Origin of the sequence: Pseudoalteromonas sp. NZS100_1 (assembly GCF_015864285.1) — a bacterium.
GTDB classification, from domain to species: Bacteria; Pseudomonadota; Gammaproteobacteria; order Enterobacterales; family Alteromonadaceae; genus Pseudoalteromonas; species Pseudoalteromonas arctica.
The window spans coordinates 1-108,848 of the sequence record NZ_JADYXN010000014.1; the positions used below are offsets into that span (position 1 = coordinate 1).

Consider the following 108,848-nt stretch of genomic DNA (forward strand, 5'->3'; position numbering starts at 1 on the left):
GCTTAAGTTACAAGCCATCCTGGAAGGCTACGATTTAGCAAAATCTCTTGAGCCAGACTTGTGATCAAGAGACAGCTTTAAGAGGCTTTTTAATCTGATAAAACGATAAGTATCATCTCCCAGTAAAAATAAAATAGGCTAATCATCAGCCTACCCTACATATTGTATTACTTTATATTTAAAGAAATAATAACAATGAAGATCGAGTGCTTTATCTACAACGTTTAATCAATTAATACCTCTACACTATTTAGTAGCTCGCATTTATTGTAAATCCACTTTACTTATAAAATACTGCTACAATAGCCGCGCTTAAAAACGTTCAAACACAAGGCACACTGTTATGGAAAAATTTGTTAATCACATTCAACTAGGCTACCTAGGGCTACTTCCTTTTTTAGGCTGCGTGGCATGGCCGCTTGTGTTTGGTAGTAACAGCGTTAACTTAGAGTTTTTTACTTTTTACAGTATCGCCATTTTAGCATTTATGGCAGGTAACTTGTGGCGGGCCGGAGAGCAAAGCTATAGCAATGCAATTAAAGCGGTATTACCTGTTATCCCAGTTCCATTTTTATCATTTTTACCTGTAGAGTGGGCACTCGCTTGGTTAGGTGCTAGTTTTTGGTTAGTACTTATATTTGAAAAAGCCACTCCACAATGGAAAACCTATCATAAAGATTATCAAAAAATGCGCTTTGTGCTGACCTCCGTTGTATTTGTTTGTCACATCCTAACTATTGGTATGAGTATTTACCCTAAGTAACCTGAGCTCTGGATAATAAATCTATCTCAAGCAGCTATTTTCAGTGTTAAGTGCGTTGAATTTACTTGCAATAGGCCCGCTATTGACGCGTAAATTCGCCTTGTTCTCACAGAAAATCTCTGGCTAGAGAAAATAAATTCAAATATCACTACAATTCAACGAGTTAGCAAATCTCTTAACTAAGGCCTATTGACCTTTCAGGATTAAAATTTGTTCAATCTAGGGGCGATTTAATCGCGGCGTGAGGTTTGTAACCTAGTGGGCTAAGTAAAAACCGAGCAACAAAGAGTAAATTGCCCCTAGGCAGAACCCTTCGGGCAGCGCATGTTTGGCATTTATGCTGCGTTATCGCCTATTTATGGGGAATAACCACACTACATAGGCTTTGCCTTGCCTAAATACCAAACAGTCTGCTGCAAATTTAACCTCGAAAGATAAACAGGCCCTAGAGTTCAGGTTAAATAACAGCTGTAAACTTAAATATTGCGTGGTAATAAGGTAATATCCGCGCACTGCTATTTGAGGACACACCATGATTGACCAATTACGAAAACAACTTGATGAACTTGGCGAAAACTACGTAGAAAAAAACGCGGCATTTAAAATCAAAGTGATCCCATTTTTTTGTGCTATCCGCATAAAAAAAGATCATAAAAGTGAAGGTCGTTTGAGTTTTTATTCAAGTCAATTACTCGAAATTTTCTTAGTCGTCTTATTTTTGCTATTCGGTTTAATGCTTTACGATACAAATGCAGGATTTACCCACGGGCCTATTCATATTGCCTTTGCCATTTTAATTACCTTTAATCTTATTATTAAACAAATCGCAATCGAAGGATTAAAAACCAGACTTGCGTTTCATCGTTTACTTGCAGCACAGTCTCAAAAAAGTACGCCTGATGCTGATAACACACCAACTAAACCGCTTTAATTTATGTATTTAGATCCTGGTTGGCGAATACTCACTGTTGGCGATGGCGACTTATCATTTTCGAGCGCCATACATAACAACGTAAAGCCGCACATATTAGTGGCCTCTACCTACGATGATGCAATTACTATTGAGCAAAAGTACCAAGACAATGCGCTTAACGATTTAAAAGCGCAAAACGTTGCCGTACTTAATAGCTTTGATGTAACAAACCCTGCGTGTTGGCAAACTCTAAGTGCAAATCAGCACAGCTTTGATGTGGTTATTTTTCAGTTTCCGCTTATACCTGCGTTTGTTGGCCGTGAAGCATTTGAAAACAACACTCGCCAAACCAGTATGAATGTACTAAACCGCGCTTTACTGCACCAGTTTATTAAATACGCTAACGAATATGCGCTGAGCCCTGATGGCCCAATGCTTTGTTACATAACCTCTAAAGATGTAAAGCCGTATCGTGAGTGGAATATTGAAGGCAGTTTAAATAATGGTTTAACCGCTGATTATTTAGGTCAAACCCCGTTTGATATTAATCATTTTGAAGGTTATAAAATTCGTAATGTTGACCGCGATAAACACGTAAAAGACACCAGCGGTATTACTTACGTTTTCAGCCCAAAAGGTATTGATACACACACTAGTGAATTAAACTCACGCCTTACAAAGCCAGCATATTTAACACCTAACCACTGCCCGCTTTGTCGCGTTGGACCTTACATGGCAAGCGAGGACGAAACCAAGCACCTAAACGCTAAAAAGCATCAGCAAATGCTGCACCTTGAAAGCGATTGGCAACAATGGTTAAACGAATTTTATAGCTAAGTATCTTTAATAATTAAACGTTGCCGCGTTTAATTAAATCAGCTGCTTTTTCAGCAATCGCAATTACCGGTGCATTTGTGTTGCCGGTAACAATGGAAGGCATAATCGACGCATCCACTACGCGTAAGTTACTTACCCCGTGTACTCGCAAATTAGTATCGACCACCGCCATTGAGTCTTGCCCCATTTTACATGTACCAACCGGGTGATATTCGGTATCTGCAGTTTGGCGTATAAACTCAATTAACTGATCATCATTATTTATATCAAGCGGATAGACCATTTTACCGCGTATAGTATCAAAGGCTTTGCTTTGCATAATAGCGAGTGTTTTTTTAAGGCCAGCAAGCATTGCAACTATGTCGTCTGGGTGGCTTAAGTAGTTAGGATCAATAAGTGGAGCACTACGTGGGTTGCTGTCAGCTAATGTAATAGTTCCTCGGCTTTTAGGGCGCATAATACTGCTGTGTATACTGTAACCATGCCCAGTATGTAATTTACGACTATGATCGTCCACCAGCCCTATAACAAATTCTAGCTGTACGTCAGATGCAGGCGAATCTTCAAATAGCTTAATAAACGCATGCGACTCTGCAAAATTACTTGTTAATCGCCCCTCTCGCTTACTAAACCAGTTAACGCAGCCTTTAAAAATGCTCGCAATACCAAGTGGGCTTATACCAAAGGTACCCTTGTTTGTTTTTGATTTATAAAGCGGCACTACCGTTAAGTGATCTTGTAAATTAGCACCCACACCTTCTAGTACGTGTTGAGCTTTAATATTATGAGCGCTTAACTGAGCTTTAGGGCCAATACCCGAAAGCATTAATACCTGCGGTGAATTAATAGCACCGGCGCTCAAAATCACTTCTTTATTAGCAAGTAAATCTATTACTTTGCCGTTTTTTTCTATTTGCACACCTTGGGCGCTTTTATCATTAATTATAATTTTATTAACGTGACTTTTAGTCAGTACCGTTAAGTTAGCTCTATTTAAGTTAGGTGTTAAATACGCTTTAGCGGCGCTACAACGCTCGCCATTATGCTGAGTCACTTGTGAAAGCCGTGCACCTTGCTGCTCTGCACCATTAATATCGTCGCTTAAATTAACGCCCTGCTCTTTACAGCCGTTTAAAAAACACTGGTTAATTGCACTTGGGTTATTAAGTTCTTGCACATGTAAGGGGCCATCAGTGCCATGCAGCTCATTATTTATAAAGGTTTTATTGTTTTCAGCTTTAATAAAATACGGGAGTAAACTATTAAAATCCCAGCCGGTATTACCAAGCTGTGCCCACTGGTCGTAATCGTATTGAGTACCGCGAATATAAACCATCGCATTAGTAGAGCTCGACCCACCCAGCACTTTGCCTCGCGGCACAAAACCACACCGATTATTTAACTCTTTTTGAGGTACTGTATTGTAATGCCAACTATTTATGCCATAAGGCACACTCGCTGCTATGCCAGCTGGCATTTGTACAAATGCGCTTTTATCGCTGCCGCCTGCTTCAATTAAGCACACACTTACATTTTTATCTTCAGACAAGCGCGATGCCATCACGCAGCCACCACTGCCTGCGCCAATCACAATGTAATCAAATGTTGTATTGTTCATGGTGTACCTTAATAAAAGTTTTAAACGGCTTTTGCAGTAATAGTGCATAGAAAAATTCAACAAAACTTGATATTTTTAGACATCGTTTATTTGAGGTTAACCATGAGCAGCCTAATCAGAGCCACGTCATTACAAGGTATAGATACCCTAATTAGCGAATTTGGCGGCGATCCGCATGAAATAATGCAAAACTGTAATATTAGTAACGTTGACTTTAAAAATCTCGACAACCACTATTTACCTTATCGAGATTACGCTGAGCTTTTAGAATACTGTGCTTGTAAGTTCAATTGCTCTAGTTTTGGCCTTAAGCTCGCTAGTAGACAAAATTTTGATATTTTAGGACATATTGCAATAGCTGCCAAAAGTAGTACTAATTTAGGTGATGCACTTAATTGGGTTATTAAATACCTTCACTTGCACAGCCCTGCACTTAGCTTAAACTCGCACCCTTTAGAGAATGATAAAAGCTTGTTTTTATCATTCGAAATTAATTTAAAACCATTACCGAACATCAACCAAGTGATTGAGCTAACCATTGGTTTAGCATTGGCTGTTATTAAAAAGCTGAGTAATAACCGCTGCAAACCAATTAATATATTTTTGCCAAAAAAATTAAGTACTAATACTCGTGCCTATAACACTTACTTTGGTTGTAACGTTATAGAGCATCGCAACAGCGCTGGTATTGTAATCTCAAAAAGTGATTTAACTCTTGAGCTTGATCACCCTGAACTAAATAAAGTACAAGCGGCGCTAAGCTTCTTGGCAAAAAACAAAGAACACACACAACCATTGCCCAACCAAGTTAGTGCACTAATTAGGCCTATGCTTCCTATTTATCAATGTAGTAACCAAACTATTTCAGCTGCGCTGGGTATGCACCCGCGTACTCTGCATCGAGAACTTATCAAACATAATACGAGTTTTGTAAAACTTAAAGATGCCACTCGTCGCGCTTTAGCTGCACACTATTTAGCGCAAAACCAATTTACAATCTCAACCATATCTGAGCTTTTAGGGTATCAGGAGCAAGCAACGCTAAGTGTTAATGTTAAACGCTGGTTTGGGTGCTCTCCTCGAGCATATAGGACTAAAAAAATGTTAAACTAAACGCTCTTATTATTTTTTATTTAAGCTAAGGAGTGAGCATGAACTTTGTTATTGTTGGCACCAATTTTATTAGCGACACACTGTTAGCCGCTGCAAATACGTTAAACGATTTTAATTTATATGGTGTGTGCTCGCGCGCAGTATCAAGCGGCGAAGCATTTTTAGCCAAACACCCACAAAATGCACAAGCAAAAATTTTCACCTCAATCGAGCAAGTATGCCAAGATCAAAATGTTGATGCTGTCTACATAGCCGCCCCTAACAGCTTACACAAACAATATGCCGTTATGTGCCTAGAAGCGGGTAAACATGTCCTTGGCGAAAAACCATCAGCAGCCAATTCTAAAGAGCTTGCAAGCATTATAGCTACAGCAAAAAAACATCAGCGCCTTTACATGGAAGCCATGATGACCACTCACTTACCTAACTTTGCACGGCTGCAACAGGCAATGGTAAAAATTGGCACACCACGTAAATATATTGGCCAGTACAGTCAATATTCATCGCGTTACGATAAATATAAAAATGGCGAGCGTCCAAATACGTTTTTACCCGAGTTTGCTAATGGTGCTTTAGTTGATTTAGGGATTTACCCACTGTATTTATTAATTGCACTTTGGGGAGCGCCGCAAAGCGTAAGTGCCAGTGGCGTATTACTTGATACAGGTGTAGATGGTGCGGGCGATGTATTACTAAACTACGCTGATAAACAAGCCGTTATTAGCTACTCTAAAATATCGCAAGGCGACAACATAACCGAAATACAAGGCGAGCTTGGACGCATACGAATAGAAGCCGTATCGCAACTCAAAAAGGTGGAGTTTATTGCTAATAATGGTGAGGTAGAGGTTATGTCCCAGCCGTTTGATGAGCACTTTATGAAATACGAAGTTGAACATTTTATGGCGTTAGTGAAGCAAAATATTCTTGAGTCACCCGTTAATACACATATTTTAGCCAGTAACGTAATGAGCGTACTTGATGAAGCTCGCAAACAGCTTGGGGTTGTGTACCCTAACGACTAACTAAATAAAATATGGGCGTTAACCAACGACAGTTAACGCCCAGAAGAAAGCTTAAATAGCTCTCGTACAACGACACATTTTACAAAACACACTTTACAAACACATTTAAAAATAGCGATCCCCATCCATGGGCAATCAAATACTTCTACAACAAACTTAACACTAACAACCCAAAATCGGTTTATTACCAATATTTATTATTCAATAACCTTAAAACTAACCTAACACATAAAAACATTACCAATCAAGCTAGCCAATTGCATTATTTTAAACTAAATTGGTAATACAACAATACAACCATTGGTGTATAGTGGTTTTTAACCATAACATCGCGTTAGAATTTTGACATAATAGTGAATTTTGAGGTAACCTCTAGTATTAACAGTTGGTTTTGACTTTTAGGCCCCAGAGGCCATTATTCCTTAAGGTAATGAAGGTAAAGTATGGGTAATCGTCGCTTATTTTGGCGCATAGTTGATAAAATTGAGTCTTTAATAAATCAAGGCGAATTTTCTGCTGGGAGTCGTTTACCACCTGAACGTGAACTTGCAGAAATGTTTGATGTAAGTCGCCCTACCATTAGAGAAGCTATTATCGCATTAGAAGTACGTGGCCGAGTTGAAGTTAAAACCGGCTCTGGTGTTTACGTAGTAGAACAAAAAAATGCATCTATAAAATCAAAAGAGATCAGTGCATTTGAACTTACTCAAGCTCGCGCATTAATTGAAGGCGAAATTGCCGCTTTAGCTGCTCAAAGCATTACAGAAGAAGAACTAGAGCAACTAAATAAAACATTAATTGCCATGGAAAAAGGCCTTTATGTTGAGCAAGCCGACCGTGAGTTCCACGAAATTATAGCTAGAGCAACGCGCAATAAAGCACTTGAATTTGCAGTGTCTAACTTGTGGGATTTACGTTTAACAAACCCACAAATTGTTGCTGACTATGGCAGTGTGTGTAAAAACAATAACGAGTGCGTTATGGACGAACACACCGCTATTTATACAGCCCTAAAGTCGCATGATGCAAATGCAGCGCGCACCGCAATGCACAAACATTTTAACCGCTTAATTAATGCTTTATTTGATGCCGTAGAATCGCGCGCACTTGAAGAAATTAAACGCAAAAATGATGAAAAACGAGGCCTCTACTCGCTTGATGGCTTAGTTAATAAAAGTGCCCACTAAGGCATTTTAACCAACTGATTAAAGTTAGCAAACGCCTGTTTGCTAACTTTACCTCTTACTTTATTTACCCGCCCTATTTAATATACTTTTAATTGCGCTATTTTTGGTCGCAAACACTTACCTATAAATTTAAAAAAAGATACTATGCCGCCATTAATATCGGGCGGGTTTAGCTTTTATACTCCCTGCATTACATAACTAATTGATAGAGTTACTCAACTCAAGGATTAAAATGCAAGCATCTTCAAAAAGTTATTTACTGGCTATAGTGTGTGTACTGCTTGCTATGATGACCATTCAAACGGGCGCGTCATTTGCAAAACAGCTTTTTCCTATTGTTGGTCCTGAAGGTACAACTGCCCTTAGGCTTGGTTTTTCTGCCTTTATACTTTGCTTAGTGTTTAAACCTTGGAAACACTTACCTACTTCTGGTAATCGTATTCCTATAATTGTGTATGGTTTAAGTTTAGGCGGCATGAACATTTTGTTTTATTACGCCATTGAACGCATTCCACTAGGCATTGGTGTAGCGCTTGAATTTACAGGCCCGCTTGCTGTTGCCTTATTTTCATCACGCCGCAAACGTGACTTATTTTGGGTTGCCTGTGCTATTGCCGGTATTTTGCTTCTGCTTCCTGATATGAGCGGCCAAGACAGCCTTGATCCATTGGGTGTAGCGCTTGCGCTTGGTGCCGGTGCATGTTGGGCAGGTTATATATTATTTGGTAAAAAAACGGGCACACAAAGCTCTGGTGGAGCAACTGTCGCATTGGGTATGACCGTTGCCGCTATAGTGCTAGTACCATACGGCGGCATTATGCAAAGCGCCGCGTTTACGTGGGAAATTATCCCACTGGGTATTGGTATTGCTATTTTATCAAGCGCACTGCCTTACACACTTGAAATGGTTGCACTGCGTAACATGCCTTCACAAGGGTTTAGCGTAATGATGAGTTTAGAGCCTGCAATAGCTTCGCTCGCAGGGTTTATTATTTTAAGTGAGTTACTTACTTTATGGCAGTGGCTAGCTATTTTACTTGTGATAGTTGCATCTGTTGGTAGCTCGTTTTCAAACGCAAAAAAACAGGTTGCTTAAATAAAAACTGTAATCGACTAATTCTAAAAAATAAAGCCACCGCGTAAGCAGTGGCTTTTTTGTAGCAACGTAATTAGCTTACCGCCTTACTTTGCTTGTTAGTTGTAACCAAATACCCAATCAACGAAATAAGCGGCATACCCGTAGCAACCAGGGCAATACCTGTCCAACCACCTGCTTCATATAACGGGCTGGCAATAAGCGACCCCACTGCACCACCTACAAATATACTGGTCATGTAAATAGCGTTTAAACGTGCTCGGCTTTGTGGCTCTAGTACGTAAACTGCGCGTTGCCCAAGTACCATATTGGCTTGCACAGCAAAATCAATAAACACACCCGTTAACGCTAAAATTACTATCCCGTAAGGTAAATCAAACAAACTGGGTAAAAAGCAACCAGCTGCTATAACTTTTGCAAGTAAAGAGACCTGATGTGTATAGCCTTTGTCGGCCAAACGCCCAACAATAGGGGCTGCTATAGCACCTGCCGCACCGACAAGTGCAAACAGTGCTATTTCTGATTGCGATAAACCATACTCACGGGCAAGCACAACCGGTACGCTCGTCCAAAATAAACTGAACGATGCAAACATTAATGCTTGAAAAAGTGAACGTTGGCGCAGCACTGGTTGGCTAATCATTAACTGTTTAAGCGATTTTAATAACTTAAAATACGTTGTTTTATGGGTAGGTTGCCTGCTTGGAATAGCAAAATAAATTACGCCTGCAATAAACACCATACACCCTGCTGCAAAGTAAAATACAGCACGCCAACCAAAGTGATCGGCTATTAAACTCGATATAGGTCTTGCCAGCAAAATACCTAGCAGGAGACCCGCCATAATATTGCCAAGAACCTGTCCGCGCTTCTCGTCAGACGATAAATGCGCAGCAAGCGGAATAAGCACCTGAACAGAAACCGAGCTCATACCTATCATTAAACATAAAATAAGCATTACATTAGGTGAATCAGCAAGTGCCGTACCCACCAAACTCAAAAACGACACAGCTAAAGTAATAAGCATTAAACGCTTATTTTCAATTAAGTCAGCTAATGGCACTAAAAAAAACAACCCCAAAGCGTAGCCTATTTGTGTAAGCGATACGATAAGGCTAGCACTGTGCGCACTTAATCCAACTTCAGGGGCAAGCAACTCAATAATAGGTTGAGCGTAGTAAATATTGGCAACAATAAGACCGCAACACAAAGCAATAATAGTAACGAGAGTATTGCTAAGTGGTTGTGGTGAAACGCCTGGTTGGGTCATGTGTGTCTCTACTTTATAAAAATAATAAAACCCAACCAGCAAACGCGGGTTGGGTTTTTACAAAAAACTTCGTTTTACTTAATTGGTGATGGCTGCCCATGTGGGCTTGAGCGTAAATACTGTTTAGGTGCAGTTACTGTAGCGCCAAGCTCTGCAGCTGCATGCCACGGCCAATGCGGGTTATATAAAATGCCACGCGCCAGCGCTACACCATCGGCTTGCTGCTCACTAATAATATCCTCGGCTTGTTGCGCCTCAGTAATTAAACCCACCGCTATAACAGGCATATTCACAGCTTCTTTAATAGCTGTTGCAAACGGTACCTGAAAATTAGGTTTTACTGGTATTTGTTGCTCAGGACTTAAACCCGCAGTACTTACATGAATAAAGTCACAGCCGAGTTCATCAAGCGCTTTACTAAGCACTATCGATTGATCTAAATCCCAGCCGCCTTCAACCCAATCAGTTGCCGAAATACGCACACCTACCGCTTTTTCACTAGGAAATACCGCTCTTACCGCTTTAAACACATCAAGCAATAAACGCATTCTGTTTTCTAGGCTACCACCGTAGTTGTCATCGCGCTTGTTTGAAAGTGGCGACAAAAACTGGTGTAACAGGTAACCGTGCGCACCATGTAGCTCGATTAAATCAAGGCCGAGTTCATCAGCGCGTTTAGCTGCACTTACAAAATCTTTAATTAGTGAATCTATGTCAGATTGGCTCATTGCTTTTGGCACTGGGCTGCTATCGTCGTACGCAACTGCCGAAGGTGCAAGCGTTTGCCAGCCATTAACGTCATCAGGTGCAATAGCATCGCCACCGTCCCATGGTTTTTCAGTTGATGCTTTGCGCCCAGCATGCGCCAACTGAATACCAATAGGCATAGGGCTATATTGTCTTACTGCTTTTAGGCTTTTGCCCAGGGCTTGCTGGGTTTCGTTATTCCAAAGCCCTAAATCGCCGTAGCTAATACGCCCTTCTGGGTTTACTGCTGTTGCTTCTAAAATTAGCAATCCTGCACCACTCAAACTCAATTGGCCCAAATGAATAGTGTGCCAATCGCTAGCAGCGCCATTGTTTGCTGAGTACTGGCACATGGGTGCAATAATAATACGGTTATCTAACGTTACTTGCCCAAGTGATAAAGGCGAAAATAGTTGGCTCATTGTTAATCCTTAAAAACACGCACAAAAAAGTGCGGACAAAACAAAAAAGAGTATACGAAGCGGCAATCAAACACGCTCACTCAATAACTTACACAGTTACTTATAAATACGACTACCACTCTTAATGGGGATAAAAACACACTTTAATAGTGCTGATAAAAGCATAACTAATGACATTATAAACTATCAATTTTAATGTAATAATTTGTTTAACGAGCGCGTCATAAAGCCATCTTTAAAAAATGAATGACTATTTACCTTTAAACAAGGGTGTGATTTTTAACCTAACTGTACCTAATAGCACTAAGCTATTGCTTATATTGCCTATTAACTAAATAAAAACCCCACATACAAACCATATTTATTCTACAAAAGTGAATTAAAATTCAATTTAGATATTCCAAGCTACTTCACTCCCTGATAAACTGCTTAACTTAATTTACTAATGTAAAACATTTGAACTGGGGATCACTTTTTATGTTTAAACCAAGCTTGTTAACCTTGGCTATTTCGAGCGCTGTTTCTAGCGTATTTTTATTGCCTAATGCCGCACTTGCTCAAGAAGAAGTTGCAGCTAAAAACAAATCACTCGAAGTAATCGAAGTTACAGCAACAAGGCGCAGCGGCTCTGTGCAAAATGCACCGCTAAATATTACAGCCCTTGATGCAGATATTATGAAAGATCAAAATATCAATGAGCTTGCGGATGTAGCACGCTGGGTACCTGGTTTAACAATTACTGATCAAGGTGGCCGCTCAGGCTCGCCTATTATTGTTCGTGGTTTAAATACTAATTCATCTGGTCCATCATCAGATGGCGGCACAGTATCTACTTACATTAACGAAATTCCTGTTTCGGTAGATATGCGCCTAGTAGATATTGAGCGTGTTGAAGTATTAATTGGGCCACAAGGCACCCTTTATGGTGCAGGCACATTAGGCGGTGCAATTCGCTACATGCTTAAACAGCCTGAGCTTGATTTTACATCGCTTGAAGTATACGGCGACCTATTTCAAACAAAAGAAAGTGACTCTTTAGGTGGCGAAGGCGGTTTTATATTTAACCTTCCTATTATCGAAGATAAATTAGCAGTACGCGCCAGCTTAAACGTATATGAAGATCCAGGTTTTATCGATTACGGTTACGTAGTACGCGAGCCAGGCGTATCGTTGCCAGATCCAGATTGGAGCGATAGCTCAGCAGTTAATAACAACCTTAAAAATGTAAAAGACGCCAACGGCGAAACCACCACTACTGGTCGTATTTCTGTTCGCTTTAAACCAAATGAATCGTTTGAAGGTACGCTTAACTACTTTTACCAAAACCAAGACAGCGAAGGTCGCTCGATTGTTCATTACAACAGCCTTAATGCAAACAACGGCTTAAGCGACGTAATAGGTAAATACGAATCGGCTTATCGCTTTGAAGAGCCTCGCGAGAAAAAAGATCAATTACTAAGCCTTGAACTAAAAGCCGACCTAGGTTTTGCAGAGCTCGTATCAGCAACCGGTATTTCGAGCTTTGATGCCGACGGCCAACGCGACCAAACAGACTTACTTATTCGTCTTGATTACGGTTATGAAGAGTTTCCTTCGTTTTCAACGTTTACCCGTGAAATTGACGAAGAAGATACCTTCACTCAAGAAATTCGCTTAGTGTCGCAAGGCGACAGCGACTTTAACTGGATTGTGGGTGGCTTTTACAACAAAACAGAAACCGAAGCGTCAAGCCGAGAGTTTACGCCTGGGTTTGACCAATTCGCTATCGATAACTTTGGTGGCGAGCAGCTAAGACCTGACTCATTAGAATACTTAGAGCTTACAAAAAGTACCGTCACTGAGTCTGCACTATTTGGTGAAGTTGGCTACCAAGTTACCGACAAATTAGATGTGACCATTGGTGCCCGTTTTTACAAATACGATATAGAGTCGCAAGCGGCTTTTGACTTCCCGCTAGCAAATACATTGTATGGTGGAGTAGATCCTGATGTAACCACCGTTGCATACGAAAAAGACGAAGCAGGCGATAACGGTAACTTATTTAAATTTAATGCTAAATACCAGTTCACTGACTCAGTAATGGGTTATGTAACAGTAAGTGAAGGCTTTAGAATTGGCGGCTCAAATGGGTTAGTGTCTTGCCCTGATCCAATTATTGAGGATCAACAAACAGGTTGTGGTAAACCTGACGAATTATTGTATGAAGCCGACACCACAACAAACTACGAGCTAGGCTTTAAAAGTACATGGTTTAGAAGCCAACTACACTTTAACGCCGCGTTATTTAACGTAGATTGGGATGATGCACAAATTACGGGCGCTACAGATATAGGTCAATTAACGTACCTTTCAAACGCAGGTAGCGCTAATGCAAAAGGGGTAGAAATTTCAACCCGCGCTATTTTATCTGACTCGTTTTCGGTTTACGCTACGTACGCTTACACAAAAGCAGAACTAACATCAGACGCACCATTTTTGTTTAATGCCGATGGTACCGGTGGCGCAGAAGACGGCGACCGTTTGCCAGGTTCGCCTGAAAACCAATTTTCGATGGGTGTAAACTATCAAACAGACGTGTTTAACGACAAAACGCTTGATATTAACTACGGTTTAACCGCGCAAAGCGACGTGCTTTCAAGAGTAGGACTTCGTGATAACGGCGAAACACTACCAGGTTACAGTTTGAGTAATATATCAGCTAAATTAACGGCTGATGCATGGTCAACTACGCTATATGTTGATAACCTATTCAACAAATACGCGGTTACATCCGTTCGTCGCTCAGATGCAGATATAACATCAGCTAATGGCGCCGACATACAACGTAACTACGGCCATTACATTAATCGCCCGCTTACGGTAGGTGTTAAATTTAACTACAAATTTGAAATATAATTTATAGTAATTTTTAAACAATGTTTTAAGGCTCAAATTTATTTGAGCCTTTTTATTTTCTTTTACAAAATAATAATTACCAAAAACCATGCAGCCAAATTTAAAGCAACTTCATCAAAGCGCTATCCACTTCCTAAACCAAGGTAAAATAGAACAAGCCCATAAAGCCTTAGTTGAGTTAGTTACACAAAAGCCCGACTTTGCCGATGGGTACTTTTTGCTGGCCATGGTTAATTTAACGGTTGGGCAAATACACAAAGCCATAAAGCTAATCGAAAAAGCCCTAACGCTTGGCCAAAGCATTGAATACACTGCGCAACTTGCTAAATGTTATGCACTTACTGGCGAATTACAAAAAGCAAAAAACACCGCACTATCGGTGCCATTAAAGCAAATAACTAAAGCACTTGATGCCGACACATTCGGCGTAGCCCTTACACAAGCCGGCATTCACGAACACGCACTTAACTACTTTGAGCGCGCTATTAAACTGGCTACAGCGGCTAACAAAGCTCAATCCCCGTTTTATTATAACTACGGTGTAAGCGCTAAGTTTTTAGGGCTATTTGATAAAGCCCAACACGCTTTTGAAAATGCCATAGCGCTTAACCCGCTGCATCATCAAAGTCATTTTGCATTAAGTGATTTAACTAAAGTAAGTAAGCAAAACAACCATATTGAACGCTTAAAAAACGTGTTTGAGCAAGTAACACACCCCGATGCAAAATTGCATATAGGCCATGCACTCGCAAAAGAGTATCAAGATACTGGTGAATATTCAGAGGCTTTTAACGCGTTAGAGCAAGGTAAAGTAGCAAAACGTGCTGTGCAGCCGTTTGATCATAAAAGCTCAACTGAGTTATTTGAACATATTAAACGCTTAAGTGAACAGCACACACAAGCGCTAACACAGGGTAACCCAACGGCCGAACCTATTTTTGTATTAGGTATGCCCCGCTCTGGCACCACATTAGTTGAGCGTATTTTATCGAGCCACAGCGACGTGCAATCAGCCGGTGAATTACAAGACTTTGGCCTAAGCGTTAAAAAGCTAAGCCAAACACAAACACCTCACGTGCTCGACACTCAAACGCTCAGTAAAGCCTACGAGCTTGATTTTAATCAACTTGGGTCAACCTATTTAAACGCAACACGCGTAATAACAGGCAGCCATAAGCACTTTATAGATAAACTCCCGTTTAACTTTTTTTATATCGACTTAATAACCAAAGCACTGCCAAACGCCAAAATAATTTGTATGCTGCGCGACCCAATGGACACCTGTATTGGCAACTATCGCCAGTTATTCACCATTAATAACCCCTACTACGCGTACTCGCTCGATTTACTCGACACCGCTAAATTTTACAGCCGTTTTTACAAACTAATGCAGCACTTTAGCGCCCTGCACAGCAATATAAAATTAGTAAAATACGAAGAGTTAGTCGCACAGCCCGAGCAGCAAATAAAAGACTTAGTGAGCTTTTGTAACCTCGAATGGCAAGAACAGTGTATAGACTTTCACTTAAACACCGCACCGGTTTCTACCGCAAGCAAGGTGCAAGTACGCCAACCACTTAACAATAAAGCAATTGGCCGCTGGAAAGCGTTTAAGCCGAATACTGATGAAATTGAAGATTACTTTTTAAAGCAAAATATCAGTTTTGAGTAAAGGTTTTATAGCTTAGGAGTTAGGTGTGTGAACCAAGAATAACCCGCTTGTGCAAGTGTAGGTCGGATAAGCGAAGCGCCATCCGACACAGTAAAACACCTGGCCAATTATTATCAATATTTTATGTTGTCGAGTGAATAGAGAGTGCCAATAGCGAACCTTCAAGGCGTAAATCTGAAACTCTGTTGGGTGGCGCCTTCGGCTTAACCAACCTACCTTTTGACGTAGGTCGGATAAGTGGCGAAGCCACGTCATCCGACAAAAATGATGAATTGACTAGCAACAACACGACTTACCGCGTTTATGTTGTCGAGTGGCCAGAAAGTGCCATAAACTGAAAGTGGCAAAAGGCAAGACGCGACCCTATTATCACTGCTTGATTAAAAGTGTAAATGAGTCAAACGAACAAAGTGTTACTGCACTTATAACCTTGATAGACGTTGATTTACAACAAGGACAAACAGCGCACTCATATTATGGGACCTATATTAACGTTAATAATAGATTTTAATGCACTTTGTAACTTTTCATTTAACGGTTTCGGGTAGACTTCAATTAAAGAAACGGAGTCACATTTCTGAAAACTACAAAATGGTATAATGGCGTCTACAAAGGCAGTAATGACTGACGCTTGATCAAAGTTATGCTGCTCAAAGTTATGTTGCTCAAAATGTAGTGATTTAATCTCTAAATGAGATGTTTTTCTATGCACTTTACAATCCATACGACCAACAAATTCACCGCGATAAAGTAGCGGTAAGCAAAAGTAACCATACTGTCGTTTCACTGCAGGAACATAACATTCTAGTTGATAGTTATATTGAAAAAGCAACTTGAGCCGATCACGTTGAATGACACTATTATCGAATGGCGAAAGGATCAACATTCGGTTATTCAGACGGGGAAGGGGCCGTTCAATCGCCTCGGTTTCCACTAACAATATTTCACCGCTACTCATTTGCACTTGTTGTAAAATGTTTTGCACTAATCGTTCATCTACCAAGTTTTTCACTGCGTTGCGCAATTCGTTATCTCGACGTAAATAAGTCAAGCCTTTAAGTGAGGTAACCCCCAAGCAGCGGAACTGTTGATCGACAATGTGCGTGGCCAACTCATCCATACTGGGCATTTTTAAGTTTACCTCAGAAGGTAATACCCGTTCAGTTAGATCATACGTTTTTTGGAAACCTTCTCGGTTACTAACCATCAGGTCACCTTCCATATACAACTGTTCAAGTGCCTTTTTCGCAGGTTTCCAATCCCACCAACCTGCACGCTTTGTAGCATTTGACTCTAAATCTCGAGATCGCAACGGACCGTCGATACGTATGCGAGTTAATAATTCTTGCATCAGCTTGCTATCACGCTCTTTATGCCAATGAATTTGACCATTTTTAATCGCGTGTTTGTAAGGTAATGAGAAGCGAAAATCTTTAATCGGTAAAAAAGCGGCAGCGTGAGACCAGTACTCAAAAATGTCTTTATTGAGTAATAACTGATTGGTCATAGCGGGTTTGAAATTAGGTACTCTAGAGTTAAGAATATGATGATGAGCACGCTCTACCACCGAAATAGCATCAATCTGTACGTAACCAATATGGTTAATTGCATTACACGCACCAGCCAAACCACTGCCAAAAGCTTGTGTTTGTAGCAAACCTTGTGCTGACAGGGCAAGGCGGCGTAAACGCGCTAGCTCTTGAGGGTGTTTAATTTTAATCATATTTTCCTAAGAGATAATTAACGAGTATCCGTGCAACGTGTAAACCTAAACCTATTTTAAGGGGTTTGGTTTAAACCGAGCTCTTTTTGTTTTTTCTTTGTCAGGCCTAATGAAACAAGCCGATAAGACTCTTTAAGGTAATATGATAAGTCGTTATCAGTATCATCGTTGCTTTCGTAGTGTTGTATCCATTTCATTCCACGAGAAGCAAAATACGGTGCAGGCTTATAGCCAGGTATTTCACTGAGAAAATGAAAATTCAGTTCAGATGTTTTAAAAATAAAGGCTGGTTTATCACCTTCTCCCAACCCTCCTCCCAATCCGCCGATAGCAAAAACCTTTCCGCCGACTTTCCATACATGAGAGTTATGCCATTGGACCACATATGAGGTTGCTTCTAATGCGCGACAGAAATCATTAAATTCTTTATAGTTCATATTGTCGATCTTCGTTTGTATAGTCTATTGGCTATAGAGCCCATTATATGGACTTATAAATATATGAGCTCGCTTTATATTTTAGCGATAACGCGCATATAACCTACTGGCTAAAAATACGCCAATAAGCATTTCAAACCATGCGATTGGGACCAAAGTAACTGCCATTTCCCACGTTCCTAATCCTGAGTTTACAGACCCTATCCAAAAAACACCCAGCGTTGCCATGCAAGTAACAGTGGCTGATATAACGATCGATTTTACATTCTGACCAAAGCTTTGAGCGCACAACCAGTAAATAAATACCAAGGTACTCGCCAGTATCGTGTCCCATATTCCCCATATCAATGCATTACTGACAGCCATTGGTCCAACGACTAACTTTCCGGCATAGAAGGCCTCCATCATAGGAAACGCGACTAAAATAGCTCTTGCTACCTCGGCAACGTGGATCCAAATACTCGTTAGTAACATAACGACGATAAATTGCTTAAATTTTAATGTGTTATTCATAAATATCGTGTCTATTCTGATTTTTTATGGCTAATTAAAAGATAGATTCTGTAATGCATGCAACAATCTAAATTATTGAACTAAGAGTAACCAAAAATAGAATTCAAAGCATGATCAAGGACTGACTTTAATTCATCTTCAACCAGACCTACTTTTGCTTGAACAGCCAGCCCATAACTTACTGATAAAAGATAGTTAGTCAGTTTTTGAGCTGTTTGGCCTTGGGGCATATCCGTCTTCGCAATGCCAGACGCGAATAAACCTGTCAATGTTTGCTGAGTTTCTGTTCCTAATTTCTTCATATAAACAACCGCATCTTCTGGAAACGCAACACTATCTGATTCATTAACACTCTTTACAAGCAAACATCCACGGGGCGTTTCATCGCTGGTGAATAGCTCAATAAGTCCATAGAAACAAGCTTGTAACCGCGCTTTTAATGTTGCATCTGAGGGCTCTACTAGGTGTCTGTAGTTAACTTCTACATATTGTTTTTGATAATGTGCCAAAGCATCTTTGAACAATTGCTCTTTATTGACAAACGTTCCGTACAAACTCGACGTATTAATGCCAAGTTCAGAAGAAAGATTAGCAACAGAAGTACCCGAGAACCCATTGGCCCAAAATAACCGCATCGCTTTATCTAAAACGACTTCTTTATCAAACGCTCTTTTTCGTCCTGCTTTCACTCTGTGGCCCTTAAAAATAATATTAATTAACTCTATTTTGAAGCAGTCACTTCAAAATGTCAATTCGCCCTATTGACATTATAAAGTGATCGCTTCACAATTAACTCAATTCTGAAGCGATCGCTTCATAAGTATAAAATAAGTGAACTAAAAATGTTTAAAAAATTCGTACAAATTACTGCTCTATTCAACTTTCCAATCGCACTAGGCATGATTATTTCAGCGCTGATGGCACCTCAAGCAGACACGTTAATTATCACGGTGGTATTGGGCGTATCTTTTATGCTTATGGGCGCTGCGTTACTTTGGGCTACTTCAGACATTAAAACCCGTGCCCCTCTTATTGTTTGGAACGGATTGGTAAGAATGGTCGGCTTTATCATTGTTACATATGCCGCTTCATTAGGCTTGGCACCAAAGATCTTTGTCTATATTTCTGTCATGGATCTTATTACCGCCTTTGTTTACATCATTGGCAGTATGCGAGCATCCGAGCAGCCCTTTAAATCCCTATTTTTAGGCAAAACTCAGTAACTTATAAATTAATAATTTTAGCATTGATAACATTAACTTAAATAAACTACTTTTCAGGAGAAATATTATGACGATTAAAGCATTAAGAACACCAGAAGAAAGATTCTCTGTATTACCGGCCTTTCCTTACCAACCTAACTACATTGATGATTTAGCTGGTTTTGAGTCTTTACGCATGGCCTACATCGACGAGGGTGATTCCTCATCTGAAAACACTTTTTTATGTTTACACGGTGAGCCTTCATGGAGCTACTTATATAGAAAAATGCTTCCTATATTTACGGGCGCTGGTCATCGTGTTGTTGCGCCTGATTTGTTTGGCTTTGGTCGTTCAGATAAACCCGTTGATGAATCGGTTTATACCTTTGATTTTCACCGTGATAGTTTAATGCGATTAATTGAACGCCTTGATCTGAAAAATATTACGTTGGTCTGTCAAGACTGGGGCGGAATTCTAGGGTTAACAATCCCAATGGATATGCAAGATCGATTCAAAAATTTGATTGTTATGAACACGGCAATATCGGTGGGTGAAACCGCCCCTGAAGGGTTTTATCAGTGGCGAGATTTCTGCGCAAATGCCCCTGAAATACCAGTCGGTGGTTTATTTGCCTGTGACGCAGGGCCAGCCGTATCTGTGATGGATGTTATAGCTTACGATGCGCCATTTCCAGACAACAGCTATAAAGCAGGCGTAAGACGCTTTCCCGCCATGGTGCCTGTCGAGCCAACGATGGATGGTGTTGAGCACGGAAAACGCGCAAGAGAGTTTTGGTCAAAAGACTGGAACGGTCAAAGTTTCATGGCGATAGGCATGAAAGATACAGCTTTAGGCGAAGGCCCAATGGAGTACTTAAGAAGCTTTATTAAAGGCTGCCCTGAGCCCTTAAAAATTGCAGAAGCAGGACACTTTGTTCAAGAATACGGTGTTGAAATTGCAGAAAAAGCGCTTGTTCACTTAGAAATGAATAATAAATAGGCTATATCCAATGAATACAAATATAGAAAATAAAGTGATTGTTATAACGGGTGCAAGCAGTGGTTTAGGTGAAGCAACTGCGCGTTTTCTGGCTCAAAAAGGTGCTAAAGTCGTATTGGGTGCGCGTCGTAGTGAAAAACTAGCAGCTATCGTAAATGATATTCGTGCTGAGGGTGGCGAAGCTGAATATGTCACGATGGATGTCACCAAATCCGATCAGGTTAAAATGCTTGTCGACAAGGCGATTGAGACTTTTGGACGCTTAGATGTCATGGTCAATAATGCCGGCTTGATGTCAATTGCTCCGATGGCTGAGGTTAAGGTTGATGAATGGGATCGCATGGTCGACATTAATATCAAAGGGGTACTTTACGGTATCGCCGCTGCACTTCCCGTGTTTACCAAACAAAATAGTGGTCACTTTATTAATCTCGCTTCCGTTGCTGCACATAAAGTTTCACCGGGTTCGGCTGTCTATAGCGGTACAAAATTTGCGGTTAAAGCGATAACAGAAGGATTGAGAGCGGAAGTGGGTGGCAATATACGTACAACGCTATTATCACCTGGCTTAATTGATTCTGAATTAAAATTCGGTAGTTCGGATGAAGCCACCTCTCAATTTGTTCAAGATATTTATAAAGTCGCTATTCCAGCGTTATCTATTGCTAAAGCTGTCGCCTATGCGATTGAACAACCAGATGATGTCGATATTAACGAAATTATTATCAGACCAACAATTCAAGACTTCTAATCTAATGTGAGTTGATCCTGCCTTTTTTGTATTTTGTTTGGCAGGTCAACGTGAAACAGTTGCTTTAAAAGGTATAAAAAATGAAAAAAACACTCATTATTGGCGCTAATGGCCAGATTGGTAAAATAGTGGTTGAGTTGCTTCACAATCAGGATCGCCCAGTTGTCGCAATGGTTCGTAGCAAACAAAAAGCTGAGAAGTTAGAAAATATGGGTGTAGAGGCTGTTGTTGGCGATCTTGAAACTGATTTTGAACACGCTTTTAAGGACTGCGATAAAGTAGTATTTAGTGCAGGTTCTGGCGGTAATACAGGCGACGATAAAACACTTCTAATAGATTTATGGGCAGCAAAAAAAGCAGTTGATTATTCTTTAAAGGAAGGTATACAACATTTTGTAATGGTAAGTGGTTTAGGCGCACAAGACCCTGACGAATTTGAATCAGAAATAAAACCCTATTTGGTGGCAAAGTATTTTGCCGATCAGTACCTATTATCCAGTGGCCTAAATTACACCATTCTTAGACCGGGACTCCTTACTAATGATAAAGGCAACGGGCTCATAACAACCACGCGTTCGACTTCTACGAATGATTTATTCATTAGCAGAGAAGATGTCGCTAAATCAATAGAGTATTACATTAATCGTGACGAAGTCAGTAACCAGATATTTGAACTTTATCATGGTAATGAAGTAATTAGCTCGGCATTAACCGCTAGCAATTAATTTATAACCAACGATTCGCTAACCACTATAAAATAATATATTAGCGAAAGAAGCTATTAATATTAGAGTTTTAAATAATATGCAAAACTACCTTCAAGAAATAGAAACAATCACTTCTAAAGCAGGTGAAACCGTTCCTTTACAAAGAAAAGCTTTTGAAAGAGGTTTTTCTTTTAAACACATGTCTTTTTATGAACAACTAGCGATATGGAGTTATATCTGGACGAACACCAAAGTGTATAGAGCTGAAATGTTTTGTTTGTATTTCTTGGAGGAGCATATTAAAAACAAAGATGAAATGCTGGCCGCTTGGCCAACGATTAAATTATGGCAAGACAAAATTAATCGATGGGAAACAAGCGATGGCATTTCAAAAATATATGCTCAATTAGTAGAATATGATGCAGCATTAATTTTGCCAACGTATAAAAAATGGAATACGTCTACAAACCCATGGCATAGAAGACAAAGCATAGTGGGTTTACTTTATTACAGCGCTCATAGAAAACACTATTTACCTTTTCAAGTACTTATAGATTTGGTAGCACCTTTAATTTCTGACCACGCTTATTATGTTGAAAAAGGAGTGGGTTGGACACTTAGAGAAATAGGAAATATATACCCTAAAGAGCAGGAAGAATTTCTATTTGAAAACGCAACTAAAATATGTGCTTATGGATATAGTGCAGGTACAGAAAAATGGGATAAAACAAAACGGGAAAAACTGAAGCAAATTAGAAAAGCAGCAAGAGTTTTAAATCGCAAAAATTCAATTTAAACATTTAAAAAGGAATAAATATGTCAAACAACAAACCAATATCAGCAGCGTTTCCTTTTGAATCTAAATTTCAAGCTGTATTAGATTCTAAAATGCATTATGTCGATGAAGGAGACAAAAGTTCTAAAGATACTTTTTTACTCATACACGGAAACCCTACATCAAGTTATTTATGGCGAAACATCATTCCGCATGTAAGTCCGTTAGGTCGTGTAGTTGTTCCCGATCTTATTGGAATGGGTAAGTCTGACAAGCCCGATATAGACTATACATTTGAAGACCATATTACCTATTTAGATGCGTTTATTGAAAAGTTAGCCTTAAAAAATATCATTATAGTCATTCAAGATTGGGGTTCTGCTTTAGGTTTTAACTATGCCAATCAGCATAGAGAAAATATAAAAGGGATTGTTTTTTTTGAAGCTATGTCTCAAGTTTCTTATTGGAAAAATACGACTAAAGAGACAGAAACATTATTTAAAAAATTTCGTGACCCTGCAGAAGGGCATGAAATGATTGTTAAAAACAACTTCTTTATTGAGGCTATGCTACCCATGATGGCGGGCAGAGAATTAACTCAAGAAGAAATGGACCATTACCGAGCGCCTTATTTGGAAGAAAAGAGCCGTAAACCACTGCTTATGTGGCCTGGTCAAATTTCGTTTGATGGCGTCCCAAAATTTACCACTGACATTGTTAATTCATATAATGAATACCACAAAAATTCAGATGTGCCTAAGTTGTTATTTTATGCAGAGCCAGGACTAATTATTAATCGAGAATTAGGTGAGCATATCGCTGAAACGTGGAAAAATATTACTGCAGTAGATTTAGGTGAAGGAAAGCATTATCTACAAGAGTCGCATCCACACGAAATTGGTGAAGGTATTGTCGATTGGTATAAAAAAGTTATTAAATAAACACTAATTATAGGGCTAGTGGTCAAATAGAAAAAATGCTTAAGCGTTATATTGGGTAGACTACGGAACCATGAGCAGATTTATTTGACCGCTATAATTTGACACTATAATTTGACCACGACAAAGAAAGTACCGATGGCAGCTAAATTATCCACGTTTGAAGCAGTTGATGGCTCTGCTACATTATATACCGCCACCAAAAATAGCCTTAGATGCACGGCTATTAAACTGAGAACAGGTGGCGTTTGTTTATATAGTCCAGTGTCAGGCCTCAGTGAAGAGGCTAAAGATAGCCTAATCGAATTAGGCGAAGTCCAATATCTACTCGCCCCTATACCTACCATAATGCTGGTTTGATAGAATACTCAAAAGCCTACCCCAAAAGCTCATTTAGTGGCATCTGAGAGTGCTCATGCACGCTTGACTGACAGGACAGGGCTAACGTTCAAAGAATTATCATCGCTAGCCAATGCACTACCAGAAGGACTTACCCTAGAAGAACCCAGTGGTTTGAAAAATGGTGAGGTTTGGCTTATAGAGTCAGCGCAGATTGGCTATATTTGGCATGTTGTGGATGCCTTTTCGGGCCAAAAACATACTGAAGGCCCAATATGTGACATTGTAAAAATGGTTAAAGTATTTCCTAATTTTGGTATTAAAGATCGAAAAGTCTTTGCCAGCGCGGTAATGCAACTTATTGAAATTTCACCGCCTAAAATTTTACTTCCTTGTCATGGTGCTTTAATTAAGTCACCTGATCTAGCTGATAAGCTCCGTAATTTAATACTAGAACTTGGCTAGAGAAAAACGATACTTGTGTAATTTTAAAATAGTATCATTTGAATTAAATCATAGGTCTGGCTACTCATTTAGAGATGAATTTTCAAGTCGCTTTATGCCCATTTCCGCCTTAGGAAGCTAATCCACAGTCGCTCCAAAGCGCCTAAAAAACCAAAAAATTATAGCTAATATTAATTAGCTATAATAAAGACTACTTTTCCCAAGCAAATTTTTGAAAAGGTTTATCTACTGGCGTTTTTGCAATGTGATTTACCAGAAGAAGTGCACCTAAACCCTGAACGTGAAACCGTTAAAGTGGAGAGTGCATAACGAAGTGATCGCGACAACTAGTTTGACAAACACCGCCAACAGCACACTATTTTGCTATTATTGGAGCTTGTTACTCTGTTTTTAAAACCAGCCCTTTAGATTGGGCAAATATCACTAGCGCAAATAGTATTTCGGTTATCCCGCCAATAAATGCGCCAATTACAAAATTGGCATTTAATACAATACACATCATGCCAAAAAACATAAGCAAAGCTCCTAAAATCCAATAGATTTTCATGCCATATAAAGTGTTAAAAATTAAATAGCGAACACCAATTATCATCAGCATTATTGGATAAAACCATTCAGCTTGAAGTTTTGCTACGTAAAACGCTAAAAACAAACCAACAAATAAAATAATAGTGCTTTCTAAGGCCAATTTACCTAATGGGTTTTTAGGGTCGTGATTGCCAGAGCGTTTAAGTGCTTTTGAAAGTAGCATAGCTAATGGATGTATAAACATGCCACCAAAAAACAGTGTAAGCATGCTTACTTGATTTGAATGCATTAGTGCGACAAAGCCAGCTATAGACCAAACCAAGCCAGATACTAATACACCCGTTCCACCACCAAAATATGCAAGGTTCATATTTTGTTGCGCATCTTCAAATTTCATAGTAATTCCTTAACTTTAAAACAAGAACCTAAGGCAGCATGATCGCACTAATAATAATTACAGCTCGTTACTCGAATACACACTTAAAATAGGAAACTTATGCTCGGCAAACGAGACGGTGACTGATTGTGTTTCACTACCTTTAAAACCGAGCTTAAATTCTATTGGCGTTAATCTGCTGCCATCTGCAAACAATGCTAATAAATGTTCTTGATTGAGCTCGCGGTTGCCTGACGATAAATTAGTTAGCGTAATAACTGCCCAGCGCTCGCCTTCGTTATTGCTCATAAGAACGTAATTTAAAATTGTGAAGTCAGATTTTTTAGGCGTTATTTTGTTATCGTTTGGAAACGATAAATGAATACTGCGGGGTATAGCACGATCAACATTTAATACATTATTAAGAGTGTTTGAGGTGTTGGCAGCGACTGCCGATGAAAACACGATAAAAATCAAAACTAAGGCTTTAAACACAGTGCAACTTCCCTTTATTAAATTGTGTTTTTAAAAACAATCGTTGAAAATTTATACTCTCAGTTTTTACCTATTATGTAAACGCACAATAATCATAATTTAACGTATATTTTGAATAAGCGCACATTCAGTGAGACTACTGTAAGGTTTATACCTTGAAAAGCTCGCGTAATCATAAGGTTATTAAACAGGAGTAAACTACATGCCAACCACACCTAAAAGTCCCCAAGCGGTTAATAATGCACAATCGGCTTTATTAAACCCTGAGCACAGCATTCAAGTAAGAGGCGCACGTGTTCATAACTTAAAAGATGTGGATGTAGATCTCCCCCGTAATTCACTTGTTGTTTTTACCGGTATATCGGGCTCGGGTAAGTCATCACTAGCCTTTGGAACATTATTTGCCGAATCGCAACATCGATATCTTGATTCGGTTTCGCCTTATGCACGCAGATTAATAGATCAAGTAGATGAGCCCGATGTCGATTCAATTGAAGGGCTGCCACCTGCTGTTGCACTGCAACAACAACGGGGTGTGCCGTCGGTACGCTCATCTGTGGGCAGTGTAACCACTATTTCTAACGCGCTACGTATGTTGTACTCGCGCGCAGGTGAATACCCAAAAGGCCAAGGTATACTTTATGCCGATGCGTTTTCGCCTAATACCCCGCAAGGCGCGTGCCCAGAATGCCACGGTATTGGCCGTGTATTTAACGTTACCGAAGAGCTGCTAGTGCCCGACCCCACTAAATCAATTAGAGAACGCGCAATAGCCGCGTGGCCACCAGCATGGCAAGGTAAAAACCTAAGCCGCATACTAACCTCGTTAGGTTACGATATTGATAAACCTTGGAATACTCTGCCTAAAAAAGCACGCGATTGGATTTTATTTACCGACGATACGCCTACGGTGCCGGTATTTCCTGAGTACACACTTGAGCAAACACAAGCGGCTATTAAAAATGAAGAAAGCCCAAGTTACATGGGTATATTCTCGAGCGCTAAACGTTTTGTTTTACAATCGTTTGCGAGCACTCAAAGCCCACGTACTAAAAAGCGCGTGTCGCAGTATATGCAAATATCACCATGCCCACGGTGTAATGGCAAAAAACTGAAAAAAGAGTCGCTATCGGTTAAATTTGCTGGGCTTGATATTGGCGAAATCTCGCAGCTAACATTAAGTGAACTGGCTCAAACCCTTAGTATTGCGGCTAACAAAAAGCCTAAAAACAACGCTGCTAACCCAGAAAAAGCCATAGTAGCAACGCGTATAGCCAGCGACATTCTTAAACGAGTTGAAGCACTTACCAAACTTGGCTTAGGGTATTTATCGCTTGAACGCACCACCCCATCATTATCGCCTGGTGAATTACAGCGCCTAAGGCTTGCTACGCAAATTCGCTCAAAACTGTTTGGGGTGGTTTATGTATTAGATGAACCTTCAGCAGGTTTACACCCGGCAGATACACAAGCATTATTAGCCGCGTTAGATGAGCTAATAGCAGCGGGTAACTCAGTATTTGTGGTTGAGCACGACGTAAGTGTTATTCGCCACGCCGATTGGGTGGTTGATGTAGGCCCAAATGCAGGTACTCACGGCGGTAATATTGTTTATAGCGGCCCTGTTGAAGGCTTGCAAAAAGTGACCAGCTCGCACACTAGCCAATACCTTTTTAAAAATGATGAAAAGCTTTTAAGCCAAAGTAACAAACCACAACGCAGCGCAAAAGCATGGTTAAAGCTTAGCGGTATTGAGCGTAATAATTTACAAAAACTCGATGTAGAATTTCCGCTGGGCGTTATTACAAGCGTTACGGGCGTGTCTGGCTCTGGTAAATCGAGTTTAGTAAGCCAAGCTTTAGTTGAGCTGGTATACGATGCACTTGGGCAAAAATCGCTGCCACAAATACCTACAGATGAAGCCGAATTGCTCGACCAAGAGCTCGATATAACAACCGAGGGTAAAATCACTCAAGGCATTGAGCATATAAAACGCCTTATTACGGTTGATCAAAAAGCGATTGGGCGTACACCTCGCTCTAACCTGGCAACTTACACGGGGTTATTCGATCATGTTCGTAAACTGTTTGCCAATACCAAAGAGGCAAAAGCGCGTAAGTACGATGCAGGTCGTTTTTCGTTTAACGTAAAAAAAGGTCGCTGCGAAAACTGCGAAGGTGTTGGTTTTGTAAGCGTAGAGCTTTTATTTTTACCTAGTGTGTATTCGCCTTGCCCTGTGTGTAACGGCAAACGCTATAACGAAAAAACACTTGAGGTTACTTACAAGGATAAAACCATTGCCGATGTGCTTAATTTAACAGTTGAGTCGGCGCATACATTTTTTGCCGATGAACCCGCTATTTTACGCGCGCTAAATGCGTTGCTACAAGTGGGACTTGGTTACTTACGTTTAGGCCAACCAGCTACAGAACTCTCGGGCGGTGAAGCGCAGCGCATTAAACTTGCCACAGAGTTACAGCGCACACAACGCGGCGATACCCTCTATATTTTAGATGAACCAACCACAGGCTTGCATCCTAAAGATGTGGCCATGTTAATGGCGCAATTAAATGGGCTCGTTGATGCCGGCAACACCGTCATTATGGTTGAGCACGATATGCAAGTAGCCAGTAATAGTGATTGGGTTATTGATATAGGCCCTGGTGCGGGCGATGAAGGCGGGTTAATAGTGGCGCAAGGTAAACCTACCGATGTGGCTCAATCTAAAATAAGCCGAACAGCACCCTTTTTGAATGGCGCAATTTAGCTAGCAACTAAACACTAAATAATAAAAAAGAGCCAATGGCTCTTTTTTGTTATTAGCTTTTTAAAAAACGTTCTATTTTAGGTTTTACTGTAACCGACATTATCAGCATTATAGTTAAACCTATTGGTAATGCGGCTAATAACCCTTCAGTCCATCCAGTTACAAATACACGCATATCTGCATAGCCGATATTGTTAGTAGCAGTAACAAACGCCATCACCGACTCCATTATCAACGCCATAAAAACACTAATCACTAAATTACGTTTTAACTCACTGCTAGGGCGTGTTTATCTTTGTGGATTGAAATTTGTTCAATCTAGGGGCGATTAAATCACGGCGCGAGGTTTGTAACCTAGTGGGCTAAGTAAAAACCGAGCAACAAAGAGTTAATAGTCCCTAGAAAGAACCCTTCGGGCAGCGCATGTTTGGTATTTATGCTGCGTTATCGCCTATTTATGGGGAATAACCACACTACATAGGCTCTGCCTTGCCTAAAAACCAAACACACTGCTGCAAATTCAACCACCAAAGGTCAATACGCCCTAAGTAATAACTTAGCAACTAGCTTATGCATTAAGGTCATCATTACAAAACCAATAGGTGCCATAACTAATACCGCACTTATAAACGAGGTAAACCAGTCTGCATAAAAATGTTCTGTAATCCCCACATTCACATAGGTCATCACGCCTGTTAAGCTCCCGCCAATTAAAGTAATAACACTCATTATTACCAGTATCTTATAAATAAGAGGCGTTTTTTTAGGCTCAACTAGTGCTGGATTTACGGTTACAGGAGTACTCATTTAGGCATACCTTAGACTTTAAATTAGATGATAAAGTCTACTATGTCAAATTAATTGACAATATCAACCATTATTTATTTTACCCAATCGCCAACCATATACCTACAAGTACCATTAAGCTGCCCGCTATTCGGTTCATCCATTTAATATTATCGCCACGGGCTAAAAATAAACGTAGGCTTTTGCCACCTGTTGCATAAGCCAACATGCTTAAAAACTCGGTGGTCATTATAACGCCAAGTAATACTAAAAGCTGAGGGGCTACAGCATGCTCAACACTAATAAACGGCGGTAATAACGAGATCATAAACGCCCACCCTTTAGGGTTAGCAATTGCGGTTACAAAACCTTGCGTAAATAACGACTTCCGACTTACGTCACTTGGTTTTGAGGTATCGACCGACATTTTGCCTTTGGCTCGCCACATGTTAACGCCAATATAAATTAAGTACGCACCGCCTACCCACTTTAAAATAGCGAACGCATCTGGGTAATTTAGCATGATGCTTGCAACGCCTAATACCGCAGCTATAGCAACGGTTGCTACGCCTAACAGCTCGCCTATCATCATCCATAATGTGCGGCGCACGCCAATGCTCATACCGAGTGTCATGGCAAGGGTCATACACATACCAGGCGTTATCGACACAAAAAAGAACGTAGGAATAAAAACCGCAAGTGCTGCTACATCAATCATTAATTTACTCTCATATTAAAAGCAAAAACGCGGCTATAAGTAGCCGCGCTGTTACTTACTCATGTTTATTACTATTGCCCAACACTTATCACGGGTTCAGTAATAACCTCTACTGGCTCTGCTGTATCATTTAGCAAATACTTATCTAACCACTGTTCTTGTTCCCACAATACATGTAACAAGCTTTTACGCGCACGGTAACCATGTGCTTCATAAGGGAGCATTACTAAACGCACGTCTTTACCTAGCCCTTTAAGTGCAGCGTACATGCGCTCGCTTTGCATTGGGAAAGTTCCCGAATTAGGATCCTCTTGACCGTGGATCATCAGCATTGGCTCGTTAATTTTTTCAGCATGGAAAAACGGCGACATATTAGCGTACACGCTTTGTGCTTGCCAAAAATCACGCTCTTCTCCTTGAAAACCAAACGGCGTTAATGTGCGGTTATACGCGCCGCTGCGGGCAATACCCGTTTTAAATAAATCAGTGTGAGCCAACAAGTTAGCAACCATAAATGCACCGTATGAGTGCCCTGCTATGGCTATTTTATTTTTATCAGCAATGCCTTTTTTAACTAATACATCAACAGCGGCTTGCGCGCTTGATACTAACTGCTTTCTAAAGTTATCGTTTGGCTCGCTGCCATCAATACCTACAATTGGCATTTTAGGGTCGTCAAACACGGCAATCCCTTTGGCAAGGTAAGGCATTGGGCCCCAATAGCCAATGTAGGTAAATGCATAAGGCGATTCGCGTACTTGCGATGCTACGGCTTTATCTTTGTATTCAAGTGGGTAAGCCCACATAAGTACAGGTAACGGGCCTTGTGTTTTATCGTACCCTGGTGGTAAATAAAGCGTGCCTGAAAGCTCAACACCGTCGTCGCGTTTATAACGTAATTGCTCTTTAGTTACGCCTTTAAATGCAGGGTACGGGTGAGCAAATGTAGTTAGCTGTGTTAGCGTGTCGTTGCCTAAATCGCGTATAAAAAAGTTAGGTTGCTCAGTTTTAGATTCACGAATAGTAATAAATCGCTCACCTTCGTCGTCAAGCAGTGCACGTACACGTTCGTAATATGGTGCTTCTGATTGCCATAATCGCTTGCTGCTATTTGTTTTAACATCGTACCTATCTAAAAACGGTACATTGCCTTGCTCTGATGCGCCATTACCACGCAGGTAAATATAACGCCCACCTACAATTTTAATAACGTTCGCGCCTAAATCGTTGCGCTCGTAAATTGCATTACCAGGGTCTTTATACGCATCGTTATAACTACGCTCTGAAAATAAAACGCGGTTTCTGTCGGCATCTCGTGGTTGCACTATGTAAGTACGAACTTGGCGATCGCTAAAGCGCCAGTCTGTCAGCATGGCTACGTTTTCGTTGCCCCACTCAATACCAGAGTAACGGCGTTCTACTTTGGCAAATAATTTAGGCTCGCGTTTAAAAGGTGCACGTAAGCTGTAAATATAATCATGGTGCTCAACGTCGGTTTTCATGTCGCCGCCATCTTGCGCCTCGGCCCAAATAACTTCAGCGCCTTGATCGGCTCGCCATTTAAAGTCTCGGCGGCCAGTGCGTACACTGTCATAACCTTGCGGAATATTATCGGCAAGTGGCTGTTTTGCCAGCTCTGCTAATGCATAGCCGCGCATGCCCCATATTTGCCATGTGCTTGCAAATCGGCTGTAAGGCACTTGATACGAAAACGGCTCATTAATACCGGCTACTAAAATATTGGTAGAATCAGGTGACACCGAAAACGATTTAAATAAAGAAGGGCTACCTATTGCTTGTGTATTGCCATCAAGTGTTACGTAAGCTAATTGCCCTTGGCCGTAAAACTTAAATTGCGCTTCATCAAACGGGCTTGTTAATAAATTTTGGTAAGTACGTGCTGGTGCTTTTTCGCCGGTACTTTGTTGAATAACTGGCACTACACTTTGGCTGTTATTTTCAAGCCTAGGCTTGCCAAAATTAACAGCGAGGTTTGCAACTATGGCGCTGCTATCTGGTAGCCATTTATAAGGTGATGATGTTAATACCGAATTTAATGCAGCGCTTGAAAGCTCTTTTGCTTGTTTGGTTTCAACGCTGTAAAGCCATAAGTTGGCTTGGGTTGGTTGCTCAACAACAAAGGCTAAATATTTACTATTAGATGACCATTTAGGTGAGCGAATAATGCCATTAGGTAAGTTATTAATACTAATAACCGACCCGCTTTGAACATGCTTTAGCTCCACAGCGCTAAATTTGGCACTCACACGAGAGCGCGAAAAATTAGCGGGATTTAGCTTAATACCAGCAAGCTTAAGCTCTTCTTTTGCAAGTTCATCAAGGGTTACTACACGTTTGCGTTCAAAAAGCGCTAGCCACTGGCCATCGCTCGATAAGTAACTAGTGGGTGCTAACTTAGCGTCAACCAATGCTGCAAGTTCAGGTGATGGGGTTTGATAGCCCTGCTCGGCGTAACTTGTTGGTACTAATGCCGCACAACAAATAAAGGCAACTAACAGCCTAAAAGCGCTCATGTTTTTATCCTTTTGTTATTTTTTACTCTTATAGGCGTATATAAACACGTTTTGCTTTGTTCATAAAGTATTAAGGTAAGTTAAACACCTCTAAAAGATGACTTAATAGTGCTGATTAAGCTAAACTACAGCGCTATTTATTCACCACTGCGGTACTTAAAATACAATGCATAACAAAGCCAAATCAGTCACTATTTTTGATGTTGCAGAGCGTGCTGGTGTATCAAAATCAACCGTATCCTTGGTGCTTACCCAAAGCGATAAAGTGGGCAATAAAAGTAAACAAAAAATACTCAAAGCGATTGATGAGCTAGGATACGTTTATAATCGTGATGCCGCTGCTATGCGCTCAAAACGCTCAAATTTAGTGGCCATAGTAATAAACGATTTAACTAACCCAGCTATGGCACACCTTGCTACCAGCCTACAACTTTTGTTAAACGACAATGGCTTACAAGCCATGATTGTAAGCAGTAATAATAGTCTTGAACTACAAGCAAACGCAGTTAAAAACTTAAAAGAATACAACGCTGCTGCATTTATTATTTGCCCCGTTGCTAGTACTTGCCCCAAATGGCTTGATACGCTCAGCGCGCAACACAAAGTAATTACCGTAATGAGCGAAGTGCCTTTTAGCGCAGCTCCTTGTGTATTACCCGACTATAAAAAAGCCAGCCACGTAGCCAGTATGCATTTGCTCTCACAAGGCGTGACAAACATTGCATTTATAGGCAGTGAACTTACTTTAAGTGATTCACAAGCACTACAAAGTGGCTTTAATACCGCTTGCGCGCAGCACAGCATTACACCATTAGCACCCATTCACTGCGCAGTAAACACAGCCCTTAGCGCTAAAAATGCATTTATAGAAGCATATAAACACAACCCCACATTAAACGCTGTGGTGTGTGCAAACGATATTATTGCTCAAGGTGTTATTGCTGCTATTAACTCATTAACACATCACTGTATTAAAGTGGTGAGCTGCCACCATATTCCTAATAGCGCGGTTATAAATGATCACTTAACCACTGTGGCTATAAGTACAACTGATATAGCCAAGCGGTGCCTTTTAATACTACAAGAGCTACTACAAAATACAGCCCCGCCAGTAAAAACACTGGTAAATGTAAACTTACAAATTAGAGGTTCTAGCCAATGAAAAAAGTGCTGGTAATTGGCTACGTATGGCCAGAGCCAAATTCGTCTGCTGCGGGAACGCACATGATGTCGTTATTAAATGCATTTAGAGCGCAAAACTGGGACGTTGAATTTGCAACGCCCGCGCAGCGCACCGATCACATGGTAAATCTTGACGACTTCGGTATAACCAGTCAAAGCATTGCACTAAACTGCGACAGCTTTGACGAATACGTTAAAGCCTATAATCCAGATATAGTCATGTTTGACCGTTTTATGATGGAAGAACAATTTGGCTGGCGCGTCGATAAACATTGCCCACACGCAATTAAAATTTTAGATACCGAAGATTTACAATGTCTGCGTAACGCTCGCCACGAAGCGTTTAAAGGTGAGCGTGAGTTTACAACCAGCGATTTACACTCAGACATAGCAAAACGCGAAATTGCCGCTATTTTACGCTGCGACCTGAGCTTAATTATTTCAAGTTATGAAATGAGCCTGCTAAACAGCGTATTTAAAATAGAGCCAAGCCTATTACACCATTTACCGTTTATGGTTGATTTAAGCTCACTGCCTACAAGTACAAAAACGTTTGAGCAGCGCCAGCACTTTATGACCATAGGTAACTTTAGACACGCGCCAAACTGGGATGCTGTACTTTACCTACAAAAAATATGGCCACTTATTCGCAAGCAGCTACCAAAAGCAGAACTACATATTTATGGCTCTTACCCACCACCAAAAGCCACGGCACTAAATAACCCTAAAACAGGGTTTTTAATAAAAGGTTGGGCCGATAATGCGTTTGATGTAATGCAAAGCGCACGCGTATGTTTAGCACCACTGCGTTTTGGTGCAGGCATTAAAGGTAAATTGCTTGAAGCCATGATTATGCAAACACCCAGCGTTACCACCAATATTGGCGCAGAAGGCATGCATAACGATTTATCATGGCCGGGTAAAATAGCCAACACCGCCGATGACTTTGCCAATGCTGCCATTGAAATGTACACCAATCAAAGTGACTTTGAACAAGCGCAGCAAGATGGCAACACGCTCCTTAATACGCTGTACGATAAAGCACAATTGAGCGCAGCTTTAATTCAAAAAGTCGATTCAATAAGTAGTGATTTAAACGCTCATCGCGAAAAAAACTTCACAGGCCAAATGCTCAAACATCATACAATGCGCAGCACTCAATACATGTCGCAATGGATAGCCGAAAAAAATAAAAAATTAGATTAAAAATGACTAGACACACACCAATTAGTGTTTAAAATCGCGCCCATCGAACGTGGGCATTTTTAGCTGTATTGTCTATATTTTTAGCTTAGTTATCGCAATATTTGGTCCAAAAAGATTTGAAAACTGCAACCTTTACAGAAAAACGCAAATTTATCGTTAAATTGGGTAAAATGCTTCACAAGTATGGTACGCCTGCTTACCGCCTAGAAGCCCACCTAATGGAAGTGGCTACATACTTAGGACTTAAATCGTCGTTTGTTATGTCGCCAACCTCTGTAACGTTTGTTATTTGGACCGATGGCCACGAAGACGAGTACACCCACGTTGCACGTGTAGACCCTGGCGATCACGATTTAGGCTCACTTGCCGACACCGACGACCTTGTAAACCAAATGCTTGACGACAAGCTAAGTTTACAAGAAGTTGATGCGCAACTAGACGCTATTTTTGTAATGCCAAACCCATACAATAAACTTGTTACGGGCGTTGCGTTTGCAACTTCTGGTGGTGCGTTTGCAATGTTAATGGGTACTAGCTGGACTGATGTTATTTGGTCATCGCTACTTACTTTAGTTGTTTATGTGTTTGTGCTTTGGTCTGGGCGCTCAAAACGCGTAGCACATATGCTTGAGCCATTAGTGGCCATAATATCAGCCATACTTGCCTGTGCAGTAAGTGTGTATATAACACCTGAGATAAATATACGCTTGGTGGTACTTTCGGCCATTATTGTGTTTATACCCGGTTTAGCACTTGCGCTTGGTTTAGCTGAGCTGGCAGCACGGCATTTAGTGTCAGGTACTGCGCGAGTCATGGACTCGTTTATGCTGCTCTTTAAATTGTATTTTGGCGGTTTTATTGGCATAGGTATTGGCTTTGCACTTTTTGGGCAAGCCGATTTTGTACAACCTGAGCCATTACCAAAGTGGACCGCATGGCTGGCTATATTTTTACTTTGTAGCAGCCTAATCGTTATTTTTAGAACCAAACTTAAACACGCAGTTTGGTCTATTGCATCAGGCTTTATAGCGTACGGCACCAGTATTGGCTCGGCTATGTACCTTGATTACACGTTAGGTACGTTTGTAGGTGCTTTATCGGTGGGTATATTTAGTAACTTGTTTAACCGCGTTGCTAATGCGCCGGCCTCTATTGTTGCCATGCAAGGCTTAATTGTATTAGTACCAGGAAGCAAAACGTATATTGGCTTAAACTCACTTATTGAAGGCCAAGACTTTGTATATGCAGAGCACATAGGCCAACAAACGTTTTTAATATTTATGTCGCTTGTTGCAGGACTAATATTTGCAAACGTAGCTCTTCCGCCTAAAAAGAGTTTGTAAATTATACTGAGCACTCGCTTTACTTTGATTGAGTAAAGCGAGTAAATCGTTAAGCTAAAAACAACTGCCAAGTAGCAATTTATACCAATGCTAAGTGTTTTAGCTCATTACATTGCACTTGAGTCAAACTCAAAAACCTCATAATGATTCCAGCGTAAAAACAGTTCGCCGCTTTCTAAATAAAAATTTATATCATCACTTGATGGATAGCAAAAATCATCCCAGTGATCACAAAAAATTAGCCAAGGTAATGTAAGTGCTGTTTCTTGATCCCAGCAAATTGTTATTGTTTGCGAATCATTTACTAAGCCCTTTAACCATTGCCGTGTTAATTCACTTCCTTCTGTGGAGTCGAATCTTTTTGCGCCAACCGGAAAGTTAATGGGTGTGGCGGCAATTAATGCTCTTGCTTGCTCTTCACTCAACGGAATAAGTTTGTTTAATGTATCTTTAGAAAAATCACCATGGGATGCGCTAATCCATCGCCATGCTAAAGAAAAGTCTTCAATTTTAATCAACGCTCTATACCTACTTTTACGAACACTTAATTGACTCTACAACACTATTACAACGCTCTAAATACCCTATTAATTTTGGACCTTCGGGGTAGTCAGAGCAATTGCCTATTATAAGGCCTGCAACTTTACCTGCGGGTTCTATTTCTACGTCCATGTATGACGCAAACATAGTGTTGTTTTTGGTTTCAGTCCACGTAAAGTGGTAGTGAGTATTATGTGTACTAAGAAATTTACGATCTGGTTTATTAAACTTACTGGTTGTTGCTGTCAACAACGTATTTTTGTTCTTAACGGTAATTTCTGCGCCGCTTATAGCCCAAGATAATGGCCACTCTCTTGCAATTTCGGTCGAAACCTCACATTCGCCAAGTGAATTAACCTTATCTAAATCAGAAATTATATTTGCGTATTCACTGGTGCGTAAACTGCTTTGCTGAGCTTGAATAAGCCATAAAACAGCAAGCGACAGTAAAACCGATTTCCATTTCATTATTGCTCCGCTCCTCTATGAAGCAGAGGCATTTTATGCGTATTTTTATTAATTTAATGATAAACCATATATGATTTTTTATTTTTGTTCAATTACTTACAAACAACCATCACTTATTAATGGTCGAGAATGACAGTGGGGATTATTACTTTGGCACTTCCCTATTGAGCAAAAATACTCAACAGGGAAGTAACTTAACTAGCGTGACCAGTTAGTTTTAGCAAGCTCTACAATTTCGTTTCCTTTGCCGTTTATCAACGCCTTCATCATGTAAACGCTAAAGCCTTTTGCTTGCTCTAATTTGATTTGCGGTGGCATTGAAAGCTCTTGTTTCGCGGTATCGACTTCTAAAACAACAGGTCCTGAGTGATTCATCATTTCGTTCATTGCCGATGGTAATTTTTCAGGGTCGTCCACATGAATCCCTTTTAATCCACAGGCCTCTGCAATTTTAGCAAAACTTGGGTTTTCTAAATCAGTATCGCTTGATAAAAACCCACTGGCTTTCATTTCCATAGCCACAAAACTAAGTGAGCGATTATTATAAACAACAATTTTGATAGGTAAATTAAGCTGTTTAAGCGAGATTAAATCACCCATTAACATGGAAAATCCGCCATCACCACACATTGCAATTACTTGGCGGTCTCTGTTAACAGATTGAACGCCCATTGCCTGCGACATCGCATTTGCCATAGAGCCATGATTAAACGAGCCAATTAAACGGCGCTTACCGTTCATTGATAAATAACGCGCAGCCCACACTGTTGGCGTACCTACATCACAAGTAAAAACAGCATCGTCTACTGCTTTATCGTTTAGTAAACGCGTTAGATATTGCGGGTGAATTAAATTTTGCGACGTTTTGCCACTGGCAAGTTCATCGAGATCTTGTCTCGACTCTTTGTAGTTTTTAACACTCTTTTGTAAGTGTGAACTTGTGCGTTCACCTTTAATATAATCAAGCAATGTGGTCACTGAATTTTTAGTATCCCCTAACACGCCACAGTCAATTTGAACGTGTCGCCCAAGTGACGCTGCCTGATTATCAATTTGCAATATGGTGGTATTTTCAGGATAAAAAGCACGATAAGGAAAGCTCGTACCAATCATAAGTAACGTATCGGCTTCTTGCATTGCATGGTAGCCCGACGCAAAACCAATAAACCCAGTCATACCAACACCGTAAGGATTGTCGTATTCAATAAATTCTTTACCGCGCATGGCGTGCACAATCGGTGCTTGTAATTTTTTGGCTAGCGCAACAATTTCGTCGTGAGCATCCTTACAACCAGCACCACACAATAAGGTTACTTTTTTACTTTTATTAAGATGAGTCGCCATTGCTTCAATATCAGATAAAGCAGGCGTATAAATCGCAGGTTTTGGTACATTCCATTTTGGTGTAATGTTTTTAGGCATATCTTTTAATGCAATGTCGCCAGGTAGCACTAGTACACTCACGCCTTTGTTTAGTATTGCTTGTCGCATTGCGGTTTCTAGCAGGTACGGCATTTGCTCAGGGCTCGAAACCATTTCACAATATACACTGCATTCTTTAAATAATTCTTGCGGATGGGTTTCTTGAAAATAACTACTGCCAATTTCAGATGAAGGAATGTGTGCGGCAATAGCTAATACCGGTACATTATTACGCTGACAATCAAATAAGCCGTTAATTAAATGAAGATTACCCGGCCCGCAAGAACCCGCGCACACTGCAAGCTCGCCTGATAAATGCGCTTCGCCACCGGCTGCAAATGCGGCAACTTCTTCATGTCGCGTTCCTAGCCATTCAATTGTTCCCATTTTTCGCAGGCTTTCACTAATGCCGTTAAGTGAATCGCCAGTTACTCCCCAAATACGTTTTACGCCAGCTTGTTCGAGGGTTTTAGTGATAAAACTTGCGATATTTTGACTCATAATATAGAACTCCTAAATATTCAGTTATTCTGTAAATTGATTTTTCGCCTCTGCTCTATCAAGTAAGTCATCGTTTCGAAATGCGCTCAATTATTGAGAATCGATAAGCTTAGGTATTTTGATAATGATAGATATATTACTACTGAGACTTTACTAACAAACGATACTCCTAGGTTTGCTGCGCCCCCATACTGATACATAAAACATGAATGTCCGCTTTAAAGTGTTTATGAATATGCGAGTGCGAGATTTTTAGTGGCTTAACTATGAATATGTTATTATGCGCTCAATTATTTTACTGAATGCTTTTCTCTTACTTCTATGTCAAATTCTGCTTTGTGCTTTACATTATTTTCTCAAAATATCGATTCTCTCGCGCTTCCTGAAAAGTTTACTTTCCCTTTTTATTACGAGCCGCAACCATTAGCTGTAGCAGCCACAAAACAATTACAGCAACAACTTGAAACGTTAACGCATTTAAAAGCAGAAAATGCCGGTAAAATGTTTGGGGTTTTAGTGGTGCAAAATACTAAGCAACAATTAGGCTTTTTAAGTGCTTACTCGGGGCAAATTGAAGGTGATAAAGCCAATATTAACTTTGTACCGCCAGTTTCTAGCATGCAGCTGCAGGACGATAGCTATTTGGCTCAAAGTAAAATAATTAACGATATTAATGCTCAAATTGAGCAATTAGAAAATAGCGAACAACTGCATGAAGTTAATAGCAAACTTGATGATGCAACACAAAGCTACCAACAAGCACTATTAGCCCAACAGGCAGTAATGCAAGCCGGTCGCCAGCAACGTAAAATACAACGTACCGAAGGCGAATTAGAGCTTAGCGAAAGTGATTTTGAGCAGTTAAAAAATAAGCTTGCAGGGCAAAGTATCGTAGAAAAAAAGCAACTGCTAGCACTTAAAGCCTATTGGCAAAATATAATCGAGTCACTGCAGCAAACACACATCAATATTTCTGATGAAATTGCTCATTTGAAAAAACGCCGTAAAACGCTTTCTAAAAGCTTACAAAAAAAGTTATTTGCGCAGTACCAGTTTTTAAATGCAAATGCTGAGGTTACAGACTTAAATGCCATATTTGCAGCACTACCAGAGCACACTCCACCTTCGGGTGCTGGCGATTGCGCAGCGCCTAAATTATTACAATACGCCTATAAACATGACTTAAAGCCACTTGCTATGGCAGAGTTTTGGTGGGGAGCCGCGCCTAAGTCAGCAATTAGGCAGCATAAAAACTACTACCCTTCTTGTTACAGTAAATGCCAACCAATACTTGGGCACATGCTACAGGGTTTAGATGTTGAAGATAACCCGCTACTTATCAACCCAGCTCAGGGTAAAGATCTAAGTATTGTTTATAAAGATGACGATTTACTTGTGGTAAATAAGCCTGCTGAGTTTTTATCAGTACCTGGCGTTAATATTGAAGACTCAGTGTATATGCGTATTAAAACGCAGTTTCCAGAGGCTTCAGGCCCGCTAATTGTGCACAGATTAGATATGTCGACCTCCGGCTTATTGATGATTGCACTTAATAAACGCGTGCACAAAGCGCTGCAAAAGCAGTTTATTGAACGCACCATAGATAAACGTTATGTCGCATTAGTTAATGGTAACGTAGCTGAGGATAGCGGAGTAATTGATTTACCCTTAGTGCTCGACTTTGATGATAAACCGCGCCAAATGGTGTGTTACAAACACGGAAAACCTTCGCTTACTACCTGGCAGGTTTTAGAGCGCAATAACAATATTACCCGATTACAGTTATATCCTAAAACAGGGCGAACTCATCAATTAAGAGTACATTGCGCGCACAGTTTAGGTTTAAACATGCCAATTATAGGCGACACACATTACGGACAAAAAGCCGATAGATTACATTTACATGCAGAATACTTAGCATTTACTCACCCAATTACGGATAAACGATTAGAGTTTGAAGTAGCCGCAGATTTTTAATAAAAACACATAGCTACAACCACTATATTATACAATGTGTTGGTTTTTATTAATTAAATTGATATCGTTTATGGTCTTTCTATTCAATGATGAGTATAAAAAAACGGTACAAACCCAAGTTTATTAAGTAATGTTAATAAGTACTTCAATAATAAAAATAAGTCAGCAAAGGATTAACATGACTAACAATACACAAATAAAGGTTTTAGGTAATACTTTATGGGCAAAGTATATTGTTCTCCTTTTATTTTTACTTTTAAGTAAGCTTGCCTCAGCTAACGGCGACTCATTAAGTGCAACTTTACATGCGCTAGACTTTGACACGACTCAAGTCCTGATCAACAACATAAAACTGAATGAATTAGACTATCTTCAAAATGAAGACAAACTCACTCAAGCGTTTAAAATAAGCAAAGAGCAAAATTGGGAAAACCTTCATCTAGAAGCGGCCGCTTTGTATGCGGAGTTACTTTTTAGACAAGAAAAATACGAAGCGTTAAACACACACTTATCCTATTACTTAAAGAACAAAGAGTTACCAAATCAAAAAAGTGTATATTTATTATTTCTCGAATCACAACTCAAGTCTCTAGCGAGGGAGCCAAACCCAGCTCCAGCACAAACGCTAGCCACAAAATTAGAAGAGAGCTTGCAACAGCATTCAACTAAAGAAAAAATCATTATTTTACGAGCACTTGCTTACTATTACACCGATACAGATTCATTGAAAAAGACCCTAAATGTTGCACTAGAGGGGCTAGAATTAGCATTAAAAGATGACGATTCAGCATCTCAAGGATACTTTTTTAGAAAAATAGCCGATGCATATAATTATCTAAACGAAAAAGACAAAGCCGTATATTATGCAAAAAAAGCGGTTGCGGCATATGAGCAAACACAAGATGGGCTTTTTACTGCAAAAGCATATTGGAGCTTAGGCAATGTATTGCTTGAAGTAGAAAAACCTAAAGATGCCTTAATATACCTAGATAAAGCATTGCTCTATTTTAAAAAAGTTAATATGCAAAAAGGCTTAACCTTTGCTCAGTACTCAATTGCAAATATTGAGTACTTACAAGCAAACTACGATAAAGCTTTAACTTTAACTAAAGAAAACATTGAGCTTGCTCGTTCTGCAGGTGTTTACGACATGCAACTCGCATCGCTCATTTTGTTAGCTGACATATATATAAAACAAGATTTACTCGAGAGAGCAAATGAAGCAAACGATGAGGTGTTTTTAAAATTAGATAAATTCAGCCGCAGTATTTATAAAGCCGATTTTTTAAGTAAACGCTATGAGCTAAAGCGACGCCTTAACCACACTGACGAGGCTTTTGAAGCAATTGAACAAAAGATCCTTTATACAAAAAAGCACTACGAAGCAACCAGTGAAAATAATATAAAAACACTACAGATACAGTTTGAAGTAAAAGAAAAAGAAGACAAAATACAGCAACTAGAGTACGCAAAAGACATTAGTGAGCTACAAGCTAAAGAAGAATATCAACAAAAAATAATTTGGCGACTCAGCGCTGCTATTGCATTTATTTTAGTGATTGCTTCATTATTTTTATTTTATCGGCAAGCTCGACAACGTCAAAAATATCACGATATTTCATTAACAGATTATCTAACAAATTGCCCTAATCGCAGAGGAATAATGCGCGCAGCAGAAGCAAAGCTTGGTGAAGGTAAAATGACGATAGCAATTGTTGACTTAGACTACTTTAAAAAAGTTAACGACCATTTTGGTCACGATGTTGGAGATTTAGTTCTTATTGCCTTTGCAAAAGCTGCAAAAGAAACACTATGTAATGATCATCAGTTTGGTCGTTACGGCGGCGAAGAATGGTTATTTGCACTAAATACGGTTGATGAACGAATAATTCGCGATATATTTAACCGACTCGCCATTAGCTTCGCCAAGCATTGCAGTAATATAGAAGACTTTCCTAGTGATACAAAAATCACCTTTAGTGCAGGGGCCTCTGTAAGTGGCTCTTTAAAAAGCACACTAGATGTTCTTATTAAGCATGCAGATAAATTACTTTATAAAGCAAAAGAAAACGGAAGAAACCAAGTCGTTGTTGATTAAATAAGCACAGCTAAAAGTATTGGCTCATTTACTTGACTAAAGTCCGTCTAAAACCATTTGTTTAATTTTATGTGCTTTTACAAAATGATCTAATTTATGGGTGTGTATCCACCAAGTAGCAGCTTCCATAAGTAGCTCTGGGTCGTCGTTTTTATTAGCAAAAAATGCATAAAAAGAAAGCCCTACATTTTCGCCTTTGCTGGCTATTTTTTTATCGCATACGGTAATTATTTTTGCTCTTAGTTCTTCCCTCATACATACCTTATTTAATTATATTTTTACTATTAAAATACGCTATTTAAAAAACTAACCATTAGCTGTAAAAGGCTTCGATCAACCAAGCCATGATTCTCAAGCTCTTTATTAGGCGTATTTACTTTTGCAGCTTTGCATTCATTATCTAATGTCTCATTTTTACGTGTATCGGTTTCGTATGCAATATCTGCTTGTTCCATACATTTTGCCGAGCCTGCGTAAGGCTTTGCCGCACAAGCGCTTAGTAATAAAAAAAGTGGAATTGCTATCAATAATTGCTTCATAACTAATCCTATTTTTACGCAACTTATTTAATTTAAATTACAGCTGCAAGTTAGCCTATTTACTTTCTACCACCATTACAAAAAATTCAAAAAAGAACGTACCGATAGCATCAAAAAAAGTGTCATTTTTTTCATCCTTTTTAATTTGTGCGCTAATGCATTGATTATAAACTTCTGAGCTTGTTTGAGCGCCATTTCGATCAACCGTTTCAGCCTCTTCAATGCATAAGTTAGGGTCAGAACGTGGGGCAGTACTACAAGCACTTAGTAAAGCGCACAGCAATAATGCGGCGATGGGGCTTTTTGTGTTCATCCTTAAACTATCCTATTAAGTTAACGTGCTACCTGCATTTATACCGATTGGTATTATATGTGGGAGTAATACATATAGATTGTACCTAAATAATGTTGCTACTTTATCACTGCAATAAAATAAACAACCAGTAAATATTTGTAAGGTTCTGTAGGGATTTATACTCACTTCTATAATTGAACTACGTAAAAGCCTGAAATTATTGCATTCATATCACTGTAAAATTTACAGTGATAGCAGCCCAAAAATAAAAAATTAAAATAAAAGCAATAAAATACATCAACTTAATATTTGGCATTTAGTTTGCTAGTTAGTGATATAAGCAAATAAATTGTAAAAGGATTAGTTATGAATATTTTTGAAGCACTACGTCATGACCATGACAAACAACGAGAATTGGTAGATGCGCTTATTCAAACGCACGGCGACACAGAGCAGCGCCACACGCTAATGGACGAGCTAAAAACAGAACTAGAACAACACGCAAAGTTTGAAGAACGTTACTTTTACAACCCACTTATGTTTGATGACTTAACTCATGAAAAAGCGCGCCACAGCGTAGCTGAACATCACGAAATTGATGAATTAATTGAACAACTTGAAGATACCGAAATGAGCTCGTCTGCATGGTTAGTTGCAGCTAAAAAACTGCATCATTTAGTACATCATCATTTAAGTGAAGAAGAACACGAAGTATTTCAATTAGCGGGTAAAGCACTAACCGAAGGGCAAAAACAAAGCTTGGCAAAGCAGTATAATGATGCAATGCACTAATACTTTTTATTTGTGAGTAACTTTACTCACAAATAATTGAACCACCTTATATACACTCCCTTGTGTACTATTGGTTATAAGCCACTTGGCTTATAACCATTTTTTTAAGCCTATATGCTAACTCTTCTCTAGTAAGGGTGCTTCTGTCGGATCAAAAATTCGATACGCCACTAGCTTTAAACCATCGTTAATAAAAAACCACACCAAAGCATATGCCCACACAGCAAGTGCCCATCCCCATCCTAGTGGGGTCATAAACACACCATAAACAGCAATAAGTGTTGCTATAACTTGCGTGCCAAATACGGCGACCATTAATATAGCAGACGGTTTAATAGACCAAAATGGACCTCGGGTACGCGCTAAAAATATAGTCAAATGCCCTGCTACAGAAAGTAATAAGTACATTAATGTTTGAAGATGAGGACGGTCGAGTTCAAATACTTTATCTCCTAAGTAAAATAAACCAAAGGCTGCAATTGGCCCTACAATTCCCAGCACAGATGCAATACCTAAAACGAGCCGCATATTCCATGTCTCGGGCTTATTTTGATAATGCACATTGTCGTATGCAATAGACAAAATGGCGGCATCGTTAAGTAAAGCAAGCATTACAATCATGACTGCTGTTAACGGATAAAAGTTAAAAATTAATATCGCCATTGTCATAAAGAGTAGTACGCGCAGTGTTTCAGCAACCCTGTAAATAGCGTAACTGTTCATGCGTTGAAATATTTTTCGGCTTTCTTTAACTGCATCAATAATAACCGACAAGCCATCGGTCATTAACACAATTGATGCTGCTGAACGCGCTGCATCTGTAGCACCCGATACAGCAATGCCACAGTCAGCTTTTTTAAGTGCTGGCGCATCATTTACGCCATCTCCTGTCATGCCAACAATGTGCCCTCTATGCTGAAGCACATCAATAATATGGTATTTATGCTCAGGGAATACTTGTGCGAATCCGTCAGCACTCTCGATAGAATCATCTAACTGTGTGGCTTGATGATACTCAGTTGCACCAAATCCACTAGCATCAAGAATGTTTGTCCCTAAACCCAGTTTACTTGCAGTTTCGCGCGCAATGGCTACTTGGTCGCCCGTGACCATTTTAACACTCATACCCATTTCTTTTGCATCGGCAATGGTTTGTATTGCTTCTTCACGCGGTGGATCAAAAAGTGGCAATACGCCTATAAATTGCCATTTACCTTGCTCGTCTGTTTTAGCAACCGCTAAAGAGCGAAACCCACGTGCTGCAAATTCATCTATTGATGCCTCAACTTGAGTTTTAACTGCCTCAATATTAGCCGACAAAGCTAAAATAACCTGCGGTGCACCTTTGGTCACTTTAAACGTTTTGCCATCAGCATTTTTAATTAATGCTTCAGTACGTTTGCTCACAGGATCAAATGGCTGAAAATGTTTTATATGATAAGAATCTAGATACTGCTCAGCTTTTACACTTTGTAATACTGCTAAGTCAATCGGATCGTTATTTTCTGAGCGAGATGCTAATGCCGCGTACAATATAACTTGCTCAGCAGAGCCTTTATTTATTGAGTTTTCGATATAAAACGGGTCACCCAACGTTAATAGGTTTTGTGTCAATGTGCCGGTTTTATCAGAACAAAGAATATCAACACCCGCTAGCTCTTCAATTGCAGCTAAACGTGTTACAACCACTTGCTTTTTAGCCAATAAACGAGCGCCTACAGCCATAGTAACTGATAGCACTGTTGGCATTGCAACTGGTATTGCAGCAACAGTTAATACGAGTGCAAACTGTAATGTGGTGATCATTGGATCATCGCGAAACAAAGCAACAATAACTATAAGCAGTACTAAAGCCGCAGCAAGCATTATTAAATAATTACCAATTTTAAGCACCGCACGCTGAAAATGACTTGCAGTTCGCTCCCCTTGTACTAACTGTGCTGTTTTACCAAAAAAGGTATTTGCACCGGTCGCGTATACTATTGCCTCTATTTCACCTTGGCGGATAATAGATCCCGAATAAACAGTTTCACCCGCCGACTTTATAACCGGTAACGACTCACCCGTAAGTGATGATTGATCGACCTCTACTGTATCGCCATCTAACAAACGCGCATCAGCAGGCACTATATCGCCCATACGCATTCTTATAACATCGCCTGGCACAAGGTCACTGGCATTTAAGTTTTGCCATTGAGTATCGCGGCGTACTCTCGCCTTATTTGCTAATTTTGCTTTTAATGCAGCAATTGCATTGCCCGCTTGGTGCTCTTCCCAAAAGCCAACCAATACGTTGGACAACAATAATACAAGAATAATAAAAAAATCAGCCCAGTGTTTAGCAAGTGCCGATAAAATAATAGCGGCCTCGATCATCCACGGTATTGGCCCCCAAAAGTAAGATAAAAATTTGAGTAATAAGTTTGTTTTTTCTTCGACTAGTTCGTTAGGCCCGTATTGTACCAATCTTTGTGTTGCGTCAATTTGGCTTAACCCGTCGGGTGATGTTTTTAGTTTTTCTTGAAATTGTGCTAAATCGAGGTTACTCCATTCATCACTATTTTGATTGTTTGTTGATTTATTTGCTGAACGGTTTGGTGATTGATGTACTGATGAGATTTTGACCTTTTTCATGCAAGCCTTCTATACAACATTGAGTTGAATAATTTTTAAAACCGACTAACCGTATAGCTAACATAAACTAAAGCAGTCGATATTGTTCTTAAAAATGTATTAAATTTGATCTAACGCAATATTGAGACTGAAATAAAATGAAAAATTTATTTTAAAAGGATGACTAAGAAATTGGGTTACGAGGAGAATTGCCGAAAGGCTATATACGGGGCCGAAGTAGTAAATAACTTAGCCCCGTGTACTTTTTAGTTACAGCTCTGTCGGCTTATAACGATTAGTTTTGATTACTTTACAGTAAACTTAACGTCTTGGTCACGTAGTAAGTAAAGTGCAAAACACGCTGCCCACATTGGCCACGCTGTAAAGAATAATAAGTTGTTAAAACCGTCTATATACTGATTGTACGAAGAAAGCGTAGATAAGCCGTGCATTACAAAAATGATACCGTAAGTAACGCGCTTTTTAATACCCGCTAAAAATGCCAACACTAAAACAAGTTGAAGAGCACCAATTACATAAGCAACAATATCAGATGAGCCACTAATACCGTAAAAATGTTCAAAAATACGTGCGCTATGACCAGGATTTACGAATTTATCAAACGTCCACATAACCATTACAATAAATACGCCTAAACGCAAAGATAAAAGTGACCATTGTAAACGGTTTTGAACATCAGAATTGATTGAGCCTGTCATAAAACTTCCTTAAATAAATATTAATAAACGCTGAAGTAACCTAGACCGTATAAGTTATTTTTTATTTCAAAAAAATTTAATTATTTTAAATAAAAAAGTAATTAAGCCTTGTAGTAATAAAAGTGAAGCTTATTTTAGGAATTTTAAAATGCTGCGTAAAAGTTAACAATTTTAAAATGTTAGCAGGTGAAAAGTAGTCTATAATTAAAAAAGCCCATTAAAAGCAAATATTTACATTCACTCTAATACAATCGCTCTATTAATATTTTACCAACTAATAAAACAATAGTACTTAATTACCACCTTTATAATGCATCCGTTTTGTTATGTTCTAAAAAACAAAAAGAATCGAAATTTTACTGAAATTTATTTTTAATCCTTTCGGTCTTTATCGCCAACAACATTTTAACCGTAGAGAGAAAACGTTTGAAACACGCATATTTAGCACTTTCCCTAGCCACCATATTAAATACACCACTTAATGCTTTTGCAGCCGAAGAATCAAAAACAACAAAAGATGGCGCAATAGAGCGCATTGAGGTGGCAGGCCAAGTTATTAAATCTCAAGGTCTTTCGGTTAAAAACGCCACTGTAGACGGCCCGTTTGGCGACAACTTAGCCCTACAAGATATAGCCCGATCAGTAACACCAATTTCAAGCGAGTTAATAGAGCAACTCAATATTACGACTTTACAAGACGTGCTCGCAGTAAGCCCTAATACCTATTCAGCCAGTGGTTTTGGGGCACCCAGTTTACCTACTATTCGTGGGCAACTGGGTGAGCTTTTTCAAGATGGTACACGCCGTCAAGCTGGTAATAATGGCTTTGGTGTGCCGTTATCGTTCAACTCTATAGAACAGATAGATGTAGTAAAAGGCGCGCCACCAGTATTATTTGGCTCAAGCCAACGCAACGGTGGTTTTGTAAACTTACATTCTAAAAAAGCATCTACGGATGAAAGCAAAGGCAAAGCAACTGTATCTGCAGGTCGATGGGATCAATACAGTGTCTTAGTTGATTACAGTGCACCCATTGTAAAAGACAAAGTAGGTTTTAGAGTCAGCGCTGAACATATTGATAACGGCAGTTACTACGATTTTTCGGGAACTAAAAGCGACAGCTTATTTGCATCATTACGTGTATTACCCGATGACAAAAGCAGCTGGGATATTAACTTTGAGTTATACCAAGTTGAATTTACCGATAACGCCGGAATTAACCGCCCTACTCAAGCGCTAATAGATAGTGGCCTTTATATTACCGGCCAAGGCGTGCAAGCAAACGGCAGCACGGTACCAGCAGCAGGTTCAATTATTTCACCTACTGGGCAAGTAAAAATTAACCGTAGCACAGTACTTACCGATCCTGATAATCAAAACGAAGCCACCACGTATTTACTACACAGTATTTATAAGCGTGAGCTTTCTAGCAATGCATCGATTAAAAACATTACGTATTTTCAGCACCTACAACGTGAAGAAATTGCACAAAATAGCTTTGTTGAAATTATAGATGGTGCCGATACCGCGCAAAACCGTACCGAGCTCACTTACCTTTGGAATAGCGAACAGCAAACCATTTTTGCATTTGATGTGCGTTACAACCGTGTATTAGGTTACAGCCAATTTACCACCGAAGCCGACCTCCCTATTGATTTAACTGGTCCACTTTCAAATCGTCGCATTCCTTTAACAACAGAACAACAAGCGCGTTTAATTGAAATTAGTCCAGGTGTATTTGTATCTCCAGGTGGCCAGTACGATATTAATAACGATGGCAGCGGCGACTTTAACTTATCAGACACGACCGATTCACGTTCATGGCAAACAGGCTTTGCTATTCAGCAAGATTCTGATTGGACAAGTGAATTTCATACGAGTGTTGGCTATCGCATAGATTTTTATGACGTAGACGCACATGACCCAATAGCACCACAAGGTCAAATTGCAGCCAGCGATAGCATTAACGATAAGCTACATTCAGGGCAAGTAAGCTTTAACTACCGATTAAACGGTGATTACACCACTTATGGCGCAGCAAGTTATAACGAAGCCACATCAAATAGTATGGCCGGCGGTACATCTCTTGGTGGCGACAACACGATTAGCGCGCAAAACTTTTCAACCGAAAATACCTTAGTTGAATTTGGTTTAAAATACGCACCAACCGACAGTGACTGGTATGCCGATGGCGCAGTGTTTAGCCAACGACGCAGCTTACGTAATCGCGATGGGAGTAATACCGGCATTCGTACTACCGGCTTTGAAAGCCAAGTATTTTATGATGCTTACCCTTATTGGCTAAGTGCTGGCTACAGCTATATTGATGCTCGCTACGATAATTCTGCAAGTAGCCAAGATTCAGCACAAGTCGCTGATGCATTTGACAACTCACGTCCAGATATTATTGAAGGTACTAGTGTTGGCGCACCTAGCTTTACTGCTTTTGCACCTTCAAACACCCGTGTGCAGGGCATCCCTGAGCAATCGTTCAGCTTTAACGGAAATTATTCAATTAATTCGAAATGGCAAACGGGTTTTTCAGGTCTATATACAAAGAGTTACCCATTAGACTTTTTGGCGACGGTAAAAATTCGTGATCAGTACACACTAAACGTAAATACTAGCTATGCTTTTACGCCTAATACCAAGTTACGATTAGATGTGAACAACATAACGAATCAAAAAAACTGGCGCCCAGTATTTGAAGGCGGTTACTTTGGCGCAACTTTAGCTTTTCCTGAGTTGCCAATAAACGCCAAGCTTACGCTTACCCATAATTTTTAAAGACAAGTTTGAAAGAGAGAGAACATGATTAAAAAAATATTTTTATTATTGATTGCAGCGGCCGCAGTAGGCTTGTTCTTTCACTTTAATTTGCATCAATTGCTCACGCTTGATGGCTTAAAAGGGTCGATGGATCAGTTTAGCGATTACAAAGAGCAATCACCGCTACTCGTTATTGGTGGGTTCTTTTTATTGTATGTAGTGGTAACGGCTCTCTCTTTACCGGGCGCAGCTATTTTAACACTTGCAGCAGGTGCATTGTTTGGTTTAGTTGAAGGCTTATTGGTTGCATCTTTTGCATCAACTATTGGCGCAACACTTGCCTTTTTAGTATCGCGCTACTTACTACGTGACACTATTAAGCAACGCTTTCCTGAGCGCTTAGCTGCAATTGACGCAGGCGTTGAAAAAGAAGGTGGTTTTTACTTATTCACTCTTCGTTTAGTGCCTGTGTTTCCGTTCTTTTTAATTAACTTATTGATGGGTGTTACTTCAATAAAGTCGTGGACTTATTACTGGGTAAGCCAAGCAGGTATGTTAGCCGGCACATTTGTATTTGTTAATGCAGGTACACAGCTGGCGCAAATAGATAGCTTATCTGGCATTTTATCGTTCAACTTAATTTTATCATTCGCTCTATTGGGTATTTTCCCTTTCATTGCAAAAGGAATCTTAAACGTGTTTAAAAAACGTCGAGTATACAAAAATTATACTAAACCTAAAAAATTCGACCGCAACATGATTGTTATTGGTGCTGGGGCTGGTGGTTTGGTAACAAGTTATATTGCTGCTGCTGTTAAAGCAAAAGTAACTCTTATTGAAGCGGGCGAAATGGGCGGCGACTGTTTAAACTACGGTTGTGTTCCAAGTAAAGCAGTTATTAAAAGCGCTAAAATTGCAGAGCAAATTCGCCACGGCGAAAACTACGGTCTAGAAAACGCAACACCGCAGTTTTCGTTCAAAAAAGTAATGGCACGTGTACACAAAGTTATTGCAGATGTAGCACCACACGACAGTGTTGAGCGCTACACCGACTTAGGCGTAGATGTAGTAAAAGGTTACGGTAAATTAATAGACCCGTGGACTGTAGAAATTAAACTTAACGACGGTGGCACGCAAACACTCACCGCTCGTACTATTGTGATTGCCACTGGCGCACGCCCATTTGTACCGCCACTACCTGGTATTGAAGAAACAGGCTATGTAACAAGCGATACATTGTGGAATAAATTTGCAGAGCTAGATGAGGCACCTAAAAAGCTTGTAGTACTTGGTGGTGGTCCAATTGGTAGCGAATTAGCACAAAGCTTTGCACGTTTAGGTTCAAGCGTTACGCAAATTGAAATGGCAGAACGCATAATGATCAAAGAAGACCTAGAAGTGTCTACTTTTGCTCACGAAGCGTTAACCGAAAGTGGCGTTAATATTTTAACATCGCATCAGGCACTGCGCTGTGAAGCCCGCGATGGTAAAAAATTCATTATTGTTAAACATAACGACAAAGAAATCGATATTGAATACGACGAGCTATTATGTGCTGTTGGCCGAAGTGCACGCCTTAAAGGTTACGGCCTTGAAGAGCTTGGCATAGAAACAAACCGTACTGTTGTAACTAACGAATACCTTGAAACGCTATACCCAAATATTTTTGCAGCAGGCGATATTGTAGGTCCATACCAGTTTACACATGTGGCAGCCCATCAAGGTTGGTACGCAGCGGTAAATGGCTTATTTGGTCACCTTAAAAAGTTTAAAGTAGATTACCGTGTTATTCCGTGGACTACGTTTATTGACCCAGAAGTTGCACGTGTTGGCTTAAACGAGCAAGATGCAAAAGACAAAGGCATAGACTTTGAGATTACTCGCTTTGAATTTGAAGAGCTAGACCGTGCAATTACCGACAGCGCTACAAAAGGCTTTATTAAAGTAATTACACCCAAAGGCAAAGACAAAATACTCGGTGTTACTGTGGTCTCTGAGCACGCTGGCGACTTAATAGCTGAGTTTGTACTGGCAATGAAACACGGTTTAGGTCTTAACAAAATACTCGGTACTATTCATAGTTACCCTACATGGGCTGAAGGTAACAAATACGCAGCAGGTGAGTGGAAACGCGCTCATGCACCTGAAAAAGTGCTTAACTTGCTTGAAAAATACCACACTTGGCGTCGAGGTTAATTATGCTTAAAACACCTCTAAAAGCATTACTACTTGGCTCGGCTTTAGTTGCAACATCGTTTGCAACTTCATTTTCAGCCCAAGCCCAGAGCATGCACGATAGCTGGAATACATTGTTAAATAAGCACGTTATCGAAATTAACCAAGGTCACAGTACTGAGGTTGATTACGCTGCCATAAAACGTGAGCATGCACAGCTAAAAACGTATTTAGATTCGTTAACGGCTGTAACACAAAGCGAATTTGACGCATGGGAAAAGCCTAAGCAACTCGCTTTTTTAATCAATGCTTATAATGCGTGGACTGTTGAGCTTATCGTCTCAAACCTTGCCAGTAAAGAGCACCCTGATCTTAAATCAATTAAAGACTTAGGGAGCTTTTTTAGCTCACCTTGGAGTAAAGAGTTTGTGCCATTACTTGGCAAAACTCGCAGCCTTGATGATATAGAACATGGTTTAATACGTGGCAGCGGTAAATACAACGACCCACGCATTCACTTTGCAGTAAATTGCGCGAGTATTGGTTGCCCAGCGCTTCGAGAAGAAGCGTATACAGCCACTGATTTAGAAAGCCAATTGCAAGAGCAAACAGTGCGCTTTTTATCAGATATGACACGTAATATGGCTCAAGAAAATACGCTAAGCGTGTCTTCAATATTTAAATGGTACGGCGATGACTTTGAAAAAGGTTTTAGAGGTACAAATACGCTACAGCAGTTTTTCTTGCAATACAGCGATGCTCTTAAACTGATACCCGCTCAGCAAAAAGCACTTAAAAATGATGACATGAAAGTTGAATTTTTAGACTACAACTGGGATTTAAATGTTCGCCATTAAGTTTTGGCAAACACTGACGCGATACAGCTTTTGCTGTGTCGCGTTTTGCGTTTGTACAATCGCAAATTTAGCTGTTTTTTCGAGCACTGCGTTTGCTAATACCGTTATTAACTCAAATAGTAAAAGTAATTTAGTAATAAACACACAACAGGGATCTCGCTGGCAACAAGTTCAAACACTTGGTAGCAATCAATATGTATACTTTTATGCATGGGGCGGCGACGCGCAAATAAATGCCTATATTCAATGGGCTGCAAAACAAGTTAAAACTAAGTACAACATAAACTTAGTACATGTAAAATTAAGTGACACCAGCGAAGCAGTAAGCCGTGTACTTGCCGAAAAATCAGCAAACAATAACAACCAAGGCAGCGTAGATTTAATGTGGATCAACGGGGCTAACTTTGCCACCATGAGCGAGCACTCTCTTCTTTTAAAAGAATGGGCGAATAAATTACCTAACTTTGCATTAACTGATCCGGCTAACAACCCTGCTGTAAACTTTGATTTTGGACTACCCACCAATGGAATGGAAGCGCCATGGGGGCAAGCGTCACTTACGTTTTATTACGACAGCATTGCAATAAATGGTAATGCAAACAACAAATTGCCGACTACATTAAACGAATTATTAAACTGGAGCGCGCAAAATCCTGGTCGCTTTAGTTACCCAAAGCCGCCTGACTTTTTAGGCATGAGCTTTTTAAAGTACGCCTTAGTTGTACTGCATCAGCAAAGCAGCGAAAACATTAAAGCGCAGCTAAACCAACCAGCTACTACTAAAAACACGGCGCAAGTGTTAACCCCTTTGTGGGAGTTTTTAAATAAACTACACCCAACTCTTTGGCGCGGCGGCACTCATTTTATGCAAAGTGGTGCGCAAATGCGCCGCCTAGTAGACGATACAGAGCTCAGCTTAGCCTTTACTTTTTCTGCACCAGAAGTACCGGCAGCTGTAAAACGGTTTGATTTACCAAACAGCATTCGCAGCTATGCAATGAGTGATGGCAGTTTAAGTAATACCCATTTTGTGGCAATCCCTTACAATGCAACCCACCAGCAAAGTGCGCAATTAGTGGCTAATTTTTTAATGAGCCCAGAGGCGCAAGCTGAAAAACAAAAAGCGCATATATGGGGCGATAAAAGCGTACTTATTCAATCAACGCTAACGCCTGATCAGCAAGCCTTATTTAAAACAGCTAAACCGCATCCAAGTGCACTGCCTTTAAACAGTATTAAACGCACATTGAGCGAACCTCATCCAAGCTGGGTAAACGCCATTATGCAAGGTTGGCAAACCCGTTATGGAGTAAGCCAATGAGCGTTATTTCAAAAAGTGTACCAGTAAATACCAAAGCAACAACGCAGTGCAGCACCGATATGTTTACGCGCATTGTAAAATTTAGCCCGCGATTTTTACTCGCTTTACTTATACTACCCGTACTTGGTGGCTTAATTAGCGTATTGCTGCCTGCCTTTGGTTATGCGCCCGTACTTGAGCAAACAACGTTTAGCTTGCAAGGTTTTAATGCCCTTTGGCAAACACCGGGCCTTACCCAAATGGTTACCCTAAGCGTTGCAACAGGCTTAATAAGTACACTACTTGCGTTTATCATTACCTTAATGATTTTAGCTGCGTTTTTTAATAGCCCTTGGCTTAATCGAATTCAGCGTTTATTGAGCCCTATATTAGTGATACCTCATGCCGCAGCGGCTATTGCAGTAGGGTTTTTAATTGCCCCTTCAGGTATGATTTCACGCTTAGCGTCGCCTTGGTTGAGCGGCTGGGAACTTGCGCCAAACGGCATGTTTCCGCATGATTCGTTCGGTATTAGTATAATTTTGGGCTTAACACTCAAAGAGCTGCCTTTTTTACTATTAATGGCACTGGGTGTACTTGCCCAACCTGAGCTTGGCAAAAAGTTACGCCAGCAACACAAGGTTGCGCTTAACTTGGGTTATTGCCCAATGACCGCCTTTTTTAAAGTAATACTGCCCAGTCTTTATCCGCTACTGCGTTTACCGCTTTTAGCCGTATTGGCTTATGCCAGTGCCAGTGTAGAAATGCCACTTATTTTAGGCCCAAATACACCGCCAACACTCGCTGTAGCTATCATGCATTGGTTTAACGATGTTGATTTAAACCTGCGAATTAAAGCCTCAGCAGGTGCTTTATTACAACTGGCTGTTACAGGCGGGTTGTTAGCGCTTTGGCTTGGCGCAGAAAAGGCTGTAAAAGTGTTATTTGGTGACTCTCTTACTAACGGAGTGCGTGAATACGGAGGATTTTATTGGCAAAAAATAACGGTAGTACTCACCGCATTAGTAATTAGCTTTATACTGTTGTCACTTATTGGTTTAGTTATGTGGTCGGTTGCCGGCTTTTGGCGCTTTCCAGATGCAATGCCTGAACAATTTACGCTACTGCATTTTAAAAGTGCGCTAATGCAAATGAGCAGCCCACTTTTTAATACGCTAGCAATTGGTTTAGTAACCACACTATTTGCCATTATCCTTACTTTATTGTGCTTAGAATCAGAGCAATTAAGTGACAAGCCTATTTCTCGCTTTACCAGTTTAATTATTTACTTACCGTTATTAGTACCCAGTATTGCCTTTTTGTTTGGGCTAGTATGGATACAACAACTAGTGAATAACCAAGCCGCATTTTTTAATGTAGTACTTACTCATTTACTGTTTGTGTTGCCTTATGTGTTTTTGTCACTTGCGAGCAGCTATAGGCGCTTAGATCCTCGTTTTTCTCATGTTGCAGCAAGCCTAGGTGCAGCGCCATGCAAGGTGTTTTTTAAAGTAAAACTACCTCAGTTGTTTGCTCCTATTTTAATTGCAGCCGCACTGGGCTTAGCCATTAGTTTTGGGCAATACCTACCCACGCTTTTAGCTGGCGGCGGGCGAATAGCCACAATAACAACCGAAGCCGTTACGCTTGCCAATGGCGCAAGCAGACGCACCAGTGCCGTGTACGCTATTATGCAAATGGCGTTGCCACTTATTGGATTTATATTGGCATGGGGTTTACCTAAATACTTTTTCAAAAGCGCACGTATTTAAAAGTGCGCAAATTTAAAGCACCCATGTTTAACATTATCAGGGTTAAGGTTTTTTTAATGCAGTCATCATTACAGATTAAAAATTGTCAGCTTTATCGCCAAAATGAGTTGCTACTTAGCTTAAATGAGCAAGTTAATGGCGGTGAAATTCTAACTATTATGGGCCCTTCAGGCAGTGGTAAATCAAGCTTATTAAATTGGCTTACAGGTACTTTACCAAGTAGCTTTAAGGCCAATGGTGAAGTATGGCTTAACGGTCAAAATATCGATAACACCCCTCCACACTTGCGCCATATTGGAGTGCTTTATCAAGACGCTTTATTGTTTTCGCATTTAACGGTTGCTGGTAACATTGCCTTTGCAATGCCCAAAGGTAATAAAAAACAACGCCTTGAAAAAATAGAACACGCACTTGAGCAAGTAGGTCTTAAAGACATGGGCAATCGCCATCCCGATAACCTCTCTGGCGGACAACAAGCCCGTGTTGCATTATTACGTATGCTGCTGAGCGAACCTAAAGCCATTTTACTCGACGAACCCTTTAGCAAACTCGACACACAACTGCGTGTTGATACACGCGAGCTCGTGTTTAGCCAAATACGGGATCACAAACTACCCGCAATAATGGTAACCCACGACCACAGCGACGCAGAAGCTGCAAATGGCACACTCATTACTCTAAGTAGCGCACTTTAATACATGATTTTAATACATAGCTTTAAACGCATAAGGCACCAAACATGTTAGACAAATATATTACCCCTGTAATAAAGCCGCTGTTAACACCGGTTGTAGCATTAATGCACAAGCGCGGTATAACGCCCGACCAGCTTACCGTAGTTGGCTTTTTAGTTGGATTATTAGCGGTGCCATTACTGGCGTTTGAAATGTGGTACGGCGCATTAGTGGCCATTGCTTTAAATCGAATTTTAGATGGGCTTGATGGCGCATTAGCACGCTATGCAAACCAAAGTTCAAGCGCAGGTGGTTTTTTAGACATTACGCTCGACTTTTTATTTTACGCGGCTATTCCACTTGGGTTTATTTTGGCAAATCCTGAACAAAATGCGATTGCAGGCGCTATATTGCTTGCCACATTTATTGGCACGGGTTCAAGCTTTTTGGCATTTGCGATTGCAGCCGAAAAATTTAAACTCGAAAAACCGCAATTTAAATACAAAAGCTTTTATTACTTAAACGGCTTAACAGAAGGTACTGAAACAATAGCGCTATTTATTGCATTTTGTATTTGGCCGCAGCATTTTGCCATTATGGCGAGTATTTTTGCTATTGCGTGTGGCATAACCATTTTTACCCGTATACATGGTGGTTATCATACACTTAAGCAACAAGAAGCTGGTGCTAACAAAGCAACTGAAGATACCCTTAGCAGTGCAAATTCTGAGGTAATAAATGACTAACGAAATATGGTGGCGCTTAGGCTGCTTTTTTAGCATTTTAGTTATTATGATGCTGCTTGAATCGCGTATGCCTGCGCGTACATCTCCCATTAAAAGCAGCACTCGTTGGTTTGCTAATTTTGGATTAGTGTTTGCATCATCCGTTATTGCGCGCTTAGTGGTCCCTATTGGGTTAACTGCCGTGGCACTTTATAATCAAGAACACGGCATAGGCTTATTTAACCAAATCGCCATGCCAAGCGTAATAACTATTGTTTTAAGCATGCTATTACTCGATATACTCATTTACTGGCAACATAGGTTATTTCATAACGTACCTATTTTATGGCGTTTGCACCGTGTACACCACGCCGATGCACACGTAGACACCAGTACAGGCCTGCGCTTTCATCCTATCGAAATTATACTTAGCATACTTATAAAGCTCATTGCAGTTACTGCCTTAGGTGTACCTGCTATTGCAGTATTAATATTTGAAATAGCACTTAATGGTTTAGCATTATTTAACCATGCAAATATACGCCTACCCAATGCAATAGAAAAACCACTGCGTTTAATATTAATGACGCAAATATTGCATCGTATTCACCACAGCCAAGTAGTTAGTGAAACTAACTCAAACTATGGTTTTAGTGTAATTTGGTGGGATAAATTATTTGGTAGCTACAAAGATAAAGCAAAAAAAACCGACGCAGATATAAATATTGGCTTAAAAGAATACCCAAGCCAAAAGCAAAATGCCTCATTGTGGGGTTTATTGATTATGCCATTTAAAAATAAGTAAAAAAGCTATATTTCATCTTATACAATACCAATCTACTTAAAAGTGCTTTTATGCAGATTGGTATAAATAAAATACTCCATAAATACTATAAATGTACCCATCACTAATCTTTTAATTGTTAAGTCCTTTTCTGCTTTTAATGTAAAAAACATTTTAACTTCGCTTTCATTAAAAACATAAATAATATAACCCTATATTTTAAATGACAATTTTTACATAAAAACAAAGTGGCAGCTGGTCTTACCGTAAACTAAATGTAAATAAAATAAACAAATATGTTGACCATTTGCGTGCTCCACAATATCATTTGTAAGCGCTTACAAAACACAATTCAAAATGTAAGCGCTTACAGCATGAAAAAGCAAAGCTCAAAAAACAATTAATCTGACAATAATCTGTTGAAACCGGGGTTCAGTTATGAACATTGAAACAACGCACATTACACGTTTACTTGCCGCTATCTCTTTAGTTACGTTAGCTGGCTGTGGTGGCGACTCTGCCACTAAATCAAATTTTGAAAATGTAGATGCCTCTGAGCCAGTATCAGATTGGCAAATGGTTTGGAGCGACGAGTTTGAAGGCTCAGCCATTGATACAAACAAATGGAACTATGAATTAAACTGCAATGGCGGTGGTAACAACGAGAAACAGTGTTACACCGACAGCGAGCAAAATGCATTTATTGCAGACGGTGTGTTAAACATTGTTGCCCTACCCGCTGAAGAAGGTGCAGAAAAACCTTATACTTCAGCACGCTTAAATACGCGTTACAACGCTGACTTTACGTATGGTCGCTTTGAAGTGCGCGCCAAACTTCCATCAGGACAAGGTAGCTGGCCAGCATTTTGGATGCTGCCAACAGATGAAGTTTATGGCACTTGGCCTCGTTCTGGCGAAATAGATGTTTTAGAATCAGTAAATCTTAAAACACCGGATGAAGACGGTGGAATAGAGTCAAGCATCCACGGCACACTTCATTACGGACGCGCGTGGCCAGATAACAGTTCTACTGGCAAAGAATACAAATTCCCTGAAGATACTAATCCAGCAGATGATTTCCACACGTATGCTGTTGAATGGCAAGAAGGTGAAATTCGCTGGTACGTAGATGGCTACCTTTATGCAACCCAGCGTCAATCTGAGGTTTTATATAATTCCAAAAATGAGCCTGCGGGCTTAAAACATCGTGGCTGGTTTGCAGAATACTTTGAACAAGGTTCTGGCGAACTTACAACGCATTGGGATAGTGCACCATTTGATAAAGACTTTCACTTATTGCTAAATCTTGCCGTAGGCGGCGACTGGCCTGAAAACGTAAATGATTTAGGTATCGATGCTAGTGCATTTGAAAACGGCCAAACCTTTGCTATTGATTATGTACGTGTTTATCAATGTGCATCAAACCCTGAAACAGGCAAAGGCTGTGAAACCGTTCGCCCAGGTTACGATAGCTTAGACGATGCCTTGCTTGAGGGTGATGCACCCGTTCCTATAGCTGGAGGAGTTACTCCATTAACCATATTTGGTGATTCTTTTAATATTAATTGGCCTGCGTGGGATTGTTGCGGAGGCTCAACTCCTGCAATAGTTGTTGATGAACAGCAAGGTAATACTGTTGAATTTAGTGTTGGAGAAAACCCAACAGTAAACGGGTTTATTTCAAGGGCGGCAAACATCACCGATGAAGCTGGTGTAGCCTCCCCTTTTGATGCAACCCCCCTGTTAGCACAAGGGTATTTTCAGTTTAAAATGAAAGTAACTAGCGCACCTGCTGATGCAAACTCTACATGGGTTATTAAGCTTGAAAGCGCAGGTGACGCCCCGACTGCGGCTGAACTACCTATTACTCGAAGCGTTGAAGGTATTGCGCCTGTTGTTGGTCAATGGCAAACATACACATTTAAATTAACCGATCTTGTTGCTGCAAACTTAGATATTAGTGCTATTGATGTAGTTATGATTTTCCCTACTTGGGGCACTGGTAATGGCGCTGTTTATAGAGTTAATGATGTAAAAATCACGCAAGATTTCCCTAAGCTTGATGTGTTCTCTGATACCCAAAATCTTGATTGGCCTATGTGGGACTGCTGTAGCGGGTCTACACCCGTGGAAGTAATGGATGATGAACAACATGGTATAACAGCAGAGTTTACAATAAATGATACGCCTACCGTAATGGGCTTTAATAGCCGCACATCCGTTGGTGGAAGTGGTGAGGCATTTGATGCAAGCGCTATCATAACGGTTGGTCAAATTACATTCGATATGAAAGTAACAAGTATGCCAAGCACACCCGATGCTCCATGGTTTTTCAAAGTTGAGTCAAACGAAGGTGATTCTGCTGTAGAGCTTGCACTTACTGAAAGTGTTGAAGGCATTGCCCCTATTTTAAACGAATGGCAAACATATACTTATACGCTTTCTGATTTATCAGCTGCCGGTTTAGATGTAAGTGCAATAGATGTATTAATGATTTTTCCTAATTGGGGCCAAGGGGCTGGCGCAACATATCGTGTTGATAATGTGACAGTTTCAAACCCATAATTAAGATTTCACTGACAAATTCTAGGTGCTTACGCTGCACCTTCTCTCTTGAACAACATTTTATAAAGCAGAGCTATTATGAACACATTCAATTTTAAAAAGAGCCAACTTGCGGCTTCTGTGTCTCTCATCATTGCTGCGAGCACATTAAACACAGCTATTGCGGCAGAAGCTGAAACAAGCGTTTCATCTGATGTAGAAGTTATTGAAGTAAAAGGTATTCGTGGTTCACTTATTCGTTCTATGGATATGAAACGCGACTCTTCTGGCATTGTAGATGCCATTTCATCTGAAGAAATGGGTAAATTCCCAGATACCAACTTAGCAGAATCATTACAACGTATTACCGGTGTATCGGTTAGTCGTGCAAACGGTGAAGGTAGCCAAATTACAGTACGTGGTTTTGGTCCTGAGTTTAACTTAATTACCTTAAATGGTCGCCAAATGCCCGGCACAGGTTATACACGTTCGTATAACCTTGAAAACATTGCCTCTGAAGGTGTAAGTGCCCTTGAAGTATTTAAAACAGCACGTGCAGACGTGCCAAGCGGTGGCTTAGGTGCAACAGTTAATATTTCTACTGCGCGCCCTTTTCAAAAGCCGGGTCAAAACTTTTCAGCAACCGTTAAAGCAAATCACGACTCGTCAAACGAAGCTGGCGATAACGTAACGCCAGAGTTTTCTACTGTTTACAGCAATACCTTTGTAGATGACACTTTTGGCTTTGGTTTTTCATTTTCGCACCAAGAGCGTGACTTTCAAAAACAAAGTGCCAATATTCAAGGCTGGCAGGCCAATGTAGACCTACCTGATCTAGATAGCAGCAACGAGGTTGATAACCGCACAGACCCTTCAGGCAATTACTATTTCCCTAAAGACATGAACTACGCTATTGAAGACGTAGAACGTGAACGTACAAACGGACAAGTTACTTTTCAGTTTGCACCGGTAGATGGCTTTGTAGCCACGCTGGATTATACAGCAAGTAAAGCAGTTACAGGTTCTGAGAGTATCGGTTGGGGTATTTGGAACGACTTTGGTAGCAATATTAACGGCTACGAGCTTGATGAAAATGGCACAGCTGTTTACGCCGATATTAGCGGTAACGATGCATCATTCACAGCTACTAAAGGCACTACAGAAGTAAAAGCGCGCTCACTTGGTTTAAATCTAGATTGGGAAATTAACGATACGTGGCACGTAGAGCTTGATTACCACGACTCTAAAAATGAGACTGACAACGGCGCCGATGACGGGCTAGGCAGTATCGGCCAAGTGATTTTGGGCTCAGACCAGCTTGCTAATAAAATTTACGATTACCGCACAGGCGATATTCCAAGTGCTCAAGTTAACTGGTTAAATGGCACAAGCGAACTAACACCGGGCGAAATTGACTCAAACTTTAGTCAGTTTACCCACTCGCCAGGTGAATCAAACATTGAACAGTTACAACTACATACTACGTGGTATAACGAAAGTTATGACATTGGTTTAGTTAAAGTTAAATTTGGCGCATCACGTACTGAGCAAAACACCGGTGGTTACACTGCGTGGAGTGGTTTAGTCGGTGGTCCAGGCTTTAACCCATCGTACACAGAAATATTCCCAGATAGTATGTTTACCCGCAACAACACATCAGGGTTATTAGATCAGTTTGATGGCGGCGGCAGCAACTTACAACCTGGTTACTACTATACCTACGATTTTGACGAAGCCGTAGCGCGCCAAATTGCTTATTTAACGGCTGATGTAACCGGTGGCGATGCATACGCCGCCAATGCCTATATGGATGGTATTGACAGCGAAAGCTACGTAGAAGAAATCACTAATAGCTTTTATGTTCAATCAAGCTGGGAATTTGACGTAAGTAACTACTACGTAAAAGTAAATGCAGGCCTACGCTATGAGCAAACAGACGTAACCAGTACTGTACGTCAACGCGTTGAAGATCAAGTTAATTGGATCAGCGCTTCAGAGTGGATCATGCAATACGCTGCTGGCGGCGATGATAACTTCTTAGAGCAACAAGGTGATTACGATGTTTTACTGCCTTCAATCGACGTAAGTGTTGATTTAACTGAAGACGTAGTAGCCCGCGTATCTTGGGGTAAAACAATGTCGCGTGCACCACTAGGTAATTTAGCCGGTGGCCGTAGTTTAACAGGCAGCCCAAAACCAGGTTCTCGTACAGGTAGCCAAGGTAATACAAACTTATTGCCATTTGAATCAACAAACCTTGATTTATCACTTGAGTATTACTACGCAGAAGGCAGTTACGCGTCTGTTGGTTACTTTAAAAAAGATGTTGATAACTTTATTCAAACCACCATTACGCAAACCACTATTGATGGCTTGTACGATATTTTAAACGGCCCTCGTTACTTACAAGCCGTAAGCGATATTGAATCACGTGGCGAGCAAGCAACAACCGACGCTATTTTTGCACAAATGATTGCCAGCGGTTACGGCAATGCAAATGGCGTTATTGAACCAAACAGCGACGATCCGCTAATAACATGGAATATTAGCCAACCACAAAACACCGACAGTAAATCGGTAGATGGTTTTGAAGTAGCTGTTCAGCACTTAATTGGTGAAACCGGTTTTGGTATTGGTGTTAACGCAACATTTGTAGATGGCGACGTTGAATTTGATAGCGAAAGCCTTGATCAACAAGCACCACTTACAGGCTTAAGTGACTCAGCTAACTTCCAAGGCTTTTACGAAAAAGACGGCCTATCAGTTAAAATTACTTACGCATGGCGCGACGCGTACTTAATTGGTGTAGGCCAAGCGCAAGGTTCAGCTGATGCGCCTCCGCAATATGCTAAAGCCTATGGCCAATGGGATATGAGCGTTAACTACGATGTAAACGAAAACGTAACGGTATTTTTTGATGGCATAAACTTAAACAATGCAACCGAAGAAGGTTACGGACGTTACGAAGAGCAGTTCTTATTTGCTAATCAATACGGTCCTCGTTACTCAATTGGTGCTCGTTACACGTTCTAAAGCATCCCTTAGTTAGAATAGTTAAGCCGCTCGTTACAACGAGCGGCTTTTTTTATAACGCTTTTATTTGCTCAAGGAACACATTAGTTGTCCTATCAACAAAAACCTTGTTAGGAATAATTACTTTATCTATTCCTATTAAAACGTTGCAATGGCTGGTTTAAGTATTCACCTTTCATTAAATTACCCTAACTCATTGAGATGGTCGCAAACGATGAGAAATTCGAGGAAATAAAAAAGGCGTAATTTGCACTTCTAAAAGAACCTTTAAAATAGCTGAGAAAAGTATTAACACTAAAAATTACAATTTAGTTGTTCCGTACAACCTGCACCCAAATACAAACTGCGAAAAGCTAAGTGTCTTACTTTATTTGCTTCAATAGTTAACGTGATATCCGTGGGGATTTGAGTAAAAATTTTATGCTTACGTAAACTCACCAAAAATTAAAGAGATAAAAAATCCAATACTGCACGATTTACTTGCTCAGCTTGATCGACTGTTAAAAAATGTCCCGCATCTTGAACCTGTATAGTTTGAACTTTTTTCAGCATTTTATTTGCCCTCTCAAGACTATCTTGATTGTTCATTATGTCATTATCACCAATCATAACTAGTGTAGGCTGAGTAATTTGTTGGAGCTGCTGATCTGAAAATGGTCGCATTTCGGTAATTAAACCTGGTACAGGATTATCATCAAGTGCTGCCACATATTGATCCAAGTAAATAGAGTTAATCAAGTGCACTTTGGTAGACAAAGTTTTTAAGCTCTCTTGAACCTCATCGCGTACAGGGTTTAACGTAAACAAAATACTCGACAATAAGTCACCGCTTAGCTCAATCCAACCGAACGTTTGCGCAGGGCTAAGCAACACCAAAGCTTGAATGCGCGACATTTCATTATTTGATTCTGCTAGTGCAATAGCAGTCGCCTGCCAACCTCCCCGCGAGGCACCAACTAGATTTATCGAGTCCAATTGCAATAGATCAAATAATTCTTGATACCAACTTACCACTTGAGTCATTCCTGAAATATCGGTATCAGCAAGTGAGCCTCCAGAACCAAGTAAATCGTCAATGGCATAAACCCGATAGTGTTCGGCTAATGCCGCTATATTAGGGTACCACATAGCTGAGTTCGCTTGCATACCATGCAATAGAACAACAGCCTCAGCATCTTCTGGCCCTGCTACAATAACCCGAGCCTGACCAAGTGAGGTAGGAATACTAAGCTCGCGATAAGCTACAGGCCACAAACTTAAAGCACGACGATAAAGCTGCTCATTAGATAATGTTTTAGCCGATAGCTTTTGTAACTTAACGTTCTCTATATGACGTTCAGGTATCAAATAAGCCTGTTGCTCAGGTGCCACTGTTACTTTATCGTCAAACCAATCGCACCCAACCAGTAATGTCAGAGTGGTAAGTATCGCAAACGTGCCTTTCCAGATTTTCATCTACATTCCTGTATATAAGATGCATTAGTATTTTTAGTATGAGGGAGAGTTTGGCCCTGCCTATTTACTTGTATTAAAATCATAATTCGTTATGTTACTTTTAATGTCTCAATCCTATCTAAAAATTAGCCTCGACTCGATTGTTTAGTGGTTTTCTAAGCTAAACATCCATCTTAATTTAAAAAATAAGATAATACTTCTAAATTTGTTTTTTAGCCTGGGTATTTGTCTTTTATTGCTTGGTTGCTCTCATCTAATCAATTAAATATGCCATTGTTGCTATTAAACCTGAATTACACGCATGAAAATAACTGCAGTGATGCAGGCTTGGTGCTTATTAATAATTTCAAATGTTATGCGAGTAAATTTTTACAATTACTCACATTAGTTCGCCAATGTGTAATTCGGCGGCTACTAATCACACCATGCGCATAACCCAGTAAAATAATCTTTAGCATTACCGAAGGCGGATACGCAGCAGCGCCCGTTTTGTCGTTGTTATACCACGCGTCAAATCCTGACAAGTCGATTTTATTTTCGACAATATAACAAAGGGCATATTCAAATGTGCCTGGCATAATTTGCTCAGCGAAATTGATAGGAATGAATTTATTTTGACAGGATAAGTCAGGCTTAACTTCTCACCCAAAGAAAGTGCCATAACGGTTTACCATAGGTGAATAATATCTATTAGATCACAGCGAATAGATGGATTAAAGGTTAAAAAACAATCAAGCAAATATAGTAAGATACGTTCCTAAAAAGAGTAATTCTACAGCCTCAACGCCCTGTTTACAGGCAATAAAATAGTTGGTTAAAATTAGCGAGCCAACTGTTTTTTGTCCTTGTTTAACAGCTTATATGGGCATTAATTCAAGTCTATTTCAGGATGTTCTTTAATCCCGTACATTTTTTCCATTATTTTTAAATAAAAATCTAAAGGGAGCATCTTCATCTCTTCACGACGTTTATCTACATTAGTCTCATCTTCTATAGGGCTAAACACAACTTTACCTTCAGTCACGTTAGCTTGAGTACCATAGATTTGTTTCTTTCCTTGTGCAATAAGAACTCTATCAGTTAAAAGGGCAACTTGTTGTCCGCTAACACCTTCGCCATTCAAATATGATTGTTTTAAATAAGGAAGCATTTTTTCTTTAAATGCAACATCAGGTGAATGCTGGATGACTAAAAATGCGGCACCAACTCCCTCAACCCCGACTAAATCCTTTGTAACCCATGAATGCTTTTTGATGATAGTTTTAAGTCTTACTGTATTACTATTATCTATTTTTATCATTTTTTCTAGGAGTTCTTTAGGTGGGTTTTGCCACCCTATCTCACCTATTTTGTTTCGAATATGTTGATCTTCGACCTCCATTTCAATTAGTTCTTTTGCAGAGGAAGGTTAACTTCAGCAAAAGAATAAAAAGGTATTATCAACAGTAATAATAGGTAACGTATCAATTGAACTCTCCTTGTACATATAACGCCCCAAGCAGGGGGTTTTTGAGCGTTTTGCAGTGAGTAAAATTCCCGCTAACTTGGCTTGTCAGGTTGCTGTTTTACGACAAACACTATTGAGCCTCGATGCTGTGATAGTCGGCTGATTTTTCGTAACAATTGACACATACAACAGACATTTTATTAAATGCTCGAAACTTCTCAGTCATACCATCTTCCTCTTCAAACTCCGCTTCACATTTAGAACACCAAGCTTGGAGATCATTAGGTTCGCTTGAGTTCTCAATAAAGCCTACGCGCTCACCTTCAGGCTTCAACAAATGGCAACATACAACGGAAGCAACTCTCTTCCCATGTTCGCCACAATCAACATACATTGGTTCAATCTCGGTGCTCATCTGCAACCTAACGCCCATATTAATAGGCAAAAATGGTTGGCTAAAATAAGTGAACGTAGTGAACAAAAAGCCAACTGTTTTTTGTCCTTGTTGAATTGCTTATATGGCAATTACTCAACACAAAAAGAGCTTGAGTTTACCGAAATAACATCACCAGACTGCATTTCTATTTTAAACGTATTACCATCTTGGCTAATTGTATTTACAGATGCTGATTGTCCCCAAAGGCTTTCATTTGGAATACATACATTTGTACAATCGCTAAACTTAATTACGATATTTTCTAGATGCAATTTAAAGCTTACAAGCGTTAAAGCATTTACCCAATCAAATTCAATATTGATTAGAGTTGCATCATGTAAATTTAAATCTGCAAAATTAGCCATAATCGCCTTGCCATATAACGAGCCTGTAGATTAACTCGCTTTTTATTTGTTTTTATTTGTTTTTATTGATTAATAAACCATAACTGAGTTCCTATTTTGGTTCAATCTATTACTGTACTTTTGCGTAACATATAAAGACGTGTTTGATATTGTTTTAATTGGCGTTTTGGAAGGGATTAAGGGTGCTTGAGTAGCTTTAATTTAGGTTAAAAGGGCTTCCCCTTCTTAATCTATCGTATTTTGCAGCTTTTCTATATTATGAACAAGGTAATACAGTTGCCGCACAATAAATTAAAGGCATTCACTTTCACCAGGCCCCCGTAAGGTCAATTTATTCATGCCTTAAATCACTGTAATATTCCGCTCTTTATTTGAAGTAAAGCAGGCTCAATACGGTCAAGTCATTTGTCTTTCTTTAATAAACAGCTGTTGTCGACCAATTGGTCTGTCTATTTTTACTTTCATTTTGTCTACATAACTCAGCTTTTTGCGTGATTCATTATTTATAAACACTAAAGGCAAAAAGAAAGACCTGAGCCAAATTATTAAGGATGTACTTAACATTTTTCTTAAGTACTTAACTATGACATCCGTGTAGGTAACAAAGGGGCATCTTCCCTAGAAAAAACCAAAGGTCAGCGCACTATAAGTAATATTTTATATACATACATTAAGGTTTCTTTATCACGTAAACTTTAATCAGAGTAATTAATTTTATAGTACTATATTTTGTAAGCTCCAAAATATACAGTTTCTTTTATTGCACCCATTTTACTATAATCGTTTTTCTAAAGTGATATCTAAAAACCTAAACCCACCTGTAGGTAACTGAACATTAATCTTCCCATTTGTGATTTTAAACTCATCCCCTGACAAAGTATCTTTAATTTTTTTAGGCGATATAGTGTTAAAGGTTACCTCAGCTAGTGCTGTTTGTGGATTAATATAACCGCCGTCAATCAAGGTTAAACGTAAATTAGTAGGGGATGTTTGCGCAACAACCCAGGCAACATTTCCTTTAACGGTAATTGGTAATAACGCTGATTTCTCTTTAATACTTTTTTCTATCGTTTTATAAAACTCTTTTGCTGAAAAATGTTGTTTTCCATCTGCAGAAACATACTCCCTACCGTCAGTTAAGTACTCTTGCATAATGTTTTTATAAATAGGGTGTAAATGATCAACTAAAGCACCTCTAGCTGCTTTATCATCAGCGAATACGCCCTTTTGTGGTGGTGTAATTAACACTAAACCGTTTGGGTATTGAGGTAAGAAACCCAAACGCCTTTCTTTAACACCTGCGGCATAACGTGAAAAATCCCACTCAGTCACAGGAGCACCAGGCCATGAGCCATTTAGTCGGCTGAATACCATTGGATTTTCATCTTCGACCTTTTGATCATACAGCGACGTTGTTTTAACATTATTCCCTTCATCTAAATAATGATTATCTGGTGGCAACATGCCAATATTTACAGGTGAATAGCTTAAAATTTCATTAGGTTTAGGTATGTACAACGCGCCTTTGCCAATTAAATCCCAAAAGGTTTTCATGTGTGTTTGGTCAACAGGAAAATTATTAATATAAGTCGCGCCATTGGCTGCACTATAGATGTACTGTCGCAGAGCATGATTAGGCAACATTTGATGCGAATTTTGTCTTAATCGATCATAACTTGTGTTATCTCGAGCTAAACGCGCTCCCCAATTGTTAACCGAACCACTAGCCCACAAACCGACTCTACCGGCAATGCTTAATTCCATCGATTTATCAGTAGTTTCTTCCATTGCAGGTACAAAAACATCGGCAAATTCACCGGAAATTAGCCTTGACCACCCTTTTTTATAAACCATTGATTGCCAGAACGTGTGCTTGTTCCTTAAAAACAAGTTGCCGTTGAGTTTTTGTGCCGCCTCCGCTAAAGGAAACATAAAATCTTCTAACATTATTTCAAAATCTTTATCGTAGTGAGCCACTTCAGGAAAAATTAAAACAGATTTTTTCCCATTGGCTACTTTTAAGGTTTTAATATGAGTATCTAAACTACGGTAGTATGGATCGTTACCATGACCGCCCCAATAGGCTGCACCAACATCACCACTGTAGAGTTGTTTGGCTTTTTCTAATATTTCGGCTTGCGATAAATCATATTTTTTTCTTCGGTCACGTTTATTTTGATAAACCTTGTTCGGTATTGCAGAACGATCCCAATTTTCAGTACCCAGGTTGCCTGAATCAAGAAATATAGGGCTATCGTATTCATTCGTGATGTGTTTAACCACTTTCTTTGATGTCTTATTTATATCAGACATTAAATATACAGGTAATGGTTTATGTTTATATGTCGTTTCTTGGTAATGCGTTAACTGCTGGTTTACCTTGTCAATATTATTCAAAATAGCAGCAATTTTTCCAGGAGGATTTAAGTTTTTAAATTGATTATCCCATCCTTTTTTCGTAATATCTAAAACGTGAATGCTGCTACCACCACTTTGACTACTGGCTAAAATAATTTTATTTGTTGCAGGGTCTTTCCACATATCGTTATACGAATACTTTCCTGTAACCACATTAGTTTTAGTTTTAACTTTAGCTTTTTTCATAGTGGCAGGAATAATAGTTAAACTATTACCGTAAAGGATAAATATACTTTTTTCACCTTGATATTCAACTAGTTCGGTTTGAGCTATTCGATAACCAAACTTACCGAATATAGGTGATATTGTTTTTAATGGAATAACGGTTTCAGACTTTGTTTTAGGATCATATAAGGCGATGCTTTGGTTTTTCATTTTAGTGCTGCCCAAAAGCACCTCTTGATTTGCGTCGTCATCAATATCTACTACACGTATATCACCAATGGGTGAGCGCATCGCTTTTAATGGGTCAGCAATAAATGGCTTATCTGTGAGTGGTTTAAATAAATATATAGCGCCAGATCCTTGCATTGAATTAACAACACCTAGCACCGCTAAAACATCACTACCGTCGGCTTGTTTAAGTGCTCTTAAAAAGTTGATTGAGTGACGTTTCGCTGGTTGAGAGCGCGCCTGAGGGTTATCTTTGGTTGCTTTGTTTGGGCGCGATTTTTCAATTGAATAAGTTGAAGATGCAATGGTTTTTATTAACTTACCTTGAGTGTCTAAATAATAAAAATTATTATCAAAACCACCGGCGACCACATATGAAGTATTATCTTTTTTTATAGCGGTAACAGAGTACATAGGTGCATCATTAATTTTAAATGACCATTTCAATTTACCTTTGTCGGATAAACAATACACATGACCATCTGCATTAGCGGTCAATATTTCATCATTACCATCACCGGTAATATCTTGTGTCCAAACATCATGGTTCATAAAACCAGACAATTTATTTTCCCATAAAACTTTACCGTCATAATCTACTGCAAATAAAGTCCCCTCGTAACTTGAGCCTACGATGTATGAGCCAGATTTGCGATTAGCTGATCTCACTTTACTAATAGTGTATGGGGTTTCAATACTATACAACGCAGGCGTTACATCAGGCCCTAATCTACTAGGACTAGCGGTAGTGCAACCGCTTGTTAGCAATACACATAATACAAGGTATGACATTTTTTTGATTATAGTTTTCATTTTTATCCCTGAATTAAGTATTTACTCAAACATTTGATATTTCTATTATGCGGAAGGATTAAACAAGAGAACCACTTTAATTACTATAATTAAATAGACAAAGCCGAGTCACTAAATTTACTTTTGGACTAAGCGTTCATCTTTTTACTGAACTAGACTGCCACCCTAATGAAATATACAAAACGGTGCCATTAAATTTAATTTTAGATTAATAATTTATCTTTTATCGCCGGGTTATTTCATTTCATCCATTAAATAAGTCATTAGCGCTCTTACTACAAAACAAGACTGTTGTGGTCAACTAATTCCGGACAGTGGGTTAAGTTTGTCTTCTGCTACAGCAGGGGCAAGCATTCGATTATAGCTATATGGCCCGCGCCAGTTATAGTAATTCATCAAATAACGTTACCCATAAAGAAAAAAGCACTCTATAAGAGTGCTTTAATTTAAGTTTTCAATCAGGCTATTCGTCTAGCCAATCTATCGCTGCGGTAGCATTTTCAAAGTATTGAACCTCACCCGATATAAACCAGTTACCAATTTTTGCCATTCGAGCTTGCCACTCTTTATTGCCGTAAATAGCTACTTTTTTAAATTCTTTAGAGTGCTTAACACCTAACTTGAGGTCATCCCACGCTGCGCGTAGTTCCCAGCCTTCAAGTTCGCTACCATCTATTAAAACATTTACTACAGGATGATTAACTTCGCTAAGTGCTGAATTTATCATTGGGGTGATTATTTTATAGTCGTCGTGAGTAAGTGTACCAACGGCTTTAAGTTTTAAAAAAAACTCTCGTCCTGCACGTTCAAGACCAATAGATAAACCATGTATTGTGTGTACCATTGCCACTCTCCTTAAATAGTAAGTAACAAAAATACACCTTCTAAAGTTAATTAGTCCTGAACTAAATCAATAAATAGTCCTGAACTAGAACAATAAATAGCCCTGAACTAGATCAATAAATAATCTTAAATAAACTACTCAATTATGCGTTTTGTACACGAGATATCTGGTTTTCTACATCAGTTAAATGGCCCGTTTTAAGCCATACTTTTGCACCATTACTTCCCGCTTTAACGTTAACGGAGCTATTAATAGGCACTCTTAACCAACTGTTTTTTACAAGGGTATCGGCTTGCTCATCTAATGAGCCTTCTAGTACTAAGAACTCTGCTCCACCTTTTGCGTTTATAACCATGCAGGCGTTGGGCTCAAAGTGTAATAAGCTTACGTCTTCAAAGTCGTCTTTATATAAAGGGGTTACGGCTACATTTTTAAAATGTGGATGCACAGTACTTTGCATCAAGTCTGTTTGCAAACGCACATGCGTTCGATCGTCTGGCTGAAACTGCCATAACTTTACAAATATAACGCAGCCGTTTTCAGATCCCGGTTTATGCCTTGATTGCGGCGGGTTACGGATATAGGAACCTGCCGGAAAATCGCCATGCTCATCTTGAAATACACCTTCTAGCACAACAAACTCCTCACCACCTGTATGTACATGTGGTGAAAATTCACTGCCCGGTGCATAACGAACAATAGTTGTTGCGCGGGCAACTTCGTCGCCCACCCGGTCCAGCGCTCGCCTATCAACGCCCGCCATTGGCGATGCAACCCACGGGAGTGTTTCGCTATGTACTACAACTCGTTTACTAAAATCGGCAGCAATTTTCATATTTGGCTCCTAACCGGTGTTTTACTTAAACCCTAACCTAAAACAAGTAAATTAAGCAGCAACACTTGGGCGTTTTGCTACTTTTTCTTGCCATGCTACTAAATGGGTTAACTCATTTGGGATTGCTATTTGTGCAAATCCAGCAAATACCAGCCCAGCATACAATGTAATATCAGCAATACTAAACTGCTCACCACCAACAAATGCTGATTGCGCTAATACATCATTAAAATAGCTAAACCCTTGGCGTGCCTTTTCACCTTGTTTTTCACCCCACGCTACGTTTTGATACGTTTCTAGCTCTGGGCCTAAGCCATCAGTTGCATGATGAAAGTAAGTTGCCACAGCGTCAAGCACCATAGATTCTGCACGCTTTTGCATCATGTTAATTACTGCACGCTCTTTTGCGGTTTCACCCATTAAAGATGGGCCTTCAAACGCGGTATCAATGTACTCAGTAATAGCCGTACTTTCTGATATAAACGTGCCGTCATCTAGCTCTAATACGGGCACACCAGCTGAAGGGTTTTTAGCTAAAAAAGCGTCTGTTCTATGTTCACCATTTAATAAGTCAACAGGTACAAACTCAACATGTGCAGTGGCATTTTTTTCAGCTAAAGCGATACGCACACGAAGTGGATTTGGAAAGTTTTCTACGTCATAAATTTTCATAGCAGTCTCATTCTTTATCGTTTAAAAGTTAATTGATGGCAGTAACCTACCTACCGATAGGTAATTTATATTCCTAAATTAAATGTAAGTCAATTTTTAAATTAACCCTTCATTTGGTCATGATTTAATAACCTTTAAAATCATAAAGTTGCTTATAAAAATAAAATGGCTTGTAAATGACTACCTACTGGTCGATAATTTTATTATTGCAATGGGGAAGTATGTAAATGAGTAAAAAAGAAGAACTATTAAAAGCTGCGCAGGATAAAGTACGCCTTGGTGGTTACAGTAACTTTAGTTTTAGAGAGCTTGCGAGCGAAGTCGGTATTAAAAGCGCCAGTGTGCATTACCATTTTCCTACAAAGGCTGATTTAGGTGCAGAGCTTGCTCATCACTATACCAACTCGTTTTTGGCTGCGTTAGGTGAGCCGGACGAGCTAAAAGCGAGCGGTAAAAACCCTATTGAAGTGTACACGCAGCTTTTTAGAGGGGCATTAGTTACCGATAAAAAAATGTGTTTATGTGGTTTGTTAGGTGCCGAAAGCGATAGCCTACCTGATAAAGTACGCCTTGAAGTACAGCGATTTTTTAATCATAACTTACAGTGGCTTAAAGCAGCTCATTTAGCTAATGATGAACCTAATCCCGCCCAAGCTGCTATTAAAACAGTGAGCTTACTAGAGGGCGCAATGATGATAAGCAAAACACTCGACGACAACAGTTACTTTGAACTTGCTACCCAAACTGTTTAATTTAGCTTTAGTTTAAACGTAAAAAAACGAGCTATAAAATAGCTCGTTTTTTGTTTGGCTAAGTTACGTAGTTTACTTTACGCAACTCATAAGTAACTAAACCGTTGTTGGTTTAACTTTATGCTTAGAATGCACAATCACCAAAACAATTAAGCCAATCACTGTAACTACAGCGCCAATAGGTTTGCCATAATCGCTTGATAAGTTAAGACCAATTGCGGCAGTACCAATATAAGAAACCGTTACCGCTGTTGCTATAACAGCCGGAATACTCGCAATCCAATGGAATGTACCACGGTCAAATAAGTACTTAGTGGCAAGCCATAACACGCTTGTAGAAAGTAACATGTTTGAGAACGCGAAGTAGCGCCAAATTAATGAGAAATCGAGCTTCGTCATAAAGTACGCAATAGTAAGTATAGGCACTGCTACCAATAGGCGATTACGTAAACTTTGCGGAATATTAAACGCATCAACAACGGTTAAACGTAGTGAACGGAACGCTGTATCACCAGAAGTAATTGGGAACACGGCTACAGCAATAATTGCCATTATACCGCCAAATACACCTAAGTAAGTATTAGCTACATGGTTTACAACTAAACCTGGACCACCTTGGTCAAGTAATGTTTTTAAGCCCGCGTAACCATCTGGGAACGCTGCAATACCAGCAAGTGCCCATACACAGCCAACAATACCTTCACACGTCATAGCACCGTAATAAACTGGGCGTACGTATTTTTCGTTAGTTAAACAACGCGCAACAATAGGTGCTTGAGTAGAGTGAAAACCACTTATAGCACCACAGGTAATTGTTATAAATAACAATGGCCATGTTGGTAATCCGTCGGGGTTTGGCTCTAAAAAGTCATGTGCGTGGTCGGCTTCAAAGTAGGCTAAAAAGTCACTTGGTATCGGTAAGTGCGGCGCATTAATTAATAACGAAACAGCAATTGCCACTGTCATTACAATCATTAGCGCACCAAAAATTGGGTAAAACTTAGTGATAATTTTATCAATTGGTAGCAAGGTCGCTAAAAAGTAATACGCTAAAATAGCAAGCACCCAAAAGGTGTTGTTTGCCAGTATAGTACCTTCAAAAAAATCAAGGTTACTTAGCAAACCTGCCGGGCTCATAATAAATACTACGCCTACAAAAAATAGTAGCATGGCAGTAAATATAAGCATAAAGCCTTTAAATACGATGTTGTAATAATGGCCTGCAATTTCTGGCAGGCTTTTACCGTCTTCTTTTATACTCATTACACCTGAGAAGAAGTCGTGTACAGCGCCACCTAAAACATTACCAAGTACAATCCATACTAGTGCGACTGGTCCGTATAAAGCACCTAAAATTGGGCCAAATATTGGGCCTACACCAGCAATATTTAAAAATTGAATTAAAAATGCACGTACAGGGTGAATAGCTACGTAATCAACACCTTCGCTAAAGCGTTTTTGTGGTGTTTCGGCAGTTGAATCCAAACCGGCTTGTTTTTCAACAAATGGGCTGTAAAACTTATAGCCCATTATTAAAATAGTGAGGCAGATAAAAAAGATGATCATAAAGCACGTTTCTCTTTTTGTATTTTAGTTATAGAGCGCATTGTGTGTCGCCCCGCCTTTTCAATCCGTGAATAATCGACGAACAATAACAAAGCTTCAACCCTCAAACAATAAGACGTTTAGCTAATACTATAGTCGATATAAGCCACTATTTACGCAACCTGCGCACTTAACGTTCCACATTGAATGTTTATTACACACGTCTTATTTTGGGCACAAAAAAAGCGGTTAAACTTTTACGTTATAACCGCTTTCACACACAATGTTTTTTAAAGTGGGTTCATAAACTCACTAATTTGTTGATGCGTTAAAGTAGGTGTTGCACCAGAACTTTCAGCGACCATAGCTCCAACGGCACATGCAAAGTCAACGGCATATTGCGCATCGTCGTTGCTACAAAGCTGATAAATTAACGAACCTAAAAACGAATCCCCTGCGCCAACGGTGTCAATTACGCTAATTAAATAACCTGAATTATAAAAATTCTCGCCTTTGATTGTTAATAAAGCACCGTGACTACCTTTGGTTACACATAGGTAATCGGTATTTGTTTGCTGTGCTATAAACGCTAAATTTTGTTCAAGCGAATGAAACTTACAACCCATCGCTTTAGCAATTTCGTATAGCTCTTCATCGTTTAATTTAATAAAATCTGCTTTATTCATTAAATCTACAAGTGTTTCTAGCTTGTAATGCGGTGCACGTAGGTTTACGTCAAATACTTTAAAGTTTGCTACATCAACTAGTTGATTTAATGTTGCTAAAGACGCTTCGCTTCGCCCAATTAAGCTGCCAAATACAAATACATCGCTACTTTTAACTTTACTAAGTAACTCATCAGTAAGCGCTATATTATCCCACGCAGTGTCTGCCACTATTTCATAACTAGCTGAGCCACTACTGTCGAGTGTTACCTCAACCGTGCTAGTTTTTTTGTCACTATTAATAGCAATGTATTCGCAGCTTACGCCTTTGCTCGTAATTTCGCTTAGTAGCTCAGCGCCTAACTCGTCGTTACCAACAGCGCTTAACATGTCGGCTTTAATGCCAAGTGAGTTAATACGCACACACATGTTAAGTGGAGCGCCACCTAAACGTTTACCTGAATCAAAACAATCCCACAGCACTTCGCCAAAGCAGCTTACGCTTACGTTTTCGCCTGATTTATGATTAATTAAAATACTCATAATTAGTTACTCTTTTGATCAAGTACGTTATTCATAATGGCTTTAACTTTACTTGCAGGTGCATATAAAGCTTCAATATTATTTTTGTAATGAATAGTAAATTCATTTTGCTCGCTTAAGTTACCAAATAAACTAGTAAGCGATAAAAATGCTAGCGGCTGTGTATGAGTTTTAACTGCGGCTTCATGCAGCTCACTTTGCATTGCATCAATGACTTCTAACTTATTGCCTTGCTCATCAACTTCTTTATCACTGTAAAAACACCATGCAGCAATTACAAGCGCAGCAAGAGAAACATCACGCCCTTGTGCTAGGTTTTCGTTAATAGTAGCAATTAAAAATTTAGGAAGCTTTGCGGCACTTTCTGAGCAAATGCGCGAAAGGCTATCTTTAATATTAGGATTAGCAAAACGCTCAATTAATGTATCTTTGTAGCTTTCAAGGTCAATACCTTCAAGTGGTTCAAGATTTGGGGTTACTTCTTTATCCATAAAAGCACGTAGGTATATGGCAAATAATTCATCAGATACCGTTTCGTCAATAGTGCCGTAGCCATGGATTGAACCTAATAAACCAAGTACAGAATGCCCTGCATTAAGTAAACGTATTTTCATGGTCTCATAAGGCGTTACATCAGTAACAAACTGTGCACCAACAACATCCCAATTTGGACGAGAGTCACTAAATGTGTCCTCTATTACCCATTGTGTAAACGACTCACAGGTAATTGGCCACTCGTCGCTAACACCATATGCATCAACCACGTAATCAATATCACTCTTTTTAGATACCGGTGTAATACGGTCAACCATCGCATTTGGAAACGATACGTTTTGTTCAATCCATTCACTTAGGTCTTTGTCTTGCTCTGTAGCAAAGGCTAAAAGCATTTTGCGTGTTACGTTACCGTTGTGCTGAATGTTATCGCAAGACTGCACTGTAAACGCGCCTAGGCCTTGCTCTTTACGCAGTTTTAACGCAGCAGCAATGTAACCAAACGCTGTAATTGGGTCGTTCGGGTTATTAATGTCGTTAATAATATCTGGGTTGTTGTAGTCAAACTCGCCCGTTGCAGGGTTAAAGTTATAGCCGCCTTCGGTAATAGTAAGCGACACAATTTTAGTATCGCTGTGCGCAAGTTTATTAATTACCGCTTGCTTGTCCTCTGGGGCAAACAAAAAGTCGATCATTGAACCAATAACTTTATTATCTATTTTTCCGTCTGGGTGTCTAACAGTAAGCGTATAAAGGTAATCTTGCTGCTTTAAAATATCACGCAGCCCACGGTTACCTTCTAAAAGGCCAACACCACAAATGCCCCATTGCTCAGAACCTGGCGTTTTTAAAAGCTCGTTAATATATACCGCTTGATGGGCGCGATGAAAACCGCCCACACCTATATGTACTATGCCCGCTTTAAGTGCGCTACGATCGTACGTTGGTGTATCAACATGGCTTGGTAATTGAGCCAAGCTCTGTTGGTTTAGCCCTGTTACAAGAGCGTCAGTGTGTTGGTGTTGCGTCATAGTGCGGCCTTACTCAAACAAAAATAAAATGTAAATTATGATACGAAACGAATATTTTAAGCACCGTAATTACGATGCTGTATTTAATACCTTATGGCGTTTTAAAGACCAGTAAGCTGATGCAAAGTAAATAACAGTACAGATAAAACACACTATTTCGAATTGCGATTTATTCTCACCGTATATGCTCATTGTTTCGCTAAAAAACATCACTTGGCTGGCAAATACAAAAATAACAAATAACGAAATAGTAGAGATGGCATTAAGCACCTTACTAAACATAGAACTATCTATAACTGGTTTTGGAACATCTTTAGCTTCTGTAGCTTGGTATTCTTTAATTGCTTTTAGCTCTTGCTCGTCTGCAGCAATCTCTTGAGTGTAATCTTCACCGGCGCCGTATTTTTTAGCTAATAAAGTATAAATAACGATTGTGAAAATCCACGTAGGAATAAATAAGTAGTAAAACGACATAACATCAATAGCATTTAAGCCAAAACCAAACACAAGCGCCAGCGCCCAAGAGGCAATAGCCGGTACACTGCGGGTAATATTTTTATACTTAGCCCAGTAACGTGTTAAACCAATTTTAGGAAATAACACGTGCTCAGCAAATACAATGCCGCCTACTGGCACAACTAATAAGCCTGCGTAGGTAAGTAGCGGAAGCATTTGTGAAAATACAAACGGGAAACACGCAATAATCACGGTTACAACACCTACAATAGCGGTTGTGCGTTCACGTGATTGATTAACAAATATAGATTGCGCTGCAAGGCCTGCACGGTAAAGGTTTGCGTTAGCTGTAGTCCAACCGGCAATAATTACAATAACAAAGCCAGTCCAACCTAATGCATGGTATGCAACATCGCCCGGATCAAGTGATGAAATAGTTGTTTTAAGTAATACCGCAACACCTGCGCCCATAATACCGGCAGAGATCCACGCTAAGTAATGACCAAAAAACATGCCCACACCAGAAAACAAGCCATAGCTTTTACGTTTAGCAAATCTAAAAATAGCCATGTCAATCAAACCAAAGTGAGTGATTGAGTTAGCAGCCCATGCAAAGCCAATTACTTCTAATAGGCCAATGCCCTTTTCGCCATCGGCATTGGTTCCCGTCCATATGGAGGAGTCGCCTATGGTCATAAAGTCGCTAAAGCTAGTTAAAGAGGTAGAACCTAATACGTGGTTTGAAAGTTCAGGGAATAACGCGAACGAGCCTGCAATAAATATAACAAATAGCCACGGTGCACAAAGCTTTGAAAAGTCAGCAACGGTTGAAAAACCGTACATCGCAACAAACACAACAATAGAGCCTACCGCTAAAACAATGGCTACAAACCAAAAGCTATTTGGATACCAATCAAGTTGCGCTGGTATATCAAACAAAAACCGCACGGCGGTGGAGGATACCGTGATCATCGCGGCCGATATAACACTGAATATGACCACATTAGCCCAGTTATAGAGCTTGGTCATTGAGTTACCAGCAATTTTATTAAGGTAGTTATATAAACTTAAGCGAGTTTCAACAGCTATAGGCGCGGTAATTAACCACCAAGAACACATGGCTAAAAGGTTACCTATTAATAAACCAAGTAGAATATCAATAGTTGAAGCGCCCAATGCAACAAACGTTGCACCAATAACAAATTCAGTAGCTGCAACATGTTCGCCAGCATATAGCCCTGCAAAATGTTTCCAACCGTGTAATCGGTTATTAGCAACAGGAAGCTGCTCTTCGTTTACATCTTTAAATGATTGTGTGTGTGGACTCGTTGCCATGGTATTTCCTATTGTTAACAGCAAAGTATTTGATACCAATCAGCATAACTATTTGAATAATTTAATAAGTTAAATCACTCTATATTTAAGCAAATTGGTATAGTACCTACATACTTTGCCTTTTATAATTTGGCTTATAAACGCATGATGTTTTGCCATGTTTTGTTTTATTTTTAGTAAAGCAAAACCATCTACATTTATATTTTGTGTTTGCTTGCCTGTCAGTGAGTAAGGCGAGCAAATCGCGTTTAAAACTTTGTGTATTTAAAAAGCTGCGTGTTTACTGCTTTTTAAGTGCAGGGTATGCACTAAAAAAATCTTGCCAATGCGTTAAATGATCAACATTTGGGTAAGCACTGTGCACATGATTTACCGACCCTTCCATATGTTGCCCACCCCTGTAATGCAGCACCTGCATATTGGCGTTAATTCCGGCATTTACGCCTGCTTTACTGTCTTCAATCACTAAACAATGATCTGGCTTTACACCCATTTTTTTAGCTGCATGTAAAAATAAATCAGGTGCTGGTTTACCACGCTTAACTTCGCTGCTGGTAAACACTGTATCGCTAAAGTACTTGCTTAAGCTCACTACGCTCAACGCTTTTGCGGTGCGTGCTGGGCTGCTGCTAGTAGCTATACAAATAGGCACAGCTAAATTGTTAAGTACGTCTTTTATACCGTCAGTCGTGGTTAGCCCTGTTTCAAATTCGTTTAACAGTGCCTCGCGGTAGTCACCTTCAAAGCTTTCAGGAAGAGTGACATTAAATGCATCCGCTATTTTTTGGCTTACTGTTTTAAAGTTGCAGCCTAAAAAGTGTTGCTGTACATAAGCGCGGTCAATCTCAACGCCTTTTTCAGCAAGCATATTTATTAACACTTGCGCGCTTAAAATTTCGCTATCAATAACAACGCCATCACAATCAAATATCACTAGCTCAATTTTAGAATTCATCTTGTCACCTTATTAAAACTGTTTGGTTTAGCTAATTTAAGTATAACGAGTTAAGCGCGATTAATAGTGTGCAGCTTTTTAGTGCAACTTAATAATGAGCATAAGCTCATGAGTTGAGCATATTCCCTTTATTGCACGAATATGTCAACACACTGTAAGTATAAAACGCACCAGCTTGGTGAAAATACACTCTGATAAAACTAAAAATCGTTGTATTTAATCAACTTTATAAAAATGCCTATCGACTAAGGTCGTAGATGGTAAGGCTTAAAAGCACCTCTGAAATTTATTTCATCTATTTTACAAATCATATCAATCTAATTAATCAGTTTTACCGAAGTTAATAAAATCAATACTATCGTTAACAGATTCACAGCCTGCACCACTGCCGGCACTTTTAAATAGATGAGGTCGACAATGAATACTCAAATAAACAAAACAAAATTAACACTAAGTGCGCTAGCACTTGCAATGGCATTACCGGCAAGCGCAGCAACAACTCTTACTAAAGATAACGGCGCAGCTGTTGGCGACAACCAAAACTCGATTACTGCTGGTGAGCGCGGCAGTGTATTACTAGAAGACGTACAACTAATTCAAAAACTACAACGCTTTGCACGTGAGCGTATTCCTGAGCGTGTTGTTCATGCCCGTGGTGTTGGTGCACATGGTGTGTTTGTAGCATCTAAAGAGTTAGACGATTTAACAATTGCAGCCCCTTTTTCAGAAGTAGGTAAAGAAACAGACGTATTTGTTCGCTTTTCATCAGTAATTCATTCTAAAGGCAGCCCAGAAACACTGCGTGACCCACGCGGCTTTGCAATTAAGTTTTATACTGATGAAGGTAACTGGGATTTAGTCGGCCTTAACTTACCGGTATTTTTTATACGTGATGCGATTAAATTTCCAGATATGATCCATTCTTTGAAACCATCTCCGGTAGATAACATTCAAGATCCTAACCGTGTATTTGACTTTTTCTCCCACGAACCAGGTTCTACACAAATGCTAACGTGGGTTTACAGCGACTACGGTACACCAGCAAGCCTTCGTAAAATGGACGGCTGGGGTGTTCATTCTTACAAAATGATTAATAAATCGGGTGATGTTAAATACGTTAAGTTTCATTGGGTAAGCCAACAAGGCATTGATAACCTTGACGCAAAAGAAGTAGCAAAGGTGCAAAGTAAAGATTTCCAGCACTTAACTCACGATTTATACACTGAAGTTAATAAAGGTAATTTCCCTAAATGGGATCTGTACATTAAAACGCTTGATCCATCACAGCTTGATGACTTTGATTACAACCCGTTAGATGCAACAAAAATGTGGTTAGATGTAAAAGAAGTTAAAGCGGGAACACTTACGTTAAACCGCATGCCAACTAACTTTTTCCAATCGACGGAACAAGTAGCTATGGCGCCATCAAACATTATTCCGGGTATTGAGCCTTCAGAAGACCGCTTATTACAAGGCCGTGTATTTTCTTACGCAGACACACAAATGTACCGCCTAGGTGCTAACCACCAGCAATTGCCAATTAACCGTGCAAAAGTTGAAGTAGTTAACTACAACCAAGACGGCGCAATGAATTACGGTAACACTACAGGCAATGTAAACTACCAGCCAAGTCAAGAAAACGTTGCTGAAAACCCAATTGCACGTAGAAGCCAAACCGAGCTTAAAGGCTACGTACAGCAAGCCGCGATTAAAAAGCAACAAAACTTCGCGCAAGCCGGTGTTTTATACCGTGGTTTTAGCAAGCAAGAACGTACAAACCTCGTTAATAACCTTGCGGGCGATTTAGGCAAAGTGCAAAACAGCAATGTTAAACACAAAATGCTTAGCCACTTTTACAAAGCAGACAGTGAATACGGTACACGTTTAACTAAAGCTGTAAACGGCGATATTAAAATGGTTAAACAACTAGCAGCTAACTTGTAAGTAGCTAGTTGTAATTAACTAGCTGTAAGTAATCAGTTGTAAAAATTAGTCCCAACTAAGCAAGCAGCTATATAAGCAACCACAATTATGAGGAAGGGATAACCCCCCTTCCTCTTTTTATAAGAGACAATTGTTATGCGTAATTTATTAATTATAGTCGCTCTACTACTGAGCTTTACCAGTAGCGTTTACGCTCAAAATACCCCAAGTACACAAACACCCAGTACGCAAGTTGAAAGCCAACATTCTGCAAAAACACAATACCAAAGCTTATTTGCTTATTACTTTGCCGCAGCACGTACTAACGATACAGCCGTAATAGAGCAATTTGTAGATGCCGGTATTCCTATCGACAGTTACAACAATAAAGGTTACACCGCATTAATGATTGCCACTTACCACGGTAATAAAAACACGGTTAACACGCTTTTACACTTAGGCGCTAATGCTTGCATGGAAGATAACCGGGGTAACACAGCACTTATGGCCGCTATATTCAGAGGTGAATTTAGTATAGCTAAAACACTCGTATCACTTGATTGCGACAACGCGCATCAAAACAAAGCAGGTCAAACGGCAGAACAATTTGCACAAACATTTGGTCAACAAAAAGTTATAGAGTTACTAGCAAAGGTAAATAATGGAAAGTAATCTGCACGCAACAAAAAGCCCTAAAATAATAGGACTTTTGATTTACTAAATATATGTTCAAATTAAACGTACTTACTCTAAAAACAGTGTGTTTATTAAGCTTTCTTGTTCTTTTCCAGCTTCATGTTTTAATGCTCGTATAAAATCCATAGAATTGGCGGGACTGTTTGGATAACCATGATTTTTCCAAACCAACTTGAGCGCATTAATAATGGGTTCATCCCCAATAGCAGCGCGTAGCTTAGCAAAGACAATGGTTGCTCGCGAATATTGGTCAAAGCTTTGTGTAGCATCAACTAAGGCTGATCGCTCCTTTATGTTCATCAACATACTTTGCTCGTAGCGTGTTGTTTCATACTCAACCAGCGCTTGCATTGTCGCTTTCCCATAACGCTGCTCTATAACAACAAGCTCAATATACTTTGCCATAGACTCCACTAAAAAAGCGCTATCTGAAAATACCCCATTACCAATATCATGGCCAAACCATTGATGCGCGGTTTCGTGAACTGCACGGCGATAGCGTTGATCAAAGCCTGCATTAGCGCTTGGCTTTGATCTAAAACCAACACTGTCTTCAATAAGTATAAGTTGCGGCAATGCATAACCTGTAGCACCAACACTAGGCGAGCCTATTAAACTCAATTGTTTTGCTCTATAAGGGCTTATATTATTAAGCCATTTTATTGTATCGCCCATTGCGCTAAGGTTTACAGCTATAGACTCCGCTCGTGCTGGCTCGTTTTTATCTTTAGCAAACACGTTTAACATCACGCCATTTTGCTGCTTGGTAACAGGGGAGCAAGGCACCGTCACCCAAGCTGGGATTGCATTTATGGGTGTACGAGTCTCAAAATGAAATATTTCGCGGTCATCTTTGCTGGTACGTGATATTTCCTCTCCTTGGGTTATAACCTGATAACCACTTGTTGTACTCACTTTACTCGACATAGTAAGCCACTGGTAATGAGTACTTGCTTTCACCGTTTTAGCAAATAGCTTCGTGGGTCTAATAACCGACTTCACTTTAAGTGCGTGTTGCTGACGAAGTATAGGATCGGTTAATTCATAATTACCTTGATAGCCAACAGTCGGCAATAAAGGCACTGATCGTATATAGCTAAATTCAGGGGTTATTATCTGATGGCCTCTTACTGGCCAAAGCTTAGCTTGATGAACATCAAACCGTGTAACTAGTTTACGTATTTCTCCAGGCTGCATTTCATTCTCAAACTTAAACACAGCTTGATTAAGCAAGGGAAAGCTTTTAGCCCTTTGTGCGCCATCGATTTCAATATCGGCCCATTTATAAAAACCAGAGCGCCCAACCAATATCTCTTTAATAGGGGCTTGATGGGTGTTTTTTAAGGTATATATTAAGGAAAAATGAGCTTGCTGCTGATGCGGATAAAAGTCTACATTTGCATCAATGTGCACAATTTTTGGCTGTGCTACATTGCGCCATTGTGAGAATGCTTTTTCGTATTGTGCTTTAAATGCCTCGCGTTTATGCGAGTTGGTTAAAGGCTTCTCCTCAACCAGTCTTAAATGTAATTGAGTAAATAGTGCCACAGTGATAAGTAAAGGAATAAGTAACCAAAAATGTTTAACCCCCATTACTCTTCGGCTCAACCCGGCACCTCGGTGATTAAAAATACCCGTAATTATAACTAAACTTATACACGCCGCTAACCAAACTGATATATAAGGCCAATAACTACTTATACTTGCACGATAACCCCAAAAGTTATCAGGTGCCTGCAAAGGCGTCCAACCAACACTCCACAATGTATGCGTAAGACCAAGATAAGTCATTATCGGTGTAAATTTGATCAGTAAAATAACAGCAATTAGCAAACCCGCAATAAGCTGCGAACGACACAAATTAAATACACACAAAAATACACACGCAATAATGGCAAGCACAATTGCCATCAAAAATAAAATGGTTAAATGTACTTCAAATTGATATGCACTGTGTAAAAACCACTGAGCTGCACTTGCCCCTAATAAGCTCATTGTTAAAAAAACCAATATCATAGTACCTAGGACCAATAACTGACTGTTTAAAAAGTAATATGTTTTGAGCGGTGTGGCAGCGATCAGCTCAGCTATATTATAGTATTTAGCAAAGCAGCTTACTTGCCAGCTCCACAAAGCCATTAATAAAGTGCCAAACAACAATTGCATATCAAATGCATAATAGCTAATTGCATCAAGGCTTGTGGTGCTCATAACACTCATTGGTTCAACATAACCAGACGACGAGGCAACACTATGAAAAACCATCACCGGCCAAACAAAAATAATCAGTAAAGTAACTGGGTGTGAAACCAAATTAACCAGCGTAGTTTTGTATAAACTGGCCATCATCAAAAATGGCTTTTGCGTGACTCTCGCTGTTTTATATTCAGCGGGTTTTAACGTGTTGTAACGAATGTATTCGTTAGTATTTTTACTTTTTTTACTCTTTAATAATGTGTGTTTTTTATTTTTACTAAAAGTAATATAAAAAATACCAACAGCAAGCATACTCACAACAACGCGATTAATAGCAAATGAAGCCCCTAATGAATTGGTTAAACTGTTTATTACGGCTGTGTATGCAAAAGGGTCAAGCCAAACAAATAATGTATAAAAGCGATTGCTTATAATACTACTTCCAGCAAGCATGGGATTTCCGGTAATACTTGCAAGCATTATGTAGCCTATCCACAACACTGTAAAAACAACATAATTGGGTAATGAATTAGCTGATTTATGGCAAACAAAAAAGGCAACCACAACTAAAAAGCAGCTATTTGGTAACAACACTAAAAAGCTATTAAATACAGTAAAAGAAACCATATTTGGGATATAGCCCAATTGCCTTACATGCATGTATATCATTACTAAATCACTGATTAAGCTGATAATAAAAACCAAGCAAATCAGTAAGCATACCCTTGCTAAACTGCGCTTAAATAAACTAGTTTGCGTAGCATAAATAAGCTCCTGCATTGACGCGTGCTGATCTCGTAAAAATATAACGGGCGCTAACACTCCTACAAGCACAGGTAACTGCATCATTTGTAGCATTGTAATATTTAACTTCAATTGTTTTAACGAATCAACTTCAACTGCTGCAAGCCCAGAGGACAACATAACCGCAAATACCAAAGGGATAATAATGCACAGCCAAACAAGTGGTTGGCGCACTGCATATCGCCACTCATTAAAAATTAACATGTTTGACTCCCTTCATTAAGTGCAAAAAAGTACTTGTCTTGAAGCGTAGCGGGCGAGTTTATTGCATTTTGTGCAGGAGCCGTGTCTGCATACACACGAAATGACGCTCTACCATAGCGATGGCTCTTACTTAATACATGCTGAGTTGGTATGCCCGTGGGTAAACTTTCGAGCTGCCAAATCTTACCTTCTAAAGGAACTAGTAACTCTTTTACGTCACCGCTTTGTATGAGTGCTCCTTGATCTATAATGGCCACGTAGTGACATAAATTTTCAACATCTTCAACAATATGGGTCGATAACAATACCAACCTATTTTGACTAATACTAACGAGTAAATTATTTAAACTTTCTCGCTCCACAGGATCAAGCCCAGCAGTGGGTTCATCCATAATAATTAGCTTTGGGTTACCTAACAAAGCCTGAGCCACACCAAAACGCTGCTTCATTCCTCCCGAAAAATTAACAACTTTTTTATTAGCAAACTGAGTCAAATTGGTTAGCTCAAGTAAACTATTAATTTGGTTTTTGCGTGCATTACCATCTATGCCTTTTAATACGGCAATATGCTCAAGTAACGCCCGACAACTCATATTGGGGTACACGCCAAAATATTGTGGTAAATAGCCTAGCTGCGATCTAAGCGCATCTGGTTGGCTAATCACATCAAGGCCATTAAAATTAATATGTCCGGAGTCGGCATTTTGTAAACACGCGAGTGTGCGCATAAGTGTTGATTTACCCGCTCCATTAGGGCCAAGTAGACCGACCATACCGGCGGGTAGAGTGATCGTCACATCATTCAAAGCCTGCGTACCATCTGCGTATTTTTTGTTGATATTTTTCAGTGTAAGCATTAGTTTCATCCTTAATTGGTATAGCACCAGCTTAAGAAAGCAAGTCAATACAAGCGAGAAAATAATGGTTAACGTATTGAAATAAATGATGAACATAAAAAAGTAACGTTGGTCATTTAAATATGACCTTTCATCATTTAAATAAACGGCCTAGTATGCTTAAAACGGTTACTAACCCTATGAAATAAAATAATTATTTTAAAAATAAATTATGATTGAAACAATTTTATGGATAAACTAGCGCGCTCAGCGTAGTGAATTGTGCAAAGGTAATGTTTAAAATAAAAAGACAATTTTATCTAAGCATATCTGCTCAGAAACTATAATAAAAACGGAGTCACATATGCAGCAAGCCAATACACCAATATGGCAACGCTTTAGCATTACCCAGCTAATAATTTTTTTACCGCTAATTGCTGCTATTATGCTCGACTCTCATATACGCTTTTTGTCATCACATATGGATTCAACGAGCCAATATCTGGCTATTAACATTCAACTTTTTTTACAGTGTATTCCCTTTTTTATTGCCCATGCGTTTGCATATCGTTTATTACTTACACCCGCAATCATAGTTTGGCTGTCAGGCTTTTTAGCCTATCCATCTCTCTTGCTAGTATTTAATAACCAGCTTCTTAACTTTTCGCAATGGCAATATCTTGATGCACAATGTTGGGTATTGTGCGCATCTGCAAGTGGTATATGGCTTATTACTAAACGCACTAGTAAAAATAACAATGTGTTGAGTAATAAATGGCTTAAATCCTTGTTTTCACTTGATACAGTCGTATTTATAGTACTTTTAGGTTGGGCAATTGTTACATCAAGCATACTCAATACGCACACTGATCCTATGTTAAACCAGCCTGTTGAGCCTGTTATTGACGTTTATAAAGTATTCACACAGTTTGATACTTTTTTGGGTTATCTTTGGCAAATTACTGTTTCTGCCGGATTAGTATATGGAGTGTATTTATTAAATAGATATTTATTAATACGCTACGTATTAACCTATCATGGTGTACTGATGTTTTTGTTTGCAAGTTTAATAAGCCTCGTTGCACTTACACCTGTATTAACATCGTGCTTGCTACTGTTACCTATTAACGATTTACCTGCAGGCATTGCTAACTTAACACCAGGTGGTAATGATAATATTTTTAGCCCTGAAAATTATCAGTTTGTATTTTTATTTTTGGCTATAAGCACACCGATTATTTTAGCGTTTGAACGACAGCAACAACACGTTCAAATTAGCAACATTGCTCAGCAACAAACAAAAACAGAGCTAAAGCTACTTCAGCAGCAAATTAACCCTCATTTTTTATTTAATACATTAAACAACCTTTACGCGCTGACATTAAAAAAAGCAGATAATGCACCAGATCTTGTTATGCAATTAGCTAATTTACTGCGTTACAGTGTTTATGAAGGCCAAAAAGCACAGGTGAGTTTAGAAAAAGAAATCAATTACTTAAAAGGTTTTATTGCATTACAGCGTTTGCGAAGCGCTGAGCGCTGCAACTTTGATGTGCAATGGCCTGAACATCAACAACACTATTTAATTTCGCCGCTACTGTTAATAATGATTTTAGAAAACGCGATAAAGCATGGTGTAGAGCCCACGTCACAAAAAGTAACGGTTGTGTTTAAAATCACCATGGCCGATAACATACTAACGCTATTTTCCTCCAACCCTATTCTACCTAATAACAATTCAGAGCATGGGATGGGACTTAACAATTTACGCCGTAGGTTGACTCTTTTATATCCAAATAAGCACACATTAATTATTAATGAAAATAAAAACCTTTGGCAAACCACACTTAAATTGGAGCTGGCTGCATGCTAAACACAATAATTGTTGATGACGAGCCGCTCGCGCATGACGTTATACTGCATCATTTAAGTGCCCATAAAGATATTAATATAAGCGGACAATACCTTAACGCTAAAGATGCATTATGTGCTTTAGCCACATCATCTATTGATTTGTTATTTTTAGACATAAACATGCCCGAACTATCGGGCATTGCATTACTAAAAGTGCTCGCGAATCGACCACAAGTGATTATTATTAGTGCGTATCAAGAATATGCTTTAGCCGGTTTTGAACTTGACGTAACTGACTACCTACTAAAACCAGTCTCTGCGCAACGCCTTGAACAAGCACTCAATAAAGTACGGAAAAAAAGAAAACACATAACGCTAAATTCCAAGGCACCTCTGACTATTACGCTTAAAATCGATCGTAAAAAACATAAAATTCAATTAAGCGACATAGACATGTTTGAAGCGTATGGAAATTATGTAAAAGTATGGCAAGGTGAAAAAGCATTACTTGCAAGCAGTACTCTCAAATACATATTGCAAGAGCTTGATACTTCATTTATTCAAGTCCACAAATCTTACGTTATTAACAAAAATAAAGTTGTTGCGTTAAGTAATGAAAGCGTTCAACTAGCATCAGGCGTGTCAGTTAAAATTGGCAAGTCATTTAAACAACAAGTGCGCGACATTATTTAATTTAAGCTCGGTTAAAGTTCCCCTTTATTTAAAAGCCCTAATGCTTTAGGGCTTTAGGGCTTTAGGGCTTTAGGGCTTTAAATTATTTTACCTTTAAAAAGTAGCGTTACAATTTCCAATTCATTATTTTAGAAGCACGTTAAAAACGATACGTTACTGAAGCACCTAACGTTTGAGGATTCACTACCGCAACATAACCCGTTGGGTAACGACCACTTGCAGGCTCAACTGACGTAAATGCTTCTTCATCTAATGCATTATTAATAAAAGCACTCACCAACCAATGATCGCTATTATAGCTTATTGTTGCACGCGTAATTGTATAACCTCCGGCAACACGCTCTTCTGTATTAGTTAAATCGCCATAGTAATCGTCTACATAATTAGCGCTCACATTTAACTTTAAGCTATCTGTAAACCAATGCGATAAACCTAAACTTGCAGTTAGCTCTGGTGCTGAGTTTAATTCGTTACCTACTGCATCTGAATAAGTCGCTGATTCATCTATTTTAGTTTTTAACAAACCTAGCCCTGCATGTAACTGCCATTGCTCATCTAACATGCTATATGCTTCAAGCTCTAAGCCATAGCTATGTGCATCGTCAATATTAGTGATTTTTCGACTTGAGCTTAAGGCTTGATAACCATTAAAGTTATTGTAAAAAATATTAGCACTAATATTTAAATCACCATTATTTAGTACGCTACGCGAGCCTACTTCATAGGTATTTACTGATTCTTGCTCGTAGTAATAATATTCTTGAGCAGCAAAATCTAAGGCACCACCACCAGCGTTATAACCACGGCGAGCACTTGCCGATAAGGTAGTGTTGTCAGTTACTTTATATTGAACAGCTACCGTAGGTAGTTTTATCGTATTAGAATTATCTAATTGCTCAACTAATCTGCTGCCACCAAAAGCCATATCAAAATTACGAAGTTGTTCTTCACGCTCAACTCGCAGCCCCGCTGTTAACGTAAGCTCATTTGTTAACTCAAAGCTTGTTTCGCCATAAATTGCTTTAGAGTCACTACTATCGTCACCAAAATAATTGGTTGCACCAACGCTTTTAAAGTCTTGTTCACGGTCAAAATAAGCAATACCTACAAAACCCGAATAAAAATCACTATTTAAGCCAAAATTTAATTTACTATCAATTGTGATATTTTTTTCATCCATAGAAATATCAGATTCCGCACTGGCAAGTGCCTCATATGCTTCAAAGCCCCAGTCATAATCCATATAAGCGAGTAATATATCGAACGAAAAGTTATCATTTATTTTATAATCAATATTTACCTGGGTCGTGTCTGACTTGGTATCCATATCGCGCTGAAATAAAGGCACATAATCAAACGGTTCATCACCTTCAAAGTACTTACGACCTGTATTACCCTCTTCACTGTAGGTAGAGTAAGTTAGCTGTACAGCTAAATCGGTCGTTGGGATATACAGTAATTTTGCACGCGTACTACTGGTATTAAGCTGATTTAAGTTTTTATCTGTTGGATTGGTTTCATGTATCGTTGGGTTGCTAAAGGTTTCACCATTTACATATTGAGTAGATAAACGAAATGCTAGTACATCCTCAATTAAAGCCCCTGAAACAACCGCGGCTGTATCAAGATAACTATCTTGATTTCTATACCCAACGCGTACAGCACCTTCAAAATCTTGTGTTGGTGCTTTGGTTGTCATATAAACTGCACCACCAATGCTATTACGACCATTGCTAGTTGACTGCGGTCCACGGTATACCGCTATTTGATCTATATCCCACAAACCTGTATCACCGGTTAAATCAGCTACAAACGGCTGACTTACACCATCAACAAGCGTTGATACTCTTGCTTTAGAGCCACCACTAAATGAGTTAAAACCTGTTGCACCACCATTACCCGACACACCGCGCATGTCTGGCACGGCTCCAGTAAGTACCACTACATTTGCCATTTCTGCCAAAGCTTCTGAAACAGAACCTAGTTGTCCATTTTCTAATAGTGACTTATCTACCACTGCAACCGATGTAATCGTATCTTTGAGTGACCTTTCGATTTTTTCGCCTGTTACAATAATTGTATCTATTGATTCGCGACTTGTTTCATCAGCAAATGCATTGCTTTGAGCCAATAACAAAGAGCTTGTAATCAGTAGTGAAAGTTTATTAGGCTTAAATGAAGCTACCACAGTTATTTCCTTTTATGGATAGTTGTTTTATTTTTCGAAAAAATAGCACAAACACACACTTGTTGCAATTGAGTTTAGTTATCATTTAGAATAGCAACATCATTAATAAGTGTTTTAATTTATGTTGCAACTTACCCTTTCTCTTATTCTATTTACTGCTACATCCCTGTTTTATCTTAGTAACCGCCACCAACGACTTCTAAGCAAACCCATTAACAAAAGCCGGCGCAAGCTCGCATTTATCCTTTTTGTTATTGCAATACCATTAGCCTTATATGCTTTTTCTAATGCGGCAGCCGTATTTTTTATCATTTTAATGATAATGCTCGCTTTAATAATAATTCCGCTCGTAAGCCTGATTAAACACAAGGAAGTAAAATAATGTCATCTGCACAAAGGCAAAAAGTAAAACCAACTTGGCTTGGCAAAAGTTTGGCTGGTTGTTTTTTAGGGCTAGCGCTAGCGTTTATTCTCGTTGCTTTTTTTGCATGGTACGGAGCGGGAGGCATAGATGCGCCCGACAAAGTGCAATTTAATATGTGGATGATACCCATTTTATGGTTAACTATTTTTAGCTTCACCTACCTGTTTAGTTCAGCAAAAAATGCTTGGCTGACACTTGGGGGCTTAAATATAACGCTATATAGTCTATTTATAATTTTAAGGAATTGGCTATGAGAGTAAGAACCGATATTTTGCGTACCTACCAAGGCGTGCATACATGGACAGGAATAATTGCAGGTTTAGTACTTTTTATAGGTTTTTATGCTGGTAGTTTAACCATGTTTAAACACGAATTAGCACAGTGGGCAAACCCCGCCAGTGCACCAGTGACTAAACCACACACTAACAATCACCAAACATTAGTTGATCAAGCAATAACTAAGTACCCTGAGCAAATGGGTAATGGTTTTTCTCTCGATTTATTAACAAATCAAGCGCCACTATCTTGGTATAGCCAAGGTAAAGAGCGCGGGATGAAACTTGATAATCAATTACAGGTACTCTATCTAAACCAGCAAAATGATCTTGTAATACAGCAACAAAGTGAGAATAAACTTGCAGATTTAATAGATTACTTACATCGAACCGCAGGGTTTGCAGGCGAAATTGGGCACGACCAATCAGGCGTATATATACTCGGTATAGCATCTGCACTGTACTTTTTAGCATTAGTGTCTGGCGTAATTATTTTACTACCTACGCTTGTAAAAACCTTTTTTGCGATTCGAAAAGAAAAAGGCGCCAGTCGCTTTTGGCTCGATAGTCATAATTTAGTTGGGATCGCCAGTTTGCCTTTTCATTTAATTATAGCGTTTACTGTGGTGGTATTTGCATTTCATGATCTGGTTTATGATGGTCTATCAGCATTTTATGACGATAAATCCTTTTTTCAACGACCTGCCCCAGCAGCACATAATTATCATATTGCAAACTTACCAAGCATAAATAAGCAGCTCCTAGCGGCAAAAAACTACGCCCCAGGTTATGAGCCAATTCACATTACATTTAGTCGTTTAAATACAAACAGTCCGACTGCAACATTAAAAATGAGTAATAGCAGCGCTGTTGTTCGCGGACCTGATACCGACTACTTATTCTTACACCCCTATACATTAGAAGTACTTAACTCAAGCTATCCGCAAGGAGATGATGGTGTTTGGGGTAATATAGTAGGAAGTTTCTTTTCACTTCACTTTGGTACTTATGGAGGTGAATGGGGACGTTGGGGGTATTTTGTTATGGGGCTACTTGGCGCATTCTTATTTTACTCTGGTAACTTATTATGGCTAGACAAGCGCTTTAAACAAGATGCCAACAAACGAAGTACACGATTTATGGCAAATTTAACAATTGGTGTTTGCTTAGGGTCAATGATTGCAATGGTTGCCACTTTATTACAAGCTAAATGGACTAACCAATATATGGGTAACGCAAATTACAGCTATCTCTATAGTTACTATTTGGTATTTTTTGCCTTTGTTGCTTATACCTTTTTTAAAGGAACTCACCACGCTAGCTATTGGGGCTTAATGGGTATTGCACTTTTATCTGCTGGAATGGGGGTTTCAACACTTATACAGGCTTTATTAGCTGATGATTTTTTAAAATATTATCAAAGCGGTTTTGTTGATATTAGCGCTGCAGTATTTGCATTAATATTTTATTATTGTGCAAAAAAAGTTAGAAATAAATCAGTAAGCTATGCAGTTATACCTGCAAAATAATAAAGAAAAACTTAATGAGGCGTATTGCACGCCTCATTAAAGGTATAAATTTAGATTTAAAATATAAAATCATTAAATATCAGTGCTTTATAAGCATTAACTAAAGTAGATTAGTTTACTGTGCGTTTAGGCTTTTCTCGCGTTACAAAGTAGCAAATTAACGAGCCCACTGTTACCAGTACAACCCCTTGCCAAAACGAAGCACTCAGCGTAATAGATAAATACAACGCCGAAATAATACTAGAAAATACCGGTGTAAAGTACGAAAGCGTACCCAAAAGCATTAAGTTACCGCCAATAATAGCTTGATTCCACAGTCCATAACCGCTCCCCACGACTACACCAGCTAATAATAACGTCATGCTTGAGCTGAGTGAAAACGTTAATGGCGCTTCATTACTAAAACCATATTGCGCCCACAAACTCATTGCCGTAACAGTAAAAAATAACGTAATGGCATTTTTACCATTACTCAGTTTTTGCGTCACTACGCAATAAATAGCCCATATAAACGCTGCAGCTAATGCCATTAGGTAAGTAGCAGGATTATCAGCAAAGTTAGTAACAAGCGTATCGAGTGACATTTCTTGATCGCCCGTAATACACCAAGCAACGCCTAAAAAAGCAATAATCATGCTTGGGTAAACCCAGTAACTTACTTTTTTACGACCAATAATAATAGAGAGCAGTATTGTTAGCGTGGGCCATAAATAATTAATAACCGCCATTTCCATTGCCTGATGACGACTATTTGCCATACCAATAGAAAGCGCCAAGCAAATTTCGTACGATACAAATAATAAAGTACCTACTACCAAGTAGCGTTTCGAAAAACCACTAAACTTGGGCACTCCCATAACCAAAATTAAAAATATCGCACTGACAGAATACATAGCCGCAGCACCACCAATGGGGCTAAACAACTCAGAAATATCCCGTAGTAATGCAACTAAGCAACTCCACAGTAATATTGCAGCGACTCCATATAGTGTATATTTATTTTTGTTTATAAAATCCATTTGCCAATCCAAAAGTACTACTCGTAAATTTGAAACTAAACTAACAGTAATTATTTAATTAAACAATTAAAGTTAATAGCTTAAACCTCTCGCCTGTTTTTAACATTCACCTTTTTAGTAATTGACCTTTTGGTCAGTAAAGCTACAATCAATCAATACGTTAAACACGCAAACTCTATAATGACCACACAAATAAAGCCAAATAAAAAAGAAATTACACGCGAGAAAAACCAAAAACTAATTTTAGATGCCGCCGAGCAATTGTTTTCTCAATTAGGTTACGACGGAGCAAGTATGAGCATGGTTGCTAAAGAAGCGCAGGTGCCAAAAGCTAATATTTTGTATTACTTTAAAAGTAAAGATGGTCTGTACGAGTCTGTGATCGACCGCATAATAGCTAATTGGAACTTGGGGCTTGATAACGTCACAATTAACGACGATCCAGCTACCGTGCTTTATAACTATATTAAAAGCAAAGTAATACTCGCCGTAAATCAGCCAATGCAATCTCGCTTATTTGCCAGTGAAATACTGCGCGGTGCGCCTTATTTACAAAACTACTTTAGAACCAATACCCGCCCTTGGGTTAAACAAAAGGTTGATGTACTTCAAGCATGGATGGACGCAAATAGAATGGATAAGGTTGACCCCTACCATTTGCTCTTTACTATTTGGTCTACCACGCAATATTACGCCGACTTTCAGGCTGAGGTTTTACTCGTAATGAACAAATTAGAGTACGACGAAACTGATGTGGCACAAATTACGCAATCAATTGCCCACATAATTTTAAAAGGTATTGGTCTTAAAATACCTGAGCAAAGTGAGACTTAACCCATGACATCCTTTACTACACCCGATTTGTTTGACGATCATCGCGATAACGTGCAAGTAGCAGACAGCGGCCTTTACCACTTTGGTAAAAAAACCACGTTTTATGGCAAAGTAGTTACCGTTACCTGCCCAGAAGACAACTCTTTTGCTGCCGATATATTGCATGAAAATGGTGAAGGTAAAGTGTTAGTTATAAACGGGTTTGCGAGCAAACGCTTTGCATTTATAGGCGACATGATGGCTGAGCGTGCCCTAAATAATGGCTGGGAAGGCGTAATAATAAATGGCTGTTGCCGAGATATAGAAATACTCGCCACGATGAACTTACCTGTAATGGCGCTAGGTTCTACACCGCGTAGTACCTTAAAGCGCGGCTTTGGTGATAAAAACCAAGCTGTTACCATGCTTAGCACCACCATAGAACCTAACGACTGGGTTTACGCCGATATTAATGGTTTAATCATCAGTAAAACGCCCCTCATTTAGCACTCAAAACTATATAAATAAAGACCAACTTGGTGCACCTACGCACCAAATTGGTTTGTTTTAACTCATTTTAATCTCACTATTTCTACAGCCCACATTTAAAAATCTCATACAACCCAACAAAACCTGACCAGTTGGACAGGTTTTTAATTTATGGCATTCCTCTTGCTTAGTCTAAGCACAATAAAATCAAAACTACCGATTAAAAAGCGGAGCTTTAGCAATTGCATTAAATTAGTGATCTATTATAACGCGAAGAAAATAGCGCAATAACAAGGCAAAAATTATGACATATAGTTGTTCTCTATGAATAATTTTTAACGAAGTAAGTGCGCTATTTAATCCGATAGAATGATCATGTTTTTAATAAAATTGGTATTAAAATAATAATAACCAGCCCGCTTTTTAATCACTCTTAACTTAATAAGTAAGTACTTGGTCAGTTTTATAATAATGAGCTGCAAATGAGTGATAAAAAAAACAACAAAAGTATATTTTGCAATCACGGTCCTACCCTGTGGCAAACAAGCCAATCTGGTCTACTTGCAAACAATCGCTTAGCCGTAAAAGATGTATTTGCAGTAAAAGGCGAGCGTAACAGCGCTGGCAATCCACACTGGTTTAAAACAGCTAAACCGGCTCAAAATACGGCAAGCTCGGTTAATAAGCTCATGACCGCTGGTTGTAACTTTATAGGCTTTACCCACACAGACGAACTGGCTTATAGCTTAGAGGGTAATAATATACATTATGGCGCTGCGCAAAATCCTAAATTAAAAGGGCATGCTTGCGGTGGTTCGAGTATGGGATCTGCCGCTGCAGTGGCTGCTAACTTAGCCGATATTGGCTTAGGCACCGACACTGGCGGCTCAATTAGAATACCCGCCAGCTATTGTGGTTTATATGGCATAAGGCCAAGCCATAACGTGATTGAAAAAGACGGCCTAATACCGTTGGCACCGCCTTTTGATACCATAGGTTGGCTTACTCAAAGCGCCGAGCTATTAAGCGATGTAGGTAATGTACTGTTACCAAATCAAGCTATTAATAAAGTAAATACGCTGGTTATTTGCGAAGCACTCTTTGAACTCGTTGACCCCTCTTTACAAGCACCTCTGGGTAAGCTTTTAGAAAAAACCAAACCTTATTTTAATCATCATATCGATTTTAAGCTCCCCAAAAGCAGCCTGCTAAGTGAGCTTGCCGATACCTTTAGAATATTACAAGGTCGTGCGATTGCTAAAACGCACCGAGACTGGCTAGAACTCCCAGATCAGCTTTCTCATTTTGCGCCAGCAATTGCGGCTCGTTTTAAAATGGCACTGGCTTTAACCAAGCAAGAAGAACAAGAGGCGTTAAAAATACAGCACGAATGGCAAGTAATCGTCGCTAAAAACTTAAACAAGCACAGCTGCTTATTTTTACCCACCACCCCTACAACTGCACCTAAATTAGGCGCCGACACAAGCGCCTTACGTATGCAAATTATTACGCTTTCGGCAATTGCAGGACTTAGTGGCTCAGCGCAAGTGCATTTACCGCTGGCTGATTTAGCAAATGATCATCCTTATGGTTTTTCATTAATGATGACCCACGGTAACGATAAAAGCCTACTTGCTTGCGTTAAGCACCTAGCTGAACACTTTAAACAGGACACACCGGCATGACCACACACAATATTGCATTTACCGCGTCTCATTTTTCGGCAACAGAGGCGGGTATAAATATACTAAAACAAGGCGGTACAGCTACCGAGGCTATGGTAGCGGCTGCCGCTGCGATTAGCGTTGTGTATCCACATATGAACTCAATTGGTGGCGACAGCTTTTGGCTTATCGATAACCCAAACCAAAAAACGCCCACTGCTATTGATGCCTGCGGCCGCGCAGCAACTAATACAACGGCGTATAACCCGCTCACGCAAATACCAGAGCGCGGCGGATTAAGCGCACTAACTCAAGCGGGTACAATTCGCGGTTGGCAAAAGGCGCTTGAACTAGATGAGCACGCAGCACTACCACTGTTAAACATTTTAGCGCCCGCTATTGAGCTTGCTCGCGAGGGTTTTACCGTAACAAAAAGCTTGCAAGCAGGCTGCGAAAAGCTAGCCGCTGCTAACAATACTAATAACGCGTTTAAAAACCTCTACATACCCAATGGCAAGCCCTTACAAGCAGGTCAACATTTTAAAAACCCTAAACTTGCTGCAACGTTTGAATACTTAGCAAAACATGGTTTAAACGCATTTTATGAAGGCGCACTTGCTAACTCATTTGCCGCCGACTTAGCAAAAGCAGGCAGCTCAATCACCGCAGGTGATATTGCAAATACAAAAGCCGAGGTCGTTACTGCGCTAAATGCTAACTTATCAGGTATTGATTGCTACAACTTACCCGCGCCAACACAGGGCGTGCATTCACTACAAATAATTGGTGCCGTAAATAAGTTAAAGCATTTAGCTAAAACCGATGCCGACTGGACGCACTTAATTGTTGAGGCAACTAAACAAAGCTTTACGCATCGCCCTACCCTTTGGGCTGATCCTAATGTGTTAGGGGATGATTATAAAAAAGCACTAACTGATGATCGCTTAAGCCAACTTGCTAACAATATTGATATGAGTAAAGCCAAACAATGGTCATTTAACGCAGAGCCTGGCGATACCGTGTGGATGGCTGCAAAAGATAAAAACGGGCAATTAGTAAGCTTTATTCAAAGTATTTACTGGGAATTTGGCAGCGGAATACTAATGAGCGAAGGCGGCTTTGTGTGGAATAACCGAGGTTTAAGCTTTAGTTTAAACAATGAAGATATTGATGCGAGTAACAATATTAACGCCCTTGCGCCAAATAAAAAGCCGGCTCATACACTTAACCCAGCAATGGCAAAGTTTAGCGATGGTCGTCGACTTGCTTACGGAACAATGGGCGGTGAAGGGCAACCACAAACCCAAGCCGCTGTTTTTGCAGGCTACGCATGGCGAAATAAATCAATAAAACAAGCAATTAGCGACCCTCGTTGGTTACTTGGACGCACATGGGGCGATACAAGTACAAATTTAAAAATTGAAAAGGGGTTAGTTTTTCATATAGAACATGAATTAAATCAACGTGACCACGATTGGGTAAGCGTTGATAATAATAGCGAAATGATGGGGCACGCTGGGGCTATTTTAGATACACCTACAAGCCTTGAAGCTGCAACAGATCCTCGTTCAGATGGACGTGCAACAGTAACTACAGCAGGAACACAATGTCAGAAATAATAAACCAATGGCCAATAGTAGCGGCCTTAATAGCAACCGGTATTTTTGCCGGAATTTTAGCAGGACTTTTTGGTGTAGGCGGCGGTATTGTTATCGTACCTGTGCTGTATTTTTTACTGCAAGGTTTTGGCGTAAGCCCAGAGTCGGCAATGATGATAGCCACCGCCACATCACTTGCAACCATAGTACCTACTTCGCTTTCATCTATTCGCTCGCATCATAGCAAAGGAAATATTGACCTTGCGCTAATAAAATACTGGGCACCGTTTATATTAGTTATGGCGGTAGTCGGTAGTATTATTGCTCATTCCGTTCGCGGTAACGCATTAGTGCTCATGTTTGCCTGCATTGCCATTTTGGTAAGCCTTAATATGTTATTTAGAGCCGGCGCACCCGCGCTTGTAAAACAACTGCCAGGTAAATTTGGTCAAGGCGTTATGGCAAGTATTGTAGGTGGTTTGTCGGTAATGATTGGCATAGGCGGCGGTACTATTGGCGTACCTATGCTAAACGCATTTAATGTACGCGCCCATGTTGCAGTAGGAACTGCGGCCGTTTTTGGTTTATTGATTGCGCTACCAGGTGTTATTACCTTATTAAGTATTGGCACAACGCCAACCGATGCTCCCCTAGGTACGTGGGGGTTAGTTAACCTCCCTGCCTTTTTTCTTATTATTCCGCTGACTATTTTATTTGCGCCTATTGGCGTAAAAATTGGTAGCAAGCTGGATCAAAAACAACTAAAACGCGCTTTTGCCGTTGTCTTAATGATAACCGGCATTCGCATGCTCATTCAGACTCTGGGAGCCTAAAATATGTTTAATAACACGCAAGTTCAAACCTTAAACCCACCACAGCGTTTATTAATGGGACCAGGTCCTATTAATGCAGATCCTCGTGTTTTACGTGCTATGTCGGCGCAGCTTATAGGTCAGTACGACCCAGTAATGACCGGCTTTATGAACGAAACCATGGCGCGCTATCGCGAAATTTTTAAAACTAAAAACGAATGGACCATGCTAATAGATGGCACATCGCGCGCAGGGATTGAAGCCGTATTATGCTCAATTTTACGCCCAGGCGATAAAGTATTGGTGCCAATTATGGGGCGCTTTGGCCACCTACTTGCTGAAATAGCAGAACGCGTTGGCGCAAAGGTACATACAATAGAAGTACCGTGGGGCGAAGTGTTTACGCCAGAACAGATCGAAAAAGCCATTGTTGATGTAAAACCCCATGTACTTGCTATGGTACAAGGCGATACATCCACCACCATGAACCAACCTCTTGAGCATATTGGCGATATTTGCCAAAAGCACGATGTACTATTTTATTGCGATGCCACCGCATCTATTGTGGGTAACGAACTTCCTGCCGATGAGTGGAAACTCGATGCACTTTCTGTTGGCCTACAAAAGTGTTTAGGCGGACCTTCTGGGTCAGCGCCATTGACACTAAGCGACAAATGCGCCGAGTGGATCCAAAAACGTAAAAAGGTAGAAGCAGGCATCCGCACTGCCGATCATACCGATGGCACAGAGCCCTTTGTGCGCTCTAACTATTTTGATTTAGGTATGATCATGAATTACTGGGGAGAGGAGCGCCTAAATCATCATACCGAAGCCACCAGCATGCTGTATTGCGCCTCAGAATGCGCCCGCATAGTCATTGAAGAAGGTGTAGATAACTGCGTAGCACGCCACAAATTACATGGCGATGCCATGCTAACAGGCATTCAAGCGCTCGGCTTAAATGTATTTGGCGATTTAACGCATAAAATGAACAACGTGCTGGGTGTTTATATACCCGAGGGCATTAATGCCGATCACGTACGCGGACAAATGCTAACCGATTTTGGAATAGAAATAGGCACCTCGTTTGGCCCACTGCATGGCAAAATTTGGCGTATTGGCACCATGGGCTACAACGCCCGCAAAGATGCTGTATTACAAACACTTGCAAGCTTAGACGCTTGCTTACATGCCAACGGTTACAAAGGCCCTAAAGGCGAAGCCGCCATTGCCGCCCTCGCTCACTATAAATAAAAAAAGGATTTAGCATGACGATTGTAAGCCCCCTTTTAAAGCCTTTGTTAAACAAAGAACTTGCTGATGAATACGCAACACGCGCTTTATCTCGCTGTAAAACCCTCAGCGCACTATCGCAAATGCAAGGCGGTATTCACCGCGTGTACTTATCAAAAGAGCACAAAGAGTGTAACGCTGTTACTGCATCGTGGATGGTTGAGGCTGGCATGCAATCGTGGCAAGACGAAGTGGGCAACCTTTGGGGGCGGTTTAAATCATCAAACCCCCATGCTAAACGTTTAATTATAGGATCGCACCTCGACACCGTACCAAACGCAGGTGCGTTTGATGGTATTTTAGGTGTACTACTGGGGATAGAAATTGCAGCGCTTGCACATAAGTTAAAGCTCGACCTGCCCTTTCATTTAGATGTAGTGGGCTTTTGCGATGAAGAAGGCACTCGCTTTGCCACAACTTTAATTGGCTCAAAAGCCCTCGCTAACGAATTTGACCCACAGTGGCTAAACATTGAAGACACAAACGGCATAACTATGCGCCAAGCCATGCTCGACTTTGGCTTAAACCCTAACGACTACGCAAAAGCTGCACTTAATAAAAATGAATTACTAGCTTACTGGGAAACTCATATTGAACAAGGCCCTGTACTCGAATCGGTTAATCAGGCGTTAGGCGTTGTAACTGCAATAGCAGGAGCAAAGCGCGCCATGCTTACCCTAACAGGCCAAAGCGGTCATGCGGGTACAACGCCAATGAATTTACGTCAGGATTCGTTAGCAGGCTGCGCTGAATTAGTAACCGAAATTGAAAAACTAGCAAGCAATGCTAAAAATGGCGAAGTTGCCACCGTAGGGCAAATACAATCTCGCCCCGGTGCAACAAACGTGATCGCAGGTAAAACAACCATAAGCCTAGATGCACGTGCACAGAGCGACACCGATCTCGCTAACTTACTAAGCGCCATACAAAGCAGCGCACAGTCTATAGCAAGCAAACGCAATTTAACACTTGATTGGCAATGGACGCATGCCGCCGGTGCCGTAGCGTGCGATACTCAAATTCAGCATTTGTTTTCAAGCGCATGTAAACTCAATAACCAAGCATCGCCTTCACTTGCCTCAGGCGCAGGGCACGATGCAATGGCAATCGCTCCAATTTGCCCCGTTGGCATGTTGTTTATACGCAGCCCTGGCGGTATAAGCCATCACCCAGCAGAAGCCGTTATCGACAGCGATGTAACAAAGGCACTCAGTGTAATGTACAGCGCGCTTTTACTTTATGTGAAAGAGTGTGAGTGATTTTAAGGTAATCGAGTAAACCAAGTATATTAACTTGGTATGCTTAGGGGCTTAAACCTCCTCAATGTCATTTGGAGGTTATTACTGAAGGCAGGTAAATGCAGGAAAACACAGGAATATACGTTATTTAAAGTAGCTTTATCGAGCTGCCCTTTGCTCTTTTAGGCTAAGGCGTTTATGTGAGCTATATACATGTTGAATGTTTGTACCATTGACCAAATATGCATCCATTTCAACGGTAATTAAACCCGATAATGGCTTGATTTCTAGAACACCCAACTCACCTAAATTTGCAGATAGTAAAGTATTATTCCTAATAGCTAACAAAGTTTTGTCAGTATCTCGTAAGTCACCATCCACATATAATTTAGCACCACTAAACCAAGCGTTAATTATTTTAACTTTGATTGACTTAACGGTAAATTCAAAGGATTTTCTCATCAGATCTCCATATTCAGAAAATGTAATTATTATACTTTGTGTTCTTATGTATTTGGCGCACAACCACTTTCTTTTAATACCCGCTTAGTTGATGCTGGGTAATTTTTTAGTGCAGCCAAAGGGCGAATTGGCCGCTGAACCAAATTACCTGAGCAGTTTGGGCACACGTTATTTAACACCGTTTGAGCACAGCCAGAACAAAATGTGCATTCAAATGAACAAATAAAAGCCTCTGTGGACTGTGCAGGTAGATTCTTATCACAACATTCACAATTAGGTCTTAAATCTAGCATTTAGCGCTCCCTTTTATCCACCCAATGCTGAGTAAATATCGACTACCTTTTATAACTTTTGATACCTGATGCTCACTTACATCAGGGCGGAATAGCTTAACTCGCTTTGTTTCAAATATCGGATTAGTGCAAATAAACTCACCACCCAAATCTGCCTTTTTAAGCACTATATTCAATCGATAGTGTTTACCAGATTCAACCTTGTCTGTATGTGGTGCTATTTCACTTCCTTGTGGAAATTTAAGCAAATATGTATCAAATTTAATTGGCCACGTAGCACCACAAATCAACATTTTATCGTAGCCTGACTTTTGCCTGCCTCGCTCCCAACAAAATAATTTACTCAAAAAAAACATAAAACTCCTAGATACACCTAACAAGCAGCAGGTTAACTCGTTTTTTATTTTTATTGATAAACAAACCATAGCCGAGTTCATATTTTGATTCAATCGATTACTGTATTTTACGTGGGATATAAAAGGGAGTTTTAATGGTGTTTTGATTGGCGTTTTAAAAGACATTATGGTGGCTATAATTGACAGAAAATCAAAATATAGCCACCCGTTTTACTTTAATGCTTATTTAAGGGCTTATTTAATCGTAACCTTTGCATCACTTACCCATGTCTCAGTTATAGCTTCATCATTTTTATCAACTAAATACGCGCGTATGTTTACCGGATTATTGTTAGCTTGTTTGTAGTCAAACGCTAATCGCCATTGGTTTGTACCAACTACCGGATAAACCCCAATAGGTTCTAGTATTTCACCGTTGCTGGCTTCAACAATCGGCTTTATACCACTTTTGTTATCTAAGTCTTTAAATGCTGGACCTTCAAAATCAATCACCATTTTGTTAACGCCTTCAGGAATTGGCTGGCCGGGAATTCCGCCTAAGCCTTGGCGAGTATTTACAACGCTTGCAAGCGTTTTTGATTTTGGATCGAGTGGACGCCACTCTATATCATAAGAAAAGGTAAACTCATCACCTTTGCGCGCCTCTTTTTCAGGCACCCAATAGGCAACAATATTGTCAAACGTTTCATCTTTTGTTGGAATCTCGATTAACTGAACTGCCCCTTTCCCCCAATCGTCAGTAGGTTTAATCCACGCTGATGAACGCTTATTGTAAAATACGCCGTCGTCTTGGTAGTTATTAAAGTCACGGTCTCTTTGGATTAAACCAAACCCTTTTGGGTTCTCATCAATAAAGCTATTGGTCGACACCGACTGAGGATTATTTAATGGGCGCCAAATGTATTGACCCGATCCTGTGTGAATAGCCAGCCCATCACTGTCGTGAATTTCTGGGCGCCAGTCTTTAGCAGTTGTTTTATCTTTTTGTGAGTACCAATACATGCTCGTAAGCGGCGCTACGCCTAAGCGTTCAACATCGGCGCGCATATACAAATTAGCGCTCACAGAGGTGATATGCCCTTTATCTTCTTTGTTATCTTTGCTTAAACCAAAACGATAAGCACCGGTGATAGAAGGCCCTTCAAGCAATGCCCAAACAGACACACTTTCGCCTTTTTTCTCTGCGGGACCAATCCAAAATGCAGAAAAACGCGGAAATTCTTCTGGTTGATTCATACCCGTATTAATCGCGATACCTCGCGCCGACAGTCCATATTGCCCCTCTGGCCCGTCCGTACGAAAATAAGACGCACCCAAAAAAGATATCCAATCGGGTTTCATATCTGGGCGCATTACTCTAAAGCCTGCAAATCCAAATCCTTCAGGGAGTTCGTGAGCTGGGCTGTCATCAGGCATATCAAAAACGTCATTACTAAAAGGTACATTTTGCACCTGATTTTTATCGTCTCTGATATAAATACTTACTGGCTCAGGAAAATATCGGCCAGGGTAAAATAATTGTACAGGTGCGTTTTTTCCACTTGGATATAAGGTTTCATCTTCTTTAAAGCGTATTTTCCAGTGTTCGTCATACGTAATTTTATCGATTAACTCCGGCGCTGGAACCTTGGTTGCCGTATAGGGCTTTTCGGCTGAGGCTTTTGCCAGTGCTTTTAAGTCTTCGAATGAAAACTCCGTTTTATCTAATGCTTCTGTCGCGTAAGACGACATCGAAGTGCTAAAAATAATTGCGATAAATAACTTTAATTTCATAAAAAGAATGTCCAATAAATTGAGTCAAATAAAAATGGGAACGCTGCACGAACGTATGTTTAACTTAAAGTTCTGTATGGATATTACGTGACGTAATATGAACTAGCGTTTACTAAGGTATTGTTATTTGACTACAGGACCTCCCATAATTAATTTGTTTTTACGGGAATTAATTTTAAGGGCGATTGCGCGCGTTTAATGATATCGCTGAAGTGAAAATAAACGGAAATAGCGCAGTTTATTGGACGAAGCCGTCAAGAGGTATGGATATATTTAGATTTTAGTTGCCCACTATTCCAAGGCAAATACTTGTAGAGTGGCTGGTTTTTCTATTCGTTGTAGTTACATAGTTGATTTGGGCTAAAGCGTATTATAAGCAGTAAAAAGTGAAGGGTAAGCCTATATAGAACTGTGGTATTTAAATTGATAAGGATTACATTTAAGTGTTGAAAAACAAAGAGGCTCACCACTTTTAAAATTTGCAATTAATAGCTAAATTTGACTAGTCGTCCACCTCAGGGCGTGTTGTTAGCTTTACTTTAAATAACTGCCAAGTTTACTCTTTAGTTTTTTGTGGTGATGCAGAATACAACCAACTAAAAAACTTAATACCAATAAAGTAAAAAAGATAAATAGTCATGAGTTTAATTATAAATTTAATAATATCAAAAGGATCTGACCATATATTATATTCAAAACCTATTAAAGGTAATATCCAATCAGAACCTAATAAAACAAACAGCAGAGTCATATAGGTTGTAAGAAACGGTAGTTCTTTTTTAGATGTTGTCACCAAACCTCCTTGTAATGCTAACGAGACTGTAGAATAACTCCAACAGCCAAATTCAATTAAAAAAGCGAGCTCCTGTAGTTAACTCTAAGCGTTTTTAAAGCATTAGGTAATGCATTTGGAACCCATAAAACAGGCTGTTTTTCTTAAAAATGAGTAATTCTACAGCCTATCGTGGTAGAGCGACCTATTGCTAGGCCGACCCCACACAGATCCGGACGTGCGGAACTA

The 108,848-nt window shown here is 39.7% G+C and carries 90 protein-coding genes; 46 read left to right on the forward strand and 44 right to left on the reverse strand.

Annotated elements, in window-relative coordinates:
* Positions 1-343: 343 nt before the first annotated feature.
* The 3 genes from I6F66_RS10935 (at position 344) to I6F66_RS10945 (ending at position 2,513) form a co-directional block, all read left to right on the forward strand.
* A complete protein-coding gene (locus I6F66_RS10935) occupies positions 344-763 on the forward strand; it encodes a DUF3429 domain-containing protein (protein ID WP_165729525.1) in 420 nt (139 codons plus the stop codon).
* Positions 764-1,295: 532 nt separating this feature from the next.
* Entirely contained in the window at positions 1,296-1,694 is a 399-nt protein-coding gene (locus I6F66_RS10940; RefSeq protein ID WP_165740010.1) for a hypothetical protein, read from the forward strand.
* A 3-nt stretch (positions 1,695-1,697) separates the two neighbouring features.
* Complete coding sequence (locus I6F66_RS10945) at positions 1,698-2,513, forward strand: class I SAM-dependent methyltransferase (protein WP_165740012.1); 816 nt, start codon at positions 1,698-1,700, stop codon at positions 2,511-2,513.
* 13 nt (positions 2,514-2,526) lie between these two features.
* Here I6F66_RS10945 and I6F66_RS10950 read toward each other — a convergent pair whose 3' ends face one another.
* Positions 2,527-4,131, reverse strand: a complete 1,605-nt coding sequence (locus I6F66_RS10950) for a GMC family oxidoreductase (protein WP_165740013.1) — start codon at positions 4,129-4,131, stop codon at positions 2,527-2,529.
* Between the two features lie 102 nt (positions 4,132-4,233).
* On the opposite strand from I6F66_RS10950, the gene I6F66_RS10955 reads away from it, so the two are divergent.
* The 4 genes from I6F66_RS10955 (at position 4,234) to I6F66_RS10970 (ending at position 8,552) form a co-directional block, all read left to right on the forward strand.
* Positions 4,234-5,244 carry an AraC family transcriptional regulator gene (locus I6F66_RS10955; protein ID WP_165740015.1) on the forward strand — a complete coding sequence of 337 codons (1,011 nt, stop codon included), beginning with the start codon at positions 4,234-4,236 and terminating at the stop codon, positions 5,242-5,244.
* 38 nt (positions 5,245-5,282) lie between these two features.
* A complete protein-coding gene (locus I6F66_RS10960; protein ID WP_165740017.1) occupies positions 5,283-6,269 on the forward strand; it encodes a Gfo/Idh/MocA family protein in 987 nt (328 codons plus the stop codon).
* Between the two features lie 443 nt (positions 6,270-6,712).
* The gene (locus I6F66_RS10965) at positions 6,713-7,456 is read left to right on the forward strand and encodes a FadR/GntR family transcriptional regulator (RefSeq protein ID WP_024591884.1); all 744 of its coding nucleotides are present in this window, start codon (positions 6,713-6,715) and stop codon (positions 7,454-7,456) included.
* Positions 7,457-7,688: 232 nt separating this feature from the next.
* Positions 7,689-8,552, forward strand: a complete 864-nt coding sequence (locus I6F66_RS10970) for a DMT family transporter (RefSeq protein ID WP_165740019.1) — start codon at positions 7,689-7,691, stop codon at positions 8,550-8,552.
* 73 nt (positions 8,553-8,625) lie between these two features.
* Here the strand turns inward: I6F66_RS10970 and I6F66_RS10975 are convergent, their stop codons facing one another.
* Entirely contained in the window at positions 8,626-9,822 is a 1,197-nt protein-coding gene (locus I6F66_RS10975) for an MFS transporter (protein WP_197209265.1), read from the reverse strand.
* Positions 9,823-9,896: 74 nt separating this feature from the next.
* Positions 9,897-10,991 (reverse strand): NADH:flavin oxidoreductase/NADH oxidase, encoded by a 1,095-nt coding sequence (locus I6F66_RS10980; protein ID WP_166421440.1) that lies wholly within the window; start codon positions 10,989-10,991, stop codon positions 9,897-9,899.
* 477 nt (positions 10,992-11,468) lie between these two features.
* Between I6F66_RS10980 and I6F66_RS10985 the strand changes: the two genes are divergently transcribed.
* Entirely contained in the window at positions 11,469-13,886 is a 2,418-nt protein-coding gene (locus I6F66_RS10985; protein WP_165740024.1) for a TonB-dependent receptor, read from the forward strand.
* Positions 13,887-13,974: 88 nt separating this feature from the next.
* Positions 13,975-15,558: a sulfotransferase gene (locus tag I6F66_RS10990; RefSeq protein ID WP_197209266.1), complete on the forward strand. Its 1,584-nt coding sequence runs from the start codon at positions 13,975-13,977 to the stop codon at positions 15,556-15,558.
* 469 nt (positions 15,559-16,027) lie between these two features.
* Here the strand turns inward: I6F66_RS10990 and I6F66_RS10995 are convergent, their stop codons facing one another.
* The 4 genes from I6F66_RS10995 to I6F66_RS11010 all read right to left on the reverse strand — a co-directional run bounded on the left by I6F66_RS10995 (position 16,028) and on the right by I6F66_RS11010 (position 18,920).
* On the reverse strand, positions 16,028-17,281 hold the full coding sequence (locus I6F66_RS10995; protein WP_197142318.1) for a winged helix-turn-helix domain-containing protein: 1,254 nt from the start codon (positions 17,279-17,281) through the stop codon (positions 16,028-16,030).
* A 56-nt stretch (positions 17,282-17,337) separates the two neighbouring features.
* On the reverse strand, positions 17,338-17,718 hold the full coding sequence (locus I6F66_RS11000) for an MmcQ/YjbR family DNA-binding protein (protein WP_165728946.1): 381 nt from the start codon (positions 17,716-17,718) through the stop codon (positions 17,338-17,340).
* Between the two features lie 81 nt (positions 17,719-17,799).
* On the reverse strand, positions 17,800-18,231 hold the full coding sequence (locus tag I6F66_RS11005) for a hypothetical protein (protein ID WP_165728947.1): 432 nt from the start codon (positions 18,229-18,231) through the stop codon (positions 17,800-17,802).
* An 80-nt stretch (positions 18,232-18,311) separates the two neighbouring features.
* On the reverse strand, positions 18,312-18,920 hold the full coding sequence (locus I6F66_RS11010) for a TetR/AcrR family transcriptional regulator (protein WP_165728948.1): 609 nt from the start codon (positions 18,918-18,920) through the stop codon (positions 18,312-18,314).
* Positions 18,921-19,073: 153 nt separating this feature from the next.
* Here I6F66_RS11010 and I6F66_RS11015 point away from each other — a divergent pair, with 153 nt between their 5' ends.
* The 7 genes from I6F66_RS11015 (at position 19,074) to I6F66_RS11045 (ending at position 24,408) form a co-directional block, all read left to right on the forward strand.
* Positions 19,074-19,454: a hypothetical protein gene (locus I6F66_RS11015; protein WP_165728949.1), complete on the forward strand. Its 381-nt coding sequence runs from the start codon at positions 19,074-19,076 to the stop codon at positions 19,452-19,454.
* Between the two features lie 67 nt (positions 19,455-19,521).
* A complete protein-coding gene (locus tag I6F66_RS11020) occupies positions 19,522-20,433 on the forward strand; it encodes a haloalkane dehalogenase (protein WP_110924242.1) in 912 nt (303 codons plus the stop codon).
* A 10-nt stretch (positions 20,434-20,443) separates the two neighbouring features.
* The gene (locus I6F66_RS11025) at positions 20,444-21,184 is read left to right on the forward strand and encodes an SDR family oxidoreductase (RefSeq protein WP_165728950.1); all 741 of its coding nucleotides are present in this window, start codon (positions 20,444-20,446) and stop codon (positions 21,182-21,184) included.
* Between the two features lie 80 nt (positions 21,185-21,264).
* Positions 21,265-21,909: an SDR family oxidoreductase gene (locus I6F66_RS11030; protein ID WP_165728951.1), complete on the forward strand. Its 645-nt coding sequence runs from the start codon at positions 21,265-21,267 to the stop codon at positions 21,907-21,909.
* A gap of 79 nt (positions 21,910-21,988) precedes the next feature.
* Positions 21,989-22,687 carry a DNA alkylation repair protein gene (locus tag I6F66_RS11035; RefSeq protein WP_165728952.1) on the forward strand — a complete coding sequence of 233 codons (699 nt, stop codon included), beginning with the start codon at positions 21,989-21,991 and terminating at the stop codon, positions 22,685-22,687.
* A 20-nt stretch (positions 22,688-22,707) separates the two neighbouring features.
* Entirely contained in the window at positions 22,708-23,607 is a 900-nt protein-coding gene (locus I6F66_RS11040) for a haloalkane dehalogenase (protein WP_165728953.1), read from the forward strand.
* Between the two features lie 393 nt (positions 23,608-24,000).
* Positions 24,001-24,408 (forward strand): hypothetical protein, encoded by a 408-nt coding sequence (locus I6F66_RS11045; protein ID WP_165742160.1) that lies wholly within the window; start codon positions 24,001-24,003, stop codon positions 24,406-24,408.
* Between the two features lie 379 nt (positions 24,409-24,787).
* On the opposite strand, the gene I6F66_RS11050 is transcribed toward I6F66_RS11045, so the two are convergent.
* On the reverse strand, positions 24,788-25,333 hold the full coding sequence (locus I6F66_RS11050; RefSeq protein ID WP_197209267.1) for a hypothetical protein: 546 nt from the start codon (positions 25,331-25,333) through the stop codon (positions 24,788-24,790).
* 57 nt (positions 25,334-25,390) lie between these two features.
* Positions 25,391-25,807 carry a hypothetical protein gene (locus tag I6F66_RS11055; RefSeq protein WP_165728956.1) on the reverse strand — a complete coding sequence of 139 codons (417 nt, stop codon included), beginning with the start codon at positions 25,805-25,807 and terminating at the stop codon, positions 25,391-25,393.
* Positions 25,808-26,009: 202 nt separating this feature from the next.
* Here I6F66_RS11055 and uvrA point away from each other — a divergent pair, with 202 nt between their 5' ends.
* The gene (gene uvrA / locus I6F66_RS11060) at positions 26,010-28,574 is read left to right on the forward strand and encodes an excinuclease ABC subunit UvrA (RefSeq protein ID WP_197209268.1); all 2,565 of its coding nucleotides are present in this window, start codon (positions 26,010-26,012) and stop codon (positions 28,572-28,574) included.
* Between the two features lie 52 nt (positions 28,575-28,626).
* On the opposite strand, the gene I6F66_RS11065 is transcribed toward uvrA, so the two are convergent.
* The 4 genes from I6F66_RS11065 to I6F66_RS11080 all read right to left on the reverse strand — a co-directional run bounded on the left by I6F66_RS11065 (position 28,627) and on the right by I6F66_RS11080 (position 32,612).
* The gene (locus I6F66_RS11065; protein WP_231609700.1) at positions 28,627-28,815 is read right to left on the reverse strand and encodes a DUF2798 domain-containing protein; all 189 of its coding nucleotides are present in this window, start codon (positions 28,813-28,815) and stop codon (positions 28,627-28,629) included.
* A 293-nt stretch (positions 28,816-29,108) separates the two neighbouring features.
* Positions 29,109-29,381, reverse strand: a complete 273-nt coding sequence (locus tag I6F66_RS11070; RefSeq protein ID WP_231609699.1) for a DUF2798 domain-containing protein — start codon at positions 29,379-29,381, stop codon at positions 29,109-29,111.
* 79 nt (positions 29,382-29,460) lie between these two features.
* Positions 29,461-30,078 carry a LysE family translocator gene (locus I6F66_RS11075; protein ID WP_197142321.1) on the reverse strand — a complete coding sequence of 206 codons (618 nt, stop codon included), beginning with the start codon at positions 30,076-30,078 and terminating at the stop codon, positions 29,461-29,463.
* Between the two features lie 71 nt (positions 30,079-30,149).
* Positions 30,150-32,612, reverse strand: coding sequence for a prolyl oligopeptidase family serine peptidase (locus I6F66_RS11080; protein ID WP_197142322.1), 2,463 nt, complete (start codon positions 32,610-32,612; stop codon positions 30,150-30,152).
* A gap of 166 nt (positions 32,613-32,778) precedes the next feature.
* On the opposite strand from I6F66_RS11080, the gene I6F66_RS11085 reads away from it, so the two are divergent.
* The 3 genes from I6F66_RS11085 to I6F66_RS11095 all read left to right on the forward strand — a co-directional run bounded on the left by I6F66_RS11085 (position 32,779) and on the right by I6F66_RS11095 (position 36,343).
* Positions 32,779-33,774 (forward strand): LacI family DNA-binding transcriptional regulator, encoded by a 996-nt coding sequence (locus I6F66_RS11085; RefSeq protein ID WP_197209269.1) that lies wholly within the window; start codon positions 32,779-32,781, stop codon positions 33,772-33,774.
* Entirely contained in the window at positions 33,771-35,000 is a 1,230-nt protein-coding gene (locus I6F66_RS11090; protein ID WP_165740151.1) for a glycosyltransferase, read from the forward strand. Before I6F66_RS11085 ends, I6F66_RS11090 begins: the two co-directional genes overlap by 4 nt.
* Positions 35,001-35,116: 116 nt before the next feature.
* Positions 35,117-36,343 carry a threonine/serine exporter ThrE family protein gene (locus tag I6F66_RS11095; RefSeq protein ID WP_010553647.1) on the forward strand — a complete coding sequence of 409 codons (1,227 nt, stop codon included), beginning with the start codon at positions 35,117-35,119 and terminating at the stop codon, positions 36,341-36,343.
* Between the two features lie 107 nt (positions 36,344-36,450).
* Here the strand turns inward: I6F66_RS11095 and I6F66_RS11100 are convergent, their stop codons facing one another.
* The 3 genes from I6F66_RS11100 to poxB form a co-directional block, all read right to left on the reverse strand.
* Positions 36,451-36,861, reverse strand: coding sequence for a hypothetical protein (locus I6F66_RS11100; RefSeq protein WP_165740153.1), 411 nt, complete (start codon positions 36,859-36,861; stop codon positions 36,451-36,453).
* Positions 36,862-36,877: 16 nt separating this feature from the next.
* The gene (locus I6F66_RS11105) at positions 36,878-37,351 is read right to left on the reverse strand and encodes a hypothetical protein (RefSeq protein WP_165740155.1); all 474 of its coding nucleotides are present in this window, start codon (positions 37,349-37,351) and stop codon (positions 36,878-36,880) included.
* 198 nt (positions 37,352-37,549) lie between these two features.
* Positions 37,550-39,274: a ubiquinone-dependent pyruvate dehydrogenase gene (gene poxB / locus I6F66_RS11110; RefSeq protein WP_197209270.1), complete on the reverse strand. Its 1,725-nt coding sequence runs from the start codon at positions 39,272-39,274 to the stop codon at positions 37,550-37,552.
* Between the two features lie 321 nt (positions 39,275-39,595).
* Here poxB and I6F66_RS11115 point away from each other — a divergent pair, with 321 nt between their 5' ends.
* Both I6F66_RS11115 and I6F66_RS11120 read left to right on the forward strand, forming a co-directional pair.
* Positions 39,596-41,251: an RluA family pseudouridine synthase gene (locus I6F66_RS11115; protein ID WP_165740159.1), complete on the forward strand. Its 1,656-nt coding sequence runs from the start codon at positions 39,596-39,598 to the stop codon at positions 41,249-41,251.
* Between the two features lie 178 nt (positions 41,252-41,429).
* Positions 41,430-43,349 (forward strand): GGDEF domain-containing protein, encoded by a 1,920-nt coding sequence (locus I6F66_RS11120; RefSeq protein ID WP_165735603.1) that lies wholly within the window; start codon positions 41,430-41,432, stop codon positions 43,347-43,349.
* A gap of 36 nt (positions 43,350-43,385) precedes the next feature.
* Here the strand turns inward: I6F66_RS11120 and I6F66_RS11125 are convergent, their stop codons facing one another.
* From I6F66_RS11125 to I6F66_RS11135, 3 genes are read right to left on the reverse strand one after another with little or no spacing between them, the layout of a single operon-like run.
* Positions 43,386-43,604 carry a DUF6500 family protein gene (locus I6F66_RS11125; RefSeq protein ID WP_165741365.1) on the reverse strand — a complete coding sequence of 73 codons (219 nt, stop codon included), beginning with the start codon at positions 43,602-43,604 and terminating at the stop codon, positions 43,386-43,388.
* Between the two features lie 29 nt (positions 43,605-43,633).
* Positions 43,634-43,888, reverse strand: coding sequence for a hypothetical protein (locus I6F66_RS11130; protein WP_165741366.1), 255 nt, complete (start codon positions 43,886-43,888; stop codon positions 43,634-43,636).
* A 55-nt stretch (positions 43,889-43,943) separates the two neighbouring features.
* The gene (locus I6F66_RS11135; RefSeq protein ID WP_165741367.1) at positions 43,944-44,201 is read right to left on the reverse strand and encodes a hypothetical protein; all 258 of its coding nucleotides are present in this window, start codon (positions 44,199-44,201) and stop codon (positions 43,944-43,946) included.
* Positions 44,202-44,549: 348 nt separating this feature from the next.
* Between I6F66_RS11135 and I6F66_RS11140 the strand changes: the two genes are divergently transcribed.
* The gene (locus I6F66_RS11140) at positions 44,550-44,975 is read left to right on the forward strand and encodes a hemerythrin domain-containing protein (protein ID WP_007581776.1); all 426 of its coding nucleotides are present in this window, start codon (positions 44,550-44,552) and stop codon (positions 44,973-44,975) included.
* Between the two features lie 117 nt (positions 44,976-45,092).
* On the opposite strand, the gene I6F66_RS11145 is transcribed toward I6F66_RS11140, so the two are convergent.
* The gene (locus I6F66_RS11145) at positions 45,093-47,609 is read right to left on the reverse strand and encodes a plasma-membrane proton-efflux P-type ATPase (RefSeq protein ID WP_197209271.1); all 2,517 of its coding nucleotides are present in this window, start codon (positions 47,607-47,609) and stop codon (positions 45,093-45,095) included.
* Positions 47,610-47,893: 284 nt separating this feature from the next.
* On the reverse strand, positions 47,894-48,307 hold the full coding sequence (locus I6F66_RS11150; protein WP_165741369.1) for a hypothetical protein: 414 nt from the start codon (positions 48,305-48,307) through the stop codon (positions 47,894-47,896).
* 426 nt (positions 48,308-48,733) lie between these two features.
* On the opposite strand from I6F66_RS11150, the gene I6F66_RS11155 reads away from it, so the two are divergent.
* The 10 genes from I6F66_RS11155 (at position 48,734) to I6F66_RS11200 (ending at position 64,940) form a co-directional block, all read left to right on the forward strand.
* Positions 48,734-51,094 (forward strand): TonB-dependent siderophore receptor, encoded by a 2,361-nt coding sequence (locus tag I6F66_RS11155; protein WP_197209272.1) that lies wholly within the window; start codon positions 48,734-48,736, stop codon positions 51,092-51,094.
* 24 nt (positions 51,095-51,118) lie between these two features.
* The gene (locus I6F66_RS11160) at positions 51,119-53,272 is read left to right on the forward strand and encodes an FAD-dependent oxidoreductase (RefSeq protein ID WP_197209273.1); all 2,154 of its coding nucleotides are present in this window, start codon (positions 51,119-51,121) and stop codon (positions 53,270-53,272) included.
* Positions 53,273-53,274: 2 nt separating this feature from the next.
* On the forward strand, positions 53,275-54,108 hold the full coding sequence (locus I6F66_RS11165; RefSeq protein WP_197209274.1) for a DUF547 domain-containing protein: 834 nt from the start codon (positions 53,275-53,277) through the stop codon (positions 54,106-54,108).
* Positions 54,095-55,429: an ABC transporter substrate-binding protein gene (locus I6F66_RS11170; protein WP_165740877.1), complete on the forward strand. Its 1,335-nt coding sequence runs from the start codon at positions 54,095-54,097 to the stop codon at positions 55,427-55,429. Before I6F66_RS11165 ends, I6F66_RS11170 begins: the two co-directional genes overlap by 14 nt.
* The gene (locus tag I6F66_RS11175) at positions 55,426-57,180 is read left to right on the forward strand and encodes an ABC transporter permease (protein ID WP_165740876.1); all 1,755 of its coding nucleotides are present in this window, start codon (positions 55,426-55,428) and stop codon (positions 57,178-57,180) included. Before I6F66_RS11170 ends, I6F66_RS11175 begins: the two co-directional genes overlap by 4 nt.
* 56 nt (positions 57,181-57,236) lie before the next feature.
* On the forward strand, positions 57,237-57,875 hold the full coding sequence (locus I6F66_RS11180) for an ATP-binding cassette domain-containing protein (protein WP_165740875.1): 639 nt from the start codon (positions 57,237-57,239) through the stop codon (positions 57,873-57,875).
* Positions 57,876-57,919: 44 nt separating this feature from the next.
* On the forward strand, positions 57,920-58,600 hold the full coding sequence (locus I6F66_RS11185) for a CDP-alcohol phosphatidyltransferase family protein (RefSeq protein WP_165740874.1): 681 nt from the start codon (positions 57,920-57,922) through the stop codon (positions 58,598-58,600).
* Positions 58,593-59,384, forward strand: coding sequence for a sterol desaturase family protein (locus I6F66_RS11190; protein WP_165740873.1), 792 nt, complete (start codon positions 58,593-58,595; stop codon positions 59,382-59,384). Before I6F66_RS11185 ends, I6F66_RS11190 begins: the two co-directional genes overlap by 8 nt.
* A gap of 417 nt (positions 59,385-59,801) precedes the next feature.
* Complete coding sequence (locus tag I6F66_RS11195) at positions 59,802-61,928, forward strand: glycoside hydrolase family 16 protein (protein ID WP_197209275.1); 2,127 nt, start codon at positions 59,802-59,804, stop codon at positions 61,926-61,928.
* 78 nt (positions 61,929-62,006) lie between these two features.
* Positions 62,007-64,940: a TonB-dependent receptor gene (locus tag I6F66_RS11200; RefSeq protein ID WP_197209276.1), complete on the forward strand. Its 2,934-nt coding sequence runs from the start codon at positions 62,007-62,009 to the stop codon at positions 64,938-64,940.
* A 444-nt stretch (positions 64,941-65,384) separates the two neighbouring features.
* On the opposite strand, the gene I6F66_RS11205 is transcribed toward I6F66_RS11200, so the two are convergent.
* The 9 genes from I6F66_RS11205 to I6F66_RS11245 all read right to left on the reverse strand — a co-directional run bounded on the left by I6F66_RS11205 (position 65,385) and on the right by I6F66_RS11245 (position 74,618).
* A complete protein-coding gene (locus I6F66_RS11205; protein WP_166420374.1) occupies positions 65,385-66,395 on the reverse strand; it encodes an alpha/beta fold hydrolase in 1,011 nt (336 codons plus the stop codon).
* Between the two features lie 353 nt (positions 66,396-66,748).
* Positions 66,749-66,973 carry a transposase gene (locus I6F66_RS11210; RefSeq protein ID WP_231609696.1) on the reverse strand — a complete coding sequence of 75 codons (225 nt, stop codon included), beginning with the start codon at positions 66,971-66,973 and terminating at the stop codon, positions 66,749-66,751.
* 290 nt (positions 66,974-67,263) lie between these two features.
* On the reverse strand, positions 67,264-67,776 hold the full coding sequence (locus I6F66_RS11215; RefSeq protein WP_231609695.1) for a DUF6624 domain-containing protein: 513 nt from the start codon (positions 67,774-67,776) through the stop codon (positions 67,264-67,266).
* A 196-nt stretch (positions 67,777-67,972) separates the two neighbouring features.
* Entirely contained in the window at positions 67,973-68,257 is a 285-nt protein-coding gene (locus I6F66_RS11220) for a hypothetical protein (RefSeq protein ID WP_197161420.1), read from the reverse strand.
* A gap of 110 nt (positions 68,258-68,367) precedes the next feature.
* Positions 68,368-68,643, reverse strand: coding sequence for a hypothetical protein (locus tag I6F66_RS11225; RefSeq protein WP_197161418.1), 276 nt, complete (start codon positions 68,641-68,643; stop codon positions 68,368-68,370).
* A 774-nt stretch (positions 68,644-69,417) separates the two neighbouring features.
* Positions 69,418-72,267, reverse strand: a complete 2,850-nt coding sequence (locus tag I6F66_RS11230) for a PQQ-binding-like beta-propeller repeat protein (protein WP_197209277.1) — start codon at positions 72,265-72,267, stop codon at positions 69,418-69,420.
* A gap of 463 nt (positions 72,268-72,730) precedes the next feature.
* Complete coding sequence (locus tag I6F66_RS11235; RefSeq protein ID WP_165728989.1) at positions 72,731-73,111, reverse strand: STAS/SEC14 domain-containing protein; 381 nt, start codon at positions 73,109-73,111, stop codon at positions 72,731-72,733.
* A gap of 142 nt (positions 73,112-73,253) precedes the next feature.
* Entirely contained in the window at positions 73,254-73,946 is a 693-nt protein-coding gene (locus I6F66_RS11240; RefSeq protein WP_197209278.1) for a cupin domain-containing protein, read from the reverse strand.
* Positions 73,947-73,997: 51 nt separating this feature from the next.
* On the reverse strand, positions 73,998-74,618 hold the full coding sequence (locus I6F66_RS11245) for a glutathione S-transferase family protein (protein WP_197209279.1): 621 nt from the start codon (positions 74,616-74,618) through the stop codon (positions 73,998-74,000).
* 227 nt (positions 74,619-74,845) lie between these two features.
* Between I6F66_RS11245 and I6F66_RS11250 the strand changes: the two genes are divergently transcribed.
* Positions 74,846-75,370: a TetR/AcrR family transcriptional regulator gene (locus tag I6F66_RS11250; protein WP_166420381.1), complete on the forward strand. Its 525-nt coding sequence runs from the start codon at positions 74,846-74,848 to the stop codon at positions 75,368-75,370.
* Between the two features lie 96 nt (positions 75,371-75,466).
* Here I6F66_RS11250 and I6F66_RS11255 read toward each other — a convergent pair whose 3' ends face one another.
* The 5 genes from I6F66_RS11255 to I6F66_RS11275 all read right to left on the reverse strand — a co-directional run bounded on the left by I6F66_RS11255 (position 75,467) and on the right by I6F66_RS11275 (position 82,395).
* Positions 75,467-76,936 carry a carbon starvation protein A gene (locus tag I6F66_RS11255; RefSeq protein WP_197209280.1) on the reverse strand — a complete coding sequence of 490 codons (1,470 nt, stop codon included), beginning with the start codon at positions 76,934-76,936 and terminating at the stop codon, positions 75,467-75,469.
* Between the two features lie 269 nt (positions 76,937-77,205).
* Positions 77,206-78,123: a carbohydrate kinase gene (locus I6F66_RS11260; protein WP_197209281.1), complete on the reverse strand. Its 918-nt coding sequence runs from the start codon at positions 78,121-78,123 to the stop codon at positions 77,206-77,208.
* Positions 78,124-78,125: 2 nt separating this feature from the next.
* Entirely contained in the window at positions 78,126-79,649 is a 1,524-nt protein-coding gene (locus I6F66_RS11265; protein ID WP_197209282.1) for a mannitol dehydrogenase family protein, read from the reverse strand.
* Positions 79,650-79,718: 69 nt separating this feature from the next.
* Complete coding sequence (locus I6F66_RS11270) at positions 79,719-81,440, reverse strand: cytosine permease (RefSeq protein ID WP_197209283.1); 1,722 nt, start codon at positions 81,438-81,440, stop codon at positions 79,719-79,721.
* A 280-nt stretch (positions 81,441-81,720) separates the two neighbouring features.
* A complete protein-coding gene (locus I6F66_RS11275) occupies positions 81,721-82,395 on the reverse strand; it encodes an HAD family phosphatase (RefSeq protein ID WP_197209284.1) in 675 nt (224 codons plus the stop codon).
* Positions 82,396-82,812: 417 nt separating this feature from the next.
* Here I6F66_RS11275 and I6F66_RS11280 point away from each other — a divergent pair, with 417 nt between their 5' ends.
* Together I6F66_RS11280 and I6F66_RS11285 are read left to right on the forward strand one after the other, a co-directional pair.
* A complete protein-coding gene (locus I6F66_RS11280) occupies positions 82,813-84,339 on the forward strand; it encodes a catalase (RefSeq protein WP_197209285.1) in 1,527 nt (508 codons plus the stop codon).
* Positions 84,340-84,474: 135 nt separating this feature from the next.
* Positions 84,475-84,990: an ankyrin repeat domain-containing protein gene (locus I6F66_RS11285; protein WP_197178946.1), complete on the forward strand. Its 516-nt coding sequence runs from the start codon at positions 84,475-84,477 to the stop codon at positions 84,988-84,990.
* Between the two features lie 72 nt (positions 84,991-85,062).
* Here the strand turns inward: I6F66_RS11285 and I6F66_RS11290 are convergent, their stop codons facing one another.
* Positions 85,063-88,218 (reverse strand): M1 family aminopeptidase, encoded by a 3,156-nt coding sequence (locus I6F66_RS11290; protein ID WP_197209286.1) that lies wholly within the window; start codon positions 88,216-88,218, stop codon positions 85,063-85,065.
* Positions 88,212-89,075 (reverse strand): ABC transporter ATP-binding protein, encoded by an 864-nt coding sequence (locus I6F66_RS11295; RefSeq protein ID WP_197209287.1) that lies wholly within the window; start codon positions 89,073-89,075, stop codon positions 88,212-88,214. Before I6F66_RS11295 ends, I6F66_RS11290 begins: the two co-directional genes overlap by 7 nt.
* A gap of 343 nt (positions 89,076-89,418) precedes the next feature.
* On the opposite strand from I6F66_RS11295, the gene I6F66_RS11300 reads away from it, so the two are divergent.
* Positions 89,419-90,927 carry a sensor histidine kinase gene (locus I6F66_RS11300; RefSeq protein ID WP_197209288.1) on the forward strand — a complete coding sequence of 503 codons (1,509 nt, stop codon included), beginning with the start codon at positions 89,419-89,421 and terminating at the stop codon, positions 90,925-90,927.
* Entirely contained in the window at positions 90,921-91,601 is a 681-nt protein-coding gene (locus I6F66_RS11305; protein ID WP_197142653.1) for a LytTR family DNA-binding domain-containing protein, read from the forward strand. The genes I6F66_RS11300 and I6F66_RS11305 overlap by 7 nt, the downstream gene beginning before the upstream one ends.
* Before the next feature lie 139 nt (positions 91,602-91,740).
* Here the strand turns inward: I6F66_RS11305 and I6F66_RS11310 are convergent, their stop codons facing one another.
* Positions 91,741-93,789, reverse strand: a complete 2,049-nt coding sequence (locus I6F66_RS11310; RefSeq protein WP_197209289.1) for a TonB-dependent receptor — start codon at positions 93,787-93,789, stop codon at positions 91,741-91,743.
* Positions 93,790-94,463: 674 nt separating this feature from the next.
* On the opposite strand from I6F66_RS11310, the gene I6F66_RS11315 reads away from it, so the two are divergent.
* Positions 94,464-96,017 carry a PepSY domain-containing protein gene (locus I6F66_RS11315; RefSeq protein WP_197209290.1) on the forward strand — a complete coding sequence of 518 codons (1,554 nt, stop codon included), beginning with the start codon at positions 94,464-94,466 and terminating at the stop codon, positions 96,015-96,017.
* A 110-nt stretch (positions 96,018-96,127) separates the two neighbouring features.
* Here the strand turns inward: I6F66_RS11315 and yddG are convergent, their stop codons facing one another.
* Positions 96,128-97,036, reverse strand: a complete 909-nt coding sequence (gene yddG / locus I6F66_RS11320; RefSeq protein WP_197209291.1) for an aromatic amino acid DMT transporter YddG — start codon at positions 97,034-97,036, stop codon at positions 96,128-96,130.
* Positions 97,037-97,216: 180 nt separating this feature from the next.
* On the opposite strand from yddG, the gene I6F66_RS11325 reads away from it, so the two are divergent.
* The 7 genes from I6F66_RS11325 (at position 97,217) to I6F66_RS11355 (ending at position 104,964) form a co-directional block, all read left to right on the forward strand.
* A complete protein-coding gene (locus I6F66_RS11325) occupies positions 97,217-97,870 on the forward strand; it encodes a TetR/AcrR family transcriptional regulator (RefSeq protein ID WP_197188445.1) in 654 nt (217 codons plus the stop codon).
* A gap of 3 nt (positions 97,871-97,873) precedes the next feature.
* Positions 97,874-98,356 carry a putative 4-hydroxy-4-methyl-2-oxoglutarate aldolase gene (locus I6F66_RS11330; protein ID WP_197209292.1) on the forward strand — a complete coding sequence of 161 codons (483 nt, stop codon included), beginning with the start codon at positions 97,874-97,876 and terminating at the stop codon, positions 98,354-98,356.
* Between the two features lie 464 nt (positions 98,357-98,820).
* On the forward strand, positions 98,821-100,023 hold the full coding sequence (locus I6F66_RS11335; RefSeq protein WP_197209293.1) for an amidase family protein: 1,203 nt from the start codon (positions 98,821-98,823) through the stop codon (positions 100,021-100,023).
* Positions 100,020-101,621, forward strand: coding sequence for a gamma-glutamyltransferase family protein (locus tag I6F66_RS11340; protein WP_197209294.1), 1,602 nt, complete (start codon positions 100,020-100,022; stop codon positions 101,619-101,621). The genes I6F66_RS11335 and I6F66_RS11340 overlap by 4 nt, the downstream gene beginning before the upstream one ends.
* Positions 101,609-102,433: a sulfite exporter TauE/SafE family protein gene (locus tag I6F66_RS11345; RefSeq protein ID WP_166420396.1), complete on the forward strand. Its 825-nt coding sequence runs from the start codon at positions 101,609-101,611 to the stop codon at positions 102,431-102,433. Before I6F66_RS11340 ends, I6F66_RS11345 begins: the two co-directional genes overlap by 13 nt.
* A gap of 3 nt (positions 102,434-102,436) precedes the next feature.
* Positions 102,437-103,666 carry an alanine--glyoxylate aminotransferase family protein gene (locus tag I6F66_RS11350; RefSeq protein WP_004334657.1) on the forward strand — a complete coding sequence of 410 codons (1,230 nt, stop codon included), beginning with the start codon at positions 102,437-102,439 and terminating at the stop codon, positions 103,664-103,666.
* A gap of 14 nt (positions 103,667-103,680) precedes the next feature.
* Complete coding sequence (locus tag I6F66_RS11355; RefSeq protein WP_197209295.1) at positions 103,681-104,964, forward strand: allantoate amidohydrolase; 1,284 nt, start codon at positions 103,681-103,683, stop codon at positions 104,962-104,964.
* A gap of 138 nt (positions 104,965-105,102) precedes the next feature.
* Here I6F66_RS11355 and I6F66_RS11360 read toward each other — a convergent pair whose 3' ends face one another.
* The 5 genes from I6F66_RS11360 to I6F66_RS11380 all read right to left on the reverse strand — a co-directional run bounded on the left by I6F66_RS11360 (position 105,103) and on the right by I6F66_RS11380 (position 108,620).
* Complete coding sequence (locus tag I6F66_RS11360; protein ID WP_197209296.1) at positions 105,103-105,405, reverse strand: hypothetical protein; 303 nt, start codon at positions 105,403-105,405, stop codon at positions 105,103-105,105.
* A gap of 44 nt (positions 105,406-105,449) precedes the next feature.
* The gene (locus tag I6F66_RS11365; protein WP_165729010.1) at positions 105,450-105,698 is read right to left on the reverse strand and encodes a DUF1272 domain-containing protein; all 249 of its coding nucleotides are present in this window, start codon (positions 105,696-105,698) and stop codon (positions 105,450-105,452) included.
* Positions 105,692-106,054 (reverse strand): 2OG-Fe(II) oxygenase, encoded by a 363-nt coding sequence (locus tag I6F66_RS11370; protein WP_197209297.1) that lies wholly within the window; start codon positions 106,052-106,054, stop codon positions 105,692-105,694. Before I6F66_RS11370 ends, I6F66_RS11365 begins: the two co-directional genes overlap by 7 nt.
* A gap of 234 nt (positions 106,055-106,288) precedes the next feature.
* Positions 106,289-107,827 carry a glucan biosynthesis protein gene (locus tag I6F66_RS11375; protein WP_165729012.1) on the reverse strand — a complete coding sequence of 513 codons (1,539 nt, stop codon included), beginning with the start codon at positions 107,825-107,827 and terminating at the stop codon, positions 106,289-106,291.
* A gap of 556 nt (positions 107,828-108,383) precedes the next feature.
* Positions 108,384-108,620 carry a hypothetical protein gene (locus tag I6F66_RS11380; protein WP_165729013.1) on the reverse strand — a complete coding sequence of 79 codons (237 nt, stop codon included), beginning with the start codon at positions 108,618-108,620 and terminating at the stop codon, positions 108,384-108,386.
* Positions 108,621-108,848 lie beyond the last annotated feature (228 nt).

Bases quoted from the DNA above. Each gene is read 5' to 3' on its own strand.
- I6F66_RS10935 (WP_165729525.1), top strand. From the start codon at position 344: ATGGAAAAATTTGTTAATCACATTCAACTAGGCTACCTAGGGCTACTT.
- I6F66_RS10940 (WP_165740010.1), top strand. From the start codon at position 1,296: ATGATTGACCAATTACGAAAACAACTTGATGAACTTGGCGAAAACTAC.
- I6F66_RS10945 (WP_165740012.1), top strand. From the start codon at position 1,698: ATGTATTTAGATCCTGGTTGGCGAATACTCACTGTTGGCGATGGCGAC.
- I6F66_RS10950 (WP_165740013.1), bottom strand. From the start codon at position 4,131: ATGAACAATACAACATTTGATTACATTGTGATTGGCGCAGGCAGTGGT.
- I6F66_RS10955 (WP_165740015.1), top strand. From the start codon at position 4,234: ATGAGCAGCCTAATCAGAGCCACGTCATTACAAGGTATAGATACCCTA.
- I6F66_RS10960 (WP_165740017.1), top strand. From the start codon at position 5,283: ATGAACTTTGTTATTGTTGGCACCAATTTTATTAGCGACACACTGTTA.
- I6F66_RS10965 (WP_024591884.1), top strand. From the start codon at position 6,713: ATGGGTAATCGTCGCTTATTTTGGCGCATAGTTGATAAAATTGAGTCT.
- I6F66_RS10970 (WP_165740019.1), top strand. From the start codon at position 7,689: ATGCAAGCATCTTCAAAAAGTTATTTACTGGCTATAGTGTGTGTACTG.
- I6F66_RS10975 (WP_197209265.1), bottom strand. From the start codon at position 9,822: ATGACCCAACCAGGCGTTTCACCACAACCACTTAGCAATACTCTCGTT.
- I6F66_RS10980 (WP_166421440.1), bottom strand. From the start codon at position 10,991: ATGAGCCAACTATTTTCGCCTTTATCACTTGGGCAAGTAACGTTAGAT.
- I6F66_RS10985 (WP_165740024.1), top strand. From the start codon at position 11,469: ATGTTTAAACCAAGCTTGTTAACCTTGGCTATTTCGAGCGCTGTTTCT.
- I6F66_RS10990 (WP_197209266.1), top strand. From the start codon at position 13,975: ATGCAGCCAAATTTAAAGCAACTTCATCAAAGCGCTATCCACTTCCTA.
- I6F66_RS10995 (WP_197142318.1), bottom strand. From the start codon at position 17,281: ATGATTAAAATTAAACACCCTCAAGAGCTAGCGCGTTTACGCCGCCTT.
- I6F66_RS11000 (WP_165728946.1), bottom strand. From the start codon at position 17,718: ATGAACTATAAAGAATTTAATGATTTCTGTCGCGCATTAGAAGCAACC.
- I6F66_RS11005 (WP_165728947.1), bottom strand. From the start codon at position 18,231: ATGAATAACACATTAAAATTTAAGCAATTTATCGTCGTTATGTTACTA.
- I6F66_RS11015 (WP_165728949.1), top strand. From the start codon at position 19,074: ATGTTTAAAAAATTCGTACAAATTACTGCTCTATTCAACTTTCCAATC.
- I6F66_RS11020 (WP_110924242.1), top strand. From the start codon at position 19,522: ATGACGATTAAAGCATTAAGAACACCAGAAGAAAGATTCTCTGTATTA.
- I6F66_RS11025 (WP_165728950.1), top strand. From the start codon at position 20,444: ATGAATACAAATATAGAAAATAAAGTGATTGTTATAACGGGTGCAAGC.
- I6F66_RS11030 (WP_165728951.1), top strand. From the start codon at position 21,265: ATGAAAAAAACACTCATTATTGGCGCTAATGGCCAGATTGGTAAAATA.
- I6F66_RS11035 (WP_165728952.1), top strand. From the start codon at position 21,989: ATGCAAAACTACCTTCAAGAAATAGAAACAATCACTTCTAAAGCAGGT.
- I6F66_RS11040 (WP_165728953.1), top strand. From the start codon at position 22,708: ATGTCAAACAACAAACCAATATCAGCAGCGTTTCCTTTTGAATCTAAA.
- I6F66_RS11050 (WP_197209267.1), bottom strand. From the start codon at position 25,333: ATGAAATTTGAAGATGCGCAACAAAATATGAACCTTGCATATTTTGGT.
- uvrA (WP_197209268.1), top strand. From the start codon at position 26,010: ATGCCAACCACACCTAAAAGTCCCCAAGCGGTTAATAATGCACAATCG.
- I6F66_RS11065 (WP_231609700.1), bottom strand. From the start codon at position 28,815: ATGGCGTTGATAATGGAGTCGGTGATGGCGTTTGTTACTGCTACTAAC.
- I6F66_RS11070 (WP_231609699.1), bottom strand. From the start codon at position 29,381: ATGAGTACTCCTGTAACCGTAAATCCAGCACTAGTTGAGCCTAAAAAA.
- I6F66_RS11075 (WP_197142321.1), bottom strand. From the start codon at position 30,078: ATGATTGATGTAGCAGCACTTGCGGTTTTTATTCCTACGTTCTTTTTT.
- I6F66_RS11080 (WP_197142322.1), bottom strand. From the start codon at position 32,612: ATGAGCGCTTTTAGGCTGTTAGTTGCCTTTATTTGTTGTGCGGCATTA.
- I6F66_RS11085 (WP_197209269.1), top strand. From the start codon at position 32,779: ATGCATAACAAAGCCAAATCAGTCACTATTTTTGATGTTGCAGAGCGT.
- I6F66_RS11090 (WP_165740151.1), top strand. From the start codon at position 33,771: ATGAAAAAAGTGCTGGTAATTGGCTACGTATGGCCAGAGCCAAATTCG.
- I6F66_RS11105 (WP_165740155.1), bottom strand. From the start codon at position 37,351: ATGAAATGGAAATCGGTTTTACTGTCGCTTGCTGTTTTATGGCTTATT.
- poxB (WP_197209270.1), bottom strand. From the start codon at position 39,274: ATGAGTCAAAATATCGCAAGTTTTATCACTAAAACCCTCGAACAAGCT.
- I6F66_RS11115 (WP_165740159.1), top strand. From the start codon at position 39,596: ATGTCAAATTCTGCTTTGTGCTTTACATTATTTTCTCAAAATATCGAT.
- I6F66_RS11120 (WP_165735603.1), top strand. From the start codon at position 41,430: ATGACTAACAATACACAAATAAAGGTTTTAGGTAATACTTTATGGGCA.
- I6F66_RS11125 (WP_165741365.1), bottom strand. From the start codon at position 43,604: ATGAGGGAAGAACTAAGAGCAAAAATAATTACCGTATGCGATAAAAAA.
- I6F66_RS11130 (WP_165741366.1), bottom strand. From the start codon at position 43,888: ATGAAGCAATTATTGATAGCAATTCCACTTTTTTTATTACTAAGCGCT.
- I6F66_RS11135 (WP_165741367.1), bottom strand. From the start codon at position 44,201: ATGAACACAAAAAGCCCCATCGCCGCATTATTGCTGTGCGCTTTACTA.
- I6F66_RS11140 (WP_007581776.1), top strand. From the start codon at position 44,550: ATGAATATTTTTGAAGCACTACGTCATGACCATGACAAACAACGAGAA.
- I6F66_RS11145 (WP_197209271.1), bottom strand. From the start codon at position 47,609: ATGAAAAAGGTCAAAATCTCATCAGTACATCAATCACCAAACCGTTCA.
- I6F66_RS11150 (WP_165741369.1), bottom strand. From the start codon at position 48,307: ATGACAGGCTCAATCAATTCTGATGTTCAAAACCGTTTACAATGGTCA.
- I6F66_RS11160 (WP_197209273.1), top strand. From the start codon at position 51,119: ATGATTAAAAAAATATTTTTATTATTGATTGCAGCGGCCGCAGTAGGC.
- I6F66_RS11165 (WP_197209274.1), top strand. From the start codon at position 53,275: ATGCTTAAAACACCTCTAAAAGCATTACTACTTGGCTCGGCTTTAGTT.
- I6F66_RS11170 (WP_165740877.1), top strand. From the start codon at position 54,095: ATGTTCGCCATTAAGTTTTGGCAAACACTGACGCGATACAGCTTTTGC.
- I6F66_RS11175 (WP_165740876.1), top strand. From the start codon at position 55,426: ATGAGCGTTATTTCAAAAAGTGTACCAGTAAATACCAAAGCAACAACG.
- I6F66_RS11180 (WP_165740875.1), top strand. From the start codon at position 57,237: ATGCAGTCATCATTACAGATTAAAAATTGTCAGCTTTATCGCCAAAAT.
- I6F66_RS11185 (WP_165740874.1), top strand. From the start codon at position 57,920: ATGTTAGACAAATATATTACCCCTGTAATAAAGCCGCTGTTAACACCG.
- I6F66_RS11190 (WP_165740873.1), top strand. From the start codon at position 58,593: ATGACTAACGAAATATGGTGGCGCTTAGGCTGCTTTTTTAGCATTTTA.
- I6F66_RS11195 (WP_197209275.1), top strand. From the start codon at position 59,802: ATGAACATTGAAACAACGCACATTACACGTTTACTTGCCGCTATCTCT.
- I6F66_RS11200 (WP_197209276.1), top strand. From the start codon at position 62,007: ATGAACACATTCAATTTTAAAAAGAGCCAACTTGCGGCTTCTGTGTCT.
- I6F66_RS11205 (WP_166420374.1), bottom strand. From the start codon at position 66,395: ATGAAAATCTGGAAAGGCACGTTTGCGATACTTACCACTCTGACATTA.
- I6F66_RS11210 (WP_231609696.1), bottom strand. From the start codon at position 66,973: ATGCCAGGCACATTTGAATATGCCCTTTGTTATATTGTCGAAAATAAA.
- I6F66_RS11215 (WP_231609695.1), bottom strand. From the start codon at position 67,776: ATGGAGGTCGAAGATCAACATATTCGAAACAAAATAGGTGAGATAGGG.
- I6F66_RS11220 (WP_197161420.1), bottom strand. From the start codon at position 68,257: ATGAGCACCGAGATTGAACCAATGTATGTTGATTGTGGCGAACATGGG.
- I6F66_RS11225 (WP_197161418.1), bottom strand. From the start codon at position 68,643: ATGGCTAATTTTGCAGATTTAAATTTACATGATGCAACTCTAATCAAT.
- I6F66_RS11230 (WP_197209277.1), bottom strand. From the start codon at position 72,267: ATGAAAACTATAATCAAAAAAATGTCATACCTTGTATTATGTGTATTG.
- I6F66_RS11235 (WP_165728989.1), bottom strand. From the start codon at position 73,111: ATGGTACACACAATACATGGTTTATCTATTGGTCTTGAACGTGCAGGA.
- I6F66_RS11240 (WP_197209278.1), bottom strand. From the start codon at position 73,946: ATGAAAATTGCTGCCGATTTTAGTAAACGAGTTGTAGTACATAGCGAA.
- I6F66_RS11245 (WP_197209279.1), bottom strand. From the start codon at position 74,618: ATGAAAATTTATGACGTAGAAAACTTTCCAAATCCACTTCGTGTGCGT.
- I6F66_RS11250 (WP_166420381.1), top strand. From the start codon at position 74,846: ATGAGTAAAAAAGAAGAACTATTAAAAGCTGCGCAGGATAAAGTACGC.
- I6F66_RS11255 (WP_197209280.1), bottom strand. From the start codon at position 76,936: ATGATCATCTTTTTTATCTGCCTCACTATTTTAATAATGGGCTATAAG.
- I6F66_RS11260 (WP_197209281.1), bottom strand. From the start codon at position 78,123: ATGAGTATTTTAATTAATCATAAATCAGGCGAAAACGTAAGCGTAAGC.
- I6F66_RS11265 (WP_197209282.1), bottom strand. From the start codon at position 79,649: ATGACGCAACACCAACACACTGACGCTCTTGTAACAGGGCTAAACCAA.
- I6F66_RS11270 (WP_197209283.1), bottom strand. From the start codon at position 81,440: ATGGCAACGAGTCCACACACACAATCATTTAAAGATGTAAACGAAGAG.
- I6F66_RS11275 (WP_197209284.1), bottom strand. From the start codon at position 82,395: ATGAATTCTAAAATTGAGCTAGTGATATTTGATTGTGATGGCGTTGTT.
- I6F66_RS11280 (WP_197209285.1), top strand. From the start codon at position 82,813: ATGAATACTCAAATAAACAAAACAAAATTAACACTAAGTGCGCTAGCA.
- I6F66_RS11285 (WP_197178946.1), top strand. From the start codon at position 84,475: ATGCGTAATTTATTAATTATAGTCGCTCTACTACTGAGCTTTACCAGT.
- I6F66_RS11290 (WP_197209286.1), bottom strand. From the start codon at position 88,218: ATGTTAATTTTTAATGAGTGGCGATATGCAGTGCGCCAACCACTTGTT.
- I6F66_RS11295 (WP_197209287.1), bottom strand. From the start codon at position 89,075: ATGCTTACACTGAAAAATATCAACAAAAAATACGCAGATGGTACGCAG.
- I6F66_RS11300 (WP_197209288.1), top strand. From the start codon at position 89,419: ATGCAGCAAGCCAATACACCAATATGGCAACGCTTTAGCATTACCCAG.
- I6F66_RS11305 (WP_197142653.1), top strand. From the start codon at position 90,921: ATGCTAAACACAATAATTGTTGATGACGAGCCGCTCGCGCATGACGTT.
- I6F66_RS11315 (WP_197209290.1), top strand. From the start codon at position 94,464: ATGAGAGTAAGAACCGATATTTTGCGTACCTACCAAGGCGTGCATACA.
- yddG (WP_197209291.1), bottom strand. From the start codon at position 97,036: ATGGATTTTATAAACAAAAATAAATATACACTATATGGAGTCGCTGCA.
- I6F66_RS11325 (WP_197188445.1), top strand. From the start codon at position 97,217: ATGACCACACAAATAAAGCCAAATAAAAAAGAAATTACACGCGAGAAA.
- I6F66_RS11330 (WP_197209292.1), top strand. From the start codon at position 97,874: ATGACATCCTTTACTACACCCGATTTGTTTGACGATCATCGCGATAAC.
- I6F66_RS11335 (WP_197209293.1), top strand. From the start codon at position 98,821: ATGAGTGATAAAAAAAACAACAAAAGTATATTTTGCAATCACGGTCCT.
- I6F66_RS11340 (WP_197209294.1), top strand. From the start codon at position 100,020: ATGACCACACACAATATTGCATTTACCGCGTCTCATTTTTCGGCAACA.
- I6F66_RS11345 (WP_166420396.1), top strand. From the start codon at position 101,609: ATGTCAGAAATAATAAACCAATGGCCAATAGTAGCGGCCTTAATAGCA.
- I6F66_RS11350 (WP_004334657.1), top strand. From the start codon at position 102,437: ATGTTTAATAACACGCAAGTTCAAACCTTAAACCCACCACAGCGTTTA.
- I6F66_RS11355 (WP_197209295.1), top strand. From the start codon at position 103,681: ATGACGATTGTAAGCCCCCTTTTAAAGCCTTTGTTAAACAAAGAACTT.
- I6F66_RS11360 (WP_197209296.1), bottom strand. From the start codon at position 105,405: ATGAGAAAATCCTTTGAATTTACCGTTAAGTCAATCAAAGTTAAAATA.
- I6F66_RS11365 (WP_165729010.1), bottom strand. From the start codon at position 105,698: ATGCTAGATTTAAGACCTAATTGTGAATGTTGTGATAAGAATCTACCT.
- I6F66_RS11370 (WP_197209297.1), bottom strand. From the start codon at position 106,054: ATGTTTTTTTTGAGTAAATTATTTTGTTGGGAGCGAGGCAGGCAAAAG.
- I6F66_RS11375 (WP_165729012.1), bottom strand. From the start codon at position 107,827: ATGAAATTAAAGTTATTTATCGCAATTATTTTTAGCACTTCGATGTCG.